The organism is Mesorhizobium sp. WSM4820 (genome assembly GCF_055811075.1).
The window spans coordinates 167,763-266,117 of record NZ_JBVVQN010000001.1; the positions used below are offsets into that span (position 1 = coordinate 167,763).

Genomic DNA, 98,355 nt, shown 5'->3' on the forward strand with positions numbered 1-98,355 from the left:
CTGTTGACGACACGGTGGCGCCGGTGGCTCCCGCACTGGCGGCCTACACCAATCGGGTGCTGTTTGGCGATCTTTGGCGCCGGCCGGGCCTTTCCGGGCGGGATCGCAGTCTTGCCACCATAGCCGCGCTTCTCGCTTCAGGGGACGTTGACCAGTTGCCATTCCAGGTCAAGCAAGCGCTGGACAATGGCCTGACGCAGACGGAAATCGCTGAGGTTCCCACCCACCTGGCCTTCTATGCAGGGTGGCCGAAGGCGATGGCAGCGATGCCTGCCTTGCGCACGGCCTTCGCGGAGCAGGCTGCCCGCGGGTCTTCCGGCGCAGCAATCCGTGTGCAGAAATATGATCCCGCCAAGTCAACGACGGGATCGTCAGATCACTTTACCGGCTCGGTTCGAGTTGAGTCGTCGTTCAAGGCTGACGAGACGGCGCGCGTCGGCGGCGGAACGGTTCATTTCGAGGCCGGTGCCAGAACGCGTGGCATACCCACCCCTTGGGCCAGACGCTAATCGTCACCGCCGGCAAGGGTCTTGTCCAACAATGGGGAGAGCCGATTGAAGAGATCGAGCCCGGCGATGTCGTTTGGATCCCGCCCGGCGTGAAGCACTGGCATGGTGCTAGTCGCACGGCCGGCATGACGCATGTTGCCGTTGCCGAGGCACTGGACGGCAAGGCCGTCGAGTGGCTGGAACATGTAAGCGACGCACAGTATCCCAAGTGAGAAGACTGCTGGCTCTTTTCGTTGCTTCGCGGAATGCGCCAAATGAACCGGCCTGCAGTCTTGGTGATGGTGGGGAAACGGCTCATCTGCCCGCGGCGGCGCTCGGTCTGCTTGGGCCGATGATGGCGACCGTCATGCGCTTTGCCGCCAGCGACGTGACTGAAGGAGTGGTTCCCGAATCCGGCCACTGGATCATGGAAGAGAATCCAAGGCGATGATCGTTATCGTCCGTGAGTTCCTCATTCCAAGTGACCTCAACCCGAACTTTGGAGAAGCTTGGCCATTCGGTCCTTTATCCCGCGTCCGATGATTCCACAGCTCAGGTGCTACCCAGTCCCGTTGTTTAGCTGCCTAGCTAGCACCGGCTTTGTTATGCGGATCTGAGTCTGATGGTCGGCTCATGGACGCTTAGCAGACGAGCAACCCGACCGGGGCGAACTGCCGCTTCTGGCGCCGCCGGCGCGTTCCGATCGGCGACACGGAAGGCAGAAAACCACCTGAGCTGCCCTACACCTCGGGTAGCAAGCGTCAGGCTTTCACCGCGGCGGCGAGCGAGCCTCAGTTCTTCGGCCGCGGCGGCTCCAGGATCAGCCATTTGATGATGCCCATGGCCGGCAGCACCCAGAGCATGCCGCTGAGCAGGAAGAACAGGAAATGCGCCCACGGTCCCGATTCCGCCAGTTGGGCAACCGCCACGATCGATGCGACCAGCGCATAGACGATGACCAGCGCCACCAGCAGGATTGTTCCGATCAGCTTTTTCAGGCGAATGGGCATTTCGCGATCCGGTTGATGCCTATCGCTTAGGCCCAACGGAAGAGGCACGCAACAGCCAAGAAGCGGCGCGACGGCGTGCCGCGCTGTCCGGTCTTGCCAGTTGGATTGCGATGGTTCACCAATCCGCGACTGCAACCTGCCGGGACAAGACCATGGCTGCCATATCAGCTGCCGCGCCTTTCGTGGCCCGCGACCGCGACCTGCGCAACCGGGCGCTGGTACGCGGCTGGCTCTACGTCGTGCTCCTGGTGCTGTTTGTGCTGGTGCTGGTCGGCGGCGCCACCAGGCTCACCGAATCCGGGCTTTCGATCACCGAATGGAAGCCGATCCACGGCGTCATCCCGCCGCTCAACGACGCCGAATGGCAGGAGGAATTCCAGCGCTACCAGCAGATCCCGCAATATGCCGAACTCAACAAGGGCATGAGCATCGAAGCGTTCAAGTCGATCTTCTGGTGGGAATGGCTGCACAGGATCCTGGCGCGCGGTGTCGGCTTGGTTTTTGCCGTGCCGCTGGTGTTTTTCTGGGCGACGCGCCGCATCGAACGCGGTCTTGGTCCGAAATTATTGGGCATTCTTCTTCTCGGCGGCCTGCAGGGCGCGATCGGCTGGTGGATGGTGGCGTCCGGGCTGGTCGACCGGGTCTCCGTCAGCCAATACCGGCTGGCGACGCATCTGACGCTGGCCGCGCTGATCTTCACCGCGACCATGGTGGTCGCGCGTGGATTGGCGCCGCACTCCGAGCCCGCGGCCGACCGCTCGACCCAGCGTCTGGCCGGCTTTCTGGTGCTGCTGGCGCTGATCCAGATCTATTTCGGCGGGCTGGTCGCCGGGCTCGATGCCGGCCTGAGCTACAACACCTGGCCGCTGATGGACGGCAAGCTCATCCCCGGCGACCTGTTAATCCTCGAGCCGGCATGGCGCAACTTCTTCGAGAGCCCGAAGACGGTCCAGTTCATCCACCGGCTCGGCGCCTACGCTATGTCAGTCGCAGCACTTTGGCACATGATCGCGACCCACCGGCGCCAGCCCGGCACCACCCATGCGCGCCGCGCGACGCTGCTGTTTGTGCTGGTGCTGCTGCAGGCCCTGATCGGCATCGGCACGCTGCTGATGCAGGTGCCGCTGCACATGGCGCTGATGCATCAGGCTTTCGCGCTTGTCCTGCTGGGCTTTGCCGCAGCGCATTGGCGCGGCACCAAAGGCGCCTATCCCATGCCCAACCAGATCGCCGTCAGAGGCTGAGCCGCACCGCCCTGATATCAGTGGCAATGGACAATTCGCGGCTTTTCTCGACCGCATTGCCGTCTTCATGATGCCATGACGCCGACAGGCAGCCATAGGCGAAGGCGTGATCCAGAATGGCTGGCGGCGTCTGGCCGAGCGTTCTGGCGAAAATCTCGGCCATGTCGGCAATCCGCCGGGGATCACGGCAAAGCTCGTCGCGGCCGAGCGGATTGTAGAACATGTTCGCCGCGTCGAAGCCGGGATCGCCGAGAACGCCCTTCGGGTCGATCGCCAGCCAGCCGCGCGCTCCCAGCATGATGTTGTCGTGATGCAGGTCGCCATGCAGCGGCAGCACCTCGACAGGATTGGCCAACAGCCGTTCCGCGGTCGCAGCCGCTTCGACGTAAAAGCTCTTTTCGCCGGCGTCGCGATCGATCTTCGCCTTGTTGAACAGACTGGAAAACCGCACCCGCAGCGGCTGAAGGTCTGGTGGGGCAGGGTGGTCGGATGGCGAGAACAGTCTTGCCATCACTTCGGCCGCGATGGCTGTAGCGGCATTGTCGCCCTGCTCGGCGAGAACCTGTGACAGCAAGGTTTCACCGGCATATTCGAGCAGCATGCAGTGGCCGTCGCGGCCGAGCAGCCGTACCGCGCCTTCGCCGCGCCGCCAGGCGAGGAAATGCTCGCCGCGCAACTCGTCTTCGACGTCGTCGAAAGCCTTGAGGGCCTTGACGACCGCCGGCGAACCGTCCTCGCGAACAACCTTCCAGATGCGGCTGCTGAACGTCTCGGCAATCAGTTCTGGCGCGCTGACCTTCCAGCGGCCTGGGAATGCCGGAGCGTCCATTCAGTGCTTGAGGCCGAGCATCAGATCCATGTTCTGCACGGCAGCACCCGAGGCGCCCTTGCCGAGATTGTCGTAGACGGCGAACAGCAGCGCCTGGGCCCTGTCGTCGTTGGCGAAGACATGGAGCATCATCCGGTTGGTGCCGTTGTAGACTTCGGGATCGATCTCCGGCACGCGCTCGAGATGCGCATAGGGCGCCACCTCGACCACGCCGCCATCGATGGCGGCGAAATGGTCGGCGATCGCCGCATGAAGCTCGGCGCCGGTCGGCACATAGTCGAGGCCGCCGAGCTGCAGCGGCACCACCGTGATCATGCCTTGCGCGAAATTGCCGACCGCCGGCTGCATGATCGGATCATGCGACAGCTTCGCATAGGTCCTGAGCTCCGGCACATGCTTGTGCTGCAGGGTCAGCCCGTAGGGCAGGAATTCCGACGCTTCCTCGCCCTTGGCGACATAGTCCTCGATCATCGGCCGGCCGCCGCCCGAATAGCCCGTAATGCCGTTGACGGTGACCGGAAAATCCGGCGGCAACAGCCCGGCCGCGACCAGCGGCCTCAGTGTCGCGATCGGCCCTTGCGGCCAGCAGCCTGGATTGGTGACGCGCTTCGCCGAAGCGATCTTGCGCGCCTGAGCCTTGTCCATTTCGGCAAAACCATATTCCCAACCTTCTGCCACGCGATGCGCGGTCGAGGCGTCGATAACCCTTGTCGTGTCGTTGCTGATCAGCGAGACGCTTTCTTTCGCGGCTGCGTCCGGCAGGCACAGGATCGCGACATCGGCGGCGTTGAGGTACTCGGCTCTGGCTGCCGGTTCCTTGCGGCGCTCGGTCGGAATCGAGATGATCTCCAGGTCGCCGCGCTCGGCAAGCAGCGCCCTGATCTGGAGACCGGTGGTGCCGTGCTCGCCGTCGATGAAGATTTTCGGTTTCATTTGCCTGCCTGAATTCCCTGATAGTTCGAAATTATATGCCACTTGCCTGGTTCAATCCGGCAACAATGTGATTGCCGTTGTTCAGCTCTTCGAGCCGGGCCTTTCGTTCCGCCAGCAGCCCGAGATAGTGCATGGCCACCGTCGACCCGGCAATTGCCGTTATATCGGCGTGATCATAGGCCGGCGCAACCTCGACGACATCGGCGCCGACGATGTCGAGCTGATTGATCTGGCGCAGCACCGACAGGATTTTTGCCGAGGACGGCCCGCCGGCGACCGGTGTGCCGGTGCCGGGGGCGAAGGCCGGGTCGAGGCAATCGATGTCGAAGGTGACGTAGGCCTTCTTGCCGCCGGTGCGGTCGACGATGGCATAGGCGATATCGGACGCGCGCATGTCCTCGATTTCGTGGCCGTACAGGATCTTGATGCCGAAGCTGTCGGGCGCATGGGTGCGGATGCCGATCTGGATCGAACGGTCGGGGTCGATAATCCCCTCCTTGACCGCGCGGCCGACGAAGGAGCCGTGATCGATGCGCTTGCCGTCGTCCGGCCAGGTGTCCTGGTGGGCGTCGAACTGCACCAGGGCCAGCGGACCGTGGATGGCGGCATGCGCCTTGAGCAGCGGCCAGGTGACGAAATGGTCGCCGCCGAGCGATAGCAGGAAGGCGCCGGATTTCAGGATCTTTGCCGCCTCGCGCTCGATCGTCCCCGGCGTTTTCTGGTGGTTGCCGCTGTCGAGCAGGCAATCGCCATAGTCGACCACGGCGAGATGTTCGAACAGATCGCGCGAGAACGGGTATTGCGGGTCGTTGTCGAGAATGGTCGAGGCGCGGCGAATTGCCTGCGGTCCGAAACGCGCGCCCGGCCGGTTGGTGACGGCGGCGTCGAAGGGGATGCCCCACACCACCGCGTCCGCGCCCTTCACGTCCTTCGAGTATTTGCGTCGCATGAACGACAGCGCGCCGGCATAGGTCGGCTCGAAGGACGCACCCGTCCTGGCTCGGGCGGTGAAGGCGTGATCGATGTTGGTGTTCGGCATGAAGCGGTCTCCTGTGCGTCGAGGCGCAACCTTATTGGATATAATTGCAACAAATGCGACCCCTTCCGAGGGCCATGGCCGTTCGAACTCGGTCACAACTTCTTGCTTGCCAGGTGAGCCCGAATGGCCAACCCGGAATTTGCGTAGATATGCATGAATACAACCGACAGTAGCCAGCCGTCCTTGCACGGGATGGTTGTCAGCCGGGGAACGCAGCAGATTTCAGCACGCCAAGCCGGCCACCGACCGCCAGGACGGCGGCATCGATCTCGGCAAGTCGAGATTGAAGAACAGCCGCTTCAGCCGGCATTGACCTGACTTTCCGGCATTTGCGAAGCCGGCTTCGTTCACTGGGCTGTCACGCGCGTCGCTTATCCGGGTTTGCATCCGGTAGGAGCGATTCTCATGCGAACGACCTGGCTGAACCTTGTGCTTGCCGCCGCCTCGGTGCTGTTCACTGGCTCGGCATTGGCTGGCGAAACACGCGCCAGGCAGATTCTTGACCGTTTCGAACACGCCAACCAATGGCGCGACCATGTCATGGTGGCGGCGCACCGCGCCGGCAGCCTGCAGGCCCGCAAGACGCTGTTTGCGGAGAACTCGATCGCCGCCCTCGAGGCATCGATCGCGCTTGGCGCCGAAATCGTCGAGGTCGATGTCAGGCGCTCGAAGGACGGCCAGTTCGTCGTCATGCATGACAGCTGGCTCGACCGCACGACGAACTGCAAGGGCGAGGTGGTCAAGCGCACGCTGGCCGAACTCAAAACCTGCAGGCTGGTGATCGAAGGCACCGGCGCCGTCACCGACGAGCCGGTTTCGACGCTGCGCGAGATGCTGATGGCGACCAGGGACAGAATCCTCGTCAACATCGACAACAAGCTCGACGTCGACAGCCTGGCCGGCATGATCGCGGTGGCGCGTGACCTTGGCATGGCCGAACAGGTGATCGTCAAGGAGAACCTGTGGAACCCGGCCAGGATCACCACTGTCAAGGCAGCCATGGGCGCGATCGGCAGCGGTTTCCAATTCATGCCGATCATTGCCGACGACGCGGTTCGCGACGCCGGTTTTGCCGAGAAGGTCAGCGGCGCCTTTTCGCCGCGCGCGGTCGAGATGATCAACTGGCGGGACGGCGCCGAGACGCTGACCGAGACCGGCGGTCCGCTGTTCAGCCCGCGCATGCGCGCCGCGGCGATAAGGGGCGGCTGGCACATCTGGGCCAATACCTACGCCATCGTCAACAAGCCGGGCGGCTTCCTTGCCGGCGGTCGCGGCGATGAACTGGCGGTGTTCGCCAGCCTGCCGCGCGAGACCTACGGCTTCTGGGCCGAACGCGGCGCCACCATCATCCAGACCGACGAGCCGAAAGCGGCGATCGACTGGCTGGCGGCAAACGGCTACCGCGTGCCCTATTCTGATGAGGCGCGCCCGGCGAATACGGCGAGCATCAATTAGTTCCTCTGCACCGTGGATTTGGTTCTTTGACCGGCGGTCGCGCTGCCGGCCGGCCTGCAACTGCCAATCTCCAAAGTCTGCGATTAGCCGTAAGCCCCCGCGCCTTCGTCATCCCAAGGCGGAGCAAGGAGCGAAGCGACGCGGCGCAGACCCTGGGATCCATTCGGTGACATCCGCCGAAGAATGCAGCGGCTCAGAATAAAAGCGCTCTGTAGCGATCCTTCGCGCCCCCCTCTGCCCTGCCGGGCATCTCCCCCACTTGGGGGGAGATTGGCCTTCATCACTGGTTTCGCCAACCACCAACCTTGCAAAAAGGGCGCTGTCCGCGAAGCTGTCAATCTCCCCCCTTGTGGGGGAGATGCCCGGCAGGGCAGAGGGGGGCGCTGTCCCGCCAGCCTTTCGATCAGGGGGAGATTGGCTCGTTGCCGCTTTCGCCAATCCTCATGCAGCCATCGCCACGCCGTCCAGCTCCCTGACGACGTCCTCCGGCAGATCGAGTTCGGCCGCGGCGAGGTTCTCCCGCAAATGCGCAACGGAAGACGTGCCGGGGATGAGCAGGATGTTGGGCGCGCGATCAAGCAGCCAGGCGAGCGCGACCTGCATCGGCGTGGCGTCCAGGCGCTGAGCGACGCGGGACAGGGTAGACGACTGCAGCGGGTTGAAGCCGCCGAGCGGAAAGAACGGCACATAGGCGATGCCGTCGCGGGCGAGTTTGTCGATCAAGGCATCGTCGCCCCTGTGCGCCAGATTGTATTGGTTCTGCACGCAGACGATCCGGGCGATCCGTCGCGCCTCTTCGATCTGTGCCGGCGTGACACTGCTGAGCCCGATATGACGCACCAGGCCCTGTCGCTGAAGCTCGGCCAGCACAGTGAACGGCGCCTCGATCGACCCTTCGGCGGGGCCATGCGCGTCGAACACAATCCTGAGATTGACGACGTCGAGCACGTCGAGCCCGAGATTGCGCAGATTTTCGTGCACCGCCTCCGTCAGCGCTTCGGGCGAGAAGGCCGGGAGCCACGAGCCATCCGCGCCGCGACGGGCACCGATCTTGGTGACGATCGTCAGATCGTCGGAATAGGCCGCGAGCGCTTCACGGATGAGTAGATTGGTGACGTGCGGGCCGTAGAAATCGCTGGTGTCTATGTGATTGACCCCAAGCGCAACAGCTTCGCGCAGCACGGCCAATGCCGCGCCATGGTCCTTGGGCGGACCAAAGACGCCGGGTCCTGCGAGCTGCATGGCGCCGTAGCCGAGCCGCTTCACGGTGCGGTCGCCGAGAGTGAACGTGCCGGAAAGGTCAATGCTGGACATGGTCTATCTCCGTTCAGGATGAGGTTGAGATAGGCGCTGTCCGATCTCACGATAATTGGGTACATTCCGCACGGGCTGTACGGAACGTCGAACAATGAAGATCGACCTCGGAGACCTCAACGCCTTCGTCGCCGTAGCGCGGGCCAAGGGTTTTCGCGATGGCGCCCGCGCCAGCGGCGGCAGTGCGTCGGGCTTGAGCGAGGCGGTGCGCCGCCTCGAGACGCAGCTCGGTGTCAGGCTGCTCAACCGGACGACCCGCAGCGTCGTCCTGACCGAAGCGGGCGCGAGCTTGCTGGCCCGGCTCGGCCCTGCCTTGACCGAGGTGGAATCGGCCCTCGACGTTGTGAATGGCTTCCGCGACAGGCCGACAGGTACGTTGCGCCTCAACGTGCCGGTCAGCGCGGCGCGGCTGGTGCTGCCCAGCATCGTCCCGGGATTTCTCGCTGCCTATCCCGGCATCCGGCTGGATGTGATCGCCGAGGAGAGCTTTGTCGACGTCCTGGCGGCAGGCTGCGATGCCGGCATCCGTTACGACGAGCGGCTGGAACAGGACATGATCGCGGTGCCGATCGGACCGCGCCTGCAGCGCTTTGCCACCGCCGCCAGCCCTGCCTACCTTGATCGCCATGGCCGGCCGCAACACCCGCGCGATCTGCTCGGCCACGCCTGCCTGCGCGGCCGCTTCGCCAGCGGGGCGATGCCGCCATGGGAATTCGAGCGCGACAGCGAGGTGGTGCGGGTCGATCCGACGGGGCCGCTTCTTGTGACCCTGGGCGGAGCGGCCGATCTCGCCGTCGATGCTGCCATCGCCGGTACCGGCATTGTCAGCCTGTTCGAGGACTGGCTTCGCCCTCACTTTAAGAGCGGTGCGCTCGAACCCGTCCTCGAACCTTGGTGGCAGAGCTTCCCCGGGCCGTTCCTCTATTATCCCGGCCGGCGTCTCGTGCCGGCGCCGTTGCGGGCGTTTATCGATTTCATCAGGGACAGCCGGACCTGAGGCCTGCGTCAGGCATGAACTGTGCCCGGCACCGTCACCCCACCGGCGCTGCGCGCCGACCTTCCCATCGAGGCCCATCGAGGGGAGGTAGGGCAGCTATAAGGCCGCCATGCAGCTATTGTCGCTGCATGATCGCCCGACCGCCATCTTCTCGGCTAGCAACCAATGGTGGTCGGCGCCATGAAGGCGATCCGCGACCTCGGCCTGTCATGCCCGGAAGACATTTTGGTCGCCCTGCTTCGACGACTTCCGTGGGCGGACGTTTTTCGCCCGCAACTCACGACCGTCGCGCAGCCGGTGCAGGCGATCGGCGAGCAGGCGGCCAATCTCATGCTCAGCCGTCTCTCCGGCAACGCCGACCCCGCGCCGCGTCGACTGGTGCTGCAGGGCAGGCTGGTCGTGCGGAACTCGTCCCGGCCTTATGCGGCGATGACGGCGAGCGCCTAGCGCGTAGCGAAGATTGCGTTTCTCCACGTCGCCCCCACTGTCTTGCCGACATCTCCCCCCTCAAGCGGTCCTCAAGCGGGGGATCGGCAGCTTCGCCGCAATCGGCCATATTTTCGAGCGTCCGCGATGGAGTGAAAGCGCCAATGACGGCCAATCTCCCCCTTGAGGACCACTTGGGGGGCGGCAGGACAGAGGGGGCGACGTGGAGAACCAGCATCATCCGGCCAGGGCAACTCGCGGTACCTGTCTGACATAAGAGTTCGCTTCAGGTTCCCCTTCTTCTCGATGCCGCTCACCCGGACGCCCGATTGACCTAACGTCCTTCCGGGCCCAAGATCGCGGAGTAGGAGTATTTGGGGGATATCATGCCGCCGATAGTGCCTCGCATGTTCGCCGTGACGCTATTTTGCCTTTCGGTCGCTGCGGGATCCGCCTCTGCCGCCGGCGGAAAGCGGGTCGCACTGGTCATCGGCAATTCGTCCTATCTGTCTGTGACCCCGCTGCTCAATGCCGCGAACGACGCAAGGGAGTTCGCCAAATTTCTGGCCGAAAACGGGTTCGAGGTCGACAATCTGGTGAATGTCGGCCGCGCGGAATTCGCCAAGGGGTTGTCCAACTTCTCGAAAAAGCTCAGCCCCGAGGACACGGCGCTCTTCTATTTTGCCGGACACGGCATGCAGTTGAAGGGCGAGAACTTCCTGCTCGGCCTGGATGCCGAGTTGCAGTCCGAATTCGACGTCGATGCCGAAACGGTCTCGCTCAATTCCATTATCGAGACGATGGAGAGAAAGGCGTCGCTGTCGTTGATCTTCATCGATGCCTGCCGAAACAATCCGATCGCGGATCGGCTGAACATAGCGGTGGAGGGCGCGACCCGCGGCGGAACCGTGAAAGGCCTGGCGCCGGTCAGTTCGACGGGATCAGGCACCATGATCGCCTTCGCGGCCTCGCCCGGTCAGGTTGCCTATGATGGCGGCGGCACGAACTCGCCTTTCACCATGGCCCTGATCGAGCATCTGGCAAGTCCTTCACTGGAGGTCGGAACGGCCTTCAAGCGGGTCATTCGGGATGTGCGCGTCAAGACCGGCAACGAACAGTCGCCGCAGATCGTCTCCAATCTGGCGGCCGAATTCTATTTCAACGAAAGCGCCCCTAGCGACGAAGCGGCTTCGCTCATGCTTGCCCAGATCGATTTCGAGAAGGCGGAGCGGATCTCGACCGCTCGCGGGTGGCAGCTATACCTGGCGAAATACCAGAGCGGCGCATTCGCCGACAGCGCGCGCGACGCCCTGCGACTGCTTCAGGGAGGATCGGAGGAGTTGGTGTCGCCGAAGGAAGCGGAAGCGAAGCTGAAGCTCACTCAGGCACAACGCAAGGAAATCCAGCTCGCGCTTGCCGACCTTGGCTACGACATCGGATCGGCCGACGGAACGATTGGCCTCAAGACACGGCGTGAGATCGCCCGGTACCAGAAGGCGATGGGTCTGTCGGAGACCGGCTACATCAACCGTGTGATGGCAAATCGCCTCGAGCTCGTCGGCATTTCCTCATCCGATTCCGTCATCTCGTCCGATGAAGCCAGATCGTTCGATCCCAACGATCTGAAGGGTCTCGAAACGGATGAGCGGGTCATTCGCGCGGCGCAATGCCTGGCCGGAAAAGAAATCATCTATGGGGAATTCGAAGGACACCTCTACGTCGCAGCCTACACCCGCAGCATACGGATCGATGCCGCCAAGCAACTGGCAAAGGGGTGCGAGGCTTACCTCGTCGCGATCGGCTCCAAGGCTGAGAACGACTTCGTTTATGATCTTTTCGCCGCGGATGACCGGATGTTCATATCAGGCTTCGACACCAGGAGCGGCTACAGCTGGAAGATCGGCCCGTGGATAGGACTTGAGCAGGCTGAGGGAGCGCGCGAGCCCCGTGGCGGCTGGGGCTGGCAGAACGGCGAGAAACTGAAATTCACCAACTGGGGGGAGGGACAACCAGGCGAGTATACCCCACATAGACAGTGGGGTACGTACCTCGGGGATAAGCTGGGAAGGGTCGACATGTCGAAGGTGGACGCAAGGGAGTGGCATGACGTGACCGAGTTCGACGCCCCCCCCAGCATGGTGCTTGAGTTTGAGTAAGGATGCCTTCCTGAAAGGGCCTGCAACCTGTCGGGTTCATGCTCTGGGCACCATTCGCTTTTGCGAGCGAGACTCCAGGCCTCCTCAGTCCGCCTGCAGATTGCGCGCGATAGGCGGCCCGACGACCAGATCCTTGAACACCGCGCGAAAGCCGGCGCGTTCCGGGGAACAGGCCGTGACGCCGACCTCGGCAATCGGCGGCCTTGCGACTTTCTGCCTTGTAGGCGCGAGCCGGGTTGTCTTTCCCGCTCCTCGGACAGTTCTCGAATGCGTGTATCGTCTGCCAGCAATCCTGTTCCACGGTGCCCGGCTTCATCGCGCCCTACTCAGACCATCGTTCCGGCGCCCGTCGGGCCCTAGAAGACTCAAGGGGCGGGAAGCTGCCCCGACCTTCTACCTGCCCTTGATGGCCCTTGATGGGGAGGTCGCGCCGCAGGCGCGGGTGGGCTCGGCACCAAAAGAAAAGGCCGCCCGGAGGCGGCCTTTTCGACTGTCTGAAGCTGAAGCAGTGCTTAGCGCTTCGAGAACTGGAACGAACGGCGGGCCTTCGCCTTGCCGTACTTCTTGCGCTCGACGACGCGGCTGTCGCGGGTCAGGAAGCCGCCCTTCTTGAGCACGCCGCGCAGCGCCGGCTCGTAATAGGTCAGCGCCTTGGAGATGCCGTGGCGCACGGCACCGGCCTGGCCGGAAAGGCCGCCGCCGATGACGGTGGCGACGATATCGTACTGGCCGGCGCGGTTGGCGGCGATGATCGGCTGGTTGAGGATCATCTGCAGGACCGGGCGCGCGAAGTATTCGGCGAACACCTTGTCGTTGACGACGATCTTGCCGGAGCCGGGCTTCACCCAGACACGCGCGATGGCGTTCTTGCGCTTGCCGGTGGCATAGGCGCGGCCCGACTTGTCGAGCTTCTGGACGTGGACGGGTGCAGCCGGCTGCGTGTTGGTGTTGCCGGTGGCAGTTCCGAGTTCTGCGAGCGAGGAAAGCTCAGCCATTTTACGAAACCTTCTTGTTCTTGGCGTTCAGCTTGGCCACGTCGAGCGTGACGGGCTGCTGGGCGACATGCGGATGTTCCGTGCCTGCATAGACGCGGAGATTCTTCATCTGGCGACGGCCGAGCGGACCACGCGGGATCATGCGTTCGACGGCCTTCTCGACGACACGCTCGGGGAAACGGCCCTCGAGCAGCTGGCGCGCGGTGCGCTCCTTGATGCCGCCGGGGTGGCCGGTGTGCCAGTAATAGACCTTGTCGGTGAATTTCTTGCCGGTGAACACCACCTTGTCGGCATTGATGACGATGACGTTGTCGCCGTCGTCGACATGCGGGGTGAAGGTGGGCTTGTGTTTGCCGCGAAGATGGTTGGCGATGACAGTGGCGAGACGGCCGACGACGAGACCCTCGGCGTCGATCAGCACCCACTTCTTCACCACATCCGCAGGCTTCTGCGAAAAGGTTGTCATGGATTTGTTGCTTTCGGTTCGGACCTTCCCCCATTCACGAACGAAAAGGGAAGGCGTTTCTTGTTGCTTGACTTGACGCCGGGCGCTCGCCCGCCGCCAATAACAAAACGGCGGCCTTTGGCGGGCCGCTGTTCCGTGAGGGCTTATAGGCGAGGGGAATTAGCCAGTCAAGTTGCATATCTGGCCACCTCGGAAGGATTGCCTTGCTAAATCAAGAGGTTAGTTTTGAGGTATTATTATACCACGTATGACTCCGACAATTTGACTAGCGCCGTCCCGGAATAATCGCAGCCAGCAGCAGTTTGATCCCGACAGCAATCATGATCGTACCAGCCAGGCGTTCTTGCCAGACAAGAAAACCGGCGTAGCGTGCCAGCCAGTGGCCGACCGCGCCTGAGGCCAAGGCTACAGCTCCCAGGACCAGAAGGCCCGTAGCCTTCATGGTGGCCCCGAGCACGATAAATTGCATCGCCGGCGATCCTGTGGAGGAATGAACGAACTGCGGCAGTACTGCGAGCATGAAAACCAGTGCGGTAGGGTTAGTCAGGTTGCAGATCATGCCTTGCCGAAAGGCACCTGCCAAACCTCCCTCTTTGGCTGCGACGATGTTGGTTGTTTCGGCCCTCTTGCGCGTGAGCAAGAACTTCGTCCCGATTGCGATCAAGTACGCCGCTCCGAGCAGTTGCAGCAGGCCATACGCGACAGGCGAGGACGTGACCAGCGATGCAAGTCCCATTGCCAACAGCGGAATCTGGATCACGCCCGCGAAAACGCAGCCGGTCGCCGTTGCCAGTGCTGCCCGCCAACCCTGTCCGATACCGCGGCTGATCACCAGAAGCATGTCCGGCCCCGGACCGGACAGTTGGTAGCCGAGCACAGCGACCAGGAATGCCAAATAAGTGGGAAGTTCGGGCATGTTTTTGCAGACCTGATTGGACCTGCGAACGTGTTGTCCGACATTTCGTTCCGTTGGAACGAGCGGAAACACGTATCCGTCCTGCAAATCAGGCCTGCGATTGAAAGCTCTTCTTCGGCGGGATCGAATAGGTTCCCGTCGCGTGCGCTACCGTGTGTCCGTCCGCTCCAGCGATGATGTCGATATCGAACACCATCAGGCTCTTACCCAGCTTCAGGATGCGGCAATGGCCGTCGATCGGGCCTGCCTCGGCTTTGCGGACGAAATTGATATTGAGATTGGTGGTGACCGAAAGCGCATCCGGCCCGGCATGCGAAAGTACGCAGACATAGCCGCCAATGTCGGCCAAAGTGAACAGCGACGGGCCGGAAACGGTTCCGCCGGGGCGCAAATGCCGCTCGTCGGCATTCAGGCGCACCGTGCAGCCGCCCGCAAACACCTCGATCGCCTCGTAGATGGTGAACTGGTCGTTGAGCTGCGGGTAGACGGTCTCCATCAGCGCGTTGACTTGCTCTGCTGTCAGCACCGGCTTGAGATTGTTTTGGGCAGGCATAAGCGGTTTCCTGTTTGTGGCGTCGGCATAGCCGGCGGTTTTCAAGGCGAGGGCGCTTGGCCGAGGCTGCGCCGCCGAGAAAACACGTCCTAAGGCTGTTCTTCAATCGGCACCGTGCTAGTTCTTTTGTTCCATGGCCGGCGAATCCGATGCCGCCGGCCGATGAAGAGGTTGGAGACCATGGCCGAAATCGTCGCCATCAAGCCGGCTGTTGCCGAAGGTCCTGTTATCGCGAGACTGGACGAGGGCATCCTGCGCCTGACGCTCGCCAATCCGCCGGCCAATGCCCTGTCGCTGGCGGTCATGGCGGCGCTGATGGCGGAACTCGACCGCGCGAAATCAGACAGATCCGTCCGCGTCATCATTCTGGCTGCGGCCGGAAAGGTGTTTTGCGCCGGACACGACCTCAAGGAAATGACCGCGCGCCGCGCCGACGCCGATCGTGGCAAGGCATTCTTCGAGGAGACGTTTTCCGCTTGCGCGGCACTGATGCAGGCGATCGTGCGCCATCCGAGGCCGGTCATCGCCGAGGTCGACGGTCTGGCAACGGCGGCCGGGGCGCAACTGGTGGCGAGCTGCGATCTCGCCATCGCCTCGCACGAGGCGACCTTCTGCACGCCGGGCGTCAATATCGGCCTGTTCTGCTCGACGCCGATGGTGGCGCTGTCACGCAACGTCTCGCGCAAGCATGCGATGGAGATGCTTTTGACCGGCGAGACCATCGATGCAGCGACGGCCAAGGAATTCGGTCTCACCAATCGCGTGGTGCCGCGCGAATATCTGAATCAGATTGTCACCAAATATGCGCAAACCATTGCTGCCAAATCGTCTTTGGTGGTCAAGACCGGCAAGGAAGCCTTTTACGCGCAGGCCGAGATGGGGCTGGCCGAGGCCTACGCCTATACCGGCCGCGTCATGGTCGACAACATGCTGGCGCGCGACGCAGAAGAAGGCATCGGCGCCTTCATCGGCAAGCGCAAGCCCGAATGGACGGACGACTAGATATGGAAGCCCGCATCTCCATCATCACCATCGCCGTCGACGATCTCGAGCGCGCCACACGCTTCTACGAGGCGATGGGCCTGACCCGCCATGCCGGCATCACCGACGGCGTCGCCTTCTTCCAGATGGGCGGCGTCATTCTCGGCCTGTTCCCGCGCGCAAGCGCCGAAGAGGATTCGGGCATCACCTTCGGCACGGCGCCGTCGGCGATCTACCTCGCCTACAACACCCGCTCCGACGCGGAGGTCGATGACGTGCTGACGATGGCCGAGAAGGCCGGCGGCCGCATCGTCAAGCCGGCCGGCCGCGCCTTCTGGGGCGGCTGGTATGGCTATTTCGCCGACACCGAAGGGCATGTCTGGGAAGTGGCGCACAATCCGGCTTTTCCGATCGCGGAAGACGGCAGCATCTCGCTGCCGGGTTGAGCGCGTTTCCCACCGCTTTCGACGATACCGATCATTTCCGCATGATGCGCAGTTTTCTGCAACGATCCGGATGGTTTTCTCGCCGAGGCTCTGTATGAGGAAGAGGCATGAACCATGACGCCTACGACAATGCCTATATCGCCGGAATCCTCAATTCGGTGAAGACCATCGCCATGGTCGGCGCGTCCGCCAACGATGTGCGGCCGAGCTATTTCGTGCTGAAATACCTGCTGGGCAAGGGCTTTTCGGTGTTCCCGATCAATCCCGGCCAGGCCGGCAAGGAAATCCTTGGCCGGATGACCTATGCCAGGCTCGCCGATGTTCCCGAGCCGATCGACATGGTCGACGTGTTTCGCGGCTCGGCGGCGGTGCCGGGCGTTGTCGACGAGGTCTTGCGGCTCGATCCGTTGCCGAACGTCATCTGGATGCAGCTTGGCGTGCGCCATGACGAGGCAGCCGCACGCGCCGAGGCCGCCGGCATCAAGGTGGTGATGAACCGCTGCCCCAAGATCGAATATGGCAAGCTGTCGGGCGAAATCGGCTGGACCGGCGTCAACTCAGGCGTGCTGTCGTCGAAGAAGCCGCTGATGCGGCCGGGATTCCAGAGTTTTGGCGTCCGCCGGAAGTAGGTGGTGAATGGTGATAGTGAATAGTGAATGGTGAATAGAAGGATTTTTCCGGAAGGCGGCCACAGCGGCATATGAGCCGCTTGCAATCAGGATGGGGCTGGCCGACCTTGCCTTCACCATTCACCATTCACCATTCACCATTCACCATTCACCATTCACCATTCAGCATTCAGCATTCAGCATTCAGGGGAGGTAATCCATGACCCGCACGCCCGGTTTCAACACGCTCGCCGTCCATGCCGGCGCCAAGCCCGATCCGGCGACCGGCGCGCGTGCCACGCCGATCTACCAGACGACCTCCTTTGTCTTCGATGATGCCGACCATGCCGCTTCGCTGTTCGGGCTAAAAGCCTTCGGCAACATCTACACCCGGATCATGAACCCGACGCAGGCGGTGCTGGAAGAGCGTATCGCGGCACTCGAAGGCGGCACCGCGGGTTTGGCCGTCGCGTCGGGCCATGCCGCGCAGGTGCTCGTGTTCCACAACCTGATGCAGCCCGGCGACAATTTCGTCGCCGCGACAAGGCTTTACGGCGGCTCGATCAACCAGTTCGGCCACGCCTTCAAGAATTTCGGCTGGCAGGTGCGCTGGGCCGACACCAACGACATCTCGACCTTCGAAAGCCAGATCGACGAAAAGACCAAGGCCATCTTCATCGAGAGCCTGGCCAATCCGGGCGGTGTCTTCGTCGACATCGAAAAGATCGGCGACATCGCCCGCAAGCATGGCCTGCCGCTGATCGTCGACAACACGCTGGCCTCTCCCTATCTGGTGCGGCCGATCGAGCATGGCGCCGACATTGTCGTGCATTCGCTGACCAAGTTCATCGGCGGCCACGGCAATTCGATCGGCGGCGCCATTGTCGACGGCGGTACCTTCGACTGGTCGAAATCCGGCAAATATCCGATGCTGTCTGAGCCGCGCCCCGAATATGGCGGCCTCGTCCTGCACGAAACATTTGGCAATTTCGCTTTCGCCATTGCCGCGCGCGTGCTCGGCCTGCGCGACATGGGCCCGGCGATCTCGCCCTTCAATGCGTTCTTGATCCTGACCGGCCTGGAAACCCTGCCGCTCAGGATGCAGCGCCATTGCGACAATGCGGTCACCGTCGCCGCGTGGCTGTCCAACCACCCAAAAATCGCCTGGGTGTCCTATCCCGGCCTGCCCAGCGACAACAACAATGCGCTGCAGAAGAAGTACTCGCCGCTTGGCGCCGGTGCCGTGTTCACCTTCGGCCTGAAGGGCGGCTATGCGGCGGGCATCAAATTCGTCGAGGCGCTCGAACTGTTCTCGCACCTCGCCAATGTCGGCGACACCAAGTCGCTGGTCATCCATCCGGCATCGACCACGCATCGGCAACTGTCCGACGAGCAGAAGGTCGCGGCCGGCGCTGGGCCGGATACGGTCAGGCTGTCGGTCGGCATCGAGGATGTCAACGACATCGTCGCCGATCTGGAACAGGCTCTCGCCAACGTCTGATCCCCGCTGCAAGGAGTTTCCATGACCGCGCCGAAATTTCTCTCCGTCGATATTGAAAGCGCCGAGCCGGAACCTGGCGCGCCGGCGCCGGATCGCCTGATTTCAGGCGATCCAAAGTTCCGCACCTGGAATGTCGAGGAACGCGACGGTGGCCTCTATGCCGGCATCTGGGAGGCGACGCCGGGCAAATGGCGCATCGAATATGACGAGTGGGAGTTCTGCCACATCCTGTCGGGCGTCTCGGTGATTTCAGACGACGCCGGCGAGGCGCGCACCGTCAGGGCCGGCGACAGTTTCGTGCTCAGGCCAGGCTTTAAGGGAAGCTGGGAAGTGCTTGAAACGACACGCAAGGAGTATGTGATCAAGCTTTGATCATTGCCCGGTGTGCACGACGAGCCTTTCCAGCCCGTGGAAATGATAGGTGTCGCGAAAACGCGGCTGTTCGGCCAGATGCAGCCGCGGCAGCCGGTCGAACAAGGTTTTCAGCGATACCTGCAATTCGAGCCGGGCGAGCGGCGCGCCGATGCAGAAATGAATGCCGGCGCCGAACGAGACGTTCTTCTGGTCGGCGCGATCCGGCCGGAAGGCGAGGGGTTCGGCAAAGGCCGCCGGGTCGTGATTGGCCATGCCGAGCAGCAGGCCGATCGTCTCGCCCGGCCGCACGATGATACCGGGACCGACCTCGATCTCTTCATAGGCATAACGCGTGAACATGTGCAGCGGCGCGTCGAAGCGCAGGCATTCCTCGACCGTGGCAGTGGTCGTTTGCGGCGAGGTGAAGAAGCGGCGCGGGTCGCCGCCTTGCGCGAGTATAGCGCGCACCGCATTGCCGGTCTGGTGGACGGTCGCCTCGTGGCCGGCATTGAGCAGCAGGATCGCCGAGGACACCAGCTCGTCCTCAGAGAGTCTTTGGCCATCGTCTTGCGCCGAGATCAGCAGCGACAGCAGATCGTCGCCGGGTTTTTTGCGCCGCTCGGCAACATGGCCGCGCAGGAAATCCGAAAAATCATGTGCTGCGCGATTGGCCGTCTCTTCCGTTTCGCGGGTGCGGCCGTGCATGTACATGGCGACCATCCGATGCGACCAGTCGAGGAGTTGCGGTCCCATCTCGACCGGCACGCCGAGCATTTCGGCAATGATGGTGATCGGCAAAGGCGATGCGAAGGCTGGCAGCAGGTCGACCTGGCCCGGCTCGAAACGGTCGATCAGCTCGTTGGCCAGAGCCTCGACGCGCGGCCTCAGCCGCTCGACCTGGCGCGAGACGAAGGCGCGGGTGACCAGCGTTCTGAGCCTAGTGTGAACGGGCGGTTCCAGCTCCAGCATCGAATTGGCCTCGATGCCGTCGAAGCTGCCGAGATGGCTGCGATCCTCGCCGACGGCGCTTCTGTCAGGGATGCCGGCCGGGTTGTAGCGGCCGAAGCGCCGGTCGCGCAGCAGCCGGCTGACGTCGTCGAAGCCGCCAAAGCACCAGAAGCCGAACTCTTCCCAGAAGAAGACATTCGATGCGCCATGCATGAAGGCATAGGCCGCGTAGGGGTTCTGGAAGAAAGCCGCCTCGTGCGGATCGAGCCGCACATGGCGGGTGGCCGGATTGAAGGCCAGGTAAGTCGGTGGCACCAAATCGGTCATTGTGGATCATTAGCGCGGCTTGCCAGCTTGACGCCAGACCGTATGTTGGCGCCCGGTGATCCTTCGTGTTGGCCAGCCGGCGCGGCTGCGGAAAGACTGACTTGATGAATGTGATCGTGGTTGGCGCAGGCATTGCAGGGCTGTCGACGGCCTGGTCGCTGGTCAAGGCCGGGCACCGGGTCTCGATTGTCGAGCAGGGACCGATTCCCAATCCGCTTGCCGCCTCGGGCGACCATCACCGCGTCATCCGCCGCGCCTATGGCACAGCCTCGGGTTATGGCCGGCTGATCACCGAAGCCTATGCGGCCTGGGACGAGATGTGGGCCGATCTCGGCGAGAACCATCTCGACCCGCGCGGCTTCATCTGCATTTCGCGCGAGCCGGGAGACGAAGCCGAGGAATACCGCGAGGGCATGGAAGCCGGGAACTACCCGATCGAGCTGTTCGAGCCGGACGCCGCGGCCAAGCGCTGGCGCTTCCTGCAGCCCGGCTCGTTCCGCTACGCGTATTTTTCGCCGGAGGGTGGTGCGCTGCATTGTCGCAAGATTGCATCCCGCCTCGCCGAATGGCTGCGGAGAACCGGCGCCAATGTCTACGAAAACAGCAAGGTGACGGAGGTCGACGCCGAGGCTGGCCGCCTCGTGCTTGAAAGCGGCGAGACGATGCAGGCCGACCGCATCGTCGTCGCCGCAGGCGCCTGGGTGCTGAAACTGTTTCCGGAGCTGGGCGGCGACCTGAAGACCTGGCGCACCGCGCTAGCCTATGTCGAACCGCCGGCGGATCTGCAAGCAGCATGGCATTCAGCCCCGGTCATCCTCGATGTCGGCGGCGTCGTCGACGGCTACGTGATCCCGCCGTCCGGCGGTGCCGGCATGAAATTCGGCTCAGGGCTGCACAGGGTGCCGACCAGCGATGCCGACTGGAACCGCCAGCCGGTGGCGGGCGAGGGCGAGGCGATCCGCGACCTGTTTTCGCCGCCGATCGCCCGTGTCGAAGAATACAAGGTCACCGAGGTCGTCACCTGTGCCTACACCTTCACCGCCGACGAAAAGTTCCTGGCGCATGAGAAGGGCAAATGCCTTGTCGTCTCGGCCTGCTCCGGCCACGGCTACAAGTTCGGCGCGGCGGTCGGCAGGCGTGTCGCAGCGACCGTCGGCAATGGCGATGTCGGCGGCTTGAAAGCGTGGCTGCGGGCGGAAGCCTAAAACCGGCAGTGCCGCGCAATACGCACCTGCCGCCAGCGCGACGAGCCCTCGCGGACCAGAACCCGGCGCGCCACTGTCTGGTAGGTGGCGGGAAAATTGACGATCCGCCGCTGCTCCGGCTGCACCAGAACCTCTTCGGCGACGCTCTCGTACTCGGCGGGGCTGACGACGCGCCGTTGGCGCTCCGGCTGCACCACCACGGTCTCGGCCACCCGTTGATAGCGCGCCTTGTGCCTGACCTTGCACAGCACCTTGCGGCCGTTGATGACGCGCCATTCCCAGGAGTAGCCGCCGTCATCGACCTTCACCGTGCGGTAGATGGTGCGGGTGATGGCAGGCACGATCTCGTAGCCGACACGCGCCGGTGCGATCTGCACCACCCGCTCGCGCGTTCCGTAGATCGCCGGAACGGATTCCACCTGCTGACCGGCCGGGCTGACGAGCACGTTTTCGTAGACGGTCTCGTAGACGGCCGGCCTGTTGACCTGCTCGTAGCACTCGACGGGGCGCCCGCCGGCAGCCGTTTCGGACACCATGCCGAGGACGGCGAGGCTGGCGATGGCCGAGGAAGCCGTTTTCCCGATCATTGCACTCCCCCCAGTTTGAACTTTCCACGCAAGCTCAACGTTGAATTGTAGGGGAAGCCGTGTCCCGGGAAAGCAGTTTCGGCACATTTCGTTAAGCGACGCGGTTAAGAAACTGTTACCCGGCAGCGCAGCCGCACCGCTTCAACAGCAGCCGGCGCAGCTTCGGGCGAATTCTGTGCAGAAACCTTGATTCGACTTAACCGGATGGCTAGGACGGGCGGCCTTGCGCTAGGGTGAGCCGACATCCTATTTACAGGGATAACGATCCAGAACCGATTCTGCCCGACTTGCTCATCTCCGGCGCCGGAATCCCATCTTCAATAAGGGATAGTCCATGAAGAACCCCGTCGAAACCTACATGAACCTCGTTCCGATGGTGGTCGAGCAGACCAATCGCGGCGAGCGGGCCTACGACATTTTCTCGCGGCTCCTGAAAGAGCGCATCATTTTCATCACCGGTCCGGTCGAGGACGGCATGGCGACGCTGGTCTGCGCGCAGCTCCTGTTCCTCGAAGCGGAGAATCCGAAGAAGGAAATCAACCTCTACATCAATTCGCCCGGCGGCGTCGTCACCTCGGGCATGGCGATCTACGACACCATGCAGTTCATCAAGCCGGCGGTAGCGACGCTGTGCATCGGCCAGGCCGCCTCGATGGGCTCCCTCCTTCTCACCGCCGGCGAGAAGGGCATGCGCTTCGCCACGCCGAACGCCCGCATCATGGTCCACCAGCCTTCCGGTGGTTTTCAGGGCCAGGCTTCCGACATCGAGCGCCACGCCCAGGACATCATCAAGCTGAAGCGCCGTCTCAACGAGGTCTATGTCAAGCACACCGGCAAGAGCTACGACGAGATTGAAAGGACGCTCGACCGCGACCATTTCATGACCTCCGACGAGGCCAGGGATTTCGGCCTCATCGACAAGGTCATTTCGTCGCGTGAGCCGATCGAGGGTCTTGCCACATAAGCCCGGTGGCAGTTGGATAGCGGGAAAACACGCTTTTGATGCCGCTTGCGGCATTTCGGCCACAATTGGCTGTTCCCTCGACGGGAGCGATTGCCTACGTTAAGCCTATGTTGATTTTCGACGGCTTAGCTTTGTGCGGGGTTGATGCGAATCATTGCGACGTTTTCTGATATGTGTTTCGTATGGAATGCGTTGCGGGAGCCGGACTACTGGCGGCGGCGATTTCCCGCGATAGATTGAGTTATGCGCCCTTTCAACCAGACCATCGGCGGGCGGCTATGAAAGGACATGAAAATGAGCAAGGTCGGCAACAGCGGCGGTGATTCCAAGAACACGCTTTATTGCTCGTTTTGCGGCAAAAGCCAGCACGAAGTGCGCAAGCTGATCGCCGGCCCGACGGTGTTCATCTGCGACGAATGCGTCGAGCTCTGCATGGACATCATCCGCGAGGAGAACAAGACCTCGATGGTGAAGTCGCGCGAGGGTGTGCCGACCCCGCAGGAGATCCTCAAGGTTCTCGACGACTACGTCATCGGCCAGCCCTACGCCAAGCGCGTGCTGTCGGTGGCCGTCCACAACCACTACAAGCGCCTCGCGCATGCCGGCAAGAACAACGACGTCGAACTGGCGAAGTCCAACATCTTGCTGATCGGCCCGACCGGCTGCGGCAAGACGCTGCTCGCGCAGACGCTGGCCCGCATCATCGACGTGCCGTTCACCATGGCCGATGCGACGACGCTGACCGAGGCCGGCTATGTCGGCGAGGACGTCGAGAACATCATCCTCAAGCTGTTGCAGTCGGCCGACTATAATGTCGAGCGCGCCCAGCGCGGCATCGTCTACATCGACGAGATCGACAAGATTTCGCGCAAGTCGGACAATCCCTCGATAACCCGCGACGTGTCGGGCGAGGGCGTCCAGCAGGCGCTGTTGAAGATCATGGAAGGCACGGTCGCTTCCGTGCCGCCGCAGGGCGGCAGGAAGCATCCGCAACAGGAATTCCTGCAGGTCGACACCGCCAACATCCTGTTCATCTGCGGTGGCGCCTTCGCTGGGCTGGACAAGATCATCTCGGATCGCGGCCGCAAGACCTCGATCGGCTTCGGCGCCACCGTCGCGTCACCCGAGGATCGCCGCACCGGCGACGTTTTCCGCCTGGTCGAGCCTGAAGATCTGTTGAAGTTCGGGCTCATTCCCGAGTTCGTCGGCCGTCTGCCGGTCCTGGCAACGCTGGAGGACCTCGATGAGCCGGCGCTGATCCAGATCCTGACCGAGCCGAAGAACGCGCTGGTCAAGCAATACCAGCGGCTGTTCGAGATGGAGAATGTCGACCTGACCTTCCACGAGAATGCGCTGTCGGCGATCGCCAAGCGCGCCATCGAGCGCAAGACCGGCGCGCGCGGCCTGCGCTCGATCATGGAGGCGATCCTGCTCGACACGATGTTCGAGCTGCCGGCGCTGGAAGGCGTGCGCGAAGTGGTTATTTCGGAAGAGGTGGTGTCCGGCAACGCCAGGCCGCTCTACATCTATTCCGAGCAGAAGGAAAAGAAGGGCAACGTCAGCGCCTGACGTCAGCCCTGTTATAGTGGAGTTCTTCAAACGGCGCCGCAAGGCGCCGTTTTGCCGTTTGCGGATGGGCAGGCTATGATGAACGGCCCGACTTGTGATGAATGGATTATGACGGATTGGATGAACGGTTTCGTGTCGACCCTTGATCTTTGCCTCGCGTGCCTCCAACTAACGGAAGAAGGCCGTGGCGCCGAATTCTGTGCTGTAAAACTCCCGTCACAAACGGTGGTAGGCGGAACCATCCCCGGTCGTTAATATGAGAATCGCGGTTGGCCGATTGGCGGTCGCGACATGAAAGGTTGGACAATGGCCAAAATATCCAAGGCTCCCAGCGACGGCGTCTTCGCAGTCCTCCCACTGCGCGACATCGTGGTGTTCCCGCACATGATCGTTCCGCTCTTTGTCGGGCGTGAAAAGTCGATCAAGGCGCTGGAAGAGGTGATGGGTCAGGAAAAGCAGATCCTGCTTGCGACCCAGATGAATGCCGCCGATGACGATCCCGAGTCCGATGCGATCTTCGACATCGGCACGCTCGCCAATGTGCTGCAGTTGCTGAAGCTGCCGGACGGCACCGTCAAGGTGCTGGTCGAAGGCGCCTCGCGCGCGAAAATCGTTTCGTTCACCGACCGTCCCGACTTCCATGAGGCCCGTGCCGCAGCACTGGTCGAACCGGATGAGGAAGAGGTCGAGGTCGAGGCGCTGGCCCGTTCCGTCGTCACCGACTTCGAGAACTACGTCAAGCTGAACAAGAAGATCTCGCCCGAAGTGGTGGGTGCCGCCAGCCAGATCGACGACTATTCCAAGCTCGCCGATACGGTTGCCTCGCATCTTGCCATCAAGATCCCCGAGAAGCAGGAGATGCTGGCCACGCTTTCGGTCAAGGAGCGGCTGGAAAAGGCGATGGGCTTCATGGAAGCCGAAATCTCCGTCCTGCAGGTCGAGAAGCGCATCCGCTCGCGCGTCAAGCGCCAGATGGAGAAGACGCAGCGCGAATACTACCTCAACGAGCAGATGAAGGCGATCCAGAAGGAGCTCGGCGAGGGCGAGGACGGCCGCGACGAGGCCGCCGAGATCGAGGCGCGAATCAAGAAGACCAAGCTCTCCAAGGAGGCCCGCGAAAAGGCGGAAGCCGAACTGAAGAAGCTGCGGACGATGTCGCCGATGTCGGCTGAATCGACCGTCGTGCGCAACTATCTCGACTGGATCCTGTCGATACCGTGGGGCAAGAACTCCAAGGTCAAGCAGGATCTGGCCTTCGCGCAGAACGTGCTCGACACCGACCATTTCGGCCTCGACAAGGTCAAGGACCGCATCGTCGAATATCTCGCCGTGCAGAGCCGCCAGAAGAAGCTGAAGGGGCCGATCCTGTGCCTCGTCGGACCTCCCGGCGTCGGCAAGACCTCGCTCGGCAAGTCGATCGCCAAGGCGACCGGCCGCGAGTTCATCCGCATGGCGCTGGGCGGCGTGCGCGACGAGGCCGAGATCCGCGGTCACCGGCGCACCTATATCGGCTCGATGCCCGGCAAGGTCATCCAGTCGATGAAGAAGGCGAAGAAGTCCAACCCGCTCTTCCTGCTCGACGAGATCGACAAGATGGGCCAGGATTTCCGCGGCGATCCGTCGTCGGCGTTGCTCGAGGTGCTCGATCCCGAGCAGAACTCGACGTTCATGGATCACTATCTCGAGGTCGAATACGACCTGTCGAGCGTGATGTTCGTGACGACGGCGAACACGTTGAACATCCCGGCGCCGTTGATGGACCGCATGGAGATCATCCGTATCGCCGGCTACACCGAGGACGAGAAGATCGAGATCGCCAAGCGCCACCTGATGCCGAAGGTGATCCGCGATCACGCGCTGCAGCCGAAGGAGTTCTCCGTCGGCGAGGACGCGATCCGCGGCATCATCCAGACCTACACCCGTGAGGCGGGCGTCAGGAGCCTAGAGCGCGAGCTGATGAAGCTCGGCCGCAAGGCGGTGACCGAGATCCTGAAGACGAAGAAGAAGACCGTCGACATCACGGCCGACAATCTCGCCGATTACCTTGGTGTTCCGCGCTTCCGCTTCGGCCAGGTCGAGGCCGACGATCAGGTCGGCGTTGTCACCGGGCTCGCCTGGACGGAAGTCGGTGGCGAGCTGCTGACGATCGAAGGCGTCATGATGCCCGGCAAGGGCCGCATGACGGTGACCGGCAATCTGCGCGACGTGATGAAGGAATCGATCTCGGCGGCGGCCTCCTACGTCCGCTCGCGGGCTCTCGATTTCGGCGTCGAGCCGCCGCTGTTCGACAAGCGCGACATCCACGTCCACGTGCCCGAAGGCGCAACGCCCAAGGACGGACCGTCGGCCGGCGTGGCGATGGCGACGGCGATCGTCTCGGTGCTGACCGGCATCCCGGTCAGGGCCGACGTGGCAATGACCGGCGAGATCACGCTGCGCGGCAGAGTGCTGCCGATCGGCGGGCTCAAGGAGAAGCTGCTTGCAGCACTGCGCGGCGGCATCAAGAAGGTGCTGATCCCGGAAGACAACGCCAAGGATCTGGCGGAGATTCCGGACAACGTGAAGAACGGTATGGAGATCGTTCCGGTCGGGCGGGTCGGTGAAGTCTTGCGCCATGCGCTGGTGCGTATGCCGGAGGCGATCGAGTGGGTCGAGCCGGTCAATGCGCCGGCTGCGGTGGATGCCGGAGACGACGCCAGCAAGTCGCTAGCTCATTAGAGCGCCGCGCGTTCAATTGGACGCGCAAAGGACGCTCTAACGCTATTGAGTCTATGCGTGATCCTTTCCGAAAACCGAAACCGGTTTTCCGGGTCACGCATTAGCACGTGCTAAAGTTGCAATGCACAACGGAGAGCCGGGCCTAGAGCCCGGCTCTTTCATGTGAAAAACCCCGGAATTCCGGGGTTTTTTCGACTCTTTTGACGCTTTTCGACTTGGTTGCGGAAGCGCTTCTTTCTAAAGTCCGTTTCCTGCCGGATGAGTCGTACGTTCCGGTTTCTCATGGAAGGGAATTTTTATGAACAAGAACGAACTGGTGTCCGCTGTCGCCGACGCCGCGAGTATTTCGAAGGGTGACGCGCAGTCGGCGGTCGATGCGGTGTTCTCCGTCATCACCGGCGAACTGAAGAAGGGCGGCGATGTCCGGCTTGTCGGCTTCGGAAATTTCACCGTGTCAAAACGCGCTGCCTCGACCGGCCGCAATCCGCAGACCGGCGCCGAAGTGCAGATCCCGGCGCGCACCGTGCCGAAGTTTTCGGCCGGCAAGGGCCTCAAGGACGCAGTCAACTAAGCGCCTTCGTACCCTTTTCAGAGACCAGAAAAGCCGGGCATGCCCGGCTTTTCTTTTGCGCCTTCCTTCTATCTTGTCGGCCAGCAGCAGGCGGCTCTATGCCGTCGGTGCATCGGCGCGCATCAGCCCTTCCCGCTTGAGATCGGCCCACAGTGCCGATTGCAGTTTCGCGTCGAGCAGCGACCGGTTGCTTTCGACCTCGCTCGGCCGCTGGCCGCCGGGGATCACCGACACGACCGAAGGGTGCAGCAGCGGAAATTGCAGTGCCGCCTCGATCAGGCGCACACCGTGGCGCTTGCAGACCGCCTCGATGCGCGTGACGCGGTCGAGGATGTCCTGCGGCGCCTCGGTATAATCGTAATAGGCGCCGGGCTTCGGTCCGGTTGCCAGGATGCCGGAATTATACGGCCCGCCGAGAACGATGCCGATGCCGCGCTGCTGGCATAGCGGCAGGAAGGATTGCAGCGCCTCCTGCTCCAGCAGCGTATAGCGCCCGGCAAGCAGGAACAGGTCGAAGTCGCCGCGCTCGGCAAGCGTCTGGGCAACCTGCCATTCGTTGATGCCGCCGCCGAACGCCTTGATGACGCCCTGGTCTCGCAGGGACAGCAGCCCGTAATAGCCCGAGCGCATGAACTCCTCGATGCGCTGGTCCGCGGCCTCCTTGCTGCCATGCGTGAAGACGTCGACGTCATGCACGAAAAGAATGTCGATGCGGTCGACGCCGAGGCGCTCCAGCGAGGCTTCGAAGGAGCGCATGACGCCGTCATAGCTGTAGTCAAAAACCTCGCGGCGCGACGGCGTGTCGAAGAACTTGCCGATGCCGGTGCGCTGGTCCGGCGGGCAGGCGCGCATGATGCGGCCGACCTTGCTCGACAGCACAAAGTCGTCGCGCTTTTTCGAGCGCAGGAACGGATTGAGCCGCGTTTCCGACAGGCCAAGCCCGTAGAGCGGCGCGGTGTCGTAGTAGCGGCAGCCGACCCGCCAAGCAGTCTCCAGGGTGGCGTTGGCATCCTCGTCGGAGACGGCACGATAAAGATTGCCGAGCGGCGCCGTGCCGAAGCCAAGTTCCGTGAACGCGATGCCGCCATTGCCGATGCGGTCGAAATGCCGTGTCTTCATATGCTGCCGTTTTCCTCATTTTCCGTTTGTCTCGACACTATCATGCCTGTGGCGCTGCAAAAGCACTTCGCGAAGTTGGACAGGGAATTTCGCAGTGATAGCATGAGCAAAAACAAGCTGTTCGGAGAAGCGATGCGCGTCCGCCTCAGCAACATGGAGTAAGCGTCATGCGCTACGAGCTGATGCTGCCGCATCAGATCCGCAAGGCGATCGCCGAAAACTGGCCGGTCGTGCTCCCGCTCGGCGTGCTCGAATACCATGGCGAGCACATGGCCGTCGGCATGGATACGCTGGTGGTGATCAAGATGCTGGAATTGTTCGAAAAGGAAGCCGACATCGTCATCCTGCCACCGCTCTACTATGGCGCGGCCAGTTACGCGGTGGCGCCGCCGGAGGGCAATGGCTCGATTCAGGTCGGCGGCAATGCGCTGGCGCCGTTCGCGGAGGAACTGTTCTACAGCCTGCTGCGCGTTGGCTTCCGCAACATCCACGCCATCATCCATCACCAGACCGAGAATTTTGTCGCCGGCATGCCGACCGATCTCGCCTTCAAGGCCGCTGGGCGGCAGGCGATCTTCCGCTTTCTCGAGAAGGAGCGCGGCGAGGGCTGGTGGGGCTCCGAGACGATGGCCAGCTACTATGCCGAACACGCAGAAGGCGCCAATTTCTTCAATTGGGTGCAGGTGCACCCGTTGATGCCGGCAGCGATGAACGGCCGATATCCGTTCGACCATGCCGGCGCCGGCGAGACGTCGCTGATGCTGGCGCTGTGCCCGCAATCGGTGGATGCCGGCCACTTCGCCGACAATACGGGATGGTACACGGCGACCGCCCCCGAGGCCTCGGCGGAGTTAGGCCAGAGAGGTAGAGATATGATCTTGGAGAATTTGCGAAAAGTCTTGAAGCGATAAAAATGGCGGGGCAGATCCCTGAGTGCAACCAAATTCTCCTGGAGAACTCGATGGCAAAGATTCCCGATGGCAATGGCCCGCGACGTGCCCGTCGACAGATTCCCCCGCAATCGCGCCTAAAACTATTTCGCCCAATCAGTTGGCGCGGTGGGGTTATAGCTTCGTCCACCGATGAATACGTTAGTCATTTGCTGATCGAGCTTGGTCGGCTTGGAATGGAAATCCGCGATATTGAGGATCATGCCAGGCCGCCAAACACTAGAACTGTCCTCTCTGACCTCCTCCAGTGGTTAAGTGATCGGCCCGGGAAGGCATACGCCGAGCTTATCAATTGGCAGACGCTCGATTTCCCCCAAATGCGTTCGCGCTTGGAAGAAGACCGTTACGCCAAGCCACGCATCGAGTTGTCAGCCGAGATTACCAAAATGAATAATCTGTCCGTGCGCTGGCATCCTGCTGGCTGGCGGGATTCTGAATTCGATTGGCGCCGCCCCGACCATCACTACTCTAATCTCATTAAGCATCGAAAATGGCTGCAACCACCGGATTTTCATTGGTTTGTGGGCGACGAGCAGCCGACATTTGATAGCCGTCCTTCGAACGAGCTTATGTATGTCCGTGGAGTGGGAAACTTGCGCCCGGCACCCCGTGAGGAATACGGACCATATGCTTCATACAACCGTGATATTGTCGACTCAATCCTCATATGCGCCGTCCGCAGCGCTTACGAGAGCTTGCTCAGTCAACTCAAGTATAGCTTCGACGTTACTCTCATTCACGCTTTCGATTTTGTCACACGAGATGAGGAGGACGAGAATGATCCCTGGTCGGCAAGATATCCAATTCGCCGTGTTATTTCATGGACTATAGAGGATGCGGTCGATCTATATGCACGGCGCGATCAAGAAGCTTCTCTAGCGAAAGAGCATGCCGATCGTGCCAAACTGGAGAATGTTGCCACCGCCTACGGCTTCACACTTGAAACATTTGTTGGCGCGCTACTTCGAGCTTCGTCAGTCAAGCGTACTGGACCGGCCCCGTCTGGAGAACATCTTGACCGCAATGCCGCCAAAGACCTGCGCAATGCTGGATTTAAGATTCAGGCTGGCGAGGTCCGCGATATTCGGGAACTGATCGAGCGCTATAGATTAGAGGTTTTACCAGTATCCTTAAGACCTGAGGTCTCTGAAGCCCCGATACCACCGAATAACATAGTGAGATTCCCTCAAGGCAGCGAATGACTGTAGTGCCGTACTCAATATTGTTTAGTCCACTGTTCACTCCTACTTCACCGCGCCTGCGGTCATGCCCATGATGAGGTAGCGCTCCAGCGCGATGCCGATGACGGCGAGCGGCGTGATCGCGGCGGTGGCGAGTGCCGCCATCGACCACCAGTTGATGCCCTGCGAGCCGGTCTGGCTCGCCACCATGACGGGAATGGTTTTTGCGTCGGTCGAGGTCAGCAGTGCGGCGAAGAAATACTCGTTCCAGCACAGCACCATCGCCAGGATGAAGGCTGCGACCATGCCCGGCAGCGCGATCGGCATGACGATGCGGAAGAAGGCGCCCCAGATCGACAGGCCGTCGACGAGGGCTGCTTCCTCCAGTTCGACCGGGATCGAATTGAACTGGTCGCGCATAATCCAGATGACGATCGGCAGCACCATCAGCGTGTAGAGCAGGATCAGCCCGATGCGCGTGTCGAGCATGCCGACTTCCCGGTACAGCACGAGAAAGGGCAGGGCGAGCACCACCGGCGGCAGGATCAACTGCGACAGGAAGAAGAAGGAGATGTCCTCGTTCTTGAACCAGGCGAAGTGATAGCGGAAGCGGGTGAGGCCGTAGGCGGCGAGGCTGCCGATGACGATGGCGAGGCTCGATGCGCCGACCGAGGTGATGACCGAATTCATGAAGCGCTTGATGAACTCGTCGCGCACCGTCGAGGTCCGGAAGATCGCATCCGGCGACAGGCCGAGCGAGCGCCAGCCCTTCCAGTCCGGCCGGAAGTCGACGAACGGGATGAGATGGCCCTGGGTGACATCGACGGCGGTCTTGAACGAGGTGGTTATCGTCCAGTAGATCGGGAACAGGCAGATGAAGGCCCAGAACACCAGCGCGCCATAGATGAAGACGCGGTTGGCGAAAAAGCTCGCCGGCGAGCGGATTTCGGAAGCGGCATAGTCGGTGGTCTGGACGCTCATCTGGCCGCCTGTCAGTTGACGTTGCGCACGAAGCGATTGGCGAATTTCAACAGCCACGTCACGAACACGATGATGATGATGAGGTAGGCCATCGCCAGCATGGTGCCGTAGCCGACATTCGAGCGGTCGCGATACTCGCGGTAGATGAAGCTCGACACGGAATCGGTCGCGCCGCCCGGGCCGCCCGAGGTGACGGTGATGATGATGTCGGCAAGCTTCAACTTGAAGATGATGCGCAGGATGATCGCCGTCACCGATACCGGCAGCATCAGCGGAAACGTGACCTGCCAGAAGGTCTGCCAAGCATTGGCGCCGTCGACCCTGGCCGCCTCGAGCACCTCGCGTGACATCGCCTGAAGGCCGGCGAGCAGCATGATCATCATGAACGGGATGAACGTCCAGGCATCCAGCACCATGATCGAGATGCGGGCGGTGATCGGGTTTGAGAAGAAGGCGGGGTTTTCCCAGCCGAGCTGGCGCGCCAGCGCCGCGGCCGGCCCGAAGCGGTATTCCATCAGCGACTTGCCGATCATCCACGACACCGCGACCGGCGACAGCATCAACGGCATGAGGAAGACGACACGGAAGAATTTGCGCGCGCGGATTTGTGCGTTGAGCAGCAAAGCGAGGCCAAATGCGATGACGTATTCGACCAGCACCGCCAGCACATAGAGCACCATGTTGAACAGCGCGTTGCGGTAATATGGATCGGCCAGCATCTGCCAGAAATTGTCGAGCCCGTTGAACTTGCGGCCGGAGAAGGAACTGAGGTTCCAGTCGGTCAGCGCAATGTAGAAGCCGAACAGCGTCGGGAAGATCACCATGGCGATGGTGAACAGCAGCGCCGGCAGCAGGAACAGCGCGCGCTGGCCGTCTTCGCCGCGCGTCAGCACCTGGCCGATGCCGAGCGCAACACCCCACAGCACATAGGCATAGACGACCGGCCGCCAGGTCTCGAAGCCGATCGTGTTGACCTCTGTCTTGTAAAGGATCTGGATTGCGATCACTGCCAGCAGGCCGAACGTCGCAACGGCCATCAACGCCCGGCCGAGCCGCTTGCGGCCCGGCGATATCAGATCGGATGGAGCGGCGTTTGCCGGCCACGCACTGGTGGGCAAGGTCTCGTCAGCCACGCGTCTCGTCCGTTCACTGAAAGCTGCTATGACCGGCTGGCCGGTCAACTGTTATGACCGGCTGGCCGGTCAAACTGTTATGACCGGCTGGCCGATCAAACTAGGGTCCGGCGGCTTTGCGTCGCCGGACCACGGTCCCTAGAATCTCAGCCTACATACCAAGCGAGGCCTTGTAGAGCTTGATCTGGTTTTCGCGGCCGATCTGGTCGGTCAGCTTCTCCCAGGCGGCTGCAATGGCGTCGGCGCCTTCCTGCGCCGTCATCTTGCCGGCAAATGTATTGGCCAGGATGTCCTCGGCGGCGCTGTAATATTGGAAGATGCCGGGGATACGCGGCTCGATCGCGGCGTTCGGATGGTTGTAGCTGTCGGCCTCCGATTTCAGATACGAGGTGATGAAAGCCTCGTCGTAACCGGCCGCCACCCATTCCGGAATGTCGAAATGCGAGTTGCGGTAGGGTTGGAAGCCGGACGGATATGCTGCGCACCAGAGCGACAGGTCCTTGCCGCCGAGATGGGCAGCGGCAGACCAGGCCGCCTTCTTCTTCTTTTCGTCGCTGTCGACCCGTGCCATGACGTAGACGCCCCAGCCGAGATAGGCGCAGTTCGGCGAATAATTCGGGCCGCTGGCGAGCTTGTCCCACTGGCCGGTCTTGGAATTGTAGACGTCATCCGAGCCGGGCAGGATCGAGAAGCCGGTGACGTCGCCGACAACAGAACTGTCGTTGGTCTTGACGTTGGAGCCGACGTCGCCCCACCAGGTGACCATCGAACCGGTGCCGGCCAGGAACTGCTGGAAGGCGGTGGTGTTCGGGTCGGCGTTGATCTGGTCGGCAGGCTCGGACGGCAGCGCGTCGATCACGTCCTGGATCGCCCGCACCCAGGCCGGATTGTTGATGCGCGGCTTCATCGTATCGGCATCGAACAGCCAGGCCTTGTCGTCGGGATGCTTGGCATAGGCGCTGGCCCGGCTGCCGAGGAAATAGAAGCCGAAGCCGCCCCACGCCTTGGGCGCGTCGAGATAGCCAAAAACGTCCTGGCCCTGGAACTGCTTTCCCTTGAGGAATTTTGTCACCGCCTGCACCTGCTGCCAGGTCTTCGGCACGCCCCATTCACCGCCACCGCCGCCGTCCTTCCACGCCTTGGCGAGGTCGGCATCGGCGAACACGTCGGTGCGGTAGTTGAAGTTGTGCGCGTCGCCATCGACGGTCACGCGGTACTGCTTGCCGTCCCAGGTGCCGACCGGTGGCTGCAGATAGGCCACGACGTCCTTCATGTCGATCTGGTCCTTGACCCAGTCCGGCATTTCGGAGGTGAGACCCTTGCCGCAGACGTCGCCTTCGAACGGCGCGCCCATCTCGATGATGTCGAAATCGACGGTGCCGGTGGCGATCGACTGCTGCAGGCGGGCGTTGTAGTCCGCCTGCGCCAGGTCGATCCAGTTGATCTTGGCGCCGGTATAGGTTTCCCACGGCTTCAGGAAGCCGCGAAACAGCACATTGTGCAGGTTCTGGTTGTTGAGCCCCATGAAGGTGAGCTGGACGCCGGCGAATTCGCCTTCCTTGACGCTGGCCTTGGTCGCCTCCAGGCAAAGCTCGCCGACCTGCTGGAAGTCGGCATCGGTCGGCTGGCCCTTGCCGACACCGGGGATCTGCAGGATCTGCGCGCGCAATTCGCTTGCCGCGGAAGCCGGGCGCGTCAGCGCGCCAAGCCCGGCGCCGGATGCCGCGGCGATCGCGGCCATGCTGGCCGCGCCCTTGAGGACATCGCGGCGCGTGGCACCCGCGCGCATGAATCGGTTGTAAAGGCTGACTTTCATTTCGTTCCTCCCAGAATCTCGTGATGATTGAGAATCTCAATGGCGATTCTCAATGGTGATTGTTCGGGTGATTGGAGCGCTGGAAATGTTCCCCAACAACAGCGCCTCCTCAAGTTTTCCTCCCGCAACGCTTCGATTTCCGTGGTCCGGACCAGCGTGCCGGCGCGCCCGGAACAGGGTCGAAACCCGAGCCCGTTCACTATTCTCACAACCAGGTGCCGTGTCAAACGAGAACAGGGTTTTTTTATCTATAAAAGACTGACTTGCCCTCGCCGTTTGCCTTGTTTAGCTTCACCGCAACGAAAGGGGGGCCGATGGCTCAAGTCGCGATCAGCAATGTGGCCAAGGCGTTCGGAACCGTCAAGGTCCTGCACGGTGTCAGCGTCGACATCGCCGACGGGCAGTTCGTGGTGCTGGTCGGCCCTTCGGGGTGCGGCAAGTCCACGCTGCTCAGGATGGTGGCGGGGCTGGAGACCGTTTCCGGCGGCACGATCGCCATCGGCGACCGTGTCGTCAACCATCTGCCGCCGGCCAAGCGCGACATCGCGATGGTGTTCCAGAATTACGCGCTCTATCCGCACAAGACGGTCGAGCAGAACATGGCCTTTGCGCTAAAACTGCGGAAGACCGATCCGGCCGATGTCGCCGAGCGGGTCAAGCGCGCCGCCGATATCCTTGACCTCAATCCCTATCTCAAGCGCTATCCGCGCCAGCTCTCGGGCGGCCAGCGCCAGCGCGTCGCCATGGGCCGCGCCATCGTGCGCAACCCGCAGGTGTTCTTGTTCGACGAGCCGCTATCGAATCTCGACGCCAAGCTGCGCGTCCAGATGCGCACCGAGATCAAGGAACTGCACCAGCGGCTGAAGACCACCACCATCTATGTCACGCACGACCAGATCGAGGCGATGACCATGGCCGACAAGATCGTCGTGATGCGCGACGGCCGCATCGAGCAGGTCGGCGCGCCGCTGGAACTGTTCGACCGGCCGGCCAATCTGTTCGTCGCCGGCTTCATCGGCTCGCCGTCGATGAACCTGCTCAAGGGCGTGGTGCGCAAGGGCGACAAGCCCATCGTCGAGATCGCAGGGACGCCGTTCCCGATGGCTGCGAGCAGCAAGGTGGAGGACGGGCGCAATGTCGTCTACGGCGTCCGGCCCGAGCATCTCGAAATCCACCCTGACGGCGTGCCGGCGAAGATTTCCGTCGTCGAGCCGACCGGTTCCGAAACGCTGGTGTTTCTGCGTTTCGGCGAGGGCGAGATGGTGGCGCTGTTCCGCGAGCGCCACGACTTCAAGCCGGGCGACACGCTGCATCTGAAACCGCGGCTCGACCAGGTCCATCTCTTCGACGCAGAGACCGGCAATCGTCTCTAAAACACTTTGAATTGCGCATGATCTTGTCCGAAAACCGACAACGCTTCGGGATCATGCGCCCAGGCTTGGCATCAAAAAAGCCCGTTCGGGAGGGAACTATGCTCAAAGGGATCAATCCGCTGCTCAATGCCGACGTGCTTCAGGCGTTGCGGGCAATGGGCCATGGCGACGATTTGATCATCGCCGACACCAACTTCCCCTCCGATTCGGTGGCGCGCCAGACGGTGCTCGGTCGGCTGCTGCGCATCGATGCGCCGGCCGCTGACGTGGTCAAGGCGGTGCTGTCGCTCTATCCGCTGGACACTTTCGTCGACGATGCCGCCGCCCGCATGGAGATCGTCGGCAAGCCGGACGAGATCCCCGCCGTGCAGCAAGAAGTGCAAGGCGAGATCGATGCTGCGGAGGGCAAGGCCTGGCCGATGATTTCGGTCGAACGCTACGCCTTCTACGAACGTGCCAAAAACGCCTATTGCGTCATCCAGACCGGCGAGCGCCGCTTCTATGGCTGTTTCGCCTTCCGCAAGGGCGTCGTTCCGCCGGACGCGGAGTAGCGGGATGCCAAGCGAGCCTGTGGTCGTCAAGCCTGTGGTCATCAAGCCTGTCGTCATCTTGGGCGTCTTCGTCGCCGATACCGCCTACCGCGCTGCCCGCCAGCCGCGCATGGGCGAGACGATCCTTGGAACATCCTTCACCCTCGGCCCGGGCGGCAAAGGCTCCAACCAGGCGGTCGCGGCCGGCCGTCTCGGCGCCGACATCACCTTTCTGACGCGCCTTGGCGTCGATCCCTTTGCCGACATGGCCAGGCAGACCTGGACGCAGGCCGGGGTGAAGAGCGCCGTCATCGACACGCCGGAGAGTTATACGGGTGCGGCCTATATCTTCGTCGAGGAGACGAGCGGCAACAACGCCATCATCGTCAGCCCGGGTGCGGCCATGCTGATTTCGCCCGACGACATCGAGGCTAACGCTGGCCTGATCCGCTCGGCCGGCGTTTTCGTAACCCAGCTCGAGCAGCCGATCGAGGCGGCGATGCGGGCGCTGGAGATCGCGCGCGGGGCAGGGGTGACGACCATCCTCAACCCGGCGCCCGCGGCAAGCCTGCCCGAGCGCATCTACACGCTCTGCGACTATGTCACGCCCAACGAAACCGAGGCCGAGGAACTGACCGGCATCAAGGTGTCCTCCACCGACGACGCCCGCCGCGCCGCCGATCGTTTGCTTGGAAAAGGCGCCGGCGCCGTCATCGTGACGCTCGGCGAACAGGGCGCGCTGCTGCACACGGCCAGCCGCTCCGACCATGTCGGCGCGATCAAAGCCGGTCCCGTGGTCGAGACCACCGGCGCCGGCGACGCCTTCAATGGCGGCCTGGCCGCAGCACTTGCGAGAGGCGTGGACCCGCTGCAAGCGGTCCGCTTCGCCTGCGCCGTCGCCGGCATCTCGGTCACCCGGCCGGGCACGGCGCCGTCGATGCCGACGCTGCAAGAGGTCGAGGCATTGCTCGCCAGGGGTTGATCTCCCCCCTTAAGGGGGGAGATGGCCGGCAGGCCAGAGGGGATCGTCTCACGTCGAGCGCCAACCTCCACTGTCGCAAGAGAGAAGGCCGCCCCCAGTCGAACCGACCCCCCTCTGCCCTGCCGGGCATCTCCGCCTCAAGGGGGGAGATTGGCCTTCATCACTGATTTCGCCAACTACCAGCCTTGCAAAGAGGACGTTGTCCGCGAAGCTGCTAATCTCCCCCCTTGAGGGGGAGATGGCCGGCAGGCCAGAGGGGGGTCGTCTCACGTCGAGCGCCAACCTCCACTGTCGCAAGAGAGAAAGCCGCGCCCAGTCGAACCGACCCCCTCTGTCTGCCGGACATCTCCCCCTCAAGGGGGGAGATTGGCCGTCATCTCCGACCACGGTGACATATTAGCCACAGTGAATATGAATCGCCAAACCCGTCTTGCGTCTTTGGCATAGGTGTCCCGTAATGGGTCACTGGGTCTGGCGCCGCAATTGCACGGTCAGCGAAGCCGGGGGGCAATCTTGACCTGGCAATCGAGGGGGTATTGGGGGACCCGCCGCTTCGCAAATGAAGCGGCGGGCTCTTTCATGGCACCCATCACAAGCCGCCGTCGGTGTTTTGCAATGCTCGCGGAGGCGCTCTAGCCGCGAACGCCGGTCAATTCGCGGACCTCCGCCCGCAGTGCCTGCAATTCCGCCAGGATCATCGCCTGGTCGCTGTGCAGCGTCGCCCTGTCGGCCGATTCCACGGCTTCATGCTCGGCCTCCATCGCCGAAACGATCACGCCGATGAACAGGTTGAGCACGGTGAACGAGGTCGCGATGATGAACGGGATGAAGAACAGCCAGGCGGCCGGATAGACCGCCATGACCGGGCGCACCACGCCGTCCGACCAGCCCTCGAGGGTCATGACCTGGAAAAGCGTGAACAGCGACGCCGGTATGCCGCCGAACAGTTCGGGAAACGACGCGCCGTAGAGCTTCGTCGCCATCACCGCAAAGACGTAGAACACCAGCCCGAGCAACAGCATGATCGAGCCCATGCCGGGCAGGGCGGTGATGAAACCGGTGACGACACGGCGCAGCGAAGGAACGATGCTGATCAGGCGCAGCACCCGCAGGATCCGCAGCGCCCTCAGCACCGAGAGCGAGCCGGTCGTGGGGATCAGCGCGAAACCGACGACGAACAGGTCGAAGATGCGCCATGGATCGCGGAAGAAACGCGTCCGGTAGACGACCAGCCGGATCGCGAGTTCGAGCACGAAGACGCCGAGGATCGCGCGGTCGATGGCCGTTAGCAGCGGGCCAAAGGCAGCAATCGCGTCGGGCGAGGTTTCGAGGCCGAGCGTGACGGCGTTGATCAGGATCAGGACCATGATCGCGAGGTCGAAGCGGCGCGATTCGATGAGCGATTTCAGGGCATCCAAGGCTTCTTCTCCGTTAGAGCATCGGACCCGAAAGTGGGAACCGGGCCTGGGAAAATCCAATGCACAAACGCATATGGCCGGCTTGTGACGCACCGGATACAAAAAGTCGAAACTCCCAGGAAACTGGGAGTTGAAGCTTTTGTATTAGTAGCTCGGCACGGTGATACCTTTGATCGCGGAGCGAGGCGCCCCCCTCTGTCCTGCCGGACATCTCCCCCACAAGGGGGAGATTGGCAGCTTCGCGGGCAGCGCCCTTTTTGCAAGGTTGGTGGTTGGCGAAATCATTGATGACGGCCGACTCCCCCTCGTGGGGGAGATGTCCGGCAGGACAGAGGGGGCGCGAAGGATCCCTACAGAGCGGTCTTATTCTGGGCCGGGATCAACATGCAGCGATCATCAACCAACGCGCCAGGAACCATGCGGCGAGCAGCGGGTTTGGCTTGGATGCCGACACGTTCGGTCCACCCATTCTCCAAGGAGAACACGATGACATCAGCAAGCAAGACCACAGCAATTGCCGCGGCGTTGGCTATGCTGGCTTCGCCGGCGATATCCCAGACGAGCTCGCCTGCGCCCGCCGCACCTGCGCAGGGTTCACAGCCGTCGCCAGGCGGGCCAACCGAAGACTCCATGCGGCAAACGATGCGTGAGATGATGACCGAGATGCTGGAGGAGAGAATGCAGGAGCATCGCCGCCCGCGAGCAGAGCGGCGAGGTGACGACCGTTGGCATCGCGATTTCCGAAGGCATGACCGGCGCCATATGGGAGGCGGGATGATGCATGGCGCACGGATGCGAATGATGTTCGCCATAGTCGACGCCGACGGCGATGGTGCGCTGTCTCAAACCGAGGTTCAGGATTTTGTCGAGCGGATATTCAGCGCCGTCGACGAGGACGGCGACGACAGCATCGACAGGGAGGAAATTCGATCCTTCTTTCACGGAGGCGCCGACGGAACGGGCGAATAAATCACTGCAAATCTTGCGCGTTCCAGGACGAGAATTCGGGAAAGGGAATTCGGAAATGGCTGGTCTCGTTGGCAAGTTTGCCGGGAAAGCCCCGGCGCCTCGCAAGGGCATGGCTAGTCCCAGACTGAGTGAGAAAGCCTTCAAGGCGAGGTACAAGCAGCAATTCGTCGACCCGGCGTTCGAACCGCTCGCCCAGTCGATTGAGCAAATCGCTTCGATCGCCTGGCAGGCTTATGCGGATTCCCGCAAGAGCCCGATCACGAGGAAAGCCGGACCTGCGTTCAGCGACCCCGACTACGATCTGTCCGTCGATTGGATTGCGGCGCACGAAGCCGTGCTGCAGGCGCAGCGTCGGTACGAGGATCTAACGGTGCCGCCGCGTCTGTTGATCATCAACGGATCGTCGCGCAGCGAGCACACCTGTCCCGGCGAGATGTCGAAGAGTTTCCGGCTCGCCGAAATCGCCCGTGAGACCATCGACAAGGAAACGAAACTTGCAGTCGAAATTCTCGATCTGTCGCGGCTTGCTTCCGAATACGGGAGGAACATCCATCCGTGCAAGGCGTGCTTTTCGACGGCCGCCCCGCTCTGCCATTGGCCCTGTTCCTGCTATCCCAACCATTCGCTTGGGCAAGTTCAGGACTGGATGAACGAAATCTACCCGATGTGGGTCGCCGCCCATGGCGTCATGATCATCTCGCCGGTGAATTGGTATCAGGTTTCCTCGCCTGTCAAACTGATGATGGACAGGCTTGTCTGCGCTGACGGTGGCAATCCAGACCCCTCGCTGACACAAGGCAAGGATGCGGCAAAGGCAAAGCAGGTAGAACTGGCCGGGTGGGACTATCCGCGTCATCTGGCAGGCAGGCTGTTTTCTGTGATCGTGCACGGCGATGTCGAAGGTGCGGAGAATGTGCGGCATTCCATCGCCGACTGGCTGCGCTTCATGAAGTTGTCGCCGGCCGGCCCCAGCGCCGAGCTCGACCGCTACATCGGTTACTGGAAGCCGTACGCTACAAGCCATGATGAACTCGACGCCGACGAGACAATCCAGGAAGAAGTTCGCAACGCCGCCCGCTCGCTCGCCGAAGCCGTCATCGAACGTCGGGCGGGCCGTTTCCGTCAGATTGGCATCGGCCTGGAAGACCCGAGGCAAAAATAGGCGACCCCGATCAGCGAAGCACGGGGGCCGGAATTCTGCACGGAAACCGCGCCCGAGCTTGGTCGGCGAACGTGCAAGCATCAGCTCGCGGAGCGTTGAGCGAGCACCGCGCCGAGCTGGATCTGCAGATCGGCCTGCTCAACGAGCATGAGACCACGCGACTGATCGAAACCGCCCTGACGGAGCGTTTGAAGGTACCAACGCCGGCAGATGATGAAACCGCCTCAGCTAGCTCAGAACGTCGATCCGCAAGCGGTGATGAGCCAGATCGAACAGGTCTCTGAAAATCAGGCCAAGCGTTGAAATTTATCGGGCGCCAAGGTCGACCCGAATATCTGAATTGCCGGTCCGGCATTCAGAGTTTTTTACATTTCCAATCAGCTAAGTGATTGAAAATGGCGCGAGTGACGGGGCTCGAACCCGCGACCTCCGGCGTGACAGGCCGGCACTCTAACCAACTGAGCTACACCCGCGCAAGACGAGCACGGTCAGCCGTGTTCGTCGTTGGGGCGGTGGATAAGGCGTAAGCCACCGGGTGTCAAGCGGAGCGCGACAGCATAACAGCAAACAGCAGAAGGTTTTTTGACAAGCCGGATTTTGCCGCCGAAAACGACCAGCGGCGAGGGCGTTGTCCGCTCATTTGGCCTTGCGAACCCCGTCCTAACTGCTTAAAGGTCCGCCCCGGAGCGGGCGATTAGCTCAGTTGGTAGAGCGCTTCGTTTACACCGAAGATGTCGGCGGTTCGAGCCCGTCATCGCCCACCATATAAATCACTGAATTTAAACATTATTACCCCTGCCTCATTTGCCTGTCATCCGTCGGATTGCCTCGCTAGCAACAAACTAGCAACTTGAAGCGGCAACCATAAGGCCGATAGCAGGCCGATAAGTCCGGCAGTTGCGGCCAGGAATCTCTGCTCATCGGATGGCCCTCCCATAAACAGAGCCTGCTGCCATCGAATCTCCGGGGAGGCCCCCTGTGATAACCGGGAGGTCAGTCACCGGTCTTGCCAACTGCTGGTTTCACAGCCTTGATCGGGCTTCAGGTTCCGCACCTTTGGTGGCCTTCGGGGAGCGCGCGAGTTTGACTCAGCAATAGGTCCTTGGCTTGGAAAACGGGAAACGGCGCCCAAATGTAAAGATGCGTTGGCTTTACCCCTTGGACCCAGGGTGAGCGACCTGGAGCTCGGCAAACCCGACGGTCAGTTCAACAGGAGATCCGGAGGTCATATCGTCACAAGAGGCGCTCCGTAGGCGCCTTTTCGGCTTGAAAATAGGACTAAATACCTATAATCTGGAGTTGTCCCCATCCCTGGAGCGCAACCCAAATGTCCGGTCGTCAAGCGAAGGTCGTCACCGATTCAATGTTGCGCAAAATGCTGGCGCATACGCGCAAATCTTCCCGTCCGATGCGGGATAGGGTGATCATCCTGCTCTCCTGTAAGGCTGGCTTGAGAGCCTGCGAAATTGCCGGGTTGGAGTGGTCCATGCTCCTCGATCCAAAGGGGAGGATTGGGAACCTGGTCGTGATCGAGGATCGTATCGCGAAACGTCAATCCGGACGACGAATTCCTCTGCATCCCAGTCTCAAAGGCGCATTGTCTATGTTGAGAGAAGACGAGGGCGGCGATGGCCCCGTGGTCCGTTCCAAACGCGGTGGGGCAATGAAGCCCAACAGCATCGTCAATTGGTTTGTCGAGCTCTACCGAGAGCTAGACTTCGAGGGGTGTTCGTCCCATTTGGGACGCCGGACATTCATAACAACGGCAGCGCGATCCGCGGACCGCGCGGGAGGTTGCCTTCGCGACGTCCAGCTTCTCGCCGGTCATCGATCGCTGTCGATGACACAGACTTACATCGACGGCGACACCGATGCCCAACGCCGTATTGTTTCCATGATCTGAGATATCGACGATGTCTGACCGAGACGACGATGTCCGTAGACCGATTTCGCGCGCGCGGATTTTTGAGGATGCCGGTCGCCGAGAAGATCCCGGCGCTTTTTCAATCAAGGAGATTTGGATAGCCTTTGTGGGATCTATTGCGTCATGAACGCCGTCCGATTTCTCTACCCGGAGTTGGGACGTCAGAGGTCGATTGGCCTTTTCCAAGTCCTGTCAGAAAGTCTGACGACAAACCGGGTGACGGCCCATGAGACTGTCGGACTGGGTATCGAAATTCCGACTGTCCATGCCCTCGTCGAGGCTGCCTGCAACTACCTCCGGGAGGTACTCGAGACGTCAATCATCGCTACGACATTGACGTCGAAAATCCGTCGGTTCGACGATCTGTGGGCCGCGTTGGGTGAGGGCCTGGGCGACAATCAGGTCGCCATCATCGGTCTCTCTGGTCGCCACGATCATTGGACGGTTGCCTATCGAATGACCGCGAGAACGATCCAGTTGTTTGACTCCGGCTCGATGAAAGTTTTGCAGCGGGCGCGGTGCTCGCTCCGCGATCCGAGAGTTCCTTACCAGATTGATCCGGACGAGATCATTCTCATTCGAAGGGGAGGAGGCGTTGACAGTAAAATCTAGTAGAATTTCGGGTGATCGTTCCTTCAGTGTGAAATGTCACTTTTACACTGAGACCAGATCACCGAGAGACGGACACAATTCTAGTAGAACGGATTTTTTTCGGTGACCCTGGAGGAATATTTCTACTACCGGAAGAAGGTCACGGAACTCGATCCGGACGCAATGAACAAAGTCGAGACGAAATCCCCTCCGACCGATGCAACCGATTTTGCCCTAAGAGTCTCGTACGTCATCCTCAATAGCGGAATGAAGTGGGCGGTTGCCAAAGACATTTGGACCCGGATGAAACCATCGTTGATCGAGGCGGGACAGGTGTGAGACACGTTTGGTCATCCAGGAAAGAAGAAATCCATCAACAAGGTTATGTCAAACCGATCGGAATACTTTGAGGATTTCAATGCGGCTTGGCAGCGATGTCCTGAGGAAGTTATCGAGTTTTGCGAAACTCTTCCCTATATCGGCGGCATTACGAAATATCATTTGGCGAAAACCTCGGCGTTGACGTGGCCAAACCCGATGTCTGGTTAGAAAGAGTTGCGAGCCAATCGGGCGAGACGGTCCAGGAGCTATGCGGACGACTGTCGAGACAATCGGGAGACAGTGTCTCGACCGTTGATTACGTGATTTGGAAGACGTGTCAGCAAGGATGGTGGCGTCCGGGAGCGTTCCCGGCTGGCGAGCCCTCGCCTGAATTGCCTGCGTCTGACGCGGGCTAACCACTCCAACCTAACAAGAACGCGAATGCAGGAACTGACCGGCAATGGCGCCGGCCAGAAAAGGACCAACCGTGTCCAGAAAGGGAAAGACCATGACGAACCAGAAACGAGAAACGCTCTTTGGGGAATCCACTGACATCAGCCGGGCGCTCGACGAGACCGTCCTCGAGACCAGGCTACTCAACGACGACCTGAGAGTCCGGCGCCTTGGCGGGACCATCGTCATCACCACCGGGATAACGTCCCTCGGTCCCTCGGCGATCAGGGATATCATCTCGGCCATCACCGCGTTCGATAGTTTCACTCGCGAGAAAGATCCCTATGGCGAGCACGATTGCGCGGTCATGACGGTCAGCGGGATCAAAATCATCTGGAAGATCGACTACTACGACCTAAGCCGCCGGTACCATTCGCCCGACCCGTCCAACCGAAACGTCACGTCGCGGGTGATGACGATCATGCGGGCCGACGAGTACTGACGCGCCCTCGCTGCCACTATCATCATGCGCAGGGATGACCAGCCTCTCTGGCGATTGCAGAACCATTTTGGGGCGTCAGCTCGACCTTCAAAGCTGACGCCCATGCCGTTGGCCTTTATGATCTCCACCCATGCTTCCATGGTAACAACATTTGTCGACGGCAAATTGGACGCCAGTGATTGGAACGTCGCGCCCTTTCCAAGTCACGGCGCCTCATCGGCGGGCGAGATCGGCGAACGCGCCAGATCGTCATGGCTCGGGGCGAGCCGCGTCGCATCGGATAGGTCAAGCGCGAACGGCAGCTTCTCGAGCAGTCTCAGACCGGCTCCCAGATCATGGAGATTTTCGGGGCTTTGATCCGGTGGATCAGTAGTAGTAGTAATTTGGAAAAACTGCGACGGCAATCGCGCTCGACTGCCAAAGCGTGCGCGGATGTAATCGTGGTCAGCGATCTCCAGAAGGAGCGAAGGGCAAACCTGTCTAGCTCCAATTCCAGATCTAATGTTTTTGTTGGTGACTGTGGCATTCAGCAAAGACCTCTCAGGCACCTCAAAATGTCACTCGAGCGACGATCTTTGCGGGCTTTGCCCGAGGAACTGCAGGCACAATCGCCGCCTCGGGAAGCTGGAAGGTTCTCAAGTTCCGCGCCTTACTAGTCGAGCCAGGGATAGCGGCCTCCGCAGCCGCGATGTCCTCCGCGCTAACCTGCAGCAACTTACATGCCCCTTTCTCACCCCAAAGGTTCTTGGCAACCACGCTTCCGACGGCAGCTGTTATGGCGCTTGGCGCCACGTCGTTGGGAGCCACTTGTTTAGCGTTGATCAACGCTTTGATGGCTTCGCCAAGAATTTCGGCTGAGTCGTCGAATTCGACTCCGCGAACCTGATCGAACCGCTTCTCGGTGCTGCCGTCCACTATGCAGTGATGAGCAATGAAGACCCAATCATGGATCATGTAAGCTGGCGCGTAGCCCCAAGGCGACAGCCCCTTGAAGACTTGCGCAATCTTTGGGATCGAGCCGCCATCTGTGTACATCAGGCCCGGTTGGATTGTGCTCCCCGGAGAGGATGGGTCTGCTCGATGGAAGATCAATGGATCTCTTGGGTCTGGCACGAACAGGAAATTCCCGTCGCCGGAATTGTTCCCCTCACCGACCCACATAACGAAGAGGCTTCCTGACAGTTGGCCTGAAGGGAGCTTTCGATAGTCGATTGAGCTGCATCCAACGATTAGAAAAACGATCGCAGATCCCAAGGCGTACGCACCTGCTCGCACCACGTTCAGCATCCCGAAATGCCCATCTGTTTAGGGGCAAATACTGGGGCAAATCTGGCGTGTGAGTCTAGAAATTTGTTTTAGTAGACCTGGATTTAACCGTTAGCAATCTCAATCATTCTCGCGCCGCCTCTTCTCCATCTGCGCGCCGAGGCGAAGCTCATGAGGAAATAAATCAGCCCGGCGATTGGGAGCACGAGGAGTGGCTCCTGGATGCGGGGTGACGGTGATCTGCGAAGAGCGCAGCAGCTCCACGAGGCCGCTCCACAGCACCAGCGCGGTGTCCTTCATGAAGCCGATATTGATCCGCGTTCTGCTCTGACCAGGCACAGCGCTCGACGATAATGCATTGCCCCGAAACTTGGGAAGCCCTTGTGTTACAAGCCGGTACGTCTCGCCGCATGTATGCGGCACAGACTGAAAAACTCGCACTAAAGATGTGGGATACGCCGCAACATGAGGCCATCTGGTGAATCGATAGGAATGATGACGACATTCACAGGATCGAGTGCGACCGGCGTGGCCACTTGGTGTTGTTCGGGTGCGATCATTGCAGTTGAGCCGGAGGTGCTTTTTCTAACCAATTTTCATTGCGGCGGCCGGCCGAATTGGGCTGATCAAAACTTTTGGGAAGGAGATATCTGCGAAAACACCATAGTCGATATGTCGTGGGATGGCGACAGCGTTAGCATGGAGTATGCGTGCAAACGGGTCGTGGAGCGTAATCCGTCGATGGATATGGCAGTTATAGAAATTGTCCCCATGACCAGCGGACGCTCTCCCGCGTTTCCGGTAAAGTTAAGAACCGATCCGGTCGCTCAGGGAGAGCGGCTGCGAATGATTCACCATCCGCAATGTCTGCCTAAACAGATCAGTCAAGGATGCTCCGTTGGTACAACCTTGCCCAATTGAAAAGACGGGAGCATCAATACTGACTTCGCGCACAGATGTGACAGCGAGGGTGGCAGCTCCGGAGCACCGATATATGATAGCGACGGAAACATGGTTGGCCTCCACCATCTTGGGTTCAAATTACGCGATGACGGCGAATGTGATGAGTTGAATAAGGCTGTCACGGCGTCTTCCATTGCTCCGTTGCTGCAAGCTCTACCCGGTGTATCGATTGCCGGGAACTGAACAAAGCTGAACAATTGAAACAGCGATCTATCCTAGGAAGCCTCAGAACGAGATCGGTAGCGGCGATTGAGTGGCAACGCGGCCATCGATGATCGGAAACATAGCGGCTCGTGTCGGGCACTGCGCCGGTGCTGCGTCGGCCTTGGCCACAAGTCCGGCTAGCCCTGTCACCGCCTCAATCGTTTCGGGAATCTTGGTGTCGGTCTTCTGTCCGAGATTTGTAATGATGCCATCGGCCGTCATCGTCACCGATAGATCTGCGCTACCATACCCGGAATTCAGCTTTAACCCACGCTTCCGTCCGGGAATCGATACCACCCGGGCAACCTTTTCACATTTCGAATCTTGCTGGATCAATAGGTATGGCACTGGCTCATAGTAAGTAAGCGCGTCGTGAGATGGTTCTCCCTGAAATTGTATTCTCGCACACCCACCTGCTACGAATAAGCTCGAAATAACCGCAATCCGAACATACATCATCTTTGTCCCCCGTCGCACGTTGTCTATGCCATCCTACAGCAGTCCAGCACTCGCTAGCATGGCTTCCAGCATTAAGAGGCGGCTCTGCATCAGATCCAGACTTTGCTGCCGGTGCTCCGCACGGTTACTAAGCCAAAATGACCGGCACAAAGCGGCGAAACAAGTTGCCTCGCGCCTGGCTACCGTTGGCTGATTCTCTTTGTTATCTTAGAGCCGGAGGTCTTTGGATAGCGATAAATTGCAAACTAACACGGTTCAAGAGCCATAGCCTACATTAAAGTTTAAGTCAGCCTGTTAAAACATACCGGAAGAGAGACGAGTATATATGTATTGCTGCTTGCGCGCCGCATGCGCTGTGTTATTATCCACAAGCACTTTCAAATTTCTCCGTAGAGGCGGCTCCTAAGAATTTCGGAAGGGTGGTGAGGTGATGCTGAACGTACGCATACTCGCCGCGACCGGCTTGTCGGTGGCATTTCCTTTGGTACAAAGTCAGGCGCAGGACAGCACTTTCTCGGTTGTCGCGATCGACCGCAACGCACCGGAAGTCAGAGAGCTCGAGAACGTCGAGCGCGCGTTGAATCTTCGCGACTTTGCGCAGCGGAATGCGTCAGCGTCATTCGACACGCTTAGCGCAAACAGCATTGTCAGGGACGCCGCTGAGGAGCTTAATCGCAGCGAGTCCGCTGTGATATTGGGTCTGCAGCGAATGAGTTCCGCGGACCAGAGGGAACGGCGGTTTTTCGCGGTCATTGACGTACCGAAGATTGCCCGCGAGGCAATTGAAGACCCTAACGCGGAGCCAGCGCTTAAAGATCTGGCGCCCGTCATCCCTGAACTCGACAGCAACCTGCTGCGTGTGAATGACAGTACCACCTTCTCGCCTCCAGAGCAGGGATGGTTCTCGACAAACTATCCGGATGTAAGCGCCAATCTTCGCTGCGACTGGATCTATAATGTAGAGCTTGAGCAAATTTTTAGAGACGCTGACCGCAAGACGAAGGAAGTTGAGCTCGAAGCTTCCCACCGTCAAAACACGATCGGAAGGGATTCTGCTCAACGAAGCCTCAGTCCGGCTGATACCGCTCAGGCAGGCGTGGAGGAAGCCGAGGGAGATGAGGGGATAGAGCGGCAGTTCCTGATTGCCGGGCGACCGTGCACGCTCACCTACATGTGCGGTGGCGCTAATGTTCCTTGCTCGCAAATAGTTGCCGACAAGCTCGTGGAGAATGTCGTCCTCATCTCCGTTGGAATAGACTGATGGGCCTTCCTCGCAAGTCTCAAGTCACTGCTCTCTCCATTATTCTCACTGGCATAGCGTTCGCGCCGGCGTTGTCGATGGAGGTTACTGACCTGGAACGGTCGCCAGCATTATTCTCCTATTATGCGTTGGGCCACCTCGTGCCGACCGAAGGCGGCACGGGACCAAACGTCAATCCTCGCTTTGTCGCAAATCCAAACATACGGCTGCCGATGGACATCGATCCGGCAGACGGCGAGCACATGTACTGCAATTCGCAGATTTTTGGTTATGGCGGAAATGGATGGAACGGGCAGCACAGGCTGCCAGGTACCAGCAGCAATGACATCAAGAACTATCACTTCCCCTGGACGACGAACATCTGCGAGATCCGCGGTCACAAGGATGCACCGTCGGTGTGCCCGACAAAAAATATCCACCAGGGCCAAGACTGCCGTCCGCCAAAACCGCAGGCCCGCACCTATGCCGGCGTCGCACTCGAAAAAGGACGGTCGCACTTCCAGGGCGGAAAATCGAACGTCGTTCAATTCACTGGCGAAAGCGGGATCATTTGGAATTACCTCCACATGGAGGATATCCTACCCAACGGCGACAAGGCGAAAGGCGCTCAGCTCGGAAAGGTTTCGAACTATTTTGAAGCAAGCGGCTCGCTCCATGCCACGTCAATACATCTGCATCTCGAGGCAAAGGTGGCTATCCCCACTGGCTACCGCCATGTCGATCCCCTACCGTCGCTTATCGTCGCTTATCAGCGAGCGCTTGGAAATACGTTCGTTGTCGACGGCAACGGAATGCTTCAGTTCGATCCACGTTTTGAAATTCAGCCCGGCGCGGGCAGCGTTGGTCAGACCGGTCCAATCGCGAGCACGTCTTGCGCTGGAGATGTTGAGCCATCGATCGGCACTGAAGCGACCAATTCTTTCACGTCGCTGTGGTGCCACAACGGGTCGATAGTGGGCCTCGTAAAGGACGGAAGCGGCAGAAAGTTTGTCTACTACAAGCCGCGCCCCGGGCTGGCGGATGTTGTGCGCGAGAACCCGGTGCTATTTGAAGGGGTGTCCGACAATACTTCCTACATCGGTCGCGCGCGGCACTACAGCAGCCGATGCGGCGATCAGCTCTTTGACGCACAGGGACCTGTCGCGCCGAGCTTTCAGTTCGTTAGGGTTTCCGGAACGCGAAAGGTTTTCTCGCATACTAACAATCCGGACGGAACTCCGAACTGTACACCCGAATTTGTGGAAGAAAGCCTCGAGTTTTCCTACGTCAGGGAGTACGCGCCGGGAACGGCTGGCGGCATTCAGCCTCCGCCAAGCGACAGTGCAAGCGCGCAGCCGAGCCAGTTCGGCGCTAGTTGCAGCCAGACAGTACTAGCGCCGATGCCTCGAAGCGTCGCCGGGCAAACTTTCGACAACTACTGGTTCCACAACTGTTCGATCGTCGGTCTGCGAAAGTCGGCCGCTGGCGACAGAACAATGGTGTACGTACGGCCGCGAGTGGACCTTGCTGAGGCGGTGGCTCGTGAATCTGTGCTATTCAGGGGAAAGGCTGTTTCTTCAAAATATCAAGGCGAGGCCATCCAGTACAACAAACAATGCGGAGACCGATTTTTCCCGGCGACAGGACCTATTGCCGAGAGTGCACTGTCTGTTGACGTTTCGGGCAAACGCCCGCGCTTCGAAGTTGCGAATGCGGTTTGTACTACAATGGAGCCGGTCGAGACCTGCTTGAGGTTCTCCTATGCGGGCGAGACGCTTGCGGCGGCGCTTGCAAGCCCGCTCGATGGCCAAAACTGCACACCCGGGGATGGCGGTGCGCCTGCCCAGGGGGATGGTACTCTCAACCTATCACTCGAATGCCGCCCTAAATCTGTCTGCTCGAATAATTTTGCCGCGCTAACTCCAAAAGCTGAACCAGCTGACTATGTCGTAAAGGGTTATGGCTATCTGCCAGGATGGCCCGGCTATCAGGTCAACGACGCATTTCGCGACAGCAACGGACTCGTAATCCCAGGATTTACTTCGCGCGTCTCAGGTTCCGGTATCTGGTGGTACTGGATGCGCAAGCGTGCGGGATTCGCAGCTAGCGGCAATGCTAGCTTTCGTGAGCTTGCGAAGTTGTATGCTGGCATCAATGATGATGATGCCCCGCAGGTGCGCACATACGCGGAAGCCTACGAGACGCACTCGATTCATTATTTCGGCAGGCGGGTCGGTATCGACGAGCAGATTCCTTTGTCAGACGCTGATTCGCGGTGGTTTCTGGCCCAGACAATGTTTCATCACGAAGCGGGCCGCAATGTTGTCGAGGTCTCGCGAGCAGTCTTCGACCGTGGAATTGGGCTGGCTGAACCGATTATCAACGGTTCAAACTAAACCGGCTGCCTCCGCGTTTGGCGCCTGGTTTATCTGCACCCAGCGCATAATGCCGGCAACCGATGCTGCTGGCTGCTTGCGGCTTAGCGACGGCGGTGATCGCCATCGGATCGCAGGCTTTGTTGGGAGGGGTGCCATGATTTCACGCCGCCATTTGTTAATGTCAGGAGCTGCTGCAGGAGTTTTTGCTCCCGCTATCATGCTCAGTCGTGTTGCATGGTCAGCGCCGGCTCGCGTCCGGCGAAATGCATCGACGATGGCGGTGACCGATCCATTCTTTTCCGACTATGCTCAAGCTGTCGAAGCCTTGCATCAACTGCCCGCTGCTGATCCAAGGAGCTGGCGCAATCAAGCATTAATCCATATCCGCCATTGCACCCATGGCACTGCGGATTTTGTCCACTGGCATCGCTGGTATCTCTCCTTCTTCGAAAAAATCTGCGGCGAGATGATTGGCAAGCCAGATTTTGCGCTCGCTTACTGGGACTGGCAGGAAAACAATAGCAAGGTGCCAGACCCGTTCTTTGATGGATCTAAGCTGGACGCGGTTCATTGGAACGATGAATCGAATGTGCAGGACGATAATTGGGGGCCGGATGCTGTCGCAACGGTCGGAGCCCGCGGGGTCGCAAAGGGCCAGACGATTGTGTCCATACCGCAGTTCGCCAATTCATTTCGCAAACCCACGCTTGACAGCATTCGAGCTCAGACCTCTTTCGATGTATTCAGGCGCTTGCTCGAACGGCAGCCACACAACAATGCTCATGTGGCCGTCGGTTCGAACAGTGGTGCGAACGGGCATATGGGCGATGGCGTTTCCTCGCTGGACCCGATCTTCTGGCTCCATCATTGCAACATTGACCGCTTTTGGGCTGAATGGCAGGCCGCAGGGAATGCCTCAGCCGATCCCGGCAATTCGTATGGCAATAACTTTGTCGATGTAGCCGGCAACCCGGTGTCCGATGTGACATCGACCGGTGCATTGTCGGTAAATTCCTTCGATTACACCTATGACACGCTTGAGCCCGCGGTGATCGCAGGAAATGCAGATAGGCTGGAACTCGAGACCTTCGATAGTGGCGACAACTCACTATTCAACAATTTGGATTTGACCGTTCCCGCGGCTATCGGAGAAAGCTCCGTTGAAGGTGCCGCGGAGCTGAACGTTGAAAAATCGGTTGCCGTCGAGGTGCCTAATCTTATTAAGACACTTTCGGATGTGCGTGTCTTCCAGGCACCTGATGCGTTCGGGATGCCGCTGAAGGCACTGGAGCAGCGGCGTATCCTAGCGCGTATTGAGGGAGTAAAACCTCCTCATAACCGCAAGATCGTTGTTGGTGTATTTGTCAACTGTCCGTATCTGTCGCCAGACACCCCTTCTTATGATCCCCATTGCGCGGGGGTCTTTTCCTTTTTCGGTCTGGGCGGGGCTCACGCCGGCCATGGCAACAACGGCGATGTTTACATTGACCTATCAGATACAATGCATTCGCTCGCTGGGCAGGGACGAGTTGCGGTGGATAGCATTAAGGTGCAGTTGATGGCTGTCCCAGTGGCAGAGGACGTCCCGGACAACACGAGCGTGTCGTTTAGCAAAGTCACGGTTCTGTCAGCCTGACGCAATTCTGGCGGGATCATTTTCACTACTACGTCGTTTGAGGCGTTTAAGTAGGCAATGATGGAGCGGCGAATGAGGTCCTTCCTGCGTTCCGCTGCCATGCTTGCCTTTGTCGGCGGTAGCACACTGACTGGGACTCGGGCCGAAAGCGTCGGCAGCGCAATGATCAAGGATCCGCCTTATTGCCGTTCAGCCGTGGAAAATATTCAGCTGACCGCTCCGAATGTAGTCACGGGCCGTGCCGCCTTCGTCTATTCGCTGGCGGCCCAGGTTGCCAAAACGCTGGAGCAACCGGTTATCACCGTGAAGATTACCCTTCGCCCCTTGCGTGTTAACCCTGAGGAGAAACTGATTGTTCAAGCGGAGCTGACTGATCGTCAGTTCTCAGCTGCTGGCGCTAATGCTGATGATATGCCGGCAGATGCGGCAGGATCCGCGTTTTTCGAACCTTTACGCCCTGGTGAGAAAGCCGACATCTACCTTTCAGTTCCAAATAGGCTGAACCATGGGGCGATCGCATCTTCCCTTATCATTGCTGTAACCAGGGCGGATGGTTCTGCCACTCCAATTGACTCGGCGATTGAGATTCTGGGTGTCGAGTTGCTTTAGAGTGGTCTTGGCTATCCGGCGAAGACCTAGCTCGCATGTTGGAGGTTGAAAATATTGGGGGCCAACTTTTTTATTGCTTATTGAGGTATGTTGATAGATATTTGGAGGTACTGACTATTTTTTATATTAAACAAGGCGTGTAGTAGAAACGGTTTGCTCCCTTCCAAATATCTGCCTCTTGCTTCGTTATCGCTTTTTTCGAGGTGCCAAGGCACGAGTAGGATGCAAAGGAGAACTAAGATGAAGCTTCGCACTTTAGGAACCCTGATTGCCTTGTGCTGTCCGTTAGCAGAAGCAATGGCCCAGGAAGGCATAATAAGTGCCATGACAGCAGGAGACTTGTCTCCAGCACAATCTGAAGCTCTGACAAAATTGCAAAGCCTACCTACCACACAAGATTTGCGGGTTGTCAGTGTCGACGTCGCCAAGCTTCGTGCGGCCGACAGTTTCACGATACCATTGCCTGGCCGGGCACCAGTTGAAGTGGCGGCCGATGTTAAGGTCAATCAGACTAACAGCGAATTTTCGTTTTCGGGAGACACCGAGTCGCTCGAAACAACCGGGCTCGGCACAGTTGGCCAGTCAACGTTTGCCGTGAATGGGGATTCCATCACAGGCTCAATCCAAACCGAAACCGGTCTTTACCGGATTCGGCCGCTTGGTGGATCCGCCCACGTGCTCTTCAAGGTGGGGGCGTTTCCAGCCGAGCACCCCGAATCGTATCAGCAGGGCGGCGAATTCCAAGATATTCCTCCATTGCAGCAGAATTCGATCGGAGATACGTCAGTCACTGATATAAGAATACTTGTAGTTTACACCCCGAAAGTGGTTGAAAACGTAACGGACGTGGTTGGATTGGTGAAGCTAGCATTCTTGGAAATTAATGCATCCTATAAGGATTCCGGCGTTTTTATAAGTGCTGTTCAGGCAACGGCGGAACCTATACTAACAGATCATCAAGAGACAGGTTCCTTTGATAATGATTTAGCTGCGTTGGTATCAAGTACCGATGGCAAAATGGATGAGATACACGCGTTGAGAGATAGCAGCGCAGCTGACATTGTTGTACTGGTTGTTAATAACAATTCGTACTGTGGATTGGCTGATAGAATCCTAGCTCAAAAGGACTCTGCCTTTGCGCTAGTTTATCATGACTGCGCAACAGGCTACTATTCCTTTGCGCATGAGATTGGGCATTTGCAAGGAGCTAGACACAACCCAGAGGCTGATCCTTCGTCAAGTCCCTTCGCATATGGTCACGGCTACATGGATCCCGCTAACCGCCGCCGTACTATTATGTCGTATGACTGCCCAGGCGGATGCACTCGCATGCCGCAGTGGGCGAGGCCCGCGGAATGGGGGACAGCAGAACTGCACCACGATGCCAGGACACTGAATGAGACGCGCGGGCACATCTCTCAGTTCCGCTAGCCGGCGGAAGCTTTTGAGGATGCTTGGCCACAACAGCAACGGAGGCAATCAGTGCGCCTGAGTTGTCTAGTTGTATTGACCGTCCTATCCCCGACTGTCTCCTGGTCAGACATTGTCCAATCTCCCGAAACTTGGACAGTAGCGCCGGATTTTGAAAAAAATGCCGAAGCGCGAGAGGCATTGAGCGGTGCCGCTTGCGCCACGGGTACAGGTCATTGCTTTGCGATAAACGACGAGAAGAAGTACGCCCAGTTCTTCGATATTAGCGGGAGAAACATCACGCCTCGAGAAGTGATAAGGTTGATACCCGATGAAGTTGACGGCGTTGAGATGGATGAGATCGATGCAGAGGGGGTAGCGTACGCGCCCGCTGACGCGTCTGGCGAAGCATCATACTTTTATGTCATGGGTTCCCACGGCCTCTCGAGAACCGGGGCGTTGCAGCCGTCGCGATTCTTCCTGCTGCGCATCCCCGTCGATCCAGCCACAGGACGTCCGCCGTTTGCGTTTGGCGATAGCATCCCGGCGCCAGAGATATCCAGGACCACTCAATTGCGTGACGCCATCAAGAGTGCGACTGAGGTGGGTGCCCACGCAGAGCAGAGGCTGGATCGCAATGGGGTGACGGTTGAGGGTATAGCGGTGAGCGGCGGCGACGTGCTGTTTGGGCTGCGCAGTCCCTGCGTCTTGACGACCGCTTTTGTCATGCGGGTTCCAGTGAATGGCCTGTTCCAAGATGCGGTGCCAGTCGCGACAACCAGTAAGCTGGCGCTTGGCGACAATGTCGGGATTCGTGATCTCGCCAAAGTCGCAGACGGAGTGCTCATCCTTTCGGGCCGAAGTGACGATGAGCGCGGCGACCAACAATTCACCTGCGGAGAGCCAAGAACCCCGCCGTCGCCTCAACCATCGGTCTGGTATTGGAGTGGAAAGGACGGAGATGGGGCAAAATTACTTGGAAGACTTCCCGGCGTCGCATCCGCTGGCAGCGCGGAAACACTGCTCGTGCTTGAAGAATCTGAAAAAACCTATCGCGTGCTCGTGTTGTTCGATGGAGTAGAGAACGGCATGCCGCTGGAGTTCGTCATCGATAAATAGTTGGCGCAGATGAAGTGCTGACGGCACTCGGATTCTCGTTTAGGGCCTGTTGCGAGGTTGTGCATGATGCGCTTGCAAGCGCCAAAACCATCGCAGCCGAAACTGCGGCACGTCGACCGGTCCCCATACTCCCCCACACCCCAAACTTCCCTATCCGGCAAATGCTCAATGGACGATGGTCGCTCACTAACACAGCGTTTCGCACGCCACTCCATCGCCATCGCGATCCATCTTCCGGCGTGGAAGGAATTTCTGATCGGCTGGCGCACCGCGGCTTCGCCTACGCCAGGCGAAATTCTCCAAGCTGGGCGTCGAATTCATGATGGAGCTCAGCAAGAACGGAGATCCGGCTCGCTAGATCGCTACTCGAGACAGATCGTCACGTCGCAGGCGGTCGTTGATTGCCAGGTCACGCCCGACATCCGGCGTCCTTGGAGCTATGTTGCCGTTCGATAAATTGGGAAAAGGTGTACCGAACTGTTGCGCCGAGATTAGATCTTCCAAAGATAAGTCCTTGTATTCACCTATAAATAAGGCCCATTTTATCGGGCTCTGTTCTCTTTATACGTCGTCGAGCGGCAATCGCCATCAAAAAGATAGTTGACAATCAAGTACACTTTAGGCACTCTATTCGACGGCTTCTAAGACGCATCCCTATAATAACGCTGCCTTGGGGCGAGGGTTATTTGTCGTTTGACCAGGAGATAGGGATAGTCAAAGGTACAGCGACTTGCTGCCTAACAGACCGAGGGCGTCGTGTCATTCCGTGTGCTCATGGCTGCAGATGTTACTGTTTCACCAGCTTTGTGTTTTTGCTTGCCCATTGTAGCCTTATTGACGGCAGTTTCGCTTCAAATTTTGTCGTTCGAGCGGCAGAACGCGGACGAAGTCATGCCTCAAGAGAAATTTCAGGGATCGAGTTTTTCGGTCTACGCGCTGTCTCGGGGGAGCGGAGTGCCTGATACTTCCTCTTCGGCGCTTGAGCGCATCCGCGGCATCATCGAGCGTATGCAACGTGATGACAACATCCTTGTTCGCATCGTGGAGGAGCGCATCGGGCTCGAAGGTGAAAGACGGCTATGCGTAGAATTTGCCGACGAAGATGCCGCAAAGGTGGCGTGGCAAAATGCATCAACGATAGTGGCTGGCGTCGACCTGGTGTCACTCAAGGCCGAGTCGTGCCCTCGCTGAGATAGCCCAAGATCACATGAGAACGGCGCCTGGAGGAGGCAAGACAATGAACCACCGCAAAATGGCAATCGGAGCCGCACTCGCGAGCTTCATCCTGACATTTCCGAGTGCGGCGCAAGAGCCCACGCCCGAGGAAGCGAGGAAAAAGCTAGGGGAACTAGCGGAAACCAAGCGGGTCGAAAGCGCGCCGATGACCTTCGAGCAGTTCAAGGCTTCCGTATACAAGGAGCCCTTTGACGGCGGGAAATTCATCGTCAACGGCGATACTGCAATCGCCAACGAGAAGGAGTTGGAGGAATTCTTCGAAGCCAATGTGAAGAATAAGCCGCCAACACCTACCGGCGAGTTGGCGGAACTAATCGTCCACCAGGTTGGAGGGCTGGACGCAGTTTGGAGTGCGACGGAAAAGCGCGGGATAACGTACTGCGTGAGCAATACATTCGGGCAGCTTTACCCCGAAGTGGTGGTAGCCATGCAGGCAGCCACCAAGGCTTGGGAAGCCGCAGGCGACGTGGATTTCCTCCACCTCGCAGCCGAGGACAACGGGTGCAATCCGTCTAACAGCGCAGTGGTCTTTGACGTACGGCCGGTGAATTTTGGAGAGTACTTGGCCAGGGCATTCTTTCCCCACGAGTCTCGTCCAAGCCGCAATGTCTTAATTGACGAGTCGAGTTTCCAGTTGGACCCTAACGGAAATCTCACGCTAACTGGAATATTAATCCACGAACTCGGACATACACTTGGATTTCGCCATGAGCACACCCGGCCAGACTCGGGCACCTGCTTCGAAGACGATGATTGGCGGCCACTGACGAGCTACGACGCATTCTCGACGATGCATTATCCGCAGTGCAATGGACAAGGCGACTGGTCTCTTAAGCTGACGCATTTCGACAAGAATGGGATCGCGTGTCTCTATGGGCCGGCGGCAGGATTCACGATTGACACTGCGGTCTGCAAATTGCAAGGCGCAGGGCAGCCCAAGGTTGAAAAGTTTAATGATCAAGAGGTGGCGAAGGGTAGGGAGGTCCGATATGGCCCGTTCAATGTCATTCCTGGCACGCCGTTCCTAGTCCAACTCCTGGGAGCCAGTACCAACCCTGGCGACCCGGATCTTTATCTGAAGTTCGACGCACTTGCCAACGAGACAGATTATGACTGCCGACCCTATACTACCGGGGCGGAAGAGGTTTGTTCCGTAGACGTACCGGCCGCGAAGCAGGCCGCTTCTGTCATGGTTCGGGGCTACGAGGACGGAAAATACGGTGTGAGGATTGAATACTACGCATTGGAATAAGCGGTCGGACCGGGGGCGAGTTTGACAACAGACGGCTTCTTCTCCTGGGAGGCAACAATGCTCGAAGGATCGGCATTCCGAAAGTGCATGTCAGTTATTGTCATTGCCGTCGGCATCGGGGCTCCTTTCGAGGCACAAGCGGCCGAACCGCGGCCTGCACCAGGAATAGAGGTCGAATGGCGCTCGGGAAACCGCAACGCCCGCGACCTGGCGCTCGCGATGGAGCAGCTGTATGTGGTCCTCTACAACACGGGCAACTTGCCTACACGCGCGGCCGCTACTACTGCGCCAGCAGAGACGCGCGTCGAACAGATATTGCGGTCGGATCGGCTGTTCTTCGGAGATTTCTTCCCGGAAGGCGTGGACGCCGTGATGTGCGACATCAATCCCGGAATCTGCAGCCGTGACAGATATCCCGTGTCCGAGAAGGAACTCGATCTGGTGGATAGCCACGTCGGCGGCTATCGGAAAAGCCAGGGTCGGTGGAGTAACGATGCGAGCAGCGCGGTAGTGGTTCCAGACCTGAAATTCGAAAGTGATACCACTATTGAGGCGTTTCCCCATACGCAGGCAAAAGAATTGGTTGAATTGGCCACCAGGCAAAACATTGACTGCTCCTTCTGGAAAATCTCTTGCGCCGAACTCGTGCAGCGCCTGAACCCAGCACAGTTCGATCCAAAGCGGAAGTTCAAGCACCGGCCAACAACGATCCTACTACCCGTTCAAGGTGTCAAAACTGCTTTGGTTCTCACCGGGATCGAAGGCAGCAAACTGCGGTCCGTAGTCGAGAGCCTAGAGACGATGAATGAGGTCGAAACAGAGGCGGATGCCGATCGCTTCTCGGGCTTTGCCGCAAAATGGCAAAGGATGGTCCGGAAATCGGCACCTGCGGATATAAGCTTGGATGCACTCTCGGACAATATTTCGTCATTTGGCGCGGCCAAAGCCCAAAGCTTCACCGACGCTCATTTTGCAGAGCAAACAAAGCTTCTCGATTTGATTCACCACCCCTTCGCAAAGGGCGACGACGTTCCCGCCGGGTATCAACAGCCAATTAATATTGCGGTTTTTGATACCTGGCTCGACAAGAACCATTGCGACCTAATCGGAAACCTGGAGATCGATGAACTTCTGCTCGTCCCGAGCGTCCAGTCTGAGCGTGCTGAGGCTGCCGACTGCGGCATTGTGATGACTGAGGAACCTAATCCCCCCGATGATCACGGCACGCACGTCGCTGGCATCATCGCGGCGGCGGCTAATGATAAGGGGGTGGTCGGACTCAATCCATTTGCAAAAGTGACATTTGTCGGCATCGACACTCTTCAACTACAGAATTTCAATTACAGAAAAAAGGTCGCGGAGAAGATAGGCTCTTTTATTGTATCGCCGGTTAAAGCTGTAAACATAAGCTGGCAATACTTCAATCACGGAAACGCTGACGTAATAGAGCAGGGCATCAGAGCCTTGGAACAGAGAACGTTGTTCGTGGTCGCAGCGGGCAACGCAGCGCAGCCGCGTGAAGGTAGTAATTGCGGAGAAGATTATCCCGCGTGCTATCGGACTTCTCCGAATGTCCTTGCCGTTGTCGGCCTCAACAATGAGAAAGATTCACCTCGTCTTTGGCGCAAGAACGAAGAACGGGGATCGAACTGGGGGAAGGAGTTTGGCATCGGCGCGATAGCTCAGGATGTACTAAGTACAACATATAAGAACAGGACCGGAACAATGTCGGGTACCTCGCAAGCTGCACCGCAAGTCACGGCTGCAGCCTCCCTCATTTATTCGATGTATGAAACGCACTTTTCAGATAGCAAACCAAATCTTCTTCCAAGTGAGGTGAAAAGCCGTCTCATCTATACGTCAGATTTGTTTAATGAGCTTCTCCCGAAAATCAAGGGTGGCCGCCTTAATGTGGAACGGGCGCTAGACATGGCCAACGACTACGTGGAGATCAAGGTTAACGGGAATATAGAAAGGCACACAGGGACACTTGTTGATTTTGGTCCAGAATTCATAAGATGCAGGCGAGCGGTAGGACAATTTGAGGTTTCGCGCTCAGCATTGCGCCGCATGTATTATGACGACATTCAGAATAGATATATTCTATTCTATAATTCTGATCCCGACGATCGCGGCAGCCAACTTATGAGGGAGTCCCATTGTGACTTGGAGACTCGCTCACAAATGGTTTCGATCGCAGTCGATCAAGACGGCACGGAAGTTTCATTCAAACTCAGTGATATAAGGGACTTCGTCTCGGCAATGTTCGAATAGAAGGCAGGCAGACATGATCCACCGCGGCATTGCCGACAAAAGTCATGATGGGCGAGCATTGTTGCTTGGCCTCCTGCTCAGCATGTCTGTTTTAACCACAGCGCGTGGAGCGGAGCTGGAAGCTCAACGGGACGGCGTGATCGAAGCCGCGAGCTACGCGACACCGGAGTTCAGCGCGGACCACAATGCCAATCCCTCCTGGCAGGCTGAGATCCAACGCTTGGGGACTCAGTACATTCGGCTTCGGATCACCGCTTACGGCGCAGCTCCCGCAGGAGCGGTCTTGCGGATCCGAGATCGAAGTGGCCAAGTGGCAAAAGAATACCCCGCTACCGAACTCCCTGATCGCGGTACATTCTGGAGCGTTATGGTCCCCGGTGACTATGCCCTGGTCTCTCTGTATGCGACAGAATCGCTGGCGGGATTCCGGCTCGCGATTGACCAGGTCGCGTACCAGGCATACGGGGGGGCGGCCCTTTCGACCGTGGGCGTCGATGAGAAGGAATCTATAGCCAACTACGCAGATGACCCGATCATAATGCGAATAGAACGTCCAGTGGCGCGACTGCTGTTCATGGAAGCCGGCATCCCTCGTACCTGCACAGGCTTCCTGATCGACACAGGCGAACTCATGACAAACAATCACTGTGTGAATTCCGAGACTGCTTGCCAGAGCGCGGTGGCAGTTTTTGGCTATCAGCATGATCTGGGTGGGCGGCTGCACTTTGGCGAGCAGTTTGAGTGCGCGAAATTCGAAAAATCGAGCGTAGAGCTTGATTTTTCATTGCTACAAATGCGCGGAAGTCCTGCCTCGATTTGGGGGACACTTCCACTGAGCGGGATTGATCCAGCCCCGGACTCGGACATCATGATTGTTCAGCATCCGGCCGGCGAGCCGAAGAAGATTTCGAAAAAGGACTGCCTGGTCAGCGCCGTTCCCGTAGATGGTCGGGCCACTGAGACCGATTTTTCGCATTCCTGCGATACCGTTGGCGGTTCGTCGGGTTCGCCAATGTTCAATGCATTCGGGGATGTCATCGGTCTTCACCACTACGGCTTCGGAGAAGGCGGGGAATGGAACGAGAATCGCGCAATCAGAATGAAACGAATCGTCGACGAACTAAGCACGCGTTGAAGATATTCGCGTGAGCAATACGCCTGGGTTATTGGTTCGAATGGACTGTTGGAGCGTCGATGTTATTCGAATACGTCTGTGCACTACTGACTGATGATCGCGAGGGTGCACATTAAGGGCGAAAATCGCGGCGGTCAGCCTCCTTGCTACGGTGTTCGGGTAAGCAACCCGCCCTGGAGACGCAGCCGAGAACATCGCAGCCTACACCACACGATCGAGTAGACTTGCGCCGCTTCGATGCGAGACGGAACCGAATATCTGCCCCTCGCCGAAAACAAAACTGCTGCGCGCACCGTCCGGTCTACTTTGCAACCAATCGCAAACCCAATTCCTGAAGCAGATCCAACTAAATTCGGCTCGGCAGCAGCGTACGTGCTGAAACGCACTTTGGCAGTGGATCGAAACGAAATATCCAGCGTAGGGGCCTCTCCCATTGCAGGGCCGACCATACTGTGTGGCAATTGCATAGAAATTCGACCCGCGGAAACGTCTTAGTATTCCAGTCTGTTTTCTTGGCAATCCTAAAAGCGTTGATCAGTTCCTGGCAGCTATCGTAACTTAGCTTTCGTCCCGATTCCGGTATGCATTAGCGCCATAGCAAATAGTGTTGATGGCCTTGCCCTTCGTACCAGCGGGGTCATCAGGATGATATGAATTCGGCGCTCCATCCGTATTTATTTACCGCCATGCTGGATGTGAAAAATATGCCATCTGATCCGACATAAAGCCGCCGATCCCCGTCATGTCGGCTTTGATGGACCGTCTTTTCCTTTAGATCGCATTCGACAGCAAACGATCGATTTGGCATCGACGCCAGTATTAGCAGAGTTGAAAGCATTTAAGCAGCATGTTTTGAGCTTCTATTGGACATTTAGTGGCTTGCAGAGCACTTGATGGTTTGCCAGATACCCAGATCTGCCGCCGGGCACAGATAATCCAGATATGCCCACCGCATATTGGCCTTCCGGACATGCACTATAGGTGTTCATCTGTCCAGCGGTAGGCGCACCGTCGGTGTGCCCTCTTAGAGCCGAGAGCGACGCACGTGTAGAACCTTCCAACTCGGACAATCTGAAGTTAATCTTAGCGTCTAGGCTTGCTATCTGAGCAACTAAGACGTCTATGCGTTGCTGCATCATTCGCTCGACCGATGTAACAGCGCACGGTCCAGCTTCTATTGACTCCGCCTGCGACTTTTGGAGCAATTCACTAGCGTATTGGATCGGGACCACAAAGCTTATTAGTTGCGCGTTGTCGTCTCGCATCGCTACGGCTATACCTACAACCGTTCCCGAAGCTCCGAAAACCGGACCACCACTATTACCTGGATTGAGTGCCAGTGAGGTCTGCCACCAAGGTTGAAGACTACCTCCAACGAACGAGTTTGGAGATGATATGAGACTCGATTCCGTGACTGCTATATCACTCAGCGGGAAACCGGCACCAGTTAGGACCGCACCGACACTTAAACCACCACTTTTCCCCAACGGTAGCGGGGTCAATGCCCGCCCTATTGTTGGAACCTTTAGTAGGGCAAGATCTGCGGACTCGTCGCGGTCAATAATGCTTGCTTCAACCGACTGCGCTGAAATCGATCCAAACTTCAGGAGAACTTTCTCCGTCTTTACTTTCACATCGTCGTCCGGAGGCTCCAGTACATGATTTGCAGTAATTACATGACCATCAGAGCTCACTAAGAAGCCGCTGCCATGCACTTGCTCTTCGGCACCGGCGTCAGAAACGAACATGTAGGTTACTTGCGCAATGCTAGGACCGTGCGATCGAAATATACATGACTCAACTTCCTGTGCACGAACGCGAGGCACGGTAACCAGAACAAAAGAACACAGCAACATGACCAACTTATAACAAGGCATTTAAACCTCCTAGATAAGCCGCTGTTTGAGCATTTCGCGAACTATTTCTCTCACTCTTTTTTTAAGCGCCGCTCCATAACCATCCGATCCACCAATCGACTTCCCCATAAATCTAATCGAGCCCCTATTGACGCCATTAAGGATCGCATCGCTGTTTTTGCTCAAATTGCTATAGCCTGTGGGCTCAGCATGGAGATGGATAGCCGCGCATAGAACAACACGGGCGTCATCACCAATTAGCGTTTTCCAATCTTCATTTGAACTCATAGTACAAATCTCGTCATCGGAAAATGCCTGCCATCTCCTCGAAAATTCTTTTACTGTTTTGTCTTCTCCATCGTACGCCTTTACGAACTTGACTATCTTTGCGTAATTTTCTCGCCAAGTGGTCTGTATGAGTCCGCGACCTCTAAACTTGAAAAAATCCGTTTCTAGGATAATGCCGGACACATTCGACTGCCCAGACGTAGGAAACCTGTTGTTTGGATAATTAGTTCCTCCCCACACGTGATCATCGGTAAATTTTAGCTCATTCATATATATCAAATGTGAATGTGATTCTATAAACAACTTGTCATTAAATAGTGATATTGCGGTTCGATTTGCTTTTCCTGTATTATATGACTGCTTCGACCATTCTCGACCATCAGGGGTCTTTATGAGAAGTCTGTCAAATAGATACTTAATGCCAGGATAATTGGCCTTTCCAAACCTCTCTTCTCTGTAGGAAAGGTTCCCGCCGACTTCATTAATGAATACCGACATATAGGTCAGAAAACCAGCCAATGTGATCGGCCCGCTGCCGAGGAATTGATTCCAAAATCGCTCGTAATTGGACTGCGGTCCAATAACGGCTTTCCCTGCCCAAGCTCCTTTGCGCGCCAAATTCGCATTGAACCAATTTATAAAGCCACTGGGAAAGATTGCATCTGCCTCGCTTGCGGATCCGATATCCCTTGCGAGCTTGACTGCCGATCCAGATGGCAAATCTGGTGGTGCAGCGACCGGAACGGCGGAGCTGCCAGGAGCCAGGTTCCAAACGCCAGCAAAATCGGCGAAACCGGCAATTTCCGGGATATCGAGCTCGGCCCCATCTTGCGCGACTGCGTACCTGGGATAGCCAAAGCACGACGCCAGACTGATAGAAGCTAGGCCTACGTTGAAGCCGCGCCGTGTAGCAACGCTCATACCGCCACCCATGCAATGGAACAACAAAAACACCTCGCCGCAATTCAAAAGAATTGTTGCGCATGTAAAAAACAATGCGACCAGTGTCGATATATACTACAATTATTCAACTGCGTCTAGACTGCATTGCTAATCCAGGTGTTAAGACTATTACTGATGCGTTTATAGTGGAAAGTAGTAAATATCCATTCTATTAGAATGCGTCAATCGCGCTGTTTTGGTTTTCAAGGGAACTATTTTGACTAAGGCATGAATTACTATAGTAAACGTCCGCATATGGCGATAATTTTATGATTGCAGTACGGTTTGAGAGCGGCGACCGAAGAATGACTGAGGGACAACGTGCGAAAAAATTCTGACCTAGGACGATAAACAACTTGAGATTTTTGTGGCGCGATTGGCTAAATTTGCTGGCCCCCAAAGGTGGTGCACGCGATAGATTTGCGTTGGTCGAAAGCTCTTCGACGCTGCTAGGGTCGGGACCCATAAAGTTATTGGCGTCATTTCGGATTTTCGCTTCTCTACGGGCTGGAGCTTGGTCGATCAGCAGATCGGCACTGCTCGTAAGAAGTTGGAAGCGCGCAGTCTGAGGTCGAATATCAGGGTGTAGGGCTCGTCTGCCGTGAAGTCCTTCTTTCATTAGCTAAGGAAGTCTTCATTGCCGCACGACACCCGGTCCTCGAAGGCAAGGACGTTGGTCCTTCAGACCTCAAGCGGATGATTGAGGCATATATCGCAGTCGAGCTTGCAGGCGGTTCGGCCGAGGAACTGAGAGAACACGCGCGCTCGGCACTTGATCTTGCCAATCACACTACGCACTAGCGGACCGCTGGTTTTTGTGACGCGGCGATCAGCCTCGAAGCAACAGCTTCCGTCGTGAACATCATTGCAATCGTGTCCGGCGGACGCGATCCCTGACCAATGTGCGCTTCGCCTTAAACTACGGCGAGGAAGATAGACGGGTCTGAAACTATTCTGCGATCAGGTCACTTCAGTCCATGATTCAACCCTCTCGACATGCGCATTCCAAAATGCGGAGAGCCACTCGATGTTCTGAGGCAGCAGCCATGCGGCCTTGAGGTTGTCGAAATGATTGAACTGGGGGATGGGGAGCAACCCGCTCGATCCCTCCCACAGGATAGGGCCATATATTGCAGCCGCGGCGCGGCAAATGCCCTTCCGTTTCACTCCTGCAAGGACGCCGTGAAGCTCGAAAAGCTTATAGAAAATGTACGCAGGAACCAGCGTTGCTATTGCGGCGGCGATGGAACTGCGCGTTACCGTGACCGCAATACCGAGCGCTATGAAGGCAAGCCATGGAAGGAAATAATGAATCGGTGCGGCCGTCTGAACCACGTAGCCCCCGTCCTCGGCAAAGCCAAGAATCTGATTTTGGCGCTTGAGCAGTCCGGAGTTGACGAAGGCTAGACAGCCCGATGCGCCAATCCGAATTCTAGGAACAACGCTGGCTTGCGCGCTCACTTTGTTGAGTGCTATCGAAGCCAGATGCTTAATCGGATTTGGATTTTCGGACGTGGCCGGACGACAGTCTTGCGCAAGCACGTTAATCGCTGCCTGAAGGACTTTTGCTCACCGCTGGGGCAAAAACGGTTCTCAATGTCGGCGCGAAGCCAAACCACAGAGACAAGGAAGGCCGAGTTTACGAAGACTATTTCCCCGGCGCGGATTTCAGAACCTTGGACTTGGCCCCGCATGATGACCCCCGCCATATCCACGGGGACTTAATGAATCTTCCGGCAGATGCCGGAACCTACGATTTGGTAATCGCGAACTCGGTCATCGAACACATCGACAGGCCGTGGGTTGCCGCTCCGAATATAACCGGCCTCGTTCGGCCGGGCGGCCACCTTTTCATCGCTATGCCCTGGTTCTACCCTGTTCATGAAGGCCCGTATTTTGGCGACCATTGGCGGGCCACCCCTTCCGGGATGCGCTTTCTTTTTGGGGACATGAAAGAGATCAGGCACGACTTTTCGCCATCCAGTATCCTTGCGGTTTGGGACCGTAAGAAATATTGGAATGAGACGAACAGCACATCTGCCGGCTTTTGTATGCTGATGAGGCGGGAATAGCTTGTCTAGGAGACTACAGTCAGTCTCTTCGCCTAAATTCGACGCGGGTATAAATTTCAATCTCGGAATAGCCTGCCGCCGCACCCAAACCATCCGTTCCTCAGGTGCTGGTGCAACGGTGTTCCACCCTATAAGCCTTTCCAGCCACGACGGGACACGCACCTATGCTTGTAACGGTAATGCCAGCGCCATTGCTGGCGTAGCCCGCAGTCCCGACTGCCGCCACGGCCCCGTCTGTAACGTTGTAAAGCCGGCTCTTATGCTGGTCTGCAAGGGCGGGAGCATTGTTTACACCGAAGATGTCGGCGGTTCGAGCGCGTCATCGCCCACCATGTTTTCTCAAGGGTTTGAGGTTTTCCGGTTCAGCAGCCGCCACGAAACCCGTATCGAACAGCCGCTTTGCGGACCGAATCGGCCCGTTCGCGTTCAGTGATGTACCGCGGCTCCAGGTCGCCCGGTTCAACGCGAGATGGTATGCTCGTCATATTATCGGCAAGGGAGGTTCGGCATGCCTGTAACGGTTGGTGCGCACCATCTGACGCTTTTCACACACGACATGGACCGTTTCATTCGCTTTTATGAAGAAATCTTCGACGCGGAAACGAAGTTCGATCTGTCCGAGCCCGGTCCCGGTGGCGGCACTCTTCGTCACTCACTAATCGACGTTGGAGGTGGCTTTGCCCTTCATCCGTTCCAAATGCCGGAACCAACGGGGTATGAAGATGGGTCGATGCAGATGGGCAAGAGAGGTCACATAGATCATCTCGCGCTGAAGGTACACGATGAAGGGTGCTTGCAGGAAGTCAGGCGACGTCTGGTGAAGGCCGGCGCTTCGGATGGGACCATTACAGATTTCGGCGCTGTCCGTCTTGTGACCTTCAAGGACCCGGATGGAATGGAGGGCGAGGTCGCGCGGTGGACCGATAGCAAACGCGTGCTCGGCTTTGAAGAACGCAAGCGGGAGCTTTGGCCAGACTGATCGCGAAGGCCGCATTGGGCTGCCTCACACCTGTTCTCCAGTCATCGGCCTGTACTGTGCTATCAGCTACCTCCGATGAGGACTGGAGTCGCTGCGCGAGTCGGTCAGGCGGGGCAACGCTATCGCGCCGCCGTTGCTCGAACAAAAATTGCGTTTAGCGTTGAAATATACTTTTATCCAGGAAGAGATAATAGAACAAAAAAGTACCTTGTCTTTTAATTGTTGTTAACCATGCGTTGGCCGAAATTATCCGGTTAACGCTTGAGCCAGCTATCAAGCTTATGTTTCGGACCTCGCAGATATATGAGTCATAGCAATGTGCGGATTCGGGGGCTATTTCGGTTCGATCCGGGATGCGGAAGCTTTGCTTGCGCGGATGATAACCGCGATCGCCCATCGTGGGCCGGATGAGCAAGGGAAATTTATGACAGCCGACGCTGGGCTCGGCCATGCGCGGCTGTCGGTGATCGGCATCGGTGATGGCCAGCAGCCGATGTCCGACGAGTCAGGCAATTTGACGATTGCGTTCAACGGCGAGATTTTCAACTACCTGGAACTGCGCGAAGGGCTGATCGCCAAGGGTCGGCGCTTTCGCACGTCGAGCGACACCGAGGTCATCCTGCACCTGTATGACGTGATGGGCGAAGACTGCCTGTCGCTTCTGAACGGCGATTTCGCCTTCGCGATATGGGATAACAGGCGCCGGCGCATGGTGCTTGCCCGAGACCGGATGGGTGTCCGGCCGCTGTTCTACACGAACAGGGACGGCGTGCTGTACTTCGCGTCGGAGATCAAGGCGCTCCTGAAGGTTCCTGGCGTCTCGGCCGAGATCGATCCGATCGCACTCGACCAGGTCTTTACGCTGTGGGCGCCGATTGCTCCCCGCACGGCTTTCCGCAATATCCACGAGCTGGAGCCGGCAAGCGTGATGATCGCGACACCGGGGCAAGTCACGATCAAGCGCTATTGGCACCTCGACTATCCGCATCGGGACGCGCCCTCGAAGCTCACGAACGAGGACGATGCGGCCGAGGAACTGCAGGCGCTGTTGAGCGATGCGGTGAGGCTTCGCATGCGCGCCGACGTGCCGGTCGGTTCTTATCTTTCGGGCGGGCTCGATTCATCCCTGGTCTCAGTGCTTGCCGCCGGCATGACACCTCTCCAGCTGCAGACGTTTTCGGTGACGTTCGACAGCGCCGAACACGACGAAAGCGCCTTCCAGACCGAGATGGCTTCAGCCCTTGGCGCCCGGCATCGAACCATTGCCTGCCAGGCCGGCGATATCGCCGGCGTCTTCCCCGAAGTCATCCGCTTTGCCGAGCGGCCGATCATCCGTACCGCCCCGGCCCCGCTCTATCAGCTGTCCGGCCTGGTTCGCCAGGCCGGCCTGAAAGTGGTGCTGACCGGCGAGGGCGCCGACGAGGTTTTTGCCGGCTACGATATCTTCAGGGAAGCGCGTGTGCGTCGGTTCTGCGCACGGCAGCCGGCATCGCGCATCAGGCCGCAGCTGTTCCGCAGGCTTTATCCCTATCTGCCGGGTCTGCAACAGCAGTCCGTGGAGTATTTGGCGGCGTTCTTCGGCGCCGGCAACACTGCGCTCGACGATCCGCTGTTCTCGCATCGGCCGCGCTTCAAGACCACGGCGGCGGCGAAGATTTTCTTTTCCGGTGACCTGCGCGCGATGTTGAAGGGCTATGATGCGGCCGAGGAACTGGTCAGCCGGTTGCCCCAGGCTTTTTCGCTATGGCACCCGCTGCATCAGGCGCAATATCTCGAAAGCCGCTTCCTGCTGCCGGGCTATATCCTGTCCAGCCAAGGCGATCGGATGGCCATGGCGCATGGCATCGAAGGACGGTTTCCCTATCTCGATCATCGCCTGGTCGAATTTGCCGCAAGACTTCCGCCTGAAATGAAGCTGAAGGGACTGGTCGAAAAGCACATATTGCGCAAAGCGGCGGGGCATCTGCTTCCCAGCGCGATCGGGGAGCGTGCCAAGCAGCCCTACCGGGCGCCGGAAGCCCGCTCCTTCGTTGGAGCCGGGGAACTGGACTATGTGCGTGATTGCTTAAGTGAAGCGAACATCGCTGCCGGCGGACTGTTCAACTCCAAGGCGGTGGCCAGCCTTCATGAGAAATGCCGCACGCAGCCAGCGTCGGGATTCCGCGACAACGCTGCCTTCGTCGGCATCCTGTCGACGCAGCTGTGGCAGAAGAATTTCACCGGCCAAGAAGCCAGTGCAGCAAGAGCAGCTTGAGGAATCCAGGGAAGGGAAAAATGATGATAACAATCAAGGACAAGGTCAGAGCCTTTATCGTCGACAATTTCTTGTTCGGCGACACGTCGCACGAACTTGCAGATACGGCCTCGCTGATCGAGAACGACATCATCGACTCGACCGCCGTGGTCGAACTCGTGGCGTTCATCGAGGATACCTTCGGTATTGCGATGGTCGATTCCGACATCGTGCCGGCCAATCTGGATTCGATTGACCGTATTTCGTCCTTCATCAAGGCGAAGGCGCCGGCAGTCTAGGCGCGATCGGCGAGGAGCGTCCGTGCGGATCGAACATTTTCTGGCCGCGAATGCCGCTGCCCAACCTGCCAAGACGGCATTGATCACCGGGCAGAAAAGGCTGCGCTACGAAGAACTGGACGATCTCTCGAGCCGCCTTGCCGCTGCGCTTTTCGCGAACGGCGTCAGGCGCAACGACCGGGTCGTCGTTTTCATGGACAATTGCTGGGAGATCGCGGTTTCGATTTACGCCGTCCTCAAGGCAGGGGCGACCTTCATCCCGGTCAACCCATCGACCAAGGCCGACAAGCTTGGCTACATCCTTGCCGATTGCGACGCTGCTGCGATCCTCACCCAGGCAAAACTGATGCCCGTGGTCACTGAAGCCTGCGGCGGCAACACCGGCATCTTCGTGGCTTCGACCGTCGGCGCCGATGGCCAATGCCCGGTGGGGGCTGCATCCCTGACGGACTGCCTGACGCTTGAAGCCGGAGAGATCGACCACCGCGGCATCGACGTCGATCTGGCGATGTTGATCTACACGTCGGGCTCGACCGGCCGGCCCAAGGGCGTGATGATGACGCACCGCAATTGCGACGCGGCCTCGGACTCCATCACCACCTATCTGCGCAACACGCCCGACGACATCATTTTGAATGTCCTTCCTCTTGCCTTCGACTATGGCCTTTATCAGTTGCTGATGGCCGTCAGGCTCGGCGCCACGCTCGTGCTCGAAAAATCCTTCGCCTTTCCTCAGGCGATCTTCGAACGTATCCGCGAGGAGGGCGTCACCGGTCTTCCGCTGGTGCCGACGATGGCAGCGATGATCCTGCAGATGCGTGATCTGGAACCGGGCTTCCTGCCCAGCGTCAGCTATATTTCCAACACGGCGGCGGCCTTGCCGCCGGCCCATATCGAACGTCTGCGCTGCCTTTTTCCCGGTGTCAGGCTGTATTCGATGTATGGCCAGACGGAATGCAAGCGCTGCACCTATCTGCCGCCCGAGGAACTCGATCGCCGGCCGGGGTCGGTCGGCATAGCCATTCCGAACACCGAAGTGTTTGTCGTCGACGACCACGGGCAACGCGTGCCGCCAGGTGTGGCGGGTGAGCTGGTCATTCGCGGACCGCACGTCATGCAGGGTTATTGGCGAAACGAAGCTGCGACCGAACGAGCGCTGCGGCCGGGCCCGAACCCTTGGGAAAAGGTCCTCTACACCGGTGACCTGTTCAGGACCGATGAGGACGGCTTTCTCTATTTCGTCGGCCGCAAGGACGACATCATAAAGACGCGGGGAGAGAAGGTGGCGCCGAAGGAAGTGGAAGCCGTGCTTCACGCCCATCCCGGCATCGCCGAGGCCGTTGTCGTCGGCGTGCCGGATCCGCTGCTCGGGCATGCGATCGGCGCGCTCGTCATACGCTCGGACCCGAAGCTCAGCGAAAAGGATGTCATGCGCCACTGCGCCCGTCATCTCGAGGATTTCATGGTGCCCAAAATCATAGAATTCCGCTTGGAATTGCCGAAGACGGATACGGGCAAGGTCAGCCGCCGGCTTGCGTCGGAGATGATGGAGGCCGCGCAATGAACGTTCGCCCCGGCGATGACGCGCCGGCCATTCTGGCGCAGGCTCTGGCGATCGACCCCGGCGCCGAAACGGACAGGATCGTGAGCGCCTTGCGCCAGCAGTTGCGCGGCATTCGCAAGCGCGGCCTCGTGCTCGGTCTTTCCGGCGGGATCGATTCCAGCGTTTCGGTGGCGTTGGCGGCGCGGGCCGTCGGGCCACAGAATGTCCTCTGCCTCTTCATGCCGGAAAGCGATTCCGATCCGGAAAGTCTGCGGCTTGGCCGGCTTGTCGCCGGCACTTTCGGTGTCGATTCTATTGTGGAGGATATCGGGCCGATCCTGCGCGCCATGGGCTGCTATCAGCGCCGCGACGCTTTCATTCGCGAATTGGTGCCGGACTACGGCGAAGGCTGGGCCTCGAAAATCGTGATTGCGAACGCCCTCGAGCATGAGGGCTACAATATTTCGTCGCTGGTGGTGCAGGATCCCAAGGGGAAGCAGACGAAGCTAAGAATGCCGCTGCCGGTCTATCTCGGGATCGTCGCCGCCACCAACATGAAGCAGCGCACCCGCAAGCAGATCGAATATTTTCATGCCGACCGCCTGAACTTCGCCGTTCTTGGAACGCCCAACCGGCTGGAATACGATCAGGGCTTCTTCGTCAAGAACGGTGACGGCGCGGCGGACGTCAAGCCGATCGCGCACCTCTATAAAACGCAGGTCTATGCGCTCGCGGCCTATCTCGGCGTGCCCGAGGAAATCCGCAATCGGCCGCCGACCACCGATACCTACTCGCTGGCGCAGACGCAGGAGGAGTTCTACTTCTCGCTTCCCTATGACCGCATGGATCTTTGCCTTTGCGGCCTCAACAACGGCGTGGCGGCCGAAGTGGTGGGGCAGGCGGCGGGACTGGACGCCTCGCAGGTCGAACGCGTCTGGGCCGACATCGCCGCCAAGCGCAAGGCGACGCGCTATCTGCACCTGCGCCCGCAACTCGTTGATGAGGTCGAGGAAGTCAGTACCTGAACTGCCTCTCCAACCTGGCCACGGCGAGCGCTTCAGGGTGACCGATGTTCCGCCTGTCCGTCTTGAATGCGCTCGGCCAGTCGGACGGAAATCGGCGGTGCTGGACTAGTTGAGCGAAGGCAAAGGCCTGAATGCTTCAGGTGAAGTGACCCAGCCGGCTCCACTGCTCGCCCGCAAGCCCGTTCAGGAAAGCTTGCGAGTTCTTCATGGCATCCAGAAGCTCTGGATCGCGTGAATGCACCACGGTCGAGGCAACGGTCAGGAACGCTATGCGTCGCCCAAGCATTGCTTCCAGAAGTGCAGGTTGAATGCGTCCGCGCAGGCCGCTGACGCCGCGTACGGCGGCATCATCGATCAGGCAGTCGATCACCGAACCCGCCTGGCCGGGGAGGGCGAGGATCTGCAGCACGCGGCCGATTTCACCTGCCCGTGCGTGATAGGCGAATGCGCCGACATTGGTGCCGACCGGCGATGCCACGGAAACATAGACAAGCTCGCCCAGCTCCGGCCTTTGTGCATCGGTCAGCATATGATCAAGCTGGCCTTCCGCCCAACTCGGGCGCAGGGCGAACTGGGCGGTCAACGGTTCGACGAGCCTGGCAAATGCGTCGCCGTCGATTTGGGATGTCCGAAAGGCGCCATGACCTGCCCCGTCCGCCGCCACGCCGGACCAGCGTCGTTCGCTGGACTTCATTCGCCTGCAATAAAACCGGTCGATTGCATGCGCAAACGGATTGAGCATTCGGACAGATTTCATGCGACTGGCGGAAAGGCCGAGCACAAAGCTCGCCGGCCGCATCACGCGCACCCAGTCGAGACTGTATTGCGGCAGGACAACGCCGCGCAGCCGGGTCCACAATTTTGTGGAAATGTCGTTGGCGGTCTCGCTGAACGAGATATCCTGCGGACCATCCAGATAAGCTTTCAACAAGCGGGCGCCGGCCATCGGGTCGCGTTCATGATCCTCGACCATGAGCGAGCTGCAGATGGCGGCGCGTAATTGCCTGCCGTTGAACTGCATCGGCAACACGTGAACGCCGACGAACCCGGAGACGCGGCCGGCGTCGTTGACATGGACAAGCGACCGGAGATCGCCTCCGCCACCGGGCGCCTCCAGATAAAACCGTCTCATATAGTCGATGAGCGCGGCCGGTGCTTCGGTCCGCTCCTTGCGCAGCACGCGTTGGAACATGCCTGCTACTGCCGGAAGGTCGGCACCTTGCAGGGGGCGGATGACGCTCAAGCCCGGCTCCCGGCACCGGAGTCCCCGCGTTTCCGGACACTGGCAAGGCCAGGCTCCCGAACGGCCATCGCGGCGAACGGCAGCTGTCCGCGGCTATGCAATCTACAGTTGCATTCGGTGCGGTGGTGGTGGTTGAAAGGAGAGCTGTAACGCGGCGGCAAGGCAGGCCCTTTGCTTGATCGTGAAAACGGGCGTCGTTGCTGTTACCAGCTTCGGGTAAACCGATGTTGAAGTATTGCGCGGCGAATCGAGTTTATCGGGCGCGGATCATGGCGGAAGCAGGCGGAAGTCCTTGCCTTCGGGCAGCAGCTGCCCGCCATCGACGATGATGGTGGTGCCGGTGATGTAGCTGGCGTCGTCCGAGGCCAGGAACAGGAAGGCATTGGCCACGTCGCGCGGGCTGCCGAGGCGGCCGAGCGGGATGGAGTCCTCCATGTTCTTGATATAGGCGGCGCCGCGATGCAGCTGGATGGCTTCGGTGAGGATGTTGCCGGGCTCGACGCCGTTGACGGTGATGCCGTAGCCCGAGAATTCGAGAGCGGCTGAACGGATCAGGCCGTTGATGCCGGCCTTGGTCGCCGAATAGTGGCCGTGACCGGGGCTGGTGACGTGCGGGCCGGTGATGGAGGAGGTGAACAGCATGCGGCCAGAGTGCTGCGCCTTCATCGGAACGAGCGCGGCACGGGCGGCATTGAAGCTGCCGCGCAAATTGACCGCCATGACACGGTCCCAGTCCTCCGGGCTGGTGTTTTCCAGCAATTGCCAGGGATAGATGCCGGCATTCTGGACCATGATGTCGAGACGGCCGTGATGGTCGAGCGCCAGCGCAACAGCTGCCTCGGCATCGGCCATCTGCGAGATGTCGGTGCGGATGAAGGCGGCGCCGACTTCGTCCGCGGCCGCTTGCCCGGCCTCGACCTCGGTATCGGCCAGCACCAGCTTGGCGCCTTCTTCGGCAAAGCGCTGTGCGATGCCCTTGCCGATGCCGCGGGCGCCGCCGACGATCAGCGCGACCTTGTCCGAAAGTCTTCCGATCCCTGGACGCCCGATCATGCCAGCCCCCTCTCATGCCAGTCTTTGTCGGATGGTTTGCTTGAACGCGTCGAGCAGCACGGCGGCAAGCACCAGCAGGCCATGGATCACCTGGGTGAAGTTGGCCGGCAGGCCCATGAGGTTGATTGCGGTGTTGATGGCCGACAGCAACAGCACGCCGGCATAGACGCCGGGCAGGGTGCCGACGCCGCCCTTCAGGCTGACACCGCCGATGACGACGGCGGCGAAGGCGTTGAACAGCAGGCCGACGCCGAGATTGGCGGTGGCGCCGGAGGTGCGGATCGCCAGCAGCCAGCCGGCAAGGCCGGCGATGGCGCCGGCGAGAACGAAGGCGATCACGAGGTTGCGGTTGACGCGGATGCCGGCGCGGAAGGTTGCGGTCTCGTTGCCGCCGATCATGATCAGGTGCCTGCCGAAGGGGGTCTTGGCCATGATCAGCGAGAACACCACGAAACACGCAATCGCGATCCAGGCGGTGAGCGGCAGGCCAAGCAGGCGCTGAATGCCGAACCAGCGGATTGCCGGCGCGAGGTCCTGTGCCGAGCGGCCGCCGGAAATGACCAGCACGAGGCCGCGCACCCAGATGTAGGACGCCAGTGTGATGATGAAGGCACTCATCTTCACCTTGACGACCAGGTAGCCGTTGATTGCGCCGATGATGCCGCCGACGACAAGCCCAATCAGCAGCGAAACCGGAACCATCAGCCATTCCGGGTGCAACTGAACGCCAAGGCCGATACCCGCCGAGCAGAACAGGATGCCGACCGCCATTGCACTGAGCGCCGCCACGGATTCGACCGACAGGTCCATGTGACCGGTGATGATGACCAGCGCCAGGCCGATCGACATGACGCCAAGCACGCTCGACGCCTCGATGATGTTGGCGAAGATGCCGAGCTGGAAATAGTTCGGAATGGAGATGGAGAAGACCACCAGCACGACGACCAGCATGAACCAGACGAGGTTGTCGAGGACGAATTCGAGGGCGTGGCGCGTGCGGGGTGACATGTGCTGATCCGGCTGGCGCATCGATTCTCGGAAAGGATCACGCGCGGATTGGAAAAATTGCTGCAGCTTGCTCTGCGCGTCCGTTCGAACGCCCAGGGCTCCGGGCCAGCGCGGCCAGAAGCCTTGGGCGACTTTGCTATTCGACCGGCTTCACGGTGCCCGAGGGCGGCTTCATGTTGCCCCAGAAGGCCGGGTTGTCGACGTTTTCCTTGGTGATCGCAGCGCCGGGGATCTTGATGTTCGGTCCCCAGGCTTCAATCGTCACGGCCGACTTCAGGCCGAGCACATCGTACTCGCCCGGCTTGATCTCCTGCTTGTTGACGACCTTGTCCATGAACATGGCGACGGCGGCGGCCTGAGCGTAGAGCGGCTGCTCGACTTCGACGTTGAGCCAGCCCTTGCGGATCAGGTCGAGGCCGACCGGCGCGCCGTTCGAGCTCATCAGCATGACGTCGCCCGGTTTCTTGCCGGCGGCCTCGAGCGAGGCGACGGCAGCGACCGAGAGATGCGCGGCGTGACTGAAGATCAGGTCGATATCCGGGTTGGCGAGCATCTGGTCGTTGACGATGGTTCCGGCTGCATCCGCCGCCCATTGCATGGCCGGAACCGAGATGATCTTGACGTCCGGGAACGCCTTCATCTTTTCCTCGAAACCCTTCTGGATGTCGAGCGTGTAGGGGTCGCCAGGATCGCCAAGCACCTGGAGGATCTTGCCTTTCACCGATCCATGCTTCGCCTTCAAAAGCTTCTCGGCCTGATCGGCGGCAATCTGGCCGATCTCGACCGTTCCCGCCACCGAGGTGAAATCGGATGGCGTCGAGGTGATCTGGCGATCGAACTCGACAACCGGGATGCCGGCGGCGCGGGCGGCCTCGATCGACGGCTTCAACGCATTGAAATCGACGGCGGCAAGAATGATCGCCGACGGCTTGAGCGCAATGACGTCGTTCATCTGCGATTGCTGAGCGTCGGTCTTGTTGTCGGCGTTCAGCGTCTTCATCTCGTAGCCGACCTGCTTCAGGAACATCTCCAGAGCGCTCACCGAGCCGGTCTGGAATTCATCGAGCAATGTCGGCACCAGGTAGTAGACGGTGCCCTTGGACTGGGCGAATGCCGGCGTGAGCGTGGCAAAGGCCAGTGCCAGGATACCGAAGACGGAAAGAAGTATTTTCTTCATGTCGTTCGCTCCTCTTGCGCCGGACCCCTCATTTTGTCCCTCAGCCTGCCGGTCCGGCACCGGCGAGCGTCTCTCCGGTGATCATGTCGATCACCGCGTCGGGACTTGTCTTGTTGCGCGCGACATCGCCGGCCACGACGCCTTGCCGGATCACCACGATCCGGTCGGCGACCTGGAAGGCCTGCTGCATGATATGGGTGATGATGACGACGCCGATGCCTTGCCTCGCCACCTGGCGGATCATGTCGAGGCCGCGCCGCGTCTGCTCGACACCGAGTGCTGCGAACGGCTCGTCGAGAAGCACGAGCTTGCCGCCAAAATGCACGAATCGATTGAGTTCGATGGCCTGCCGCTGGCCGCCCGAGAGATGCTCGACATTGGTTCTGAGCGACGGGATGCGGGTGCCGGCGCTGGCCAAGGCCTTTTCGACCACCTGCTCCATGGCCGGTTCGTCGAGCACGGGAACGCCAAGGAATTTCCTGGTGATCTCGCGGCCCATGAAGAAATTGGCCACCACGTCGACATTGGTGCAAAGTGACAGGTCCTGGTAGACGGTCTCGATCCCAGCCGCCTTGGCCTCGGCGGGAGATTTGGCGAGGAATTCCTTGCCCTCGAACAGCATGCGGCCGGAGGTCGGCTCCAGGCCGCCGGCGATGATCTTGACCAGCGTCGATTTGCCGGCGCCATTGTCGCCCAGAAGCGCCACCACCTCGCCCTTGCCGATCGAGAAGCTGATGCCCTTGAGCGCTTCAATCGCGCCAAAATTCTTGGTCACGTTGTCGAGCACCAGCAGGGGCTCGCTCATGCCCGGCTGAGCTCCGCTCATGCCGCGATCCCCTTGCCTTGCAGTATATCTCGCCCACGTTCGCGCTCGGCGGTGAATATCTGGCCGAAGCGCGGCGAAAGCACGCCTGAGACGGCAAGTGCGGCGGCCCCGCGCAGCACAGCATGCTGGCCGCCGCGTGCGACGGTGACACGCGGCGCCGTGCGGTCGTTTCGCGCCGAGATCGAGTTGGCAAGCCTGGCAACCGAACCGGCCAGCCGTTCAAGCAGATCGGTGGACGCCAGTCCGCCGAGGATGATGGTTTCGGGATCGAACAGGTTCTCGACGATGGTGATGGCGTTGCAGAAGATCGGCCCGACTTCATCAACCCAATCGGCGTCGCTGATGTTCCGGCGCCGCAGCGCCTCGAGCGAGAGGTATCGTTCGAGGCAGCCGCGATTGCCGCAGGGGCACGGCTCGCCACCCGGCACCACAGGGATGTGTCCGATCTCGCCGGCGTTTCCCCAGGCCCCGCGCAACGCGCTTCCGTCATGGACCATGACGCCGCCAAGACCGACACCGAAATACAGATAGTAGTATTCGGAATATCCCGTCCCGAGGCCGTACAGGCGCTCGCCCATTGCCGCGGCCGCCATATCGGTCTCAAAAAACGCGGGCAGCCCGGTCGAGGCCTCCAGCCGTTCCCGAAGCGCCACGTCCTTCCAGCCGGTCATCGTCGTCGGGCCGATAAAGCTCATCGACTCAACGCCGAAAGGGCCGGGCAGCGCCATGCCGATGCCGAGAACGCGACCGCCCGGCCGCAGTCCGGTCAATTCAAGCACCATCGCGCCGATCAGATCGAAGGCATGGTCGGGCGTCGCGTTGGGGGCCTCGCGGGTGGCGCTCTCGATCACGTCTCCGCTCAAATTGATCAGCGCCGCATTGATACCCAGCGGAGTGACGTGGATGCCGACGGCATAGCCGCCCTCCGGGTTGATCCGCAGGGTCGCCGGAGGCAGCCCGCGCCCCCGCGGCTCTTCGCGCATCGACAGGACGTAGCCCTGTTCTTCCAGCTCGCGAACGATGGTCGAGACCGTTTGAACGGTGAGCCCGACCCGCTTGGCAATGTCGCCGCGGGCGATCGGACCGTGAAGGCGGATGGATTCGAGTACGATGCGCCTGTTGTAAGGCCGCCCAAACTCCTGATTGGTCCCCCGCAGTGCCATGTCTTGCATCCCTGGGAGACAAGAGGTTCGCACCAAATATTTATTCAGTCAAATGGAATTCAAAAAGAAATGACTGGTGTGAAGTGCGGGGCGGAACGGCGAAGCTGCGGATCTCCCCCCTTGCGGGGGAGATGGCCGGCAGGCCAGAGGGGGGTGGGAAGGATCGCCAACTTTCGAGTTAGTCGGCCTAACCGCCAAGCCAATTCAAGAACGCGGCTGCTATTGGTTGACAGGCCGGCGGGACAGCACCCCCCTCTGTCCTGCCGGACATCTCCCCCGCAAGGGGGGAGATCGGCAGTTTTTCCGACGGCACTCTTTTGCAGCCTGGGCGATGGCTGCAGCCACTAAAGATACCGCGCGACCTTCTTGCCGACCCTCAGGAAGCGCAGCGGGTCGATGGCCTCGCCATGGTGGCGGATTTCGTAATGCAGATGCGGGCCGGTCGAGCGGCCGCTGCTGCCGGTCTTGCCGATGACGTCGCCGGCGTTGAGCCGCTTGCCGACGGTCACGTCGATTTTGCTGAGATGCCCATAGCGCGTCGCAAAGCCATTGCCATGGTCGACCTCGACCATGCGGCCGTAGCCGCCGTTCCAGCCGGCCTTGACGACAACGCCGGGCGCCGTGACCTTGGCAGGCATCCCGGTCGGCGCCCTGAAATCCATCCCCGAATGCAGCGCGGCGGTGCCGAGCAGCGGATCGGTGCGCACGCCGAACGGGCTGGTGACCGAGCGACCGGGCGCGGGGTTGGCGAGCGGCAGCCGTCGCGCCTCCGTCTTCAGCCGGTCGAGCGCGTCCAGCGCCTCGTCGAGTTCCCTTACCTTGCTGTCGAACGTCATCGAACTGTCGAGTGGTATCAGCGGACCGCCGGCATCGCTCTTGCCGAAATCGCCGTCGACCGGCAGGCCAGCCGCCTCGAGCGCCTGAGAAATCGCATCGGCGTTTTTGTAGGCGTTGTCGGCAAGCGTGGTGATGCGGGTGAGCTGCTGGCTCTCTATGGCCTTGAGCGCGGCGTTGATCGACACGAACAGCCTGTCGGCACGATCGGCCGCCGTGTCGCTCGGCAGCGGATCGGAGCGGGTCGACCACAGCGAGAACGGCCTGGTGTCGCCAGCGCCAAGGTTGGCGCCGAGGCTGGCAACCGCATAGGCCTGTAGCGGGGCGTCGGTCACCTCGGCGCGTTTATCCGACTTTGCGGACACAGCCGTGCCTGCGGCGGGCGGCGTTCCGACGTCGCTCTCGGCGCGTTCGAGGAGCGGGCCGATGCGGCCGTGGCGCAGGCTGAGCTGGCTCTGTCGTTCCAGCAACTCGCCAACTTTGGTTTCCATGAGCTGCTGGTCGAGCAGCTGGCGGCTGGTGATCCGGTCGACCTGGGCGCGCAGTGCGGAGATGCGGTCCTCATAGGCCTGCTGCATGCGCGCCTGCCGTGCCGTGGTTGCGCCGATCAGGTCGTCGCGCAGCACGAGATAGGAGGTCGCCAGCAGATAGCCTATCGCCATCGCCGCCAGCGCCGAGCCGCAAAATGCGGCAAGCCATGGCCGTATGGTGAAATGCCTGATCTCGTTGCCCCGGGCGATAATGACCGTGTGGGGCTCATTGCGCCTGCCAAAGACCGTTGACTGACTGGCTACGTTCACAGGACCAAGCTTTCGTTACGACACCAACGACAAGCCCGATTACACATCATTAAGGTTAACGGTCGGTTGCTGGCGCCCAGCTTGCAGCCCATGGGTTGCAAGCCGGATTGCTTCGGCCCCGTGCTTCAGACGGGTTCACGCCACAGCCGAAATTGATGTCCCAGAAATTGACGTCAAAGCGCGCGCACGGCCTCCAGCACCGCCTCGGCATGGCCTTTGACGCGAACGTTTCGCCAGATCCGGGCGATTCGTCCGTCGCCGCCGATCAGGAACGTTGCGCGCTCGACGCCCATATAGCGGCGGCCATAGAGCTGCTTCTCGACCCACAGATGATAGGCTTCGATCACCTTGCGCTCCTCGTCGGCGACGAGGTCGACGGTCAGATCGTATTTCGACTTGAATTTGTCGTGTTTTCGGACACTGTCCGGCGACAGGCCGATCACGACAGCGCCGAGCTTTTCGAATTCCGGCTTCAACTGCGAAAAGCCGATCGCCTCGTTGGTGCAGCCGGTGGTGTCGTCCTGCGGATAGAAGTAAAGCACGACCGGCTTTCCCCGCAAGGACGCGAGGCTGAGCGATCCGCCGCCGTCGCGGGGAAGGTCGAACTGCGGCGCAACGTCGCCGACGTCGAGATCAGCCATATCGGTGCCCTTGTTTGTGGTTACGCGCGAGGCCTCATCGATATATTGTCGCAGCGGGATTCGTCCACGGTCGAGTTCGTTCAACGGAAAATTGTGTGGATCAGGAGCAGCCGCAGCACGAGAAGATCAGATTCAGGCGTGATGAAATCACCGACCTGGGGGCCTTCCCGTCCGCGTGCCGCATACCGCCGCTCGGCCAGGGCCGCGGCGTTGGTATTCTTGCGCGGCTGTTTGCCGGCTTTTTGGCGCTTGTGCTGCTGGCCACCGCCGCTGTCTATGCGATCGGCATGTCCGGCTTCGGCACCGAGCGGCTGCGGGCCGAAGCGGAAACGGCCATCGAGAAATTGGCCGGCGTCGACGTCGACGTTGCGGTCGGGCCGGCCCGTCTCACGCTCGACGGATCGAGCTTCATTGCGCTGCAGGTCAGCGACGTCAGCCTCAAGACCGCCGACGGCAAGCCGATGGCCGATGCCGGGCGTGTCCGCTTCGGCGTAAGGCTGATACCGCTGCTTTCGGGCGAGGTGCGGCTTACCAGCGCCAGGATTTCCGACGCGCGCATCGTGATGGCGGCGCTGCCGTCGGGTGGCGACTGGACGGCGGCACTGCGCAATGACGACGGCCTCATCGATCCGGACAGGCTGGCCGGCACGGTCTTTGCCAGCATCGGTCACGCGCTCGATGCGGTGCGCGAGGAGCAGATGCGCCGGATCGAGCTGCGCAATGTCGACCTCGTTCCGCCCGAGGCCGGGTTGGTCAAACTGGTCAGGATCGCGGATGCTACCGTTGCGCAGTCGGGGCCGGGCGGCATGGAGTTTTCATCCGACGCGGCTGTCGACGGCAGGGCACTCACCATCGCCGCCTCAGCCAGCCGTGATGCGACGACGCGGCGCGTGACGGCGTTGGATGCCAGCGTCGAGATAGCGCAGCTTGACCAGACCGCGACGGCGCCGGGCGGGACGCTTGGCGCGATTGCCTTGAAGCTGGCGGGATCGGAAGGATCCGGCGACAACGCGTCGCGGCTCACGGCCTCGCTGTCGTTCGCCGGTGCCGTGCTCGATCTTGGCACGCGTGGCTCGCTTCCAGCCGACGTCGATCTCGCTGCGACGCTTGTCGCCGGCGCCAACAAGGTCCAGGTGGACCGGCTGCAAGTGAGGACCGGTCGCTCGACATTCGAGTTCGCCGGTTCGATCGGGCCGAAGCCGGCGACCGGAACAGCAGGCGAGGAGCCGTCCTATCGCTACGACCTGACCAGCGACGGCTCGACACTGGCGCCTTCGGAATCCTCCGAACCTGCGCTCGATTTCATCGCCCGGGTGGCCGGCGTCTACCAGACCCGCAGCCGCAGACTGGTGGCCGAGCAAATCGGGATCAGGTCGGGGTCCGCCAGCGAGGCGCTGGGCACGGCTTCGGTCGAATTCCCCGAGGGAAAGGTGCCGGGCATATCTGTAGCCTTCAACGTCCACGATATGCCGGTCTCGCATGTCAAGCAGTTGTGGCCCTGGTTTGCGGCGCGAAACGCTCGCCTGTGGGTGTTGAAAAACCTGTTCGGCGGCCGTGTCGTCGACGCCAGCCTGCAGTTCCAGGTCGTGCCCGGGCGCCTTGGCAACGGCATCCCGCTTTCATCTGATGAGGTATTCGGCCGTTTCCAGGTCGAGGGATCGCGCTTCGATACAGCCGGTCACATCCCGCCGATACGCGATGCCGTCGGCGTCGTCGAATTCCACGGCAATGACGTCGACATCGCCTTGTCCTCGGGCAACGTCTATATGGCCAGCGGCCGCACGGTCGCGGCAAGCAACGGCACGATGACGGTCAAGGCGGCGAACCGCCCGCCGGTGATCGGCGCGCTCGACATCGATGTTGCCGGGGAGGCGTCCGCGATCGCCGAGCTCGCCTCCTACGAGCCTATCAACGGCATGCGCCGTGTCGGCCTGCTGCCGGAAGACCTGTCCGGCACGGTGACCGGCCACGTCAAGGCGGACATTCCGCTGCAGCGCGGCGTCGAGAGCTCGAAACTCGATTGGCTGGTGACGCTCGATTACAAGGACCTGTCGCTGGGCAAGCCGTTCGAAGACCAGACGGTGACGGACGCGGACGGTTCGATCACGGTCGAACCCGAGAAGGCGGTGATATCAGCCAAGGCGCTGCTCAATGGCATTCCAGCCGAACTCGACCTGATCGAACCGCTCAGGGATGGCGGACCGCCACGCAGCCGGAAAGTGGCGCTGACGCTCGACGACAAGATACGTGCCGCCGCTATGCCTGGCCTGTCGGAGCTGCTTTCTGGAACCGTCAAGGTTGAGATCGACAAGAGCGGCACGGGCAACACGGGCAACCAGACTGTCTCGGCGGACCTGACCAATGCCAGGCTGGACATTCCCTGGGCAGGCTGGAGCAAGGGCCCCGGCATTCCAGCCAATGTCACATTTGCCATGGCCAAATCCGGCGACACCACGACGCTGTCCGACTTCGACCTGAATGGAAAGACCTTTTCGATCGATGGCGGCGTGGTGCTGGTCAAAGGCGCCCTGTCCTCGGCGCGGTTCAGCAACGTCAAGCTGAACCGGGGAGACAACGTTGCCGTTTCGGTGAAGCGATCGGGCAAGGGCTACGCGATCGACATCAGAGGCAGCGCGCTGGACGCGCGCTCGCTGATCAAGCAATTCACGTCCGATGTCGACACCGCCACCAAGGCCACGGGTTCCGACGCGATTTCGGTCAGCGCCGACGTCAATTCGCTGACCGGCTTCCACAACGAGACGCTGTCGAACCTGAACCTCGACTACAGCGCCGCCGGCTCAAGGGTGAATGGGCTCAAGGTGAGCGCCACGGCAAGTTCGGGTGCTGCCATCAGCATCAGCAACACGACCGGCGCCGGCAAGCGCGCCCTCAACGTCCGGTCGGCCGATGCCGGCGCCATCCTGCGGTTCCTCAACATCTACGAGCATATGGAGGGCGGTTCGATCACCCTGGCGCTCGCCGGGGCAAGCGATGGGCCGATGAAGGGCCAGGTCGACTCGCGTGATTTCTTCGTGGTCAACGAGCCGAAACTCGCCTCGCTGGTATCGACGACGCCGGCGGGTGACAGCCGCAGCCTCAACGAAGCCGTCAAAGCCAATATCGACACGTCGAGAGTAAAATTCGAGCGCGGCTTTTCCGAGATCGAAAAGGGCGCCGGCTATCTGAAGTTGGCCAATGGCGTGCTGCGCGGCCCGCGCATCGGCACCACCTTCCAGGGCACGCTCTATGACAAGAACAACAACATGGACATGACCGGCACCTTCATGCCGGTCTACGGCATCAACCGCATCTTTGGCGAACTGCCGCTGTTCGGCGCGCTGCTCGGCAATGGCCGCGATCGCGGCCTGATCGGCGTGACCTACCGGCTTAGGGGCAATGCCAATAAGCCCAAACTGGACGTCAATCCACTGTCGGTGATCGCGCCCGGAATTTTCAGGTCGATCTTCGAGTATCGGTAAGGTGAAAGCTCAATCACTTCGAGCCCCGATTGGATCTGGTTCGTAGTTACGGGCTGGCTACAGGTGGGCAATACCGGCTTTCAGCAGTCCCTCGCGGACGTGCTGCACATCAGACTCTTGGGCATAGTGCAGGGTGGCGATAAATGAATCGAGGTCGAATTGGGGATCGAGCGTTTTGACCTTGCGTAGATGCGCCGCGGCGGCGATTTCGTCGCCGAGCCAGCCGTAGCAGGCAGCGGCGAAAGCATGCTGAACCGAGTCCATGGTTGACAGATGCATGAAAGCTTCGATCGCCTCGCCATACTGGCGCGCGGCGAAACGCGCCTTTCCCAGATGGCTCCAGAACCTCTCCGGGTGGTGCGGATTCAACTGCATTGCCTTGCGGATCCATTCAATTCCCTCTTCCGGCCTCCCCAGCCACGTCAACAACTCGCCTTGCTGCACCACCACGAGGTCGTAATTGGGATTGAGGGCCAGCGCCCGCTCTTGATGGTAGCGCGCTGTGGTCAGCTCATTGTTGTTCACGTTCACTGCGGCGAGGATGCGGTGGACATCGGCATCGTTGTCGTCCAGCGCCAGCGCCCTGTCCAGCGCTGCCATGATGTCGTTCCAAACGGCATCCCGGTCTTTGCACCAGTTATAGACCCAGGCCTGACCAAGAATGCAGGCCCGCCAGGCATGGGCATGGGCATAATCGGGGTCAAGCGCGACGGCCCTGTTTATCAAGGTTTGCGCGCGTTCATTATCCGCAATCGTGCTTTTGTGATGCAGCACCTTGGCGGCAAGCACACATTCATACGCGGCCATGTTTGCGGGTTTCGCCCGCGCGAGCTGGTCCCGCTGAGCCGCCTCGACACGACCGGGCAGCGTGGCTGCGATCGCCGCGGTCACCTCATCCTGAATCGCGAAGATGTCGTCCAGCTTCCGGTCATATTTGTCTGCCCAGATATGAGCGTCATTCGCCGTGTCGATGAGCTGAACCGTCACGCGCACCCTGTCGCCGATCTTGCGGACGCTTCCCTCCACCAGGTATTGGACGTCTAGTTTCTCGGCCACCTCGCGCACATTCACGGCGCGGTTCTTGTAGACGAAGCTGGAATTGCGCGAGATGACGAACAGCTCATGGTGGCGGGACAGTTCGGTGATGATGTCCTCGGTCAGTCCGTCCGCGAAAAATTCCTGCTCGGGGTCGCCGCTCATGTTGGTGAATGGCAGCACCACTATCGAAGGTTTCGAGATGGATCGCTTTGCCTCGACTTCTGGCAGGACAGGACTGTCAAGCCCAATGCGATAGAGGCGAACCGGGCGGCTGATGTTCTTTAACGTCTTCTCGCCCAAATCCTCCATGGCAATTTCGAGACGGTCGGCAATTTGGGTCGCCACCGCTGCGGTCACGCAGATACCGCCGACGTCGGCGAGTTGCTCGATGCGCGAGGCAATATTGACGCCGTCGCCGAAAATGTCGTCATCGTCGAAAATGATGTCGCCGAGATTTATGCCGATCCTGAATTCGATACGCCGTTCTTGCGGCACATCCGAATTGCGCCGTTTCATGCGCTGTTGGATTTCCACGGCGCATTTCACGGCATCGGTCACGCTCTGGAACTCAACGAGCATGCCGTCTCCGGTGGTCTTGATGATCCGGCCCTTGTTCTTCGCGATGGCGGGATCGACCAGTTCTATGCGATGGGTCCGAAGGCGTGCGAGCGTGCCGGATTCGTCGGCCTCCATTAGCCGACTGTAGCCCGCCATATCGGCAGCCAGAATTGCGGCTAGTCTCTGTTCCATCGCCTGAACCAAAAACCAAGCCTATCCTTCCTGGGCTGCCAAATCCAGCAATTTGGGCATGTGGCTGATCAAGAAGTCGTCCTACCGCAGCAGCAAGAAAGGGTGGATCAGAACCTTCCGCCTTCCGTCAGGTGGCTGCGAACTCGATCGCATCGATGGCGGGAGACGCCCCGATCCGCGCGGCGTCAGACCGGAAACGTCCGATATGAACACGACTTGGGACCATAGACAGACTTCTGAGCGGTCACGGACAAAGGTCCGATTCCTGATACTAACCTGCCGTTTTCGCCGCAGTGCAGCTCTCGAACTTCCGCAAAAGCATTTTAGGATTTGGCGACGGCGTTTCTTTGTTCCTGCCGTTCAGCAGAAGCCATCGGCAGAATTGGGTCGAGGGTACAGTCCATGAATTCAGGATCGACGTCGCGTTCGATGACATCGAACATGCTGTCTACGAAATCGATCAAGGAATCAGAGGATCGAATGGCCTGCTCGATGTCCCGTTTGACCACTGCATCCAGGACCGACAGATGCGTGTCGACGGTCTTTTTAATATTGGAGTGTCCGCTGGTGCGATTGTGATAGATCCAGCCAACACGTCTGAAGATGGTATGAAGCGGGCGCAGCGTGTGTTCCAGAAACGGCTCGCCCGCTGCGGCCAAGATCAGTTGGTCAATCCGCCGGTCAAAAGCATTGAACTCACCAATTGCAATCGCTTCCCGCCGTTCCCGCAACTGACGGGCCAAGTGCAGCATCTGGTTGCGATGCGACGAGCCCGATCGCTCCGCCGCGAGGCGAATGACGAAACGCTCGAGATCGCGACGGAGTTTGAGCAGCAGTCGCTCTCGCGCCAGATCAATGGGGGCCACCTGCAGGCCATGCCGGGGCCTGACGATCATCAGGGTGTCGGCCGCTAGCCGCGTGACGGCCTGATGGACGGGCGTGCGGCTGAACCCCGACATATCCTGCAGGTCTTGTATCGTGAGAAAAGCTCCAGGTTTTAACTCGCACGTGACGATCAGGTGCTCGAATTTCTCGTAGGCCAGGTCCAGCAGGTTAACAGCATTCCGGCGAGTCGGTGAGGGGGTGTCGATAGGCATCCCTTTTGCCGCCTTGGGCTTCACGCGCCTATTGGGGGGTTGTTTGCTCATGCCTCTCCGATCTCGCTTTGTGCGTAATACACAACATATTGTGATATTTCATCGCGTGCAAAGCGCTTTCTGTAGCTGCCCTCCATTCCCCACCTTTTGCGCTGGTCCCGCATTCGTCGCCTGCTGCATCGCGCGGGCGCATCCCAAATTGGCGTTGCGTATGGTGCAAAACTCGGATATGTGATCTTTAGTGATATTTTACAATATGTCACTGACATCGTGGAGGCGATGTGATCTTGCTCAGGAGGAGTTCAGCATGACCAGCTTTCGATCACGCATAGCAGGGGCCGCGTTGTTCGGTCTGCTTGCGATTGTGCCCGCCGCTTCATTGGCCGATGGGGCCGCGACGCTGCGTTTCCAGACGCATCACAGCCCGACATCGCTGCAAGGCAAGGCGCTCATTCGCTTTGCTGAACTTGCAAACCAGGGGTCAGGTGGAACACTTCAGGTAGAGATGCTGACCAGTTCGTCGGTCGTGAAGTCATCCGAAGCCTTCGAAGCGGCCGCTACCGGCATTATCGACGGCGACGCGACAGGCGCGGGCTATGTCACCGGCAAGAACCCAGCCTTCCAATTCTATGGCGACATCATGGGCGGTTACTCCAAGCCCGGCGGAGATCCTCGGGTGGTACAGGGATGCCGGAGGCCTCGACCTCGCCAACCAACTCTATGAACAATTCAACATGCATCTGGTCGGCGTGTTCGTCGCCACGCCGGAATCGCTTGGATCTACGACCACACTGGCCGGAATCGGGGATTTGAAGGGGTGGAAATTCCGCTCGCCGCCGGGGATGGAATCGGAAATTTTCCAAAAACTTGGTTCAGCTCCGGTCGTGATGCCGTTCGGCGAAGTGTTCACGGCAATGTCCACGGGCACGGTTTCCGGCGCCGACGCTTCGACCTTGGCTGTCAACAAAGGGCTCGGCCTCTATGACGTTGGAAAGCATGCCACCTATCCCGGCTTCCATTCGATGCCGATCGAGCATGTCACGGTCAACCTCGACAGGTGGAACGCACTGTCAGATGCCCAGAAGCAAGCGCTTCGCGATGCGGTCGACACGATCGCCAAGGAGGTTGCATCTCAATCGGCGGTCGACGACGAGAAGGCAGCGGCCGAACTGACGGCTGCCGGCGTCACCCTTCACAACTGGAGCGAGGAGGACCGGCTCGCTTTCCGCAAGGTTGCCCAAGAGGTTTGGGGCGATTGGGCGCAGCGCAGCCCGGAGGCAAAGGCGGCCTACGAGTCGCATGTCGCCTACATGGCCAAGCTCGGCATCCTGAAATAGCCCTCCGCATTTCAACCGGGCGGGCGGCTTGGATGCCGCCGCCCGAAACCGAGAGGCAGCATCATGTCAGCCGAACCGGATACCCACCACGAAGCAGGCAAGTCGCCACTGGCTTGGTTTTCCCTGCTGCTGCTCGTGATCGTAGTGATCACGCTTTATGAGGTCGTTGCGCGCTACATTTTCGGAAGCCCCACGGTGTGGGCCAACGAACTGTCGCTTTTCCTGTCCGCGATCGTCTTCCTGGTGTCTGGCGTCTACGCCATGCAACGTGACGAACATCTGCGGATTTCCGTGATCTACGACATGGTGCCCCGGCCGGTGCGGCGTGTTTTCGACGCGATTGCACTCCTTTGCACCCTGGTTTTCTGCGGCGGGCTGGCGTGGTTCGGATTTCCGACGGCATGGCGCGCGCTTGTCACCTGGGAGCGTTTCGGCACCGCCTGGAACCCACCCATTCCGGCTGTGATCAAACCGCTCATCGTCGTGGCCGCAGCTGCCATGGCGCTCATTGCAATCGTCAATTTCGTTCGCAACGGCCGCCGCCACCCGCCGGTCGAAGACGAACGCATTACCTGACGGGCGGCCGGACATGACGATCGAACTCATCTCCATAATTCTGCTTTTCGGTGTCTTTGGGCTTATGGCCGTCGGCGTGCCGCTCGCCTTCGCCGCCGGCTCACTCGCCATTCTTGTAGCCTACGCCAAGTTCGGATCGCCGGTCATCGCGCTTGCTCACAAGACGGTCTACGGCCTGGCCACCGAATACACGCTGCTTTCGGTGCCGATGTTTATCCTGATGGCGTCGCTGCTCGAACGCTCACGCCTGGCCCGTGACCTGTACGACGCACTCCACAGCGTGGTCGGAAGGGTGCGCGGCGGCATCGGCATCGTCACCCTCGTGATTTCGGTGCTGCTCGCCGCGATCAGCGGGATCATCGGCGGCGAGATTGTGCTGCTTGGCCTCGTCGCCCTGCCGCAGATGCTGCGTCTCGGATATGACCGCAATCTCGCCATCGGGATCGTCTGCGCCGGTGGTTCGCTGGGCACGATGATCCCGCCTTCGATCGTGCTCATCATTTACGGCCTGACGGCCGACGTCTCCGTGCACAAGCTGTTTCTGGCCTCGTTCATTCCCGGCTTTCTGCTCGCCGGCGTCTATCTTGCGTACATTGTCGTGCGCTGCTGGCTGAACCCATCCATCGCACCGATGCCTTCGGCAAAAGATCTTGCCGAGTTCTCTTGGGGCAAGTTTACGCGCGGCGCGCTCCCGACCGCTGCGCTTATCGTAACCGTATTCGGCTGCATCTATGGCGGCATCACCTCTATCACCGAAGCGGCGAGCATCGCGGTGGGGATGACGATTGCGATCATCGCGCTGCGCGGAGAACTGAGCTGGAAGATCGTTCGCCAGGCGCTGACGCAGACCTTGCGCGCCTGCGGCATCATCCTGTGGGTGACGTTTGGTGCGGCCGTCCTGATTGGCGTCTATAATCTGTCAGGCGGACAGCGCTACGTCACGGACCTCATCACCGGCCTCGACATCTCGCCCTTCATCACCATCCTGGTCATGATGGCCGTGTTTGTTGTGCTCGGCATGTTCATGGACTGGATCGGCATCCTTTTGCTCTGCATGCCGATCTTCGTGCCCATCGTGCTGGCTCTCGGCTACGACCCGGTCTGGTTCGGCGTACTCTTTTCGGTGACGATGCAGGTTGCGTTCCTTTCGCCGCCGTTCGGACCGGCAGCGTTCTATCTCAAGAGCGTGGCCCCACCGGAGATCACCCTTCAGAAAATATTCGCGTCTCTCTGGCCCTTCATACTGTTGCAGCTTGCTGTTCTGGCATTGCTTCTGAGCTTCCCGGAAATCTCGCTCTGGCTCCCGCGATTCTTCGGCTAGGAAAAATTCCCAAAGGCACAACAATGAAAATTACCTCGATCAAGACCTTCCGGCTGAAAGAGTTCTCAAACGTCTTGTGGGTCCACGTCGAGACCGATGCAGGTGTGACCGGACTTGGCGAAACTTTCTATGGGGCTGGGGCGGTGGAGGCGCACATCCACGACACGCTCGCAGCCAGACTGTTGGGCCGCAATCCGCTGCACATAGAGGCGCTCAACAAGGAAATGGTCTCGCTTCCGATGGCGCAGTCGTCAACCGGGGCCGAATACCGGGCCGCCTCGGCGATCGACATCGCGCTTTGGGATATCTTCGGAAAGGTCTGCGGCCAACCGGTGCACCAGATGCTGGGCGGCCTGTGCTGGGACAAGATCCGCATCTACAACACCTGCGCCGGATACCGCTATGTCCGCACCAACAACATCAGGCCGGTGTCGAACTGGAACCTCGGCGGGCGCGAAGGACCGTACGAAGATCTCGACGGCTTCATGAACCGGCCGGACGAACTCGCCGAGAACCTGCTCGAGTCCGGCATCACAGCCATGAAGATCTGGCCCTTCGATCCGGCCGCGCAGGAAACGCGTGGCCAGTACATCACCGCGGAGCAGATGAAGAAGGCGGTCGCGCCGTTCGAAAAGATCCGCAAGGCCGTCGACGACAAGATCGAGATCATGGTCGAGTTCCACTCGCTGTGGAACCTGCCGACGGCGAGGAAGATCGCTAAGGCGCTCGAACCGTACAGCCCGACTTGGTACGAAGACCCAATCCGGATGAACTCGGCGCAGGCGCTCGCCGAATATGCCGCGTCGACCGACGTCTGGGTCTGCGCCAGCGAGACGCTCGGCTCGCGCTGGCCCTACAAGGACATGCTGGAGCGCGACGCAATGCACGTCGTCATGGTCGATCTGTGCTGGACCGGGGGGCTGACCGAGGGGCGCAAGATCGCGGCACTTGCCGAAACCTATCACCGTCCCTTTGCGCCGCATGACTGCATCGGACCGGTGGGGTTCGCCGCTGCGGTTCATATGTCCTTTAGCCAACCCAACACACTGATCCAGGAATCGGTGCGCGCCTTCTATCGCGGCTGGTACAACGAGCTTGTCACGACAGTGCCGAAAATCGAAAACGGCTACGTCTATCCGATGGAGGGACCGGGCCTCGGTCTCGAACTCCTGCCGTCCGTCTTCGAGAGGGCTGACCTCTCGGTGCGAGCCTCGTCTTTATGATCTAGGGAAGACTAGAATGTCGATCAGCCTGTTCAGCCTGAAGAACAAGACGGCCCTGGTGACTGGCTCTTCGCGCGGTCTCGGCCATGCTATCGCCGTCGGACTGGCGCAGGCGGGCGCGTCGATTGTCCTGAACGGCGTCAACCGCGATCGCCTCCTCGCGGCTTCCTCGAATATGCGCGAAGAGGGGATGAGCGTGCGCGAATCCTGCTTCGACGTTACGGATGAGGCCTCTGTCGTCGCCGCCTTCGAAGGCTTCGATCGGGAGGGTGTGGCGATAGACATCCTCGTCAACAATGCGGGCATCCAGCTGCGCAAGCCGATGGTGGAACTTTCGACTGCGGAATGGCAGAGGGTGATCGACACGAACCTCACCAGCGCCTTCATTGTGGGCCGCGAGGCCGCGAAGCGGATGATCTCCCGAGGCAGCGGCAAGATCGTCAATATTGGCTCGCTGACCAGCGAACTGGCCCGCGCCACGGTAGCCCCCTACACCGTCGCCAAGGGCGGCATCAAAATGCTGACCAAAGCCATGACGGCCGAGTGGGCCGAACATGGCATCCAGGTCAATGCCATCGGCCCGGGCTATATGGTGACGGACATGAACGAGGCGCTGATCGCCAATCCTCAATTCGATGCTTGGGTCAAAGGCCGGACGCCGGCCCGGCGCTGGGGAAAGCCTGAAGAGCTCGTCGGCGCCGCGATCTTCCTTGCCTCCGCCGCGTCCGACTATGTCAGCGGCCAGATCATCTATGTCGACGGCGGAATGATTTCCGTCCTCTGACCTCCCGCAGGAGCTGTTTCATGCGCGCGCTGGTTGCTTATAAGCCGCACGACATCAGGATCGAAGACAACGAACCGGCACAGTCGCCCGGTCCCGGCGAAGTGCGCGTGCGCATCGAGCGCGGCGGCATCTGTGGTTCCGACCTCCATTACTATCACCACGGCGGTTTCGGCGCCGTGCAGCTGAAGGAGCCGATGATCCTCGGCCACGAAGTTGCGGGATGCGTTGTTGAGACAGGGCTGGCCGTCGCAAAGGTCAAAGTGGGCGATCGTGTGGCGATTAATCCGAGCATGCCGTGTGGGCAATGTCGGTATTGCCGGATGAAGATGAGCAATCAGTGCCTCGACATGAGGTTCTTCGGCAGCGCAATGCGCTTTCCCCACATGCAGGGCCTGTTCCGCGAGGAGGTGACCCTGCCCGAGGTGCAAGTCTTCGCGGTTCCCGCCGATCTCGACCTCGGCCTGGCGGCCTGTGCCGAGCCCCTCGCCGTCTGCCTGCATGCGGCTTCCTCGGCAGGCTCGTTGGTCGGAAAGCGCGTGCTGGTGTCGGGCTGCGGACCGATCGGTTGCCTCACGATCGTCGCCGCACGGCATGCCGGCGCGCAAGAGATCGTCTGCACCGATATTGCCGCCGCGCCGCTTCGGATCGCAAGCAAGCTCGGGGCCGACCGAACACTCGATCTTAGCGAGGCGCCCGACGCATTCCGGCCTTTCGCGGAAGAGAAGGGCGCTTTCGACACCGTCTTTGAGTGCTCCGGCAATGGGAAGGCACTTGCGGCTGTGTTCGAGGTTGTGCGCCCGCGTGGCATTATTGTCGCCGTCGGCCTTGGTGGTGACGTTTCCATGCCGTTGAACACAGCCGTCGCCAAGGAAGTGTCGCTTCGCGGGAGCTTCCGCTTTGATGCAGAGTTCGCGTGGGCCGTGGAACTGATCGCGAAGGGAGCGGTCGATCTTTCACCGCTGGTGACCGCGACCGTGCCGCTGGACAGCGCGGACGAGGCTTTTCGGCTGGCTTCCGATCGGGCGCAGTCAATGAAGGTTCAGCTTGCGTTCGATCGATAAGGAGCCTTCAAGGATGCACATCGTTTTCCACGGCGCGAACGCTTTGACCTTCCGGAGGGGCCTCGAAACCTTGCTGGAGGAGTCGCACGACATCGCCGAAGTGCCCGACGATCTGTTTGGGGAGACGCCGTGCGCGCTCTATTCAGCGGCGGACGTCATCGTCGGTATCCGGCTCACCTCCACCATGCCGATACCCTCGAGCCTGAAGCTCTATCAGGTTCCAGGTGCCGGGTATGACGGGATCGATCCCGCCGTCCTGCCTGCCGGCGCGGCGCTGTGCAACTGCTTCGGCCATGAGAACGCGATCGCCGAATATGTGATGGCGGCGCTGCTCGCGCCACGTGCCGCTCGCCGACGCTAACCGGCGTCTACGGAAGGGTGATTGGAAATATTGGGCGGGAGGGTCTGACGGCTTGCGCACCGAGCTCGGCGAAACCACCATCGGCATCCTCGGCCATGGCCATATCGGCAAGACTCTTGCCCATCGCGCCAAAGCTTTTGGCATGCGGGTGTCGATCGCCAACCGCAGCCCAGTCTCCATTTCGGAAGTGGTAGACGAGACTTATGCGCTGTCAAACCTGCCGGCCTTCATGGGGTCAGCCGATGCGATCGCTAACACGCTTCCACTTACGGAACAGACGCAGGGACTGATCGGCGCTGGGGAACTTGCCGCCATGCGGCCAAGCGCGGTGATCCTCAATGTCGGCCGCGGCGCCGTGATCGACGAAACAGCTCTCTACGAGGCGCTGAAGGCGAGACGGATCGGCGGGGCCGTCATCGACACTTGGTACGTTTATCCGAACGCAGAGAAGCCGAACCCGCTGCCCTCACGCCTGCCGTTTCATGAACTCGACAACGTGATGATGACTCCGCACATGTCGGGATGGACCAACGGCACGATCAGCCGCCGCCAGGAAACGATTGCGGACAATATCAATAGGCTTGCATCGGGAAAAGACCTGAAGAACCGCGTCCGTTAGCGGGGGTGCGAGCTGCATGCCGCCATCGAGATCGATCAAGCGCTGGTCAGACCGGCCGCACCAGAACGTGTTTTTTCTTGCCGAGCGACAGCTTTACGACCTGTTCCGGACCTAGATCCTCAAGTGTCACCAACCGGCGATCGTCGGACACGGACTGGTCGTTCAGCCGCACGGCGCCGCCCTGGATGTGTCGCCGCGCCTCGCCGTTGGACGCGGCAAGCCCGGCGGCAACGAACAGCGACAATATGCCGACGCCGCTTTCCAGATCGGCCTTGCCGACCTCGACGGTCGGCAGCGTTTCGGCCAGCGACCCTTCTTCAAACGTCTTGCGCGCGGTTTCCTCGGCTTGCTCGGCCGCCTCGCGGCCGTGCACGATGGTCGTCGTTTCAGTGGCCAGGACCTTCTTGGCCTCGTTGATCTCTGAGCCGCCAAGCGCGGCGAGCCGCGCGATCTCGCTAAGCGGCAGGCGGGTGAAAATCTTGAGGAAGCGCGTGACGTCGGCGTCCTCGGTGTTGCGCCAGTACTGCCAGAAATCATAGGGCGAGTAGAGGTCGCCGTTCAGCCACACCGCGCCCTTGGCCGATTTTCCCATCTTGGCGCCTGACGACGTCGTCAGCAGCGGTGTGGTCAGGGCATAAAGCTGCGGCGTGCCCATGCGGTGTCCGAGATCGACGCCGTTGATGATGTTGCCCCACTGGTCCGATCCGCCCATCTGCAGGCGGCAGCCATAGCGCCGGCTGAGCTCGACGAAATCATAGCCCTGCAGGATCATGTAGTTGAATTCGAGGAAGGAGAGCGATTGCTCGCGCTCGAGCCTCAGTTTGACGCTGTCGAAGGTCAGCATGCGGTTGACCGAAAAATGCCGGCCGACATCGCGCAGGAACTCGACATAGTTGAGCTTCATCAGCCAGTCGGCATTGTTGACCATGATCGCGTCGCCCGCACCGTCGCCGAAACGCAGGATGCGGCCGAAGATGCGCTTGATGCCCTCGATGTTGGTGGCGATGGCCTCAGGCGTCAAAAGCTTGCGCTGGTCGTCGCGGAAGGAAGGATCGCCGATCATCGAAGTGCCGCCGCCCATCAGCGCAATCGGCCGATGGCCGGTCTCCTGCAGCCAGTAGAGCATGGTCGCGGAAATCAGATTGCCGATATGCAGGCTGGTCGCCGTGGCGTCGTAGCCGACATAGGCGGTCACCGTTTCCCTGGCGAAAAGCTGGTCGAGGCCGGCATCATCCGAAATCTGGTGGATGAAACCACGCTCGCTCATTACGCGCAGGAAATCGGATTTGAAGGCGGACATTTTTTCTTTCCCGAAAGCGCCCGACCGATGCGGATCGGGCGTGGTATGGGTGAACGCGGGCGTTTAGCATCCAAGCGCGGTCAGCAAAAGGGGAATCCGGTTTTGCCACCTGACCGCTGTAACGGCGCCGCACGGCATCGAATCGAATGCCATATCCTGCGACAGAGCCGAGATGCCGGAGATATCTTCGCTGTTCGGCCTATCTCAACCGTTTCGGCCGCGGGTCGGACAACTCGCCGGCCAGACGGCGATCGAGATAGTCTGCGCATTCCTGGAGCAGGAGGTCCGCATCGTTGGAGAAGAAATGGTTGGCGCCGGGCAAGGTCTTCTGGGTGATGGTGATGCCCTTTTGCGTGTGCAGCTTGTCGACCAGCCCCTGCACGTCCTTTGGCGGCGCAACCTTGTCGGCGTCGCCATGGATGATGAGGCCGGACGAAGGGCAGGGCGCCAGGAACGAGAAATCATAGGTGTTGGGCTGCGGCGCGATCGAGATGAAGCCTTCGATCTCCGGCCGGCGCATCAGAAGCTGCATGCCGATCCACGAGCCGAACGAATAGCCGGCGACCCAGCAGCTCTTGGAATCCGGATGCAGCGACTGCACCCAGTCAAGTGCCGCGGCCGCATCCGACAATTCGCCGGTGCCGTGGTCGAATTCGCCCTGGCTGCGGCCGATGCCGCGGAAATTGAAGCGCAGCGTGGTGAAATCCCGCTTCTGGAACATGTAGAAGAGGTCGTAGACGATCTTGTTGTTCATCGTGCCGCCGAACTGTGGGTGCGGGTGCAGGATGATGGCGATCGGCGCGCTCTTTTCCTTGGAAGGCTGGTAGCGACCCTCCAGGCGGCCGGCCGGACCGGTGAAAATGACCTCAGGCATAAAATACTCCACATGGCATAAGAATGCGCGGTGCTTGGAACAACTCTTCCTCTGGCCCCAGTCTTCCCAGGCCTTGACGCAGGGCGAGCGTCTTCTTAGAAGCTAGTTTAGAATTGTTCAAAACTGGATGGCCAAAACGTCGTGGTTCGGCCATCCACGCCGCAAGTCGCGTAAATAGGACGGCTTGCCTTGCAATTTCAAGGAAATAACGCGTTATCCTCGCGGAATGGACCGATCGAAACGAAAATGGCCGGAAGACGCGCCTATCTCGACTACAATGCTAGCGCGCCGCTGCTTGCCGCGGCGCGGGGGGGGGGGGGGGGGGGGGGGGGGGGGGGGGCCCCCCCCCCCGCGGGGGGGGGGGGGGGGGGGGGGGGCCCCCGGGGGGGGGGGGGGGGGAGGGGGGGGGGGGGGGGGGGGGGGGGGG

Annotated in this window: 88 protein-coding genes, 2 tRNA genes and 5 pseudogenes (1 of these 95 cut by a window edge); 57 read left to right on the top strand and 38 right to left on the bottom strand. The window is 60.0% G+C overall.

The window, feature by feature from the left end; all coding sequences use genetic code 11:
* Together AC0L2R_RS00840 and AC0L2R_RS00845 are read left to right on the top strand one after the other, a co-directional pair.
* A pseudogene (locus AC0L2R_RS00840) lies at positions 1 to 221 on the top strand (carboxymuconolactone decarboxylase family protein) (its annotated part extends 457 nt beyond the left edge of the window); the annotation flags it as partial.
* A gap of 45 nt (positions 222 to 266) precedes the next feature.
* Positions 267 to 721, top strand: a pseudogene (locus AC0L2R_RS00845) ((R)-mandelonitrile lyase).
* Between the two features lie 558 nt (positions 722 to 1,279).
* On the opposite strand, the gene AC0L2R_RS00850 reads toward AC0L2R_RS00845, so the two are convergent.
* Complete coding sequence (locus AC0L2R_RS00850; protein WP_023798362.1) at positions 1,280 to 1,498, bottom strand: DUF2842 domain-containing protein; 219 nt, start codon at positions 1,496 to 1,498, stop codon at positions 1,280 to 1,282.
* Positions 1,499 to 1,650: 152 nt separating this feature from the next.
* Between AC0L2R_RS00850 and AC0L2R_RS00855 the strand changes: the two genes are divergently transcribed.
* Positions 1,651 to 2,742 (top strand): COX15/CtaA family protein, encoded by a 1,092-nt coding sequence (locus AC0L2R_RS00855; RefSeq protein ID WP_473507412.1) that lies wholly within the window; start codon positions 1,651 to 1,653, stop codon positions 2,740 to 2,742.
* Here AC0L2R_RS00855 and AC0L2R_RS00860 read toward each other — a convergent pair.
* From AC0L2R_RS00860 to speB, 3 genes are read right to left on the bottom strand one after another with little or no spacing between them, the layout of a single operon-like run.
* On the bottom strand, positions 2,732 to 3,571 hold the full coding sequence (locus AC0L2R_RS00860) for an aminoglycoside phosphotransferase family protein (protein ID WP_473507413.1): 840 nt from the start codon (positions 3,569 to 3,571) through the stop codon (positions 2,732 to 2,734). The genes AC0L2R_RS00855 and AC0L2R_RS00860 overlap by 11 nt on opposite strands.
* Positions 3,572 to 4,504 (bottom strand): N-acetyl-gamma-glutamyl-phosphate reductase, encoded by a 933-nt coding sequence (gene argC, locus AC0L2R_RS00865; RefSeq protein WP_473507414.1) that lies wholly within the window; start codon positions 4,502 to 4,504, stop codon positions 3,572 to 3,574. It lies immediately after the preceding gene.
* Between the two features lie 31 nt (positions 4,505 to 4,535).
* Positions 4,536 to 5,543 carry an agmatinase gene (gene speB, locus AC0L2R_RS00870; protein WP_128246689.1) on the bottom strand — a complete coding sequence of 336 codons (1,008 nt, stop codon included), beginning with the start codon at positions 5,541 to 5,543 and terminating at the stop codon, positions 4,536 to 4,538.
* A 405-nt stretch (positions 5,544 to 5,948) separates the two neighbouring features.
* On the opposite strand from speB, the gene AC0L2R_RS00875 reads away from it, so the two are divergent.
* Positions 5,949 to 6,998: a glycerophosphodiester phosphodiesterase family protein gene (locus AC0L2R_RS00875; protein ID WP_473507415.1), complete on the top strand. Its 1,050-nt coding sequence runs from the start codon at positions 5,949 to 5,951 to the stop codon at positions 6,996 to 6,998.
* A gap of 441 nt (positions 6,999 to 7,439) precedes the next feature.
* Here AC0L2R_RS00875 and AC0L2R_RS00880 read toward each other — a convergent pair whose 3' ends face one another.
* Positions 7,440 to 8,312, bottom strand: coding sequence for an aldo/keto reductase family oxidoreductase (locus AC0L2R_RS00880; RefSeq protein ID WP_473507416.1), 873 nt, complete (start codon positions 8,310 to 8,312; stop codon positions 7,440 to 7,442).
* A 94-nt stretch (positions 8,313 to 8,406) separates the two neighbouring features.
* On the opposite strand from AC0L2R_RS00880, the gene AC0L2R_RS00885 reads away from it, so the two are divergent.
* The 3 genes and pseudogenes from AC0L2R_RS00885 (at position 8,407) to AC0L2R_RS00895 (ending at position 11,891) form a co-directional block, all read left to right on the top strand.
* Positions 8,407 to 9,309 (top strand): LysR family transcriptional regulator, encoded by a 903-nt coding sequence (locus AC0L2R_RS00885; protein WP_473507417.1) that lies wholly within the window; start codon positions 8,407 to 8,409, stop codon positions 9,307 to 9,309.
* Positions 9,310 to 9,403: 94 nt separating this feature from the next.
* Positions 9,404 to 9,756: pseudogene (locus tag AC0L2R_RS00890) on the top strand (substrate-binding domain-containing protein); the annotation flags it as partial.
* Between the two features lie 365 nt (positions 9,757 to 10,121).
* Positions 10,122 to 11,891 carry a caspase family protein gene (locus tag AC0L2R_RS00895; protein ID WP_473507418.1) on the top strand — a complete coding sequence of 590 codons (1,770 nt, stop codon included), beginning with the start codon at positions 10,122 to 10,124 and terminating at the stop codon, positions 11,889 to 11,891.
* An 84-nt stretch (positions 11,892 to 11,975) separates the two neighbouring features.
* Here the strand turns inward: AC0L2R_RS00895 and AC0L2R_RS00900 are convergent.
* The 5 genes and pseudogenes from AC0L2R_RS00900 to AC0L2R_RS00920 form a co-directional block, all read right to left on the bottom strand.
* Positions 11,976 to 12,083: pseudogene (locus tag AC0L2R_RS00900) on the bottom strand (DUF1349 domain-containing protein); the annotation flags it as partial.
* 320 nt (positions 12,084 to 12,403) lie between these two features.
* The gene (rpsI, locus tag AC0L2R_RS00905) at positions 12,404 to 12,886 is read right to left on the bottom strand and encodes a 30S ribosomal protein S9 (RefSeq protein ID WP_027155304.1); all 483 of its coding nucleotides are present in this window, start codon (positions 12,884 to 12,886) and stop codon (positions 12,404 to 12,406) included.
* A 1-nt stretch (position 12,887) separates the two neighbouring features.
* Complete coding sequence (gene rplM / locus AC0L2R_RS00910; protein WP_091591498.1) at positions 12,888 to 13,352, bottom strand: 50S ribosomal protein L13; 465 nt, start codon at positions 13,350 to 13,352, stop codon at positions 12,888 to 12,890.
* 265 nt (positions 13,353 to 13,617) lie between these two features.
* On the bottom strand, positions 13,618 to 14,340 hold the full coding sequence (locus AC0L2R_RS00915) for a LysE family translocator (RefSeq protein WP_473507419.1): 723 nt from the start codon (positions 14,338 to 14,340) through the stop codon (positions 13,618 to 13,620).
* A 16-nt stretch (positions 14,341 to 14,356) separates the two neighbouring features.
* Positions 14,357 to 14,821: a PaaI family thioesterase gene (locus AC0L2R_RS00920; protein WP_473507420.1), complete on the bottom strand. Its 465-nt coding sequence runs from the start codon at positions 14,819 to 14,821 to the stop codon at positions 14,357 to 14,359.
* Positions 14,822 to 15,001: 180 nt separating this feature from the next.
* Here AC0L2R_RS00920 and AC0L2R_RS00925 point away from each other — a divergent pair, with 180 nt between their 5' ends.
* The 5 genes from AC0L2R_RS00925 to AC0L2R_RS00945 all read left to right on the top strand — a co-directional run bounded on the left by AC0L2R_RS00925 (position 15,002) and on the right by AC0L2R_RS00945 (position 18,729).
* A complete protein-coding gene (locus AC0L2R_RS00925) occupies positions 15,002 to 15,823 on the top strand; it encodes an enoyl-CoA hydratase (RefSeq protein ID WP_473507421.1) in 822 nt (273 codons plus the stop codon).
* Between the two features lie 2 nt (positions 15,824 to 15,825).
* Positions 15,826 to 16,248, top strand: coding sequence for a VOC family protein (locus tag AC0L2R_RS00930; protein WP_287054895.1), 423 nt, complete (start codon positions 15,826 to 15,828; stop codon positions 16,246 to 16,248).
* A gap of 107 nt (positions 16,249 to 16,355) precedes the next feature.
* Positions 16,356 to 16,877, top strand: a complete 522-nt coding sequence (locus tag AC0L2R_RS00935) for a CoA-binding protein (RefSeq protein ID WP_287120401.1) — start codon at positions 16,356 to 16,358, stop codon at positions 16,875 to 16,877.
* 199 nt (positions 16,878 to 17,076) lie between these two features.
* Positions 17,077 to 18,357 carry an O-acetylhomoserine aminocarboxypropyltransferase gene (locus AC0L2R_RS00940; RefSeq protein ID WP_473507422.1) on the top strand — a complete coding sequence of 427 codons (1,281 nt, stop codon included), beginning with the start codon at positions 17,077 to 17,079 and terminating at the stop codon, positions 18,355 to 18,357.
* A gap of 21 nt (positions 18,358 to 18,378) precedes the next feature.
* Positions 18,379 to 18,729, top strand: coding sequence for a cupin domain-containing protein (locus tag AC0L2R_RS00945; RefSeq protein ID WP_473507423.1), 351 nt, complete (start codon positions 18,379 to 18,381; stop codon positions 18,727 to 18,729).
* Here AC0L2R_RS00945 and AC0L2R_RS00950 read toward each other — a convergent pair whose 3' ends face one another.
* Positions 18,730 to 19,986 (bottom strand): cytochrome P450, encoded by a 1,257-nt coding sequence (locus AC0L2R_RS00950; RefSeq protein ID WP_473507424.1) that lies wholly within the window; start codon positions 19,984 to 19,986, stop codon positions 18,730 to 18,732. It abuts the gene before it with no gap.
* A gap of 104 nt (positions 19,987 to 20,090) precedes the next feature.
* On the opposite strand from AC0L2R_RS00950, the gene AC0L2R_RS00955 reads away from it, so the two are divergent.
* A complete protein-coding gene (locus AC0L2R_RS00955) occupies positions 20,091 to 21,191 on the top strand; it encodes an NAD(P)/FAD-dependent oxidoreductase (protein ID WP_473507728.1) in 1,101 nt (366 codons plus the stop codon).
* Here AC0L2R_RS00955 and AC0L2R_RS00960 read toward each other — a convergent pair.
* Positions 21,188 to 21,778 (bottom strand): hypothetical protein, encoded by a 591-nt coding sequence (locus tag AC0L2R_RS00960; RefSeq protein WP_473507425.1) that lies wholly within the window; start codon positions 21,776 to 21,778, stop codon positions 21,188 to 21,190. The two genes, AC0L2R_RS00955 and AC0L2R_RS00960, sit on opposite strands and share 4 nt — an antisense overlap.
* A gap of 334 nt (positions 21,779 to 22,112) precedes the next feature.
* On the opposite strand from AC0L2R_RS00960, the gene clpP reads away from it, so the two are divergent.
* The 4 genes from clpP to AC0L2R_RS00980 all read left to right on the top strand — a co-directional run bounded on the left by clpP (position 22,113) and on the right by AC0L2R_RS00980 (position 27,600).
* Positions 22,113 to 22,742: an ATP-dependent Clp endopeptidase proteolytic subunit ClpP gene (gene clpP / locus AC0L2R_RS00965; RefSeq protein WP_091591479.1), complete on the top strand. Its 630-nt coding sequence runs from the start codon at positions 22,113 to 22,115 to the stop codon at positions 22,740 to 22,742.
* Between the two features lie 294 nt (positions 22,743 to 23,036).
* A complete protein-coding gene (gene clpX / locus AC0L2R_RS00970; protein ID WP_027155315.1) occupies positions 23,037 to 24,311 on the top strand; it encodes an ATP-dependent Clp protease ATP-binding subunit ClpX in 1,275 nt (424 codons plus the stop codon).
* A 306-nt stretch (positions 24,312 to 24,617) separates the two neighbouring features.
* A complete protein-coding gene (gene lon, locus AC0L2R_RS00975; protein WP_128182053.1) occupies positions 24,618 to 27,029 on the top strand; it encodes an endopeptidase La in 2,412 nt (803 codons plus the stop codon).
* A 298-nt stretch (positions 27,030 to 27,327) separates the two neighbouring features.
* Entirely contained in the window at positions 27,328 to 27,600 is a 273-nt protein-coding gene (locus tag AC0L2R_RS00980) for an HU family DNA-binding protein (RefSeq protein WP_023798342.1), read from the top strand.
* Between the two features lie 96 nt (positions 27,601 to 27,696).
* Here the strand turns inward: AC0L2R_RS00980 and AC0L2R_RS00985 are convergent, their stop codons facing one another.
* A complete protein-coding gene (locus AC0L2R_RS00985; RefSeq protein WP_473507426.1) occupies positions 27,697 to 28,719 on the bottom strand; it encodes an aldo/keto reductase in 1,023 nt (340 codons plus the stop codon).
* 167 nt (positions 28,720 to 28,886) lie between these two features.
* On the opposite strand from AC0L2R_RS00985, the gene AC0L2R_RS00990 reads away from it, so the two are divergent.
* Complete coding sequence (locus tag AC0L2R_RS00990) at positions 28,887 to 29,630, top strand: creatininase family protein (RefSeq protein ID WP_473507427.1); 744 nt, start codon at positions 28,887 to 28,889, stop codon at positions 29,628 to 29,630.
* Positions 29,631 to 29,680: 50 nt separating this feature from the next.
* On the top strand, positions 29,681 to 30,871 hold the full coding sequence (locus AC0L2R_RS00995; protein ID WP_473507428.1) for a hypothetical protein: 1,191 nt from the start codon (positions 29,681 to 29,683) through the stop codon (positions 30,869 to 30,871).
* 42 nt (positions 30,872 to 30,913) lie between these two features.
* Here AC0L2R_RS00995 and AC0L2R_RS01000 read toward each other — a convergent pair whose 3' ends face one another.
* From AC0L2R_RS01000 to AC0L2R_RS01010, 3 genes are all read right to left on the bottom strand, one after another.
* Positions 30,914 to 31,831: a carbohydrate ABC transporter permease gene (locus tag AC0L2R_RS01000; RefSeq protein ID WP_023798337.1), complete on the bottom strand. Its 918-nt coding sequence runs from the start codon at positions 31,829 to 31,831 to the stop codon at positions 30,914 to 30,916.
* 11 nt (positions 31,832 to 31,842) lie between these two features.
* Positions 31,843 to 32,964, bottom strand: a complete 1,122-nt coding sequence (locus tag AC0L2R_RS01005) for a carbohydrate ABC transporter permease (RefSeq protein WP_091591475.1) — start codon at positions 32,962 to 32,964, stop codon at positions 31,843 to 31,845.
* Positions 32,965 to 33,115: 151 nt separating this feature from the next.
* On the bottom strand, positions 33,116 to 34,780 hold the full coding sequence (locus tag AC0L2R_RS01010; RefSeq protein WP_473507429.1) for an ABC transporter substrate-binding protein: 1,665 nt from the start codon (positions 34,778 to 34,780) through the stop codon (positions 33,116 to 33,118).
* Positions 34,781 to 35,094: 314 nt separating this feature from the next.
* On the opposite strand from AC0L2R_RS01010, the gene AC0L2R_RS01015 reads away from it, so the two are divergent.
* The 3 genes from AC0L2R_RS01015 (at position 35,095) to rbsK (ending at position 37,665) form a co-directional block, all read left to right on the top strand.
* Positions 35,095 to 36,153 carry an ABC transporter ATP-binding protein gene (locus AC0L2R_RS01015; protein WP_027155321.1) on the top strand — a complete coding sequence of 353 codons (1,059 nt, stop codon included), beginning with the start codon at positions 35,095 to 35,097 and terminating at the stop codon, positions 36,151 to 36,153.
* Between the two features lie 98 nt (positions 36,154 to 36,251).
* Complete coding sequence (locus AC0L2R_RS01020; RefSeq protein ID WP_473482406.1) at positions 36,252 to 36,704, top strand: RbsD/FucU family protein; 453 nt, start codon at positions 36,252 to 36,254, stop codon at positions 36,702 to 36,704.
* A 4-nt stretch (positions 36,705 to 36,708) separates the two neighbouring features.
* Positions 36,709 to 37,665 (top strand): ribokinase, encoded by a 957-nt coding sequence (rbsK, locus tag AC0L2R_RS01025; RefSeq protein WP_473507430.1) that lies wholly within the window; start codon positions 36,709 to 36,711, stop codon positions 37,663 to 37,665.
* A gap of 632 nt (positions 37,666 to 38,297) precedes the next feature.
* Here the strand turns inward: rbsK and AC0L2R_RS01030 are convergent.
* Both AC0L2R_RS01030 and AC0L2R_RS01035 read right to left on the bottom strand, forming a co-directional pair.
* Complete coding sequence (locus AC0L2R_RS01030; protein ID WP_091591469.1) at positions 38,298 to 39,083, bottom strand: ion transporter; 786 nt, start codon at positions 39,081 to 39,083, stop codon at positions 38,298 to 38,300.
* Between the two features lie 350 nt (positions 39,084 to 39,433).
* On the bottom strand, positions 39,434 to 39,715 hold the full coding sequence (locus AC0L2R_RS01035) for a hypothetical protein (protein WP_473507431.1): 282 nt from the start codon (positions 39,713 to 39,715) through the stop codon (positions 39,434 to 39,436).
* 19 nt (positions 39,716 to 39,734) lie between these two features.
* On the opposite strand from AC0L2R_RS01035, the gene AC0L2R_RS01040 reads away from it, so the two are divergent.
* From AC0L2R_RS01040 to AC0L2R_RS01050, 3 genes are all read left to right on the top strand, one after another.
* Entirely contained in the window at positions 39,735 to 40,052 is a 318-nt protein-coding gene (locus AC0L2R_RS01040) for an EF-hand domain-containing protein (protein WP_236473745.1), read from the top strand.
* A 55-nt stretch (positions 40,053 to 40,107) separates the two neighbouring features.
* Positions 40,108 to 41,214: a flavodoxin family protein gene (locus AC0L2R_RS01045; RefSeq protein WP_473507432.1), complete on the top strand. Its 1,107-nt coding sequence runs from the start codon at positions 40,108 to 40,110 to the stop codon at positions 41,212 to 41,214.
* Positions 41,215 to 41,309: 95 nt separating this feature from the next.
* A complete protein-coding gene (locus tag AC0L2R_RS01050; RefSeq protein ID WP_473507433.1) occupies positions 41,310 to 41,498 on the top strand; it encodes a hypothetical protein in 189 nt (62 codons plus the stop codon).
* A gap of 112 nt (positions 41,499 to 41,610) precedes the next feature.
* Here the strand turns inward: AC0L2R_RS01050 and AC0L2R_RS01055 are convergent.
* Positions 41,611 to 41,687, bottom strand: a tRNA-Asp gene (locus AC0L2R_RS01055).
* 215 nt (positions 41,688 to 41,902) lie between these two features.
* On the opposite strand from AC0L2R_RS01055, the gene AC0L2R_RS01060 reads away from it, so the two are divergent.
* From AC0L2R_RS01060 to AC0L2R_RS01080, 5 genes are all read left to right on the top strand, one after another.
* Positions 41,903 to 41,978 (top strand) — tRNA-Val (locus AC0L2R_RS01060).
* Between the two features lie 563 nt (positions 41,979 to 42,541).
* Positions 42,542 to 43,117, top strand: coding sequence for a tyrosine-type recombinase/integrase (locus AC0L2R_RS01065; protein ID WP_473507434.1), 576 nt, complete (start codon positions 42,542 to 42,544; stop codon positions 43,115 to 43,117).
* 144 nt (positions 43,118 to 43,261) lie between these two features.
* Positions 43,262 to 43,750, top strand: coding sequence for a hypothetical protein (locus tag AC0L2R_RS01070; RefSeq protein ID WP_473507435.1), 489 nt, complete (start codon positions 43,262 to 43,264; stop codon positions 43,748 to 43,750).
* A 102-nt stretch (positions 43,751 to 43,852) separates the two neighbouring features.
* Positions 43,853 to 44,068 (top strand): hypothetical protein, encoded by a 216-nt coding sequence (locus AC0L2R_RS01075; protein ID WP_473507436.1) that lies wholly within the window; start codon positions 43,853 to 43,855, stop codon positions 44,066 to 44,068.
* Between the two features lie 490 nt (positions 44,069 to 44,558).
* Entirely contained in the window at positions 44,559 to 44,945 is a 387-nt protein-coding gene (locus AC0L2R_RS01080) for a DUF3768 domain-containing protein (protein ID WP_473507437.1), read from the top strand.
* A 549-nt stretch (positions 44,946 to 45,494) separates the two neighbouring features.
* Here the strand turns inward: AC0L2R_RS01080 and AC0L2R_RS01085 are convergent.
* Both AC0L2R_RS01085 and AC0L2R_RS01090 read right to left on the bottom strand, forming a co-directional pair.
* Positions 45,495 to 46,232: a hypothetical protein gene (locus AC0L2R_RS01085; protein WP_473507438.1), complete on the bottom strand. Its 738-nt coding sequence runs from the start codon at positions 46,230 to 46,232 to the stop codon at positions 45,495 to 45,497.
* Between the two features lie 83 nt (positions 46,233 to 46,315).
* Positions 46,316 to 46,517: pseudogene (locus AC0L2R_RS01090) on the bottom strand (amino acid ABC transporter permease); the annotation flags it as partial.
* A 186-nt stretch (positions 46,518 to 46,703) separates the two neighbouring features.
* Here AC0L2R_RS01090 and AC0L2R_RS01095 point away from each other — a divergent pair.
* Positions 46,704 to 47,132, top strand: coding sequence for a trypsin-like serine peptidase (locus AC0L2R_RS01095; RefSeq protein ID WP_473507439.1), 429 nt, complete (start codon positions 46,704 to 46,706; stop codon positions 47,130 to 47,132).
* A 267-nt stretch (positions 47,133 to 47,399) separates the two neighbouring features.
* On the opposite strand, the gene AC0L2R_RS01100 is transcribed toward AC0L2R_RS01095, so the two are convergent.
* Positions 47,400 to 47,606 carry a hypothetical protein gene (locus AC0L2R_RS01100; RefSeq protein ID WP_473507440.1) on the bottom strand — a complete coding sequence of 69 codons (207 nt, stop codon included), beginning with the start codon at positions 47,604 to 47,606 and terminating at the stop codon, positions 47,400 to 47,402.
* Positions 47,607 to 48,267: 661 nt separating this feature from the next.
* Between AC0L2R_RS01100 and AC0L2R_RS01105 the strand changes: the two genes are divergently transcribed.
* From AC0L2R_RS01105 to AC0L2R_RS01130, 6 genes are all read left to right on the top strand, one after another.
* Entirely contained in the window at positions 48,268 to 49,098 is an 831-nt protein-coding gene (locus AC0L2R_RS01105) for a hypothetical protein (RefSeq protein WP_473507441.1), read from the top strand.
* Complete coding sequence (locus tag AC0L2R_RS01110; RefSeq protein WP_473507442.1) at positions 49,098 to 51,473, top strand: M23 family metallopeptidase; 2,376 nt, start codon at positions 49,098 to 49,100, stop codon at positions 51,471 to 51,473. The genes AC0L2R_RS01105 and AC0L2R_RS01110 overlap by 1 nt, the downstream gene beginning before the upstream one ends.
* 136 nt (positions 51,474 to 51,609) lie before the next feature.
* Positions 51,610 to 53,091 carry a tyrosinase family protein gene (locus AC0L2R_RS01115; protein WP_473507443.1) on the top strand — a complete coding sequence of 494 codons (1,482 nt, stop codon included), beginning with the start codon at positions 51,610 to 51,612 and terminating at the stop codon, positions 53,089 to 53,091.
* 72 nt (positions 53,092 to 53,163) lie between these two features.
* Positions 53,164 to 53,700: a hypothetical protein gene (locus tag AC0L2R_RS01120; protein WP_473507444.1), complete on the top strand. Its 537-nt coding sequence runs from the start codon at positions 53,164 to 53,166 to the stop codon at positions 53,698 to 53,700.
* Between the two features lie 240 nt (positions 53,701 to 53,940).
* Positions 53,941 to 55,131, top strand: coding sequence for a M12 family metallo-peptidase (locus AC0L2R_RS01125; RefSeq protein ID WP_473507445.1), 1,191 nt, complete (start codon positions 53,941 to 53,943; stop codon positions 55,129 to 55,131).
* A 180-nt stretch (positions 55,132 to 55,311) separates the two neighbouring features.
* Positions 55,312 to 56,229, top strand: coding sequence for a DUF3616 domain-containing protein (locus tag AC0L2R_RS01130; protein WP_473507446.1), 918 nt, complete (start codon positions 55,312 to 55,314; stop codon positions 56,227 to 56,229).
* Between the two features lie 186 nt (positions 56,230 to 56,415).
* On the opposite strand, the gene AC0L2R_RS01135 is transcribed toward AC0L2R_RS01130, so the two are convergent.
* Positions 56,416 to 56,550, bottom strand: a complete 135-nt coding sequence (locus tag AC0L2R_RS01135) for an excalibur calcium-binding domain-containing protein (protein WP_473507447.1) — start codon at positions 56,548 to 56,550, stop codon at positions 56,416 to 56,418.
* Between the two features lie 435 nt (positions 56,551 to 56,985).
* Between AC0L2R_RS01135 and AC0L2R_RS01140 the strand changes: the two genes are divergently transcribed.
* Genes AC0L2R_RS01140 through AC0L2R_RS01155 form a run of 4 tightly spaced genes read left to right on the top strand, consistent with a single transcriptional unit; the run spans position 56,986 to position 62,126 of the window.
* Positions 56,986 to 57,420 carry a hypothetical protein gene (locus tag AC0L2R_RS01140; protein WP_473507448.1) on the top strand — a complete coding sequence of 145 codons (435 nt, stop codon included), beginning with the start codon at positions 56,986 to 56,988 and terminating at the stop codon, positions 57,418 to 57,420.
* Between the two features lie 46 nt (positions 57,421 to 57,466).
* On the top strand, positions 57,467 to 58,717 hold the full coding sequence (locus tag AC0L2R_RS01145; RefSeq protein ID WP_473507449.1) for a matrixin family metalloprotease: 1,251 nt from the start codon (positions 57,467 to 57,469) through the stop codon (positions 58,715 to 58,717).
* Positions 58,718 to 58,774: 57 nt separating this feature from the next.
* Entirely contained in the window at positions 58,775 to 60,991 is a 2,217-nt protein-coding gene (locus tag AC0L2R_RS01150) for a S8 family serine peptidase (protein WP_473507450.1), read from the top strand.
* A gap of 13 nt (positions 60,992 to 61,004) precedes the next feature.
* Positions 61,005 to 62,126 (top strand): trypsin-like serine peptidase, encoded by a 1,122-nt coding sequence (locus AC0L2R_RS01155; protein ID WP_473507451.1) that lies wholly within the window; start codon positions 61,005 to 61,007, stop codon positions 62,124 to 62,126.
* 860 nt (positions 62,127 to 62,986) lie between these two features.
* Here the strand turns inward: AC0L2R_RS01155 and AC0L2R_RS01160 are convergent.
* The 3 genes from AC0L2R_RS01160 to AC0L2R_RS01170 all read right to left on the bottom strand — a co-directional run bounded on the left by AC0L2R_RS01160 (position 62,987) and on the right by AC0L2R_RS01170 (position 66,754).
* Positions 62,987 to 63,874 (bottom strand): S1C family serine protease, encoded by an 888-nt coding sequence (locus AC0L2R_RS01160; protein ID WP_473507452.1) that lies wholly within the window; start codon positions 63,872 to 63,874, stop codon positions 62,987 to 62,989.
* A 138-nt stretch (positions 63,875 to 64,012) separates the two neighbouring features.
* Complete coding sequence (locus AC0L2R_RS01165) at positions 64,013 to 65,224, bottom strand: hypothetical protein (RefSeq protein ID WP_473507453.1); 1,212 nt, start codon at positions 65,222 to 65,224, stop codon at positions 64,013 to 64,015.
* Between the two features lie 948 nt (positions 65,225 to 66,172).
* Entirely contained in the window at positions 66,173 to 66,754 is a 582-nt protein-coding gene (locus AC0L2R_RS01170) for a hypothetical protein (RefSeq protein WP_473507454.1), read from the bottom strand.
* 23 nt (positions 66,755 to 66,777) lie between these two features.
* On the opposite strand from AC0L2R_RS01170, the gene AC0L2R_RS01175 reads away from it, so the two are divergent.
* The 6 genes from AC0L2R_RS01175 to nadE all read left to right on the top strand — a co-directional run bounded on the left by AC0L2R_RS01175 (position 66,778) and on the right by nadE (position 73,363).
* On the top strand, positions 66,778 to 67,284 hold the full coding sequence (locus AC0L2R_RS01175; protein WP_473507455.1) for a class I SAM-dependent methyltransferase: 507 nt from the start codon (positions 66,778 to 66,780) through the stop codon (positions 67,282 to 67,284).
* A gap of 508 nt (positions 67,285 to 67,792) precedes the next feature.
* Complete coding sequence (locus AC0L2R_RS01180; protein WP_473507456.1) at positions 67,793 to 68,263, top strand: VOC family protein; 471 nt, start codon at positions 67,793 to 67,795, stop codon at positions 68,261 to 68,263.
* 316 nt (positions 68,264 to 68,579) lie between these two features.
* The gene (asnB, locus tag AC0L2R_RS01185; protein ID WP_473507457.1) at positions 68,580 to 70,517 is read left to right on the top strand and encodes an asparagine synthase (glutamine-hydrolyzing); all 1,938 of its coding nucleotides are present in this window, start codon (positions 68,580 to 68,582) and stop codon (positions 70,515 to 70,517) included.
* Between the two features lie 20 nt (positions 70,518 to 70,537).
* Positions 70,538 to 70,795: an acyl carrier protein gene (locus AC0L2R_RS01190; RefSeq protein WP_473507458.1), complete on the top strand. Its 258-nt coding sequence runs from the start codon at positions 70,538 to 70,540 to the stop codon at positions 70,793 to 70,795.
* A gap of 22 nt (positions 70,796 to 70,817) precedes the next feature.
* Complete coding sequence (locus tag AC0L2R_RS01195; protein WP_473507459.1) at positions 70,818 to 72,359, top strand: class I adenylate-forming enzyme family protein; 1,542 nt, start codon at positions 70,818 to 70,820, stop codon at positions 72,357 to 72,359.
* Positions 72,356 to 73,363 (top strand): NAD(+) synthase, encoded by a 1,008-nt coding sequence (nadE, locus tag AC0L2R_RS01200; protein WP_473507460.1) that lies wholly within the window; start codon positions 72,356 to 72,358, stop codon positions 73,361 to 73,363. The genes AC0L2R_RS01195 and nadE overlap by 4 nt, the downstream gene beginning before the upstream one ends.
* A gap of 136 nt (positions 73,364 to 73,499) precedes the next feature.
* Here the strand turns inward: nadE and AC0L2R_RS01205 are convergent, their stop codons facing one another.
* The 8 genes from AC0L2R_RS01205 to AC0L2R_RS01240 form a co-directional block, all read right to left on the bottom strand.
* On the bottom strand, positions 73,500 to 74,606 hold the full coding sequence (locus AC0L2R_RS01205; RefSeq protein WP_473507461.1) for a hypothetical protein: 1,107 nt from the start codon (positions 74,604 to 74,606) through the stop codon (positions 73,500 to 73,502).
* 267 nt (positions 74,607 to 74,873) lie between these two features.
* A complete protein-coding gene (locus tag AC0L2R_RS01210; protein WP_473507462.1) occupies positions 74,874 to 75,659 on the bottom strand; it encodes an SDR family NAD(P)-dependent oxidoreductase in 786 nt (261 codons plus the stop codon).
* 12 nt (positions 75,660 to 75,671) lie between these two features.
* A complete protein-coding gene (locus AC0L2R_RS01215; protein WP_091591842.1) occupies positions 75,672 to 76,667 on the bottom strand; it encodes an ABC transporter permease in 996 nt (331 codons plus the stop codon).
* A gap of 136 nt (positions 76,668 to 76,803) precedes the next feature.
* Positions 76,804 to 77,844 (bottom strand): sugar ABC transporter substrate-binding protein, encoded by a 1,041-nt coding sequence (locus AC0L2R_RS01220; protein ID WP_023798316.1) that lies wholly within the window; start codon positions 77,842 to 77,844, stop codon positions 76,804 to 76,806.
* Positions 77,845 to 77,884: 40 nt separating this feature from the next.
* A complete protein-coding gene (locus AC0L2R_RS01225) occupies positions 77,885 to 78,649 on the bottom strand; it encodes an ATP-binding cassette domain-containing protein (RefSeq protein WP_287295945.1) in 765 nt (254 codons plus the stop codon).
* A gap of 17 nt (positions 78,650 to 78,666) precedes the next feature.
* The gene (locus AC0L2R_RS01230; RefSeq protein ID WP_473507463.1) at positions 78,667 to 79,833 is read right to left on the bottom strand and encodes an ROK family transcriptional regulator; all 1,167 of its coding nucleotides are present in this window, start codon (positions 79,831 to 79,833) and stop codon (positions 78,667 to 78,669) included.
* A 344-nt stretch (positions 79,834 to 80,177) separates the two neighbouring features.
* Complete coding sequence (locus tag AC0L2R_RS01235) at positions 80,178 to 81,467, bottom strand: M23 family metallopeptidase (protein WP_473507464.1); 1,290 nt, start codon at positions 81,465 to 81,467, stop codon at positions 80,178 to 80,180.
* Between the two features lie 173 nt (positions 81,468 to 81,640).
* Entirely contained in the window at positions 81,641 to 82,108 is a 468-nt protein-coding gene (locus AC0L2R_RS01240; protein ID WP_473507465.1) for a peroxiredoxin, read from the bottom strand.
* Positions 82,109 to 82,203: 95 nt separating this feature from the next.
* Here AC0L2R_RS01240 and AC0L2R_RS01245 point away from each other — a divergent pair, with 95 nt between their 5' ends.
* Positions 82,204 to 85,587, top strand: coding sequence for a hypothetical protein (locus tag AC0L2R_RS01245; protein WP_473507466.1), 3,384 nt, complete (start codon positions 82,204 to 82,206; stop codon positions 85,585 to 85,587).
* Between the two features lie 57 nt (positions 85,588 to 85,644).
* Here the strand turns inward: AC0L2R_RS01245 and AC0L2R_RS01250 are convergent, their stop codons facing one another.
* Positions 85,645 to 87,375: an adenylate/guanylate cyclase domain-containing protein gene (locus AC0L2R_RS01250; RefSeq protein ID WP_473507729.1), complete on the bottom strand. Its 1,731-nt coding sequence runs from the start codon at positions 87,373 to 87,375 to the stop codon at positions 85,645 to 85,647.
* Positions 87,376 to 87,698: 323 nt separating this feature from the next.
* Positions 87,699 to 88,472: a GntR family transcriptional regulator gene (locus AC0L2R_RS01255; protein WP_473507730.1), complete on the bottom strand. Its 774-nt coding sequence runs from the start codon at positions 88,470 to 88,472 to the stop codon at positions 87,699 to 87,701.
* 307 nt (positions 88,473 to 88,779) lie between these two features.
* Between AC0L2R_RS01255 and AC0L2R_RS01260 the strand changes: the two genes are divergently transcribed.
* The 9 genes from AC0L2R_RS01260 to AC0L2R_RS01300 all read left to right on the top strand — a co-directional run bounded on the left by AC0L2R_RS01260 (position 88,780) and on the right by AC0L2R_RS01300 (position 95,754).
* Positions 88,780 to 89,196: a hypothetical protein gene (locus AC0L2R_RS01260; RefSeq protein WP_473507467.1), complete on the top strand. Its 417-nt coding sequence runs from the start codon at positions 88,780 to 88,782 to the stop codon at positions 89,194 to 89,196.
* A 10-nt stretch (positions 89,197 to 89,206) separates the two neighbouring features.
* Entirely contained in the window at positions 89,207 to 89,809 is a 603-nt protein-coding gene (gene dctP / locus AC0L2R_RS01265) for a TRAP transporter substrate-binding protein DctP (RefSeq protein ID WP_473507468.1), read from the top strand.
* 63 nt (positions 89,810 to 89,872) lie between these two features.
* Positions 89,873 to 90,385, top strand: coding sequence for a TRAP transporter small permease subunit (locus AC0L2R_RS01270; protein ID WP_473507469.1), 513 nt, complete (start codon positions 89,873 to 89,875; stop codon positions 90,383 to 90,385).
* A gap of 13 nt (positions 90,386 to 90,398) precedes the next feature.
* A complete protein-coding gene (locus tag AC0L2R_RS01275) occupies positions 90,399 to 91,706 on the top strand; it encodes a TRAP transporter large permease (RefSeq protein WP_473507470.1) in 1,308 nt (435 codons plus the stop codon).
* A 23-nt stretch (positions 91,707 to 91,729) separates the two neighbouring features.
* Entirely contained in the window at positions 91,730 to 92,929 is a 1,200-nt protein-coding gene (locus tag AC0L2R_RS01280; protein WP_473507471.1) for a mandelate racemase/muconate lactonizing enzyme family protein, read from the top strand.
* A gap of 16 nt (positions 92,930 to 92,945) precedes the next feature.
* Complete coding sequence (locus AC0L2R_RS01285) at positions 92,946 to 93,713, top strand: SDR family oxidoreductase (RefSeq protein ID WP_473507472.1); 768 nt, start codon at positions 92,946 to 92,948, stop codon at positions 93,711 to 93,713.
* Between the two features lie 20 nt (positions 93,714 to 93,733).
* Entirely contained in the window at positions 93,734 to 94,774 is a 1,041-nt protein-coding gene (locus AC0L2R_RS01290) for an L-idonate 5-dehydrogenase (protein ID WP_473507473.1), read from the top strand.
* A gap of 13 nt (positions 94,775 to 94,787) precedes the next feature.
* A complete protein-coding gene (locus tag AC0L2R_RS01295) occupies positions 94,788 to 95,135 on the top strand; it encodes a hypothetical protein (protein WP_473507474.1) in 348 nt (115 codons plus the stop codon).
* Positions 95,116 to 95,754: a 2-hydroxyacid dehydrogenase gene (locus tag AC0L2R_RS01300; RefSeq protein WP_473507475.1), complete on the top strand. Its 639-nt coding sequence runs from the start codon at positions 95,116 to 95,118 to the stop codon at positions 95,752 to 95,754. The genes AC0L2R_RS01295 and AC0L2R_RS01300 overlap by 20 nt, the downstream gene beginning before the upstream one ends.
* 46 nt (positions 95,755 to 95,800) lie before the next feature.
* Here the strand turns inward: AC0L2R_RS01300 and tyrS are convergent, their stop codons facing one another.
* Together tyrS and AC0L2R_RS01310 are read right to left on the bottom strand one after the other, a co-directional pair.
* Positions 95,801 to 97,054, bottom strand: a complete 1,254-nt coding sequence (gene tyrS, locus AC0L2R_RS01305) for a tyrosine--tRNA ligase (RefSeq protein WP_473507476.1) — start codon at positions 97,052 to 97,054, stop codon at positions 95,801 to 95,803.
* 199 nt (positions 97,055 to 97,253) lie between these two features.
* On the bottom strand, positions 97,254 to 97,928 hold the full coding sequence (locus AC0L2R_RS01310; RefSeq protein ID WP_027154148.1) for an alpha/beta hydrolase: 675 nt from the start codon (positions 97,926 to 97,928) through the stop codon (positions 97,254 to 97,256).
* Positions 97,929 to 98,355: the final 427 nt, after the last annotated feature.

Coding starts and splice junctions, on each gene's coding strand:
- AC0L2R_RS00920 (WP_473507420.1), bottom strand. CDS start 14,821: ATGCCTGCCCAAAACAATCTCAAGCCGGTGCTGACAGCAGAGCAAGTC.
- AC0L2R_RS00925 (WP_473507421.1), top strand. CDS start 15,002: ATGGCCGAAATCGTCGCCATCAAGCCGGCTGTTGCCGAAGGTCCTGTT.
- AC0L2R_RS01115 (WP_473507443.1), top strand. CDS start 51,610: ATGATTTCACGCCGCCATTTGTTAATGTCAGGAGCTGCTGCAGGAGTT.
- AC0L2R_RS00960 (WP_473507425.1), bottom strand. CDS start 21,778: ATGATCGGGAAAACGGCTTCCTCGGCCATCGCCAGCCTCGCCGTCCTC.
- argC (WP_473507414.1), bottom strand. CDS start 4,504: ATGAAACCGAAAATCTTCATCGACGGCGAGCACGGCACCACCGGTCTC.
- AC0L2R_RS01310 (WP_027154148.1), bottom strand. CDS start 97,928: ATGCCTGAGGTCATTTTCACCGGTCCGGCCGGCCGCCTGGAGGGTCGC.
- asnB (WP_473507457.1), top strand. CDS start 68,580: ATGTGCGGATTCGGGGGCTATTTCGGTTCGATCCGGGATGCGGAAGCT.
- rbsK (WP_473507430.1), top strand. CDS start 36,709: ATGCCAAGCGAGCCTGTGGTCGTCAAGCCTGTGGTCATCAAGCCTGTC.
- AC0L2R_RS01045 (WP_473507432.1), top strand. CDS start 40,108: ATGGCTGGTCTCGTTGGCAAGTTTGCCGGGAAAGCCCCGGCGCCTCGC.
- AC0L2R_RS01065 (WP_473507434.1), top strand. CDS start 42,542: ATGTCCGGTCGTCAAGCGAAGGTCGTCACCGATTCAATGTTGCGCAAA.
- AC0L2R_RS00875 (WP_473507415.1), top strand. CDS start 5,949: ATGCGAACGACCTGGCTGAACCTTGTGCTTGCCGCCGCCTCGGTGCTG.
- AC0L2R_RS01280 (WP_473507471.1), top strand. CDS start 91,730: ATGAAAATTACCTCGATCAAGACCTTCCGGCTGAAAGAGTTCTCAAAC.
- AC0L2R_RS01250 (WP_473507729.1), bottom strand. CDS start 87,375: ATGGAACAGAGACTAGCCGCAATTCTGGCTGCCGATATGGCGGGCTAC.
- AC0L2R_RS01145 (WP_473507449.1), top strand. CDS start 57,467: ATGAACCACCGCAAAATGGCAATCGGAGCCGCACTCGCGAGCTTCATC.
- dctP (WP_473507468.1), top strand. CDS start 89,207: ATGCATCTGGTCGGCGTGTTCGTCGCCACGCCGGAATCGCTTGGATCT.
- AC0L2R_RS01225 (WP_287295945.1), bottom strand. CDS start 78,649: ATGAGCGAGCCCCTGCTGGTGCTCGACAACGTGACCAAGAATTTTGGC.
- AC0L2R_RS01160 (WP_473507452.1), bottom strand. CDS start 63,874: ATGTTCGTTTCTGACGCCGGTGCCGAAGAGCAAGTGCATGGCAGCGGC.
- AC0L2R_RS01000 (WP_023798337.1), bottom strand. CDS start 31,831: ATGAGCGTCCAGACCACCGACTATGCCGCTTCCGAAATCCGCTCGCCG.
- tyrS (WP_473507476.1), bottom strand. CDS start 97,054: ATGTCCGCCTTCAAATCCGATTTCCTGCGCGTAATGAGCGAGCGTGGT.
- AC0L2R_RS00935 (WP_287120401.1), top strand. CDS start 16,356: ATGAACCATGACGCCTACGACAATGCCTATATCGCCGGAATCCTCAAT.
- AC0L2R_RS01240 (WP_473507465.1), bottom strand. CDS start 82,108: ATGGCTGATCTCGACGTCGGCGACGTTGCGCCGCAGTTCGACCTTCCC.
- AC0L2R_RS00880 (WP_473507416.1), bottom strand. CDS start 8,312: ATGTCCAGCATTGACCTTTCCGGCACGTTCACTCTCGGCGACCGCACC.
- AC0L2R_RS00940 (WP_473507422.1), top strand. CDS start 17,077: ATGACCCGCACGCCCGGTTTCAACACGCTCGCCGTCCATGCCGGCGCC.
- AC0L2R_RS01135 (WP_473507447.1), bottom strand. CDS start 56,550: ATGAATTCGACGCCCAGCTTGGAGAATTTCGCCTGGCGTAGGCGAAGC.
- AC0L2R_RS00955 (WP_473507728.1), top strand. CDS start 20,091: ATGAATGTGATCGTGGTTGGCGCAGGCATTGCAGGGCTGTCGACGGCC.
- AC0L2R_RS00945 (WP_473507423.1), top strand. CDS start 18,379: ATGACCGCGCCGAAATTTCTCTCCGTCGATATTGAAAGCGCCGAGCCG.
- AC0L2R_RS00950 (WP_473507424.1), bottom strand. CDS start 19,986: ATGACCGATTTGGTGCCACCGACTTACCTGGCCTTCAATCCGGCCACC.
- nadE (WP_473507460.1), top strand. CDS start 72,356: ATGAACGTTCGCCCCGGCGATGACGCGCCGGCCATTCTGGCGCAGGCT.
- AC0L2R_RS01040 (WP_236473745.1), top strand. CDS start 39,735: ATGATGACCGAGATGCTGGAGGAGAGAATGCAGGAGCATCGCCGCCCG.
- AC0L2R_RS00885 (WP_473507417.1), top strand. CDS start 8,407: ATGAAGATCGACCTCGGAGACCTCAACGCCTTCGTCGCCGTAGCGCGG.
- AC0L2R_RS01290 (WP_473507473.1), top strand. CDS start 93,734: ATGCGCGCGCTGGTTGCTTATAAGCCGCACGACATCAGGATCGAAGAC.
- AC0L2R_RS00990 (WP_473507427.1), top strand. CDS start 28,887: ATGCGCTACGAGCTGATGCTGCCGCATCAGATCCGCAAGGCGATCGCC.
- lon (WP_128182053.1), top strand. CDS start 24,618: ATGGCCAAAATATCCAAGGCTCCCAGCGACGGCGTCTTCGCAGTCCTC.
- AC0L2R_RS01120 (WP_473507444.1), top strand. CDS start 53,164: ATGAGGTCCTTCCTGCGTTCCGCTGCCATGCTTGCCTTTGTCGGCGGT.
- AC0L2R_RS01190 (WP_473507458.1), top strand. CDS start 70,538: ATGATGATAACAATCAAGGACAAGGTCAGAGCCTTTATCGTCGACAAT.
- AC0L2R_RS01020 (WP_473482406.1), top strand. CDS start 36,252: ATGCTCAAAGGGATCAATCCGCTGCTCAATGCCGACGTGCTTCAGGCG.
- AC0L2R_RS01230 (WP_473507463.1), bottom strand. CDS start 79,833: ATGGCACTGCGGGGGACCAATCAGGAGTTTGGGCGGCCTTACAACAGG.
- AC0L2R_RS00980 (WP_023798342.1), top strand. CDS start 27,328: ATGAACAAGAACGAACTGGTGTCCGCTGTCGCCGACGCCGCGAGTATT.
- AC0L2R_RS01220 (WP_023798316.1), bottom strand. CDS start 77,844: ATGAAGAAAATACTTCTTTCCGTCTTCGGTATCCTGGCACTGGCCTTT.
- AC0L2R_RS01085 (WP_473507438.1), bottom strand. CDS start 46,232: ATGCTGAACGTGGTGCGAGCAGGTGCGTACGCCTTGGGATCTGCGATC.
- AC0L2R_RS00850 (WP_023798362.1), bottom strand. CDS start 1,498: ATGCCCATTCGCCTGAAAAAGCTGATCGGAACAATCCTGCTGGTGGCG.
- AC0L2R_RS01010 (WP_473507429.1), bottom strand. CDS start 34,780: ATGAAAGTCAGCCTTTACAACCGATTCATGCGCGCGGGTGCCACGCGC.
- AC0L2R_RS00995 (WP_473507428.1), top strand. CDS start 29,681: ATGGCAAAGATTCCCGATGGCAATGGCCCGCGACGTGCCCGTCGACAG.
- AC0L2R_RS01150 (WP_473507450.1), top strand. CDS start 58,775: ATGCTCGAAGGATCGGCATTCCGAAAGTGCATGTCAGTTATTGTCATT.
- AC0L2R_RS00855 (WP_473507412.1), top strand. CDS start 1,651: ATGGCTGCCATATCAGCTGCCGCGCCTTTCGTGGCCCGCGACCGCGAC.
- AC0L2R_RS01215 (WP_091591842.1), bottom strand. CDS start 76,667: ATGTCACCCCGCACGCGCCACGCCCTCGAATTCGTCCTCGACAACCTC.
- AC0L2R_RS01105 (WP_473507441.1), top strand. CDS start 48,268: ATGCTGAACGTACGCATACTCGCCGCGACCGGCTTGTCGGTGGCATTT.
- AC0L2R_RS01210 (WP_473507462.1), bottom strand. CDS start 75,659: ATGATCGGGCGTCCAGGGATCGGAAGACTTTCGGACAAGGTCGCGCTG.
- AC0L2R_RS01260 (WP_473507467.1), top strand. CDS start 88,780: ATGACCAGCTTTCGATCACGCATAGCAGGGGCCGCGTTGTTCGGTCTG.
- AC0L2R_RS01275 (WP_473507470.1), top strand. CDS start 90,399: ATGACGATCGAACTCATCTCCATAATTCTGCTTTTCGGTGTCTTTGGG.
- AC0L2R_RS00895 (WP_473507418.1), top strand. CDS start 10,122: ATGCCGCCGATAGTGCCTCGCATGTTCGCCGTGACGCTATTTTGCCTT.
- AC0L2R_RS01035 (WP_473507431.1), bottom strand. CDS start 39,715: ATGGAGTCTTCGGTTGGCCCGCCTGGCGACGGCTGTGAACCCTGCGCA.
- AC0L2R_RS01295 (WP_473507474.1), top strand. CDS start 94,788: ATGCACATCGTTTTCCACGGCGCGAACGCTTTGACCTTCCGGAGGGGC.
- rpsI (WP_027155304.1), bottom strand. CDS start 12,886: ATGGCTGAGCTTTCCTCGCTCGCAGAACTCGGAACTGCCACCGGCAAC.
- AC0L2R_RS01155 (WP_473507451.1), top strand. CDS start 61,005: ATGATCCACCGCGGCATTGCCGACAAAAGTCATGATGGGCGAGCATTG.
- AC0L2R_RS00930 (WP_287054895.1), top strand. CDS start 15,826: ATGGAAGCCCGCATCTCCATCATCACCATCGCCGTCGACGATCTCGAG.
- AC0L2R_RS01255 (WP_473507730.1), bottom strand. CDS start 88,472: ATGCCTATCGACACCCCCTCACCGACTCGCCGGAATGCTGTTAACCTG.
- AC0L2R_RS01095 (WP_473507439.1), top strand. CDS start 46,704: ATGATGACGACATTCACAGGATCGAGTGCGACCGGCGTGGCCACTTGG.
- AC0L2R_RS01110 (WP_473507442.1), top strand. CDS start 49,098: ATGGGCCTTCCTCGCAAGTCTCAAGTCACTGCTCTCTCCATTATTCTC.
- AC0L2R_RS01070 (WP_473507435.1), top strand. CDS start 43,262: ATGAACGCCGTCCGATTTCTCTACCCGGAGTTGGGACGTCAGAGGTCG.
- clpP (WP_091591479.1), top strand. CDS start 22,113: ATGAAGAACCCCGTCGAAACCTACATGAACCTCGTTCCGATGGTGGTC.
- rplM (WP_091591498.1), bottom strand. CDS start 13,352: ATGACAACCTTTTCGCAGAAGCCTGCGGATGTGGTGAAGAAGTGGGTG.
- AC0L2R_RS01270 (WP_473507469.1), top strand. CDS start 89,873: ATGTCAGCCGAACCGGATACCCACCACGAAGCAGGCAAGTCGCCACTG.
- AC0L2R_RS01125 (WP_473507445.1), top strand. CDS start 53,941: ATGAAGCTTCGCACTTTAGGAACCCTGATTGCCTTGTGCTGTCCGTTA.
- clpX (WP_027155315.1), top strand. CDS start 23,037: ATGAGCAAGGTCGGCAACAGCGGCGGTGATTCCAAGAACACGCTTTAT.
- AC0L2R_RS00860 (WP_473507413.1), bottom strand. CDS start 3,571: ATGGACGCTCCGGCATTCCCAGGCCGCTGGAAGGTCAGCGCGCCAGAA.
- speB (WP_128246689.1), bottom strand. CDS start 5,543: ATGCCGAACACCAACATCGATCACGCCTTCACCGCCCGAGCCAGGACG.
- AC0L2R_RS01015 (WP_027155321.1), top strand. CDS start 35,095: ATGGCTCAAGTCGCGATCAGCAATGTGGCCAAGGCGTTCGGAACCGTC.
- AC0L2R_RS01285 (WP_473507472.1), top strand. CDS start 92,946: ATGTCGATCAGCCTGTTCAGCCTGAAGAACAAGACGGCCCTGGTGACT.
- AC0L2R_RS01180 (WP_473507456.1), top strand. CDS start 67,793: ATGCCTGTAACGGTTGGTGCGCACCATCTGACGCTTTTCACACACGAC.
- AC0L2R_RS01080 (WP_473507437.1), top strand. CDS start 44,559: ATGACGAACCAGAAACGAGAAACGCTCTTTGGGGAATCCACTGACATC.
- AC0L2R_RS00985 (WP_473507426.1), bottom strand. CDS start 28,719: ATGAAGACACGGCATTTCGACCGCATCGGCAATGGCGGCATCGCGTTC.